Origin of the sequence: Paenibacillus anaericanus, assembly GCF_003994475.1 — a bacterium.
Taxonomy (GTDB): Bacteria; Bacillota; Bacilli; order Paenibacillales; family Paenibacillaceae; genus Fontibacillus; species Fontibacillus anaericanus.
Map to the genome: position 1 here is coordinate 1 of NZ_RZNY01000002.1, position 115,343 is coordinate 115,343.

The window sequence follows — 115,343 nt, forward strand, 5'->3', positions numbered from 1 at the left end:
ACAGGGTAGCTAACTCTTGTTGCCAACGCAAAAACACCTCCAAGTTTGTCTCCATATCTTACGACATGGTTGAATTCTCTTGAAGGTGTTTTAATTTGTCTCACGTTAAGGGGGCAGTCCCATTCCATGGTCGGATAGCTGGGGGTTCTTTCATAAATTCATCTAAGCTTATAATTCACGCTAATTGTAATGATATATCTATATTCCTTTTGATGTTCTGACACTTGGCAGATATTTACCAGACGTTCTCTCAACAAATATTCTGTCTCCAGCTTCACGCAGCGATACGCCTTCAAACACAATCTCATTTAAATCCTCAGAAGCTCTCTCAGATACCGCAAATGGAGTTTCTTCATTCAATGAACGGTACAACGAGATCACATCGCCCATTTTCACATTTTTAATCGTGATTTTGCCTGGTTTTTCAATCTGGATTTCTGATGTGAGTACTTTTTCAGACTGATATGGATAACATTCATTAAATAATTCAAATGCGTAGATACGCGTATGTCCGCTTCCATCGATGCTTATTTGTGTTGGTTCAACAATTTGCAGACGGATATATCTTGCTGTAGTTTCATTTTCAAGAATACGGTTAATCACATCGCCTTTGTTATCGGTTACTTCATCAATGATTGTAAACTGATCACCATCTAGGCTAGCAAGGATTTGAAAATGCTTGGTGTTCCATACTTTAGTTTCCCTAGCCACAGGATGCCCGCAGTTAATAATACGATATTGCTTAATAGTTGCAGGCTCTTGTAAATCGATAGTAAGATGTGGTCTGTGGTCTGGCGAGCACCACTTCCCACTTTTAATCATGCCATCAATGGTCTTATTACCATTTTCATTCTCACTCACGCTGCTTGAAGCGGTCGCTGTAACCCCAAGGGATTGTAATGCAAGATTCTTCATATCGTAACCTAGCGCTAATGGCTTCGTTTCCGTTCCAGCTATAACGGCTGTCAAGATAATCGTTTCAGAAATAAAAGGTTTAATCACTAAGGTACCTACATCTACTATATAATTCTGCGGAACCTCATCTTTTAGTCTTTGAACTTTACATTGTTCCATGGATTTGAAGAGGTTAAGCGCCACTTCATTTTTACGTTCCATTTCAAGCACGTCACCACGTTGTAAGGCTATAACGCCTTGAATCACATGCTGTGCCGATTGGGTCATCAATTTAAATGCATCCAAGAAAGGCTCTAATTCTTTTACCAGCTGTACATTTAAACACCCCTCTTTGATACGATCCGCTGCTGTTTCCATTCTGATAAAATGATTCATCAATCTGTTCGCACATTCAGTTACATCTTGTCCTTGTTCTATGCCAGACTGTAGCTCTTTGACATCATCCTTCAAATACCATGATTCATCGAACAAAAAGTCACCACTGATCCCGCCGTCATCATTTAAATAACAGCTGTTAGAAGCGAATATCTCCAAATCTTCTGCTACTTCTGGAGCAAGCGCCCTGAATGATGCGGAAAAGCTTGTTTCACAGTTGAAAGCATCTGTATTCCAGTTGTGGTCAGCAATGCAGAATAATGCTTGTTTGGAAGCTTGAGGTTGATTCATAGGATTCGAGAAGAACCCATTTACATTATTCAGATCAGAGCTTAAGTTTTCTATTTTACCCATGAGAATTTTGGAGTCACAGTAGTCATTAACAGGATAGTTCCACCATACGGATAGATTCTTGTCAGTGCCGATCGCTCGTTTAGGTGATTCATATTGTTCTTTGGAAATATTGGACATCGTCGCAGCGCCCGTCCACATAATTTCAACATCATCATGAAGTACCTCTACGAAAGGCTTGAAATATTCTGTCATCGATGGGCCCCAAGCTTCACAATATCTTGTACCTACAGTGAGAAGAGGTCTAATATCATCTTTTGCTTTAACAAATTCGGTATCTATTCTATTGATAAACTCCGCTTGCTCTATTCCGTTTGGAACGCCAATGAGATCATCGAACAGTATGCCAAACTGACGTACTCCTAGGATGTACAGCTGTTCTAGCTTGGTAATCGCAGATTGAAAATCCTCTTCTGAGGAGAGGTCAATCGTTTCCCCGGGGTGAATAGTCCATACAAAATTCAAATTGTTAGCATGGCCAGCTGCCGCAAGCTCGGAAATTTCCTGTGCTTTCTCATCCGGATATAAATCTCTCCAGTGTTTTCTATGATAAGGGTCATCTTTAGGAGCGTAGATGTAAGTATTTAACTTCTGTTCACCGCCAAACTTCATCAGATCCATGCGATCTTCATGGCTCCAAGGATAACCATAAAACCCCTCAATGTAGCCACGATACAATATTTCAGGATAATCCGTGATTACACATTTCTGTAGTACATGATTAGATAATTGGCTCAAAATACGATTCAAAGTTACAACACCATAATGGATTCCATCGCTATCACTACCAATAATAGCAATATCGCAAACCGAATCCCCATTGAACACTAGGTTGTACCCTTCTCTTTGCGTCAATTCGGAAATGGGCTCTGGATGTATACTTGCTAACCAATTTTTATTACAATGCTGCTGGGTTGTAAGGTAAATATTACTTTTACCCGTAACAAAATCATCTGATATCGTATATGTATAACCGTACAAAGTTAAAGCCTCTTCAAGTTTAGGCAGTGTGGCCTCTTTTAGATCAGCCTGAGCAATGATATGGACACAATCTGTAATCGTTGCTTCAACTTCATAATAAATAATATCCTGAGGAACGGGATAAATTTCATAAGGGTGGTTTGTTGACTGACTTAAATTATTGTTCATTGTGATAGACCTCTTCTCATGGAGTAAGTGATATTGATGAACCCAAATAACGCTCATACCATTATGACAAACAAAGCGGCTCGATTTCAACCCCATGTTGTATAGGCCATTCATCTGTTCTACATGAAGGTGGATCGTAAATATATAAAATGTCCCGCCCTATATGATCAGGACGAGACAATCCAGTACTTATTCTTTTTAATGTTGTTCGTGCAGAACGAATTGAGCAATATTCTTACAATGATCTCCGATCCGTTCGAGATTGGTAAGCAGGTCCAAGTAGATCGTACCGGCTCCGCTTGCACACAAATTTTGGTTTAGACGCTTGATGTGATTTTTTCGGAACACAACCTCAAGTTCATCCAGTTTCGACTCCAGCTCCAATACTGCTCTAGCCATCTCGGTATTCTGGTCCTCCAGAGCCACCAGTGCTTTCTCAACGGTCTGATCAGCGACTTCCATCATCTCCTGAAGCTCTTTCGTAGCGGCTCCCGAGAACTCCATCTTATTGATTATGCTGAACTCAGCAAGCTCTACAACATTCTCAGCATGGTCTCCGATCCGTTCGATGTCACTGACGGTCTGGAACCAACCGGAAGCTTTCTCCGATTCGCCCTCAGGAAGTCCGTTATTCTGGTGAATCCGAGTAATATAGTCGATAATTTTGCGATTGAGCTCATTAATGAGCCCTTCCTTCTGTAATGCAAGATCTGCAAACTTCGTATCCCGATTGAAGAAGAACTTGGTCGCATCTTGCAAAGACTCTCTTGCATACTGACCCATCCGTAGAATCTCGTGTTGGGCTTGGCCTAACGCCACCGCTGGTGTAGCAAGCAAACGATCGTCCAGATAGATCGGTCTAAACTGAATCTCTTCCATTTTTCCTGGAATAGCTTTGGTTACAATCCATGCTAACACGGGAATCAGTGGGAGGAAGATGAGTGTATTCGTCACATTAAACAGTCCATGAGCGTATGCAATTTGCATCCGAATATTAACTCCTTCTCCCATCCATTGCACAACCCAAAGTACAACAGGCAGCAAGAGCATAAAGATAATGGCCCCGCAGACGTTAAAAATAACATGAACCATCGCTGTCCGTTTGGCCGCAATGGAAGCGCCAATTGAAGCAAGTACCGTTGTTATGGTCGTCCCGATGTTATCACCGAACAGAATCGGAAGAGACCCGTGAAGAGAGATCATCCCTTCGTCTGCAACAGTCTGCAGAATCCCGATCGTCGCGCTTGAGCTCTGCACAATCATCGTAAAGACTGTACCGACAATCAATCCGAGCACAGGCTGATCTGCAAGCTGTACCATGAAATCAGTAAAAGCAGGTAGTTCGCGAAGCGGCTTCACCCCTCCCCCCATCGTAGAAAGTCCGAGGAATAAAGCACCGAATCCGAAGATGACTTGCCCAATATATTGAAATCTTTTCTTATTCATGAAAAATAAAAAGAATGCCCCTACTGCAATAATAGGCAATGCATACTCTTCAATTTTAATCCCTACAATAAAAGCGGTCATCGTCGTACCGATGTTCGCTCCAAGTACGACCCCGATGGCTTGTCTGAATGTCATTAGACCTGCATTAACAAGGCCGATAGCCATGACCGTGTGCATAATTAATAAAGAAATAAACAAGTAGGAGTCCCCCTTCCCACTACTCAATTCCAAATTCTCTGTAACCGCGGAGTAATATAATCGAAGATTGAGGTAAATGTTGCATCAAAAAGCTCAGTGCTTCAAATTACTTGATAGTATTTCTAGTTTGATCATTTCAAATTTATAATTAGTGGTGGAAAAATATATTGTTTACTTATTCATATCCCAAACCATCATTTATGTTATAAAATGGTGGAAAAATAAAACTATGGAGGACACTATGTTTAAAAAAATTCTACAGTTGATTCAATTGAATAAAACTCTCGAGAACAAAGATTTTCAACTAAAAGAAAAAGAAGTTCAACTCAACGCACTTGACATGAAAGTTAATAACCTTGAAAAAGTGATTGAGGATGCTATTACTCCTTTACGTTTAGCAATCGAGGACAAGGGAATTGAACTGATTAAAGAGGCTAACGAGAAGGCTTTCGAAATAATTGATGAATCAAAAAAAACTGCTGCTGATATTGTGGAGGTCACAAAAAAAGACATCCTTAACCTTCTAGACAAAAAAGAGCAGTTAACTAACGAAGTCAATCAACTTGAGGAAACTGTTATTAAATCAACTAAAGAAATAACTAAATATGAAAAGGCCGCTAAGAAACATAAAACTGAATTATTAGGCATTAAGAATCTCCTTGAAAATTTCCCTTCAGCTATTAACTTCTCTGTTATTGAAACACATCTTCAAACGTTTGAAGAGTCAATGAAAGATGATGGAATTCTTGATACAATTGTTCACCTTGACCTACACTATAAAGCCTCCAAGACCTTGAGATCTGATATGAACGCTAACAATAAAGAAATCCGTAATTTGTTAGCATCTTATCAATCTCGATATACTACAAAAGCCAATGCGACAATCTATGAGTTAATGGTCATTGGTCTTCAAGCTGAGTTGCAAAACATTCTCCACACCTTAAGCTACAGCAACCTCGATCAGATGCTTGAAAATTCCAAGGCATTGATCGAAAAATATTTAAGAATTTCTGCAAGCGGAAATGCAAGTATTCTTCCTACAATAACTCGTTTTTTATCAGAACTTGAGCCTTTATTCGAAATAGCCATTAGAATTGAATATAAGTATTACTTCCAAAAAGAGCTGGAGAAGGAAGAGCAAAGAAAAATTCGAGAAATCATGCGACAAGAGGCAGAAGAGAAACGGGTATTAGAAGAAGAACGTAAAAAGATTGAAAAAGAAGAAGAAAAGTACTTACAAGAAATCGCAAAAAATAGAGCGTTACTGAGTACAGAGACTGATATACATAAAGTAACCTCTCTTGAAGCCAGACTTAAAGAGCTTGAGGAACAATTAGAGAAACTTGAAGAGATAAAGGAAGAAATTGTTAAACGAGCAAATGGTAAAGCAGGTCATGTATATGTAATTTCTAACCTTGGTTCGTTCGGAGATAACATGTTTAAAGTGGGTATGACTCGGCGTTTAGATCCATTGGAACGCGTCGATGAACTAGGAGATGCGTCTGTCCCATTTAAATTTGATGTACATGCATTAGTATTCAGTGATGATGCTGTTGGTCTGGAACAAAAGTTACACCAAGCTTTAGAAAGCCAAAGGGTTAACAAGATTAATCTTAGAAAAGAATTTTTCTATTCTACCGTTGAGGATCTTCAAAATATTGTACAAGATATAGACCCAACAGTAGATTTCATCACAACCATGTTTGCTATGGAATATCGCCAAAGTGATAGTTTAAAAACTGAAGAAGCTATAAGTGCTTGATCATTCTTAAATCTTCGGTAAAAGAAAAACGTCTACGGTAGACTTATTGAGGGAGATTTACCGTAGACATCACTATTATCACTATCAGTTGACTTCTTCTAACCCTACTAAAACCAATGGATGAAAGACTCTGATTTCTAATCTTTAATATAAGACTTAGGGGAACTATCATTAACAATAGCATTACTGAACCAAATATAATTCTTGTGTTATTTCCTGATAAATAGTCAAGCACACCATTTTCAACGAATACATGTAAACACAGGTAAGTGAAATGATGTATAAATAAAAGATAAGTGCTATAAGTCCATCCGCTTTCATGATATCTTTTCTTTGAAGAAATGTCTGGGAATCTTTTGTTAGTAGATTCATTTTCTCACTCCAGATTATTAATTTTACCTAACTAGCATCTAATCAACTTTATTTAAAATTATGTTAACGCAAAAACGCCCGGTTTCCCGGACGTTGGATGACGGATCAAAGACTACTTCACCAATTCCTTTTTGGCGACTACTGTTATTATTTCTGTGTCTTCATCATATTCTCGTCCAGTTATATCAGAAAAATATTCAAGTTCATCAAAGCCTACACGCTTAAGAATGGAAGAGATCTCATCGATTGTATATGCCTTATCCCAAATATTATAAACATGCATATCCTCATTATCATCGATCACTATCGTTTGGTCTAAATGAACTCTTTCTTCAGGATACCAATAATTGGAGTTCAAACACATATGAGAATTTGGTCTCCAAAAGCCACTCGTATATGAATTCCATGTTCTCGAATCAGCATGATTCCTATATTTATTTGGTGTAAAAATATCAAAGACAAACTTTCCCCCAGGCTTTAAATTACTGTAGATTTCATGCAACAATGTGTTACATTCGTATTCGTTAAATACTCCAAAATCACAATATATCAGCAGGACCACATCGAAGCTATTAGTGAAATTGAGAGTTAAATAATCTTGACAAATATAATTGACTTGCAGATTTAACTCTGATGCATTGTCCTTTGCATATGCAATTGAACGACTTGAAAAGTCCACTCCTGTTACATTATTAAAACCTAGCTTAGCGAGTCGATTTGTATAAAGTCCTGGCCCACAACCTAAATCAAGTACTTGGAGTTCAAAGTTGTTGCCACAAATATATTCTTTGATCCATTTCACCGAAGCATCCATTGTATCAGGCTTTCTACTTGCAGCATCTGTATTGGGATCTAAATGAGCTTCTAGCATTTGTTGTGATATATATTCGTCGATCCACATCTGTGAAGTCCCCTCTTCAAACAATAAGGGTCTTTTTGTTGCTTCAATTAAATTATTTAGCTTCACAATTGATTTCCTTCTTTCAAATAAATCCTTATCCCACAATAAACTCAATTACAGGATATGAAATAATGTTTCTATCACGATATGTATGACTAATCACATCACTATTCGTGCTCAATATTCCATTTTGTAAGATTACTGTTGTAAAGCCTCTTTCTCTGGCACCATTATAGGTAAAGAGTACACAATGCTCTGCTGCAAACCCTGCCACAATAACTAATCCAATTCCTTGATCTTTTAAAATCTGTTCTAATTTTGTATTCCAAAATGCATTTGATTCTTCTTTAGTTACCTTAATATCATGATCTTCAACTTTGATCTCCGAAATGATATCGAGTGATTCGGAATGAATATCTTCTGCTCCTTCAATATCCTGAATATGTATAACACAATGATTTTTTGAACGAAGTAGATCTGCGACATAATTTATGTGTTCACATGCACTATCAATATTGAGTTTTTCCTTTTGATTCTCTAAAAAGACTTTTTGCATATCTACAATTAATAGCCCGATTTTCATGGTGTGTCTCCCCTTATGTTAAAATAAAGTCTTTACTACATAATATCCGTTAACTAACTCATCTTGCTGATATCCACTAAGAATCCGTGCAGGACACATACCATATCCAAGTTTCTTCCACATATTGATTGCTTCAATTTTATCATCAGAACTCCATGCTCTAATCTGGCTTATATTTCGGGCTCTACATTCCTTTTCGGCTGCTTCAATTAAAAACTTAGCAATACCCTGCCTTCTATATTCAGGCTTCACTTCAATAATATCTATGTACCCGTCACAGTATTGCTCTAAAGGTTCAATCCATTGCTTCCAGTACACAGAGATAATTGAAATAGGTTCATCACCATGCATCCCCACTATTGAAACTCCATCTTCAATATGCATACGGTTACCAACCACTTTATTCCAGTTACTTGTTATAGATTCTTTCAGCTTCAAATCTGCTACTACGTATTTTATTTCTATTAAATCTATCGGATTGTTCACTCTCAAACCCTCTCTAGAGCCATATTAATTTGGCCGATTTCATCTTTGCATTTATAACCATACTGATTATATAGATGAATTGCATTTATGTTTTGCTTATCTACTGCAAGGAAAGAACGCTTTGCGCCCTTGTGTAAACCCCATTGTAAACCTTGCTCTATTAAACTACGACCAATTCCTCGGTTTTGAAAATTGGGATCTACAGCTAGTTCTCTTATCCATAATACAGGTCCCTTTTCACTGTTAAAACCATATATATTAACGAAGCATACGCCAACTGCTACTCCTTCTAACTCCGCTAATAATATACAAGAATTCTCATCTTCATTCCATTCTTTGATAAACTCAACTTCTTCACCATGAAACCCTCTTGAAAGTCCTTTGCATGCCTTAGTAATTAAACTAACCTGCAAATAGTCCTCTGGTACTGTGTTTCTAATCAATATGATATTACCTTCACTTGATTCAACTTTTGAAATATCATCAATCCAAAAATCAACAAATTGACTATCATTCCTAAACCCTATACTCTCCAATAGAGGGACTAATTCTGGTCTTACAAATTCCATATATATTCTTCTTGGCCCATTGAAAAAAAGATAATTAAGCTTAGATTCTAATTCCCCAACCGCCGTAGTAAAAGCATCAAGAGTCTCAGCAGCCCAAAGCATCTTATATTCTTTGGTTGTTTTGTTACAAATAATAATTGCATCTGATTGCTCAATAATTAAATCTTCATTCGGATTAATTTCTATCTCATCCAAATCCAAATAATTCAATGAGTTGTATGTATAGCTTTGAGCCCTTTTTAGTATCTCTATCATATTTACCCCCAGATTCACATGTGAATTATTGCACAAAATAACGCAAACTCAATTACCTTGAAAGCTTCCTCTCAAATGTTCTAGTTATGTTGTAATACTCATTTTACTCGAACATTCGTGTTATGAACTGGTAAAAAACAATTATTATTAAAGTTTCCCATCCAGTATCTTTAATTGTTATTCATTAGTTTGATGCCTTTTTGACCTCATAAATAACTCTATCTTAACGATATCATCAAATATTTCTTCTTCATCCTTGGTATTCCCATATTCACCTAACCAACGCGGAGAATTAATAAACCAGTTATCTTTCAAGTAAAGCTTTTCATCCCTTGCCTTAATTATTTGTGGCAGGAAATATTCTAACGACCCAAAACTATGCTTAGTCTTATCAGGAAGGATCAATTCAACTTTGCTAATTAATTCATTTAACATTTCACTTATAGATTCTTCTGTTCCCATTCAGAATCCCTCCAAGATATTGAGTGATGTTGATTTGAGATTTATAGGATTTTTGGTATATGGAGATTTTAGATAATGTTCGTGTATTCACGAACCTAGGAGGCTTAAGTTGATTATTTGATCAAGTTTCGATAATTTATTGGAGAGATAAAGGAACGTCAGCGAGGTAGCATGAACACAGTGTGGAGGAACATGCTACATTGAAATACTTAAATAAGCTCTTCCCCCTCCAATATGTTTTTGGTTAATTGGTCTACTGCAAACCACGTTGAGACATCATCGGCGATGTTCTTTGTCCATGCAACTATAAAATGTACTTGGCATATCTCATCCTTCAGTATTTGGTTAAACGGAATGCGAAACCCGTGATTTATGTATTCAATAAAATTAAATCTTTCTATATCCGAATGGAGTTTCAGGGAATTCGGAATCATATCTCCATTGATTTTCCTATTCATTAATTCTTCGCCATCTTGTGTACCTAGATGAAGTCTAATTAATCTGTTTTTGTATTCAACCGACTCCAGATACTGCCCACTATTACCTCCGAACATTTCCCAATTATATCCTTTCTCCCACTCAGCTACAAAGTCACATGAATGTACAGTATTATTGGGTTTTACTCTAAAAACGGCCGCCTGAGAGTTATCGACTACCATATGTGAAGGAATATATAACTTTGGCTTACAAATTACTAATTCAGCATCGAACTGATCGTAATAATATCCATAAAGCGTACCACCATTTGGTAGAGCGAATCTTTTATTAGGAACGTATGTTAACTCTTCAACAAATAATTTTAGGGAGATGTCTCCCAGTGGAGTATCAATGAACGCTTCTTGTTTCAGTGATGTACCCAAGTGCCTACCTTTGAAGAGTTTCATACATGCCCCCCCCTTAATGGTCTTTCTGATGACGTTGCGCATTCCTGACTTTTAAGCAGTGACTCCCGGTTCAGCTATAGTGATGCTACTACCTTAGAAAATAAGAGTTTAATACTCACTTTTCAGCTTAGAGAAAACAGCAAGATCAATGTATTTCCCTTTTTCGAACTCATGTTGCCTTAAGACACCTTCTTTGTGGAAGCCGAGCTTACTCATCAAACGGATCGACGCCTCATTCTCTGGTTCCACTTTCGCCTCGATTTTATTTACCTTCATTCTCAAAAACCCAAAATCAATGATGCAATTCGCTACCTCTGTCATGATACCCTTACCCCAAAAATCAGGAGATAAGTCATAACCAATTTCTATACGGTTGTGTATCTTCTCGTAATTCAAAAATCCGCATGTTCCAATCACTTTTTTGGACTCTCTATCTTCAATCATCCACCTTAAACCAGATTGTTCCTTGAAAATTTTCTTATACCAATTCATTTCATCTACCGCATCCTCCACAGAAATAAATGGTGTGAATGACATGTATTTAACAACACCTTCGTTTGAATAAAGCTCAAAAATATCATGTCGATCTTTTTCTTCTTCTTTGCGTAGTGTGAACCGTTCTGTTTCTAACCGAGGGAAATCAATAAATGCGAATTCTGAATTCATGATATTTCTCCTTTTTTTCATCTCAAATTAACAACTATATCAATAATTAAGTACCGAATTTATACACTATACAAGACTAACCTGAATATACTGAATAGCATCTATGAAATAGATAGATAATGACTTATAGAGTGATACTCGCTGATTTCCAATAACTTTTGTGCATTCCCTATGTTCAAATAGCCTGAGTGACCGAAGGAAACGGTTCGTCAGACTTAGCTAATTGGATATTTCGTCTGTGTGATTTCCTGGAAAATTATTTAAATATATCATGGGAAAATGCCACCAGTAGGAATAATCATCTACATTAAACATTTTTCCACCTTTTCATTTGAATACTGTTATACAACTTAATTCATCTTCTTAGTCCCAATCCATATAAAAATTCACCGCTAGTTTTTCTTGCTTACAATCTGGACAATCAATCATTTCACTCTGAATATTAATTAGAGGGACTGAAGGCATTTCTGTTCTACAAAGCGGACAATTATAGCTATTCGTATAAGATCGTGTTTCTGACTTCATATGTAAATACACTTTATTTAACAAAAAATTGCATTCATGACAAATATACAGACCATCAAAGCATTCAAATGATTTTTCCTTTTCATTAATAAACTCTTTGATTATTTGTCGATCCTCTTCTACCTCATACCATTCTAAAATGGAAACTAAATCTATGTATCTAAACCCAAATCCTAAATAAACATCTTGTTTGAATGAGCAATGACCACAGCTCAAGGTACAAGCATCTCCCACAAAACTCAACCTCCTCTTGTGAATCTCCTCTTCGTATTCACGAACTCTCCCCGGCTTAGATAGCTCTTATCTTAGGGGATCAATGTGTCCAGCTGAATCTTCTTCTTGAAATGCATCTACTGGACCGAGGTGCGGATGTGTCCGTTGAATCTGTTTCCCTGCCAACCGCTTCTAGCGGACCGAGGGCCACAAGGCCCGAAGCGTGAAATAATGTTATATGTAGTCGGGGCCATCTTTGAGTTTGCTTATATTTATTCTTTCTACTTTGTCAGTATCATATTTAAATTCCGTTTCATTTATCCAACCATCGAAAGTTCCATAGGGACTAATATTCAATATTTCTTTATAAGGTAATTGCATTGGATTTTCAAAATCATAGATTACTGGTTCATATTCATGTGCCCAAATGCAACCTTCAACAGCTACCTTATTATTATCTTTTCTATGATACATTGCAGCCCAACAAAATCCTAACCCTTGATATGCTGTGTCGGGTACATAGCTTTCAGCTTTTCCCGTTTGTAAATCCACTATCGTATATCCCTGATAATCTATCCCGCACAATAAATATTCTTTATTCTCTTTCTCAATCCATAGAAATGGAAATTGACCATAATTCCTATTAATAACTGAAACGATTTGTTCACTACTATTTGTAATAGTCCCTTTAGAGTAGCTATAACGTCTATAGTCTTCTTCATACTCGTAATATTCTATTTTCAATTTATATTTATTAGATGGTGACATATATTCATCGTAATCTTCAGATTTATATTGTTCTTGAAATAGTATAATGCTTCTTTTCTTTCATCGATGAATCTACTTTCATTTACAATGTTTTTCATGTTTATCTCGTTTATAATGCTTTGCCCATAACGTTTCTGTATTCACGAATCTTCACCGGATTAAGCGCATAACGCGCGTCGTCAGACTTAGCAGTTGCAAGGTTGTCCGCTGATTCTGCTACACCAAAAACACATTTTTCGGACCAAGGCGAATGTCCGATGCGTGAATGCTGTATTATATGAAGGTTCTGACTTCATTGAATAGGCATACCGTTGATTATTTATTATTTTTACATTTTCTTTTCTCTGAAACCCAAATTTTTAAAAATATGATTTGAATAATGAAATGAATAGCAGGTAGAATATAGCCAAATTCTAGGTGATATTCTGGAAAAATTTCAAATCCACCTGGTGTACGCGGTTGATACTTGACGGAGATTATAAAGAGACAACCTGGAATAACACTAAATAAAAACCATATCCATCTTAATTTCCTATTATCTGTTCTATAAAATAATACTGAATTAATTACTAAAAAAAACAAAGGTATTGCATAAAACATAATAAAAGTTTTTGCTGTATCAGACGTGAAATCTCCTACTCTGGTACCTAATAAGAAGATGAAACTAAAATGTGCAATAATTACTAATAAAACACAAAGAAATGGTTTCAAGAGTCTTTCGCACTCCTTCAATTGTCAGGTTCTTTAACTATTATTTCAGAACTTTCATATAATGTTCGTGTACAAAAATGCAGCTTGTGTTTCCTATTCGAGGCACCACCATATAGGTCTATCAAATATTGATTCTCCTATTGGCCAATGATATTTGGGATATCATCTGAAGGAAATTTACCACGATATTTCTTACTCATTATTTATGCCCCTTATTTAAAGAATTTGGTGTATTTCGTCTAACGTTCTTGTATTCACTTTACTTAGGAGCAAGATACCATTTTCCTGTTACGGATCTCCCCTCAATTGATTCTAATAAATAACCTTCAGGGTAACTATATATTGCATGTTTTTTCTCTCCATTTTTTGTAAAACTAATATCGTACATCCTAAATGAGTTCAGCTTCGTATACCAAAAATTCCGTTTTCCACCTTCTGACCAAACTTCAATTTCATCAATTTCTCCATCTGTTTCTTGAATTAATTTAGTAATCTCCAAAATGTGTTGTTCTTGAATAGAGAATCTAATATAGATACGTAGAGAAACATCAATTAATGCATTTACTAAAAGAACTATTAATATAGTCGTAAAAAATATCTTTTTTATATTTGGTTTTTTTTCACATGCTCCATGGACTCAACTCTTTCATAACGACCTTCGGGAATTTCATCTAACGTTTGTGCATTCACGAAATGACCCAGCCTTAGATAGCTCTTATCTTAGGCTGGGTCATTTGTTGTCTGTACTTCTTCCATGATTATACATCGTGACAACCAAAGGGTGATAGCCCTGAAGCTTGAATGCTATGTTATACGCAGTTACTGGCTTCTTTGAAATACTCACAAATCTCACCTTAATTAATCCCGCAGGCGCATCATAGAATTAGCATCGTAAACATTTTTTTGCGCCGGATGCATCCTTGAAAATATATCGTGTTCTTGATCTTTTCAACCAAGTTATTTCTCTCAAAACCAATCCCTAGTGATTGCGTATAACGTTCTTGTATCTACGAACCCTCACCAACTTAAGGGACGAATGTTCCGGCCGCAGCGGGGTTAGGTGGTGCAGGGTTGTCTGCTTAATTCACTTCCTCGAAAATTCTTCGGCAGACCAAGGAGCGCTTGCGACGCGGCATAGATACGGTATTAGGCGAAGGGTCAGTCTCCTTAAAGTTCCTTCCAAAATTTCTTCACATCAATAATCTTAACTTTTTTGTTATCAAATAATTTGTTAACTCTGTTTCCCTCTGAATTATCGTAATAATAATAAATAACTTCATCTAATTTTTCATTGGATCTAATCTCATTAAATATATGATTATCATTATTTGGAGAGAGCCCGAGAATTGTGAGGCTACCTTCTATTTCTCTAAATCGATCTATCGCATCAAATTCTAAAAATGTTAAATCAGGCCTATCCTGCTTAATCTTTATTGCTTCATATAGATTTCTAACAAGAGAACTATCAGAATCCTTCCACTCTTCTATCTGAGGAATAATCTCCGGCTTTTCTTTAATGCCATTTAAGAATTTAGTCATAGCTTCATTTGCCGTATTCTGCATACCTATTAGAAATTCTTTGGATTCGCCTGAATATGTAGTTAATGCATTGGAATATAGGTGGTCAAATCCAGTTATGATATTAGCATTTTTTAGAGGGCTATCGGACATATGATTTCTCAGACTATTAGGATCATAAACATCCGCAAGTATATGAAACGCACCATGTAAATAGAAAACTTCTTTGTCTACATATTTCTCTATATTCTTATCATAATTCGTGGTAAAAATATTATCATATTGTCTAAGAAACCCTAGTAGATCGAAAGGAAATTTATGATAAACTTCTTCTATATTTCCTGCATTATAGATAGAATCGAGAATAAAGATTCTTAGCACTTCTCTGAAGTTATATCTTTCAGGGTTTACTATTTTCTCTTTAACACAAACTAAGTTATGTACTAAAAAATAATCCTCGAATCCAATAATATCGAAAGATTGATAAGAATTCTTCTTACGATATCTTTTCTTTAAATCTGCTAAAGCTGTTCTTTCACTTTCTGTTACTGCATAGTTATCAAAAAGTCCATTAATAACTAAACTAAATTGAGAAAATAAATACATTAACCACTCCGCAACTTCACTTGGATATACATCAGCAGGAAAGTGACCTGATTTCACATTTCTAACAGCTCTATTTAAAATATGTGAATTCAAATACTCACTTCCTCCAAATTGAATATTAATTCCATTACCTACTAAGATATTCTTCATGAGTTGCCTCCAAATTCATTTTTCCGATCTTTCGCCTAACGTTCTTGCATTCCTGACGTTCAAGGCGGCTTAAGGCACGTAGTGCCGAGTCGTCAGACTTAGCCGGTTGGAGTGTCGCCTGAATTCACTTCATAGAGATCCCTCATGGCGACCGAGGAGCGAATGCGACGCAGCAGGAATGCTCTGTTATACGCTGTTACTGCCCTCATTGAACTACTTAATCCTACCTATAGATAGCTATTGGTGTCACAACAATAGCTGGTCCTTTAATGAAATCAGAAAGATTTTTGCCTTTTTTATCACTTAACATTTTTCTTTTTTGTTCCCTGCTTAGGAATGAATCAAATGCAGGGACTATACTAAATACTTCTTCTTGTTTTCCTTTCGGTATAATCTTTTGTACTTTACCAAGGATATCTGCTTCACCTTCGAGATTTGATATATCTGTTTTTAGATATTGCCGCTGCAATCGTGTATAAAAGCTGTAGCCTCTCGTTGACTCCGATTCAAAAATAATAGGGATATTTTGTTTGGTTGCATGTTCTCCCAAAGAGCTTATTCCGGCAAACATATTTGATTCTTGTTTGTCTTTGAATGGCTCCTGCCCGAATGCTTGCATTATATCAATCATGGGTGACATACTCTGAAGATCTTGCGTCATCTTAAACACCTTTGAAATAGTTATACTAGATGGAACTTCAATAATTTCTCCTCTCCTGATTTGACGCCAAATTTCATCATCGAATGCATCGAGGAATTGATTAAGATTTTCTTTAGCTAAATAATCATAGAGATTATTGAATTTAGAAGCATCAGTTCTCGCAATTTTCTGTCTTGTTTCAGTAGAGGTTTCAGCTTGCAAGTTTCCTTCTGCAAATTTTATATTTGCTTTACCCGATTTATTACTTTTTTCAGTTTCTGTCTGATCTATTGGTCCTTCTTCAATAAAGCCTTCTATCGTAGAAAGATAATCGTTCAATACACTTGTATCTAAATAAAGAAAGTTACGTAAAATCATAGAAATCTCCTCCGATTTTAATTATCTATTTTGCAGTAATTGCGTATAACTAGTGCATTTACGAATTCGTATATCATTTTAGGTAACAAAATGCTCACTGAAAGTGTATTATCAATCTCTTTACAGTTTCACTTCCTTTAAAATACTATTTTGGGTATAACTATCTCACCAACCTCATAATCCCCCGCCTTATATCCCACATCTAACCACTTTATCCAATATCATGTCAATGCCAAAACGCCCGGTTTCCCGGGCGTCGGATGACACTTCTGCGTATTCTCTAAATGATTGCTTCCAAAATAGATTGTTCTATTGAATTAAGATTCGGATACGACTGTAAAACGTTCATTTAGGTGTTTTGGGTTGTCGATTTCATCAACAACGGCAATGGCATAGTCTTCATAACTTACATAGCTTTCGCCTTTGGAGTTAACGAGAAGGTTGTCTTTGCCGGTTTGATAGGAACCTGTACGTGTACCCTCTGCGAAGAATGCTGAAGGACTGATGAAGGTCCAATTGAGATCGGATGTGCCTTGTAGGATCTCCAAGTTTTTACCTTGATTAGAAGCCGTTGGAAGGAACATGGCTGGGAAATCTGGTGTGTCCAGTACTTTTAGTGTTTTCGCTTCGTCAACATATAGGCTACCTGCTCCACCAACTACGATCAATCTTGTGTTTGTAGCACCCTTAAGTGCATCGATCAGAACGTTTCCCGCCTCAACGTGCAGATGCTCTTCTCCCATTGGAGCGCCAAACGCATTGACCACCACATCAAATTTTGTGAGATCTTCTGAAGTTAGGTTGAAAATGTCCTTTTCCAGTACTGCCACGCTTTTGTCTGCTAACTTAGAAGCATTACGAACGATAGCTGTTACCTCATGTCCCCGCTCTGCTGCTTCTTTTATGATCTGAGTTCCTGCTTTACCTGTTGCTCCAATAACTGCAATCTTTGCCATGTTAATTTCCTCCTGAATAAATGTATTTGTTAGATAGTTAATAAATATGTTGTTGGTTTATGGCTGAACGACCAGCTTGATCCCAATACCAAACGGATCGCGGAAACTTACCGAATTAGGCTGACGCTCGAATGGAACATCGGCATCGACAATTCGACTCACTACGGTATCCAGTTCATTCATATTAGGAAGCGTAATTGTAAAATGACGTAATCCTACCGCATTATCTGGTGCAGCTGGAGCTCCCTTACCTGCCCAGGTATTTAATCCAATATGATGATGATATCCTCCAGCTGAGATGAATAATGCTTCCCCGCCAAGATGCGCCACGACTTCGAAACCAAGCACACCGCAATAAAATGCTTTCCCCTGAATTAAGTCTCCTACATGAAAATGAACATGACCGATCCGGGTTGCGGAGGGAAGTCCATTCCACTGCGCTCCTTCGGAGGCAGCGAGTAATCCATCAATATCCACGGGGTCCGTGGTCATAATGTACTCACCTTGCTCATCTTTTTTCCAAGTATCACGTGGACGATCCGCATAGATTTCAATCCCATTACCGTCAGGATCGCTCAGGTACAGTGCCTCGCTGACCAAATGATCTCCTTGTCCAACAGGTATTTTATTCTGAGCTAGATTACGAAGTACTAATCCTAAAGACAACCGATCTGGTACTAGAATGGCAAAGTGATAAAGACCAGAAACAGACCTCGTGGTTAGGGAGTGAAATTGATCACTCTCCTCAAGTATGAGTAGCACATGACTTCCATCAGTTGTAAGTTCAGCAATATTTCCTTCTTGCTTTATTAAATTGAACCCAATCACATCACGATAAAATGGAAGCGATGTTTGAAGGGATTTAACTTTTAAATGTACGGTCCCAATAGCAGCCTCGGGATGAAGGAGCTGTGACTGTGGCATAACTTCTCCCCTCCTATTTTCATAATAATAAGTATTTTTTAATTAAGTGACTTAGCTGTAATCGAAACAGTTACACTTCCTGTAATCAGTATAGTTACATCCCATAAATATGTCAACACTAAGATTTACTATCTTGGTAGTATGAACAGTTCATTGCGATTATAGGCGAAGCGAACGAGCATATTCTTTATACGAAGAGAGCCACTGTGAGCTTAAATATATACTGTATATAGAAATTACTGTTATTATTAGCCTGTTGATAATCTATAATTAAGTTCATACGTACGGTGAAATGAAATAAATAGTTCGTGTTGTGCGATGAACATGGGAGGTAACATGAATATACTGTTGAAAGATATTGATAATGAAAATTGGGAAAAATGCATTTCTTTAACCACGGATAAAGAGGGTCAACATTTTATTATTGAGGAATTTGTTGCATCCAACGCTGTATCTATTGCTCAATCAAAAATTCAAGACGGTTGGATTACCAAAGCCATCTATGATGATGAAATTATGGTTGGATTCGCCATGTATGGTTTTAGTTATGAGGATAATTTATATGAAATATGCAGAATCATGATAGACCATAAATATCAAGGAAAAGGATATGGGAAGGTAGCACTGGGGAAAGTGATTGAAGAAATGAAGAACTTTCATGATTGCCATGAAATTTTTATATCCTTCGAACCTGACAATCTAATTGGGAAAAGACTGTATGAAAGTTTTAATTTTAAAGATACCGGTGAGATTATTGAAGATGAATTGTTGTATAGTTTGAAATTATAGTAATACATATCCTTCCTTAGCCTATTTTTAAAAGATCATAATAAGCACAACAAAACAACAAGTTCCGATAACCCGGAAACTTGTTGTTTTTTGACCGCTATGGTATCAACGCTCATCAATAATACTATTAAAAGTGGCCCCACCCGTTAAACTTAAGGTCATTTCCCAAGTGGCCGCATAACCACTCCGCTCATACAATCTCCTCGCTTCCTTACCCGAAGCGATTAACTTTGCCTCCAGTATTCCTTTGGAGATCAACCAATCATGGGTATGCGTAAGTAGTACCTTTGCCAACCCTTTACCCCGATGCTCTGGGACCGTGTATACATCCACAATCCAGCCGTAACTACCTGGACGAAACAGGAAATACGGAAAGTCATCCTTAATTAAAGCACCGCAAATTGCGACGGGGACAAGGCTGTCAGTAGGATAAGCTACATAATGTCGTAAACGGCCTGCGCCAAACTCCCTGCTATACATCTCTTGCAGGATCTGTTTGGAGTCAGAGATTAGGACTTCATCAGATACACCCATCTCACTGAACATTCTTTGACGAAAATCCAATGCCAGTGGGAGTTCTTCCTCTGTGATTTCACGAATGTAATAATGATCAGCCAACCCACTCATTCGCTGAACTCTACAGTGTGGACAGTATTCGCCAGTCGGTCTAGATGTACATAGAATGGCTGCCCCGCCTCCTGCAGTGTGAGTCGCTCACGGTAAGTCTGGTTCCGAACTTCCTCCGGTTCAATCACACATACGGCTGCGAGATCAACATCTCCTAGGCGTTCCCGGACGGCAATGTAATGTTCTTCAAATAAAGTACCGCATATATGAATTCGTGTTGGCTTCCCCTTTATTTTATAGCTTGATTCATCGCCCTTTACTGTGACCGAAACATACTGATCATGCCACAAACTGCGCGTAATATTCTCAAATGTTCGCGAGGACTCCAGCAACTCCAGGTACACAATCCTCCCCTCTTGATCCACATGCAATGACTGCTTTACTGCTGTATGCGGTACACCATCTCCATCTAAAGTTGCAAGCACTTTTACGGAATCCTTATTATTGATCAACTCGACTACCTTCTGCTCCCAGACAACTGCCATCTAAGTCCCTCCTAATTCATTCTTTTCACCAAAAAGTTAGCCATGAGACGAGCGCACCGCGGTTCAGTACTACACCCAGTAAGAGTTCGTGCGGATTACCAGATTCGTGATAGATCTCCATCCGGATGGTTGCCGCAACGACGGTAATCATCAAAGTCGATTCCAAGTGAGTATTTACGCCGTATAGAATCGAGCCCTGTAGCCAAACGAACATAATATTCAAGCGAAGCGTTATGTTGATCATGGAATTCAGATTGTGGACGAGGAATCCAAACCATATACACAGTGGAAACCCCTTTCTCCGCTAGATCTTCCGCTTCTTCAAGGGTGGCCTTGAGTGCATCCTCCTCTTTGGTGAAACCATAAGGCCGAGCTAGTTCTACACCACTTACAATGCCGGTATTTACATTTCCTTTGCCAAAAATACCGACAGCACGCACCAGCCTGTTCTTCCACTCCTGATAGCCGATCCACTCGGCCTTCCCCGGGCAAATCCAATCGAATAATCGCTCGTTCAGCACCTCGATATCTGCCGTATAACTCATCACTCCAGTTTCGTTGTACAAACGTTCCAACTGTTTCTCATTGAAGGCAGTGGCGATCAGTTGAGAGGGAAATTTCGGCGTGTTGAAGTATTGTCCAATGGCCTGCAACAGCTTAATATAATAGTTCACTTCCTCGTCAAAAGGTTCTACTCCCCTGGTATCCGACCCTGCCGTAAGTGTAATGCTCGAATATCTTCCAGGTTGCTTCAACGCTTCCCCGACTACCTCACCAACCTCTTGAGGATTTAATCTCGGGTGTACGCCCAGGCCCGTACGCTGATGTTTCAAGTGGTTAACAATATCACAGTATTTGCAGCCATTGTCGTTCTCCCAGAAGTGGCAGTAGCTTGATGGCATAATCTGCAATCTCTGCGGTCTAGCCGTCACCACAAACTCCATGGGTTTCCCCTTCGAGGTGAGCTTGTCATAAAAAGAAGGCTTCGGCCAATATTCCACCTCTTCAATCACCTTATCTCCATCCAACAGAACCAATTTGTCTCCTAGATAATCCACTACATAGGGATTAAGCTCAGCTGGAGTCGGGTCCGTCAACAACGTTGTTCCATCTCGCAGCAGGAGAGACTCTGGGAGTGGTGTAAGTTGATCATCCCGGGACCCAAATAATGCAGCTCCCCGCACTTGGTGAATCTGTGGATTGAATACGGTAAGTGCCCGATCCGAATACCTCACCCCTCGCCGCTGAGCATCAATCTTAATCGCTACCAACCTTGGGAATTCGGGGAACTTCTCTAGCACTTCATCCAACGTTAAATCCCGATCGAGTATTCCAGTTTGACGCAAAGCCATAAAGCATACCTCCCATTTTCTCTTCAAAATGTGGAACAAAAAAGAGACCGAAATTCATTAGCGGCAATTTGCCGGCATGAACATGCGGTCTCCAGTAGATCTGGTCAACTTTGTGTAATGTGGCTTGAAACTGTCAGTGCCACATTAAAATCTATATAGTATCTATGTATGTACCGGAGTGAGACTCCGTGTCTGAAATGTTACTCCACATTCTAGGCGGTACATTCTGCGCTGTCAATCCCTTTTTACACATTTAATTCCAATCTCCTTATTCATCATCTCTAGAAACTGGCGAGAGACGGAACTGAAGGTAGATGGCGAGTGTATGTTGATACCCGACATTACGGAGAAAAACATTTGTGCATACACTCCAGAATCTACTTCTTGCTTATATAGCCCCCTCCGCTTTCCTTCCTCCAAATTGTCTTGTAACAGCTTCACCGTATATTCCCTTAGGCGGTCAAAGCCATCCTTAACTTGAGCGTTGTGTTTGGAGTAATAAATCATAGTTGCGTACAGATGACTGGTATTGGGATCATTGGCGTAACGATCAAAATAATTCATGAACAGCTCAAAAAAAAGGATTGGATCGTCACTTTCTTTTCGCAGATTCTCAAGGGTTTGAAATCTTCTGTCCTGCTCATTATGGATGCTGGCTACAAGTAACTCTTCTTTGTTGGAGAAATAGCGATATAATGATGATCGGGTAATTCCCGCCGCCCTTGCTATATCCTCCATATCGATGTCCTGAAATGTATGTTTGGAGAACTCCTCCACTGCTGCAGCTACAATCCTATTCTGCATAGAACGGATCTCTGCAAGGTCTATTTCTCCCCTATCCCGTATATTATCAAACAACTCCTCCTTCGAGGAAAAGTGTTGATAAAACGTTGACTTGCTTATTTTGCATTCGCTGACAATGCGTGAAATACGAAGAGCTTGAACCCCCTCGTTATTCATAATGTGGTTCGCGGACTCCAGAATTTGCTCCCGCACTGATTCATTGTGAGTCATCATGGTCTCCTGTCATGGTTCAGTTCATAGCGCCATTCTATATGGGAAACCCGGAATCCGTCAATTTGACTTATCCAGACTAAAATTCACTTGACACATCGGATTACTAGAATTTATATTGGAAGACAATAACATAATGACTTAAATCACCATCAGCCGATCGGTCTACTGAAGGCGTTCAATGGTTGTTCCTACTTGGGAAAAGCTATGTTCAGTCTGTAGACAAGAATGTCTGTATGGTTTTTTTGTTGTTCATAAAACCAAGGATTTTAATGCGAATAATCAATAATCTGAAGGGAGCTGCTCATTCATGAATGTATTCTGGTTTATTCCAACCTATGGCGATGGCAAATATTTAGGGACTGATAAAGGAAGTAGGGCAGCTACGCCAGCGTATTTCCGGCAAATCGCTACAGCTGTTGACGATCTAGGTTTCGACGGAGTGCTGATCCCCACCGGACGAGGTTGTGAAGATGCTTGGGTCATCGCATCATCCCTTATTCCTTTAACCAAGAGACTCAAATTTCTTGTCGCCATCCGTCCAGACCTTATGTCTCCGACGCTCGCTGCCAGAATGGCAGCTACTTTTGACCGTAGTTCTGAAGGTCGCCTTCTGATAAACATAGTCACTGGAGGAGACACAGAAGAGTTAGAAGCGGATGGTGTTTTCCTTAATCATGACGAGCGTTATGAACGTGCAGATGAGTTTCTAACGATATGGCGTCAGGCTATCAAGCAAGAGGAAACCACCTACTCTGGTAAACACATTCAGGTAAACAAAGCAAAAGTGTTGTACCCCACTGTTCAAACCCCTTACCCACCGCTGTATTTCGGAGGATCTTCGGATGCAGCAATACGGACGGCAGCTAAGCATATCGACGTTTACCTCACTTGGGGAGAACCACCGGATCAGGTAAAAGCCAAGATTGACGCCGTTCGGCTCCTTGCGGCACAGGAAGGACGCACCGTCCGATTCGGAATTCGGCTCCATGTTATCGTACGGGAAACACGCGAGGCGGCCTGGAAAGCGGCTGACGAATTGATCTCTCATTTGGACGACGACACCATTGCTCGTGCCCAAAAGGTATTTGCCAAAATGGACTCCGTAGGCCAAAAGAGAATGTCTGATCTTCATAACGGAGACCGTACCAAGCTTGAAATTAGCCCGGACCTCTGGGCCGGTGTTGGTCTTGTACGTGGTGGTGCCGGAACAGCACTTGTAGGTGATCCTGAAACCGTGGCCGCCAGAATGCAGGAATATGCTGACCTCGGAATTGAGACCTTTGTATTCTCTGGATATCCGCATCTAGAGGAGGCCTACCGAGTGGCAGAACTTCTATTTCCGCATCTTCCGCTAACTGGACGTGATTCAAACCGAAATAAACTAACTTCAAGCATCAAAGGTGAGGCTGTTGCGCTTGGAAATGCAGAGAAATGAATAATAAAGGAGGAACTATCCAATGAAAAGGTTAGGAAAAAGTAGAACATTAATCTTGTTAATCGCACTACCTTTCTTGATTGCCGGCTGCGGTAATAGCGGAACGAACTCCTCATCTGGATCGAACAGCCCTACCGCCGCTCCAGCGGATACCAGTACTGAAACTGCCGCCCCTTCCACATCGGAAGCAACCAAGCACTATGAAGGAGTGACGCTTACTCTTGGTATCCAACCTGCTCCAGGACCCTATGCTCTCGCCCGAAGCAAAGGCTGGTTTGAAGAAGAGTTTGGTAAAGTTGGCGTCAAAGTAGAATTTGCTGAGTTCCAAACGGGCCCTCCCATGACCGAAGCCATCGCTGCAAACCGTCTGGACTTTGCTGGGTTGGGCAATCTTCCGGTTGTTACCGCTCAGGCTGCTGATATTAAATTCACCGAGATATCTAACATCATCGAAGGAAAAAACAATGTTGCCATCATTGTACCTAAGGGCAGCAAGATTACAAAAGTAGAAGAATTGAAGGGTAAGAAAATAGCTGTTGCAAAAGGTAGCAATGCCTATAACTTTCTATATCGAGGGTTGGACAAAGTTGGCCTGAAACCAACAGATGTAGAAGTCATACAACTTCAACCGAACGAAGCTCAACCTGCCTTTGAAACTGGAGCTGTTGATGCATGGGCCACTTGGGATCCGTATATAACAACGAACGTTCTCACTGGAAAAGCCACCATCTTAACTGACGGTGAAACGCTTGGCGTCCTTTCCCCTTCTTTCTTGATTGTCCGTACTAAGCTTGCTCAGGACTTTCCTGAGTTGGTCACAACCTTTCTAAAGGTTTATGAGCAAGCCCGTGTCTGGGAGAGTCAACATGAGGATGAGGCTAATAAGCTGTACGCAGAGCAATTTCAGATCGATGAAACGGTCCTCAAGGCGCTTCGGGAACGAAACGCAGCCGTCAATCTACCGATAAGTCCTGAAGTGATTGAACAACAGCAACAAACAGCTGATTTCCAATTTGAGCAGCAGACCATCCGCAAGAAAATCGATACCTCCACGATTGTAGATAACCAATTTATCGAGCAAGCCATTAAGGATGCGGCCCAAGAACCGAGACCATGAGGTGAACCCATGCAGCCAGTCCATACAGAGAAGAAGAGTATTCTATCCAACTCATTGAGTACAGTGAAAATAGAAACGTCTATCCAAATCCAGAGTAAGAATGCAAGAATCACCTTGATTAAGGGTCTTGTGCTACCCCTTGTGATTCTCATCGTGTGGGAGGTCGTGGGTACGGTTGGACATATTAGTCCAACCGTCCTTCCCACTCCCCACCTCATTGCCGAGGAATTTTATCATCTTGCCCAGTCCGGTCAGCTACTTCTACATCTTCGCGTTTCGATTTGGCGCTCCCTTCTTGGCTTCCTACTCGGAGCCTCAATCGGATTTGCCTTCGGTGTTTGGTCTGGTTTCTCTCGCCTAGCAGAGAAGCAATTGGATCCATCCATTCAAATGTTGCGTACCGTTCCACATCTGGTTATTACACCATTGTTCATTTTGTGGTTTGGCTTTGGCGAGATGTCCAAAGTCCTCTTGATTGCCTTAGGTGCCTTCTTTCCCATCTACGTTAATACATTTCTCGGAATACGCTCCGTGGATTCCAAGTTATTTGAGGTAGCTCGAGTACTGAGTTTTAATCGCAGAGATCTCATCACGAAGTTGATCATTCCAGCCTCCCTTCCCAATATACTGTTAGGCATTCGACTATCACTCGGGGCAGCTTGGCTTGGGCTTGTTGTGGCTGAAATGATGGGTTCTAGTGCGGGCGTTGGTTTTCTGATCATGGATGCAAGATATTTCTCGATCACTTCTTTAGTGTTCGTAGGCATAATTATTTTTGCTATTGTGGGGAAATTGACCGATTCCTTGGTTAAGTTATTAGAGAAGCGGCTCCTCCGCTGGCGTGATAGTTATCTAGGTGACAATCCATGATGCTGTCGTCAGCAATTAGGGGGAGGAAATATTTATGTTAAGTAAACTTCCGGATTCTGTGCAAGCCTGGATTTTACCTATTGTTGTTCTTCTACTGTGGCAGGTAACCGGGGCATTAGGTCTTATCTCATCCGCTCTTTTGCCTACCCCATGGGATATTGGCGTCCAATTCATACAGCAACTCCAAAGCGGTAAGTTATTAATTCACCTTGAAATAAGTATAGTGCGGGCTGCTATAGGATTTGGGTTAGGAGGATCACTTGGCCTGATTCTCGGGCTAGTCGTCGGTGTCTCTAAGCAGACGGAACAATATCTGGATCCTACCCTACAAATGCTGCGGACGGTTCCACTTTTATCTCTCATTCCGTTAATTATCTTGTGGTTTGGTATTGGACAGCTTTCTCAAGTGATTCTAATTGCGTTTGGTGCTTTCTTTCCTTTATACGTCAATACATTTAATGGTGTTCGTGGCGTGGATCGCAAGTTATACGAGGTGACTAAGGTTCTGCAATACTCTAGGCTACAGCTACTTTTCCGCCTGATTGTGCCTGGAGCTCTTCCTAATATATTACTTGGCATCCGACTTTCTCTTGGGATTGCTTGGCTGTGTCTTGTGGTTGCTGAGCTTATGGGGGCCAGTTCTGGTATTGGATATATGATTTCGCAAGCCAGAGAATATTCGCAAACTGCTGCTGTATTCGTAGGTATTGTTATTTTCGCCGTTGTTGGTAAGTTATCCGATTCCATCGTACGTTTGCTAGAGTCCAGATTACTTCGCTGGAGAGATGCATACAAAGGGTGATCTCACTTCATCCTATACGTAATATTTTCATTTCATTACCTGAAAGGTTAGGTGTTCATATGGCATATCCCGATCAAATTTTTATAAATGGAACGGTTATCACATTCGACAAAGAAGATTCCACGGTTGAAGCCGTAGCGGTACTTGGTGACCGTATTATCGCTGTAGGTAGTACCAATGACTTACTGTTGCAAAAAGGACCCGATACCGAAATCATCGATCTTCAGGGAAACACCATATTACCAGGTTTTTTCGAAGCACATGGCCACTTTCCGGGCAGCGGATTTCTAGAAGTAAAAGGCGCTCTCTTGTGGAGCCCTCCTCGCGGGTCAATCACCAATATTGCAGAACTAATAGCAGCTTTACAAGAAAAGGCGCAGAACACACCAGCCGGACAATGGATTACAGGCTTCGGTTACGACCCATCCAAGCTGAAGGAGAAACGTCATCCTAATCGGTATGAACTGGATCAAGCTTTTCCAGAACATCCTGTCTGGATTACTCACAATTCTGGTCATATGGGCGTTGCCAACAGCAAGGCGCTAGAAATTGCGGGTATCACCAAGGAAAGCTCTGCCCCCGTTGAAGGATTGATTGAGCGCGATACGAAAGGTGAACCGACCGGGCTTATACAGGAGAATGCCAAATTGATAGAATCGTTCATTCCTCCGCTTACTGCTGAACAGTTTAAAGAGGCAATCGCACTCGCCAATCGTGATTATGTGGCCCAAGGTATCACCACAGCGATCATAGCTGGAGGAATCGACCCTAAATTCTTTCACGGTGCACATGACAAGGGACTATTAGATATTCGCCTAATAAATATCTCCTTCTACAAACCCGATTCTGTACCGGATCACGTGGATACGGATTGGGTTAAGTCGAAAGGTGCAAAGTTGTTTCAGGACGGCTCCATTCAAGGGGATACTGGATGGTTGACCAATCCATATCATCAACCTTACTCAGAAGAAGATCCTCTATTTAGAGGTTCTCCCATTCATAGTAGAGAAGAATTAACGAAATTAATAAGTGCAATCCATTCGAGTGGACGTCAGGTGGTGATTCATGCGAATGGCGATGCTGCAATTGATGATGTGCTATTCGCTATTGGGGAAGCACAGTCGAATGATCCACGCCCAGATGCCCGTCATCGTATTGAGCATGCACAGACTGTCCGCGAAGATCAGTTAGACAGGATCAAAGAACTGGGAGTAACGCCTTCTTTCTTTAATGACCATGTATTTTATTATGGTGACGATCACCGTGATTTCTACTTGGGTGAAGATCGAGCTCGGCGTATTAGCCCCCTTAAGTCTGCTGTAGATAGAGACATTCGCTTCACCTTGCATAACGATACACCTGTCACACCAGCAAATCCGTTACATTTAGTAAATGTTGCAGTCAATAGATTGACTTCGAGCGGTCAGGTGTTAGGTCCTGAATATCGAATTACTCCCTATCAGGCTCTGCGTGCCATCACTATCGATGCGGCCTGGCAAGCATTCGAAGAGCAAGACAAAGGATCAGTAGAAGTCGGGAAATTAGCTGACTTAGTCATCCTCTCCTCTAATCCACTAACCTTCGATCCAACCAAGCTCGAAGAGATCTCCATTCTGCAAACAATAATAGGTGGTCGCGTTGTCTACAAGAAGGCAACTGTTAACGTATAAACTAGGTAAATAAAAGGATCATCCGGTTGTTTCGCGGATGATCCTTTTTTGCGTATGCCCTGAAATCAGTGCTTGACAAGAACCAGCATGCCAGTGAAGTTTTGGAGGAATGTGAACAAGCAAAGCGTTCGCCTTTAAATGAGAATTTCTACCACTATATTTGTATATTAAGAAATTCTCATTTAACAGCGATGGTAACATCCTCCAAAACGTAACGTTACTTCCCGTCTTATATAGTCAAGGACTGATTTGGATTCTAAGTTTATTCTTTAGTTAGCAGATCATCCACAACATCCTGGAGTGTCACAGCTTCCAGAGTGGTCTCCATCGCTTTCTGCGCCTCAGAGAAGATCGGTTCAATCGTACTCTGGATGTTGCGTCCCACAGGGCACTTAGGATTGGCCTTATCATGTACGGCAAACAAAGCATCCTCTTCAACAACATGAACGGCACGATAAATGTCGAGTAACGTGATATCCGATAGTTCGCGTGCTAACTTTGTGCCGGCAACTCCCGGTCGAACCTCGACAAATCCAGCCTTGTTAAGCATACCTATAATTCTGCGAATCACAACGGGATTCGTATTCACACTTCCAGAGAGATACTCCGATGTGCTTACGCCCTCTTTATTGATTTCTAGCAGTGTCAGAATATGAATGGCAACAGCAAAACGTGAGCTAATCGTCATAAGTACTCCCCCCTTCTCACAATCTAATGTAACAATCATAGTTACAAACGAATCAATTTGTCAATAGAGCTTGTAACAGTCTATCCTCAATAAAAACCATTGACCCTCACACTAATGTTAGGGTTTATACTATAGTTACACCCCAAACTCTTCGACGAAAGCTGAGGTCATCCTTATGAAAATCGGTGAATTATCCAAGTTAACCGGAGTAAGCATTCGATCACTGCGATATTACGAAGAGCAGGGTCTGATTACATCTAACCGTATGGAGAACGGTTATCGGGAATATCATGGCTTAATGACTGAGCAGGTGAAGACGATTCAATTTTACTTAAGCCTCGGTCTGACAACGAAGCAAATTTCCGGGTTCCTGCATTGTGTGATGACAAGTGAAGAAGCATTCTGTAAGGAGATCATGCCTGTGTATCGTAACAAACTGCAAGAATTAAACGATCAAATCTCCCTACTGTCTGCTATCAGATCGAACCTTGAGGAACGAATGAATTACCTTTTACAAGAAAACCCCGATTTGAAGGAGGAAGAATACCATGACAATCAAACGAGTGAGCGAACATGAATTCCAAACCGATCTACAGACGCAAGGAATAACGTTAGTGGATTTCGATGCACCTTGGTGCCCACCATGCAAAGTATTATCCCCGATCCTTGAACAACTCCATGAGGAACTTGGTGGAACAGTTGACGTGCTAAAGGTGAACTGCGACGATAATCCCGCACTGGCTTCCAAGTATGGTATTATGTCGATGCCCACAGTTATACTATTTAACAATGGAGAACCTGCCGAGAAATTAGTTGGGTTACGACCTAAAGATGTGTATACACAACTGATCGCTAAATACGAAGACTTGAATTCTTAATATCGTCAGCATGGCACTGAAATAAACAAACAAGGACATCGAGTCGCACTCCCATGCGATCCGATGTCCTTGTTCCATAAGTCATCTCATTCATAAATCAGAATGCCTCGCAATTGCTTCGCTTGTTCAATGTAAGGGCCTTCAGATAAATTGTTGAAAGCAAGATGTGTAGCTCGCAAGCTAAGTAGTTTGTCCCCTACATTTACACCAAATTCATTCCACGTCTTTGTTGGAAGAGTAATATAACCCTCTTTGTTCAAGTAGGCCCAACAGAATGTACGCTCTTTAAACACAATCGTGTGTCCTTCCGGAATTTCAAAATTCTGAAGCTCAGGCATGCTAGCGAATACTGCAGCGAGAGGCGAATTTGGGATTAAATCCTTACAGACTACACTGAAGCCTTTAGTAGTATTACGTCCTGTCATTAAAATTACTTTAGATTCGGTTTTGATATTGTATTCCTGCAGGGCTTGTTCCGGCAGGTAAAAAGATCCATCAGGAAGTATTTTGCTCCAAGCGTAAAAGTACTTTCCGCCTTTGGCGACTACTGCCATACTAATCATCCCCCTGAGATTTTATGATTACCTCTGTATAAGTTAATCATCTCCCATGCCAAGGGGCTGTAGATATGATTTTGATCACGATTCCAAAACAAATGGAATAAAATTGGAATTATCCTGTCAATTCCTCTACTTTATCACTAAAAAACAACTCATAGATACGCACTACAATGATCTTGGCCATCATATAGACAGGTATAGCTAGAATCATGCCTAGGATTCCACCGAAGTCCCCTGCTACAAGTAGCAGAATGATCGTCGTTAATGGATGGATACTGATCGTTTTGCCGTATATATAGGGAGAAATCAAATTCCCTTCAATTTGCTGTGCAACAACGACGATAACAATAACCCATACTACCATGGACGGTGAAACTGTAAATGCAACGATTACGCAAGGTATCGCACCTAGAAGTGCACCGAAATAAGGAATAAAATTAAAGAGTGCTCCCACGACTGCAAGCAGTAGTGAATAAGGTAGACCGATAAGCCAAAAACCTAGAAGGGTCATGACAGCTAGCAACAGAGCACTGATCATTCTCCCAGCAATAAATCCTTTAAGTGCATGGTTTATCTCGTGAACCACATGCTCGGTATCTGGCCGATATTTCTTCGGGGTAAGTCGAACTAGGGTTGGTGTTACTCGATCATCTTCTTTGAGCATGTAGTACAACATAATCGGTACCGTACCAACAACAATAAAGAAATCATTAAGAAATGAGAACACATGAGTCATATAACCAGTAGCTAATTCGAAACCTGAATTAATATATTCCGTTATTTTATCAGTAAGTTGCGTATCCCCACTATTAAACATCGAAAGGAACTTACTACTCCGAAAATCATCCATTTGGATCTGCAACTGCTTAATCAGTTTGGGGAGATTACTAACAAAATCCGTGACCTGAAATTGTAAGGGAGGCCATACAACAATTAGAAAGATCGTGACCACACCAGCAAATAGCAAGTATATGAGTAGTATTGATAAGATCCGGTTTAACTTCTTGCCTTCTAGATAGTTTACGATGGGGCGAAGTAAATAATACAGAAATCCTGATACCGTTATGGGTACGAGCAAGATTTGAAGCATAGTGATCAGTGGATTGAATATAAAAGTGACTTTTGACAATAAAAAAATAATCGTTAGGACCATTATGATCCCAAGGCTGATTCGAAAAAATGGTTTTCGCATCAAATGTCTATTCCCTCCTTTTATCAACCAAATAGAGAAACAACCTGCTGTTATTCAGGCAGGTTGTCCCAAGCGGCATCTAGAAGACTATCAAAAGCTTCATCATTCTGTTCAATATAAGCATCAACTAAAAGAAATTGCTCTTCATCACCAGGCTCTCCAGCAAAATGCAGGCTGTAATCCCAATCATTTCCTCGCTTACTGAAGAAGGTAACCTCATAATTCACTTTGTGTGTTTCTACCTGAAACACGGTCTTCCCTATGTAGGTACCGTCCTCCTGCTTGTTCATTTCCGCTGTAATAATATTCAATTGCATAATTTTTGACTCCTTTTCTAGTACTATTACCTAAATATGCTACAATTTTAGACATAGTTAGGCTATAATCAAATTTTGATGTTTAGGTGCGTCATTTATTGCTTACAATATCGTATCATGTTTTTCGTTAATATCAAGTTGACTCATTCGAGGTGGAATTGCATTGCCGAAGCCGAACAAATCTTGGAATCCAATAACCCCAGCTAAAACCATAACCTATGGATTTGCCGTTATTATTTTGATCGGTACTTTCCTCCTTTCTCTCTCTATTTCCTCAGCAGATGGCCAAAAGCTCGATTTAATTGACGCATTTTTCACCGCTACTTCTGCCACTTGCGTGACGGGTTTAGCGGTCGTCGATACGGGCACTCAGTTCTCCTTGTTCGGACAGATTGTTGTAATAACACTTACCCAAATTGGTGGCCTCGGATTCATGGCTATGGGTACATTGATCGCATTAGCATTCAACCGCCGCATCTCACTACGGGAACGTCTCGTGCTACAAGAAGCAATGAATCATAACTCCATGGAAGGACTATTCTCGCTGATCCGCCGGGTGATGATATATTCACTGGTTATTGAGGCTGTAGGTGCCGTACTACTAGCAACAAGATGGTCGCTCGATATGCCGCTTTCACAAGCCATTTATTTCGGTGTGTTTCACAGTATCTCTATTTTCAATAATGGCGGTTTTGAATTATTTGGAATGATCACGGGTCCATTTACTGGTTTGACCGCATACGCTAGAGACCCCTTCGTCAATATTGTGTTCATGATCCTGATCTTCCTTGGTGGCATTGGGTTTATTGTCATGTCTGATTTACTAAATTTCCGCAGCACTCGTAGGTTATCGTTACATTCAAAGATAGTGCTCAGCATGTCGTTTACCCTCATTATGATCGGCGCTCTCGCGATTTTTACGATGGAGATTACTAATCCGGCTACACTCAAGTCTTTGTCACTTGGAGACAGCATTTTTGCTTCCTTCTTCCACTCGATCAGTGCGCGTTCTGGGGGTGTAAGCACCGTCAGTGTTGCAGATATGAATCAATCTACTCAGTTCCTACTCATATTGCTGATGTTTATTGGAGCCGCACCAGGCTCGACAGGAGGTGGGATCAAAGTTACGGTATTCGCTATCCTACTTGGAGCCATGTATGCCATGGTGAGAGGGAAAGAAGACATCGTCTTTTTCCGCAAGCGGATATCTAAACAATCTATTTTAAGAGCCATAACACAAACCTGGTTGGCCCTCTTCCTTGTTATTTTCGTAGCCATGATTTTATCTGTATTCGAGGATCGTGGATTCCTTGTGCTTTTATTTGAAACAACATCGGCCTTTGCTACGGCAGGTCTTAGTCTTGATCTGACACCAAAGTTAACGGATATCAGTAAAATTCTACTCAGTCTCGTCATGTTCTTAGGTCGTGTTGGACCGCTGACACTGGCGTATGCAATTACGTCGAAAGCGAGTAAAGAACCTTACCGCTATCCTGAAGGAAAAATAACCATTGGTTAAAAAAATATAGGAAATGGATGGATAGCTTTTTGCAATAGTAGTAAGATAGTAAGGATAAGATACTTTATACATTTGGAGGAATAGAGATGTCCCATTTTCAAGAAAAATTAGAGAAATACGCTGAATTAGCAGTAAAAGTGGGTGCTAATGTTCAGAAGGGTCAAACTTTGATCGTAAATGCGACAATTGATTCTGCTGAATTGGTGCGTATTATTGTTAAACAAGCTTATGAAGCAGGTGCAAGATCCGTCAAAGTCAACTGGACAGACGATACAGTAACACGTCTTCGTTACGATATGGCTGCTGAAGAGTCATTCCTAGACGAACCTAAATGGTATGCAGGTGAAATGCTTGAATTAGTAGAGAAGGGTGCTGCTGTGCTGCATGTCATTTCTTCCGATCCAGATCTACTCAACGGCGTATCTTCTGAACGACTAACAAATCATCAAATCACATATGGTAAGGCTATGACCAAATATCGTCAACTTCAAATGTCTGACAAATTCAGTTGGTCAATCGTAGCTGTTCCATCAAAGGCTTGGGCTGCTAAAGTGTTCCCTAATCTACCGGAAGATCAACAAGTAGACGCGCTGTGGGAAGCTATATTCCGTACTGTACGGGTTGATCAAGAGGATACGTTGGGAGCTTGGGAAGCGCATATCGCGAATCTTAATACAAAAGCACAATATCTAAATGACAAGAGATATCACGCTCTTCATTACTTAGCCAAAGGAACAGATCTTACGATCGAGTTACCACAAGGACATCTATGGGTTGCTGCTGATAGCATTAATGCGCAAGGTAACTCATTCCTCGCTAATCTTCCGACAGAAGAAGTGTTTACGGCTCCACTCAAAACAGGAGTTAATGGCACCGTGGCTAGCACAAAACCACTAAGTTACAATGGTAACATCATTGACGGCTTCTCCATTAAGTTTGAAAAAGGACGTATCGTCGATTTTAGCGCCGAAGTTGGCGAAGATACCTTGAAACAACTCGTTGAACTGGATGAAGGAGCACATTATCTAGGAGAAGTAGCGCTTGTTCCTCATGGCTCCCCTATTTCTCAATCCGGCATTCTATTCTACAATACCCTCTTTGATGAGAATGCTTCTAATCATTTGGCTATTGGGAATGCCTATGCATTTAACCTTGAAGGCGGTAAATCCATGTCTCAAGAAGAATTAGAAGCGCATGGCCTTAATCACAGCCTTACTCATGTAGACTTTATGGTTGGTTCAGCCGACATGAACATTTTTGGTATTACTAAAGATGGTAAGGAAGAACAAATTTTTGCAAACGGAAACTGGGCAATCTAATACTATATGTTAAAAAGGGTCAAGTCGTGGATACATCCACCGACTTGACCCTTTTTCTGTTACACATCACAGCAAGAAGCCCCAAACCAATCCCTGCGGGGCTGGTCTGGGGCTTCTTAAGAATTATTAAAGTGCCTTACGCTTTTTCAGTAGCAAACGCAGGATTTACATCTCCAGTTGCTTCTGGCGCTACTTCACTTGGAGCTTTATTCGATGTCCGAAGTGGAAGCTCTTTAAGGAAGAATACAAGCACGAATGCTACGACCATTACGATGGTACCTGTTAAGAATACAGATGATAACGTACTACCAAGTGCTTCGCGGATGTTCGCGATCATTTGTGCGAATAATGGTTGTGCATCTGCAGGCAGACTAGCCTGAGTCTGTTCGATCAATGGTTTATTCATCAGCATACGTGGATTTGCGAAGGAGAGTATTTGCTCTGTTATCTTAGGATCCAGCGTGCTGAAGTCTGGTGCGTTTGAAGAATGCATCGCATTTGTAAGATTTTTGGCAAGACTGTTAGACATAACCGTCCCCATCACAGCGATACCAATTGTACCACCCAAGTTACGGAACAACTGAGAGGATGCTGTTGCGACACCCAAATCTTTGTGAGCCGCTGCATTTTGCGTAGCCAATGAGAATACTGGCATCCCGAGACCAAGACCAAGTCCGAACACGATCATACTAAGAACGGCTACCGCAACACTGTTCATAACGACCATGATCCCCATACCTACGATCATGATTGGCATTCCTATTACAGCATAACGTTTGTACTTACCGCTTTTAGCAATCAGTTGCCCAGTTATTGCACTAGTGATAACCATGACGATAGACATCGGCATCGTTACATAACCCGAAAGGGTTGCAGAAATTCCAAGTACGCCCTGTACAAAGAATGAAATATAAATCATGGCTCCCATTAAACCAAAGTTCATAATAAACCCGATAATATTTGAAACAGTTATGACACTGTTCTTGAATAAGTGCAATGGAAGTACTGGATTCTTTGCCTTTGACTCAATGAAGATGAAGATAATGAGCGAAACTACTGTTACTGCGAGAAGTCCAATAATTTGTCCTGAAGCCCATGGATATTCTGTACCAGCCCATGAGAAAGCGAGCAATAACGGTACAATAGTTGTTGTCAGGAATAGCGAACCTAAGTAATCGATACTTTCCCCTGGTTTGCGTTCTCCCTTCGGAAATAACGTCAAGATCATGATGAAAGCTACGATACCAAGAGGTAGGAAGATCCAGAATAACCAGTGCCAATCCACACGGTCAACTAAGTAACCGCCAAGTGTTGGTCCAATTACGCTAGAGAAACCGAATACTGCGGTCAAAAGTCCCATCCATTTACCACGCTCACGAGGTGCGAACAAATCCCCTACAGCCGTAAATGCAGTCGATTGAATGATCCCGGCACCAAGTCCTTGAATACCACGATAGAATATGAATTGATAAACGTCTGAAGAAGTACCTGTTAAGAAGGCACCCACCATAAATAATAATATCCCGATTAATATAAAAGGTTTACGTCCGAACATATCGGAAAGTTTCCCGACAAGAATGGCAGCAATGGTTGACGTCAATAAATAAATATTGATCGTCCATGTGTAGTAATCCATGCCATCAAGGATTGCGATAATCCGCGGCATCGCGGTGCTTGTTATCGTCTGATTGATGGCAGCAAAGAACATCGCTGCCATGATGGCAATCATAATTGAAAGTTTACGCTTTTTAGATAAATGCTCCATAAAATTCTCTCTCCATCTCTCTTTTAGTCTGTGTGATCTGTATGATCTATACTTGAAAGCATTTTGCCGAAAATTCGTCTCAAATGCTCAATGTCCTCTTCAGGTAATACATCGAAGAACATGTGAATCGTTTCCTTCTGACTCTCCGTTACCTTTCTAATAATTTCTTCTCCTTTCTCCGTAATGGTGATAAACACGATTCTACGATCATTCTCTGCTCGTTCTCTCTTCACATATCCCTCTGCAAGTAACTTATCCGTAACACCCGTAGTTGCTGCAGGTGTGATGCCAAGCGAATCCGCAAGCTGGGATACCTTCAGAGGCCCTCTCTTATTCAGCCTGTAAAGTGCCTTAAATTGGGCAAAGCTAAGATTGTATTCGTTACTCTTCTTCCACTCTTTTGAGATATTTTTTACTAAGGTTCGGAAGTTCGAGGACACTTCAAACAATACTTCATTCTTATTCAAACCTAGCTCCTCCTTAAGAATAGCTCCGATTAAGGGAGACTACGCTCGCTATTGCTTGTTATTATATCTAAAAATTAATTAAGTAGTTAATTACTTATTAATTAATTATTAAACCGTATAACAATATATCTCGATTTAAACTTTGAGTCAAGAAATAAATGAATGAAACGATCATGAAAACTTGTCCAATTACAGAAAACAAACAGATCACAACCGTAATGCTACAGTTGAGATCTGTTTGTATGCTTATACTATTTTTTTGTTGGCTCAAATCCAAAAAGATGATTGCACGCAAACCACTGTAACGGAACTCAGCGATCTTATTTGCGATTTAATCCACTATTCTGGATTGTAACGGAACCAGCAGACGTTATTTTATGATTATTGATGCATTAGAGCATCATCCTGAGGAAATAACGTCGTTCAGTTCCGTTAAAATTCTTCTTGACACTCACAACTCAAAATAAGGGCTACTGGTTCCCTTAGATTAACGTCATTGATCTCATTGATGAATGAATCCATCAAGCACTAATCGGTCGGTACTTGTATTAGTTTTCATTTGAAATTACTTGAACCTGAGTTCGCTGAATAATCATAGCTGCAATACCAAGCAATGTCAGTGCAGCGATAAATGTGGCAAGCATCCAAGATGAAAATTGAGCACCACCAAAATCCATTCCTTTACCCATGAGTAGTGGCAGTATTGCACCTCCTACTCCACCGGCTGCGATCAACATACTTGGCGTAGACCCCTCTGCTCCAGGCAACAGTTTGTTTGCAAAGACGAGCGCAATAGAGAACAAACCGGAGAGAAATAGTCCTATCAGCATAATCAGGACTGTCATCATAGTTAGTCCTTCTGCTATGGAGAATAGGGCAAACAGCGCCAAACTAATTGCACAGCTCCACACGACATATCGACTATAAGAGATTTTCTCGGCTATGAAACCACAGAAGAAGCGCCCCACAGTCATCGCGATCCAGAACAGGGTTACGCTGAAGGCTGCTGTTGATTTATCAGTACCTAGTTTCTCAATCAGTAGTGACGGAAGAAAATTAACAAAACTCATCTCCATCCCTACATAAAGAAAGAAGAAAACGATAAACACGATTAAGAGTAGTCCTCGGACACCTCGATATTGAGAGAAAAAGCTCTTCTTCTCTTTCTTTGTTTCTTCCTTAGTGTCTAGTAGCTTGTTCAGTTCTCCAAAGTTCTTCTTATACCAGACGATGAACATGACCAATGCCATTAAAGAGACGAATAAGAACGAATATCTCCACAATTCGGCCTGAATAAGAACACCCGCTAATAGTGGCATGACTAAAGCTCCAATCCCAAAGAAAACTTCCAACCGACTCATGGCGATGGCTGTTCCCTCCGTTATTGCTACTATAATTAGTGTCCCGATTACCGCTTCTATCATACCGAATCCAAAACCTGCTAGTGAACCAACGACATACATCCATTCCCAAGGTGGGAGCATGGTGTAACATAACTCTGCTAAACACAACAAGCCAATTGCAATGATCAATCCCGTTCTTTTACCAAACTTCGAAAGAATGAATGGTGATAGAGAGACACCTATAAGGAATCCTGAGAATTGGGCAAAGATCAAGCTACCTCCTGCGCTATAATCCTTTCCGTAATACTGAAGTAGGTCCGGCATCAACGAACCGACGACTACATGGGCGAGACCGATCAGTAAATATGACCAACTGCCCATCCATACTAAAGTCTTCATTTGTACTCCTTCCACGATGCAAAGTGGTCCTTATGTAACCGGAGCATCATTATTCTATGTAATCGATGACCAACCTCTCTATTGTAGATGAAAGTGATCGATGCGTCACCCTCTCCTACTATTTCTAATATTAAGGTCTAATCACATGGGAAAACCTACCTTTAGGTATTCAAATGAGGTAAGATGAATAAGAGAGAATCAAAATACTTGTCGCTATAGATAGAGAGGAGACTACCATGCCGGAACGGTTGGAATGGCTACTAACAACAAACTTTCACGACCTGACCGATCATGTTCAGGAAGAAGTTTATTATGCCTATTATGATTTTGTATATGGGACGATCCACTATATCGTCAAAGACCATCAAATAACGGAGGATATCATTCAGGAATCCTTCCTCAAGGTAATCCACAAAATGCCGACATTTGATAAGGAAACTATCATGCGAGCTTGGATGAAAGTAGTGGCTAGAAATTCTACAATAAATTTTTTGCGAAAAAACAAAAAATTTCGTAACCATGTTGACATTGAAAGTGTCTATATGGATATAGAGCCTCTAGTCTCTAATGAACCTTCAGTTGAGCGAACTATAGAAATCAAAATGATGGAAGAATCCATTATGAAATATCTACATAAGTTAAAGCCCGAATATAGACTACTGATGGAATACCGGTGGAAACAGGGGATGAGCTATAAGGAAATAGCCGAGCAGCTCAATATTTGCGAAGATGTTGTTAGACAACGGCTTTATCGTACGCGTGAAGGAATCAAAAAGATGCTGTTCAGAGAGTGGGGTAATGATCATGAAACCATCCGATCCGTGGAATCCCGATTATCCTGAAGAATATGAAGAACTCTTTGAGGAGGCTTTTGACAAAGCCACCCAAACATCTTCCTTATATTCCATGGCTGATAAGCAAAAATCTTGGCAAACCGTTCAACAGCGGATTAAGCTTGAAAAGAGACGTCGGAAGCGGCATCAGCGTTTTCGCTTAGCAATCCTTGCTGCTACTTCGATGATCATAGGTGGCATGCTGTTCAGCCAACCACTATTAACTCAAGCCGTCTCCCCCATCTATCAGAAAATGACAAACTGGGGTGACGGAATGAACAAACTAGTCTTCGGAAATAATACTAGTCAAGGTGATGAGGCAAAGGCGAAGACACCACCCCCACCGGAAGCCGAGATGGAAGAGAGTCCACCCAAGGCTGAACTTATTGCATCAGGTAGTTATACTCCTGTTTCGATAAGCATGGATGAAGCTAGAGAGGTATTGCCTTTTGATCTCCCAGAGATCACGTATATCCCTGATCGATTCAGCTTGGAAACTGTGGAATTAATGGATCCACCTAATCAAGAACAAGCTGATAGCTTGTATATAAGATATTTTAGTCTTGAGGACGAGCAGCTCAGAATGTTATTTAATCTCATCCATGAGAACGAGACGATTACTTCTATAACAGATGAACATACAGAAACGCTCATATTAGATAATGATACGATCGCTTATTATGAAGCTGGTAGATTTTCTTCCTTAACCTTTACTATAGGGAACGTACTTGTCAAAGTCTTTGGGAATGTCGATAAGGAAGAATTGCTGCAAATCGCTAACAACTTTAAATAAATATCAAATAACGGGTGTCCCTATATTAATTGGGACACCCGTTATTTATTATATAGCGGTGCTACGCACCAGCTTCTTGTATGGGAATATAATGCTGTTTGAGTAGTTTGACACGAGCAATTCGCTTGTTGTCGGTCTCTTCTACTACGTATAGATCTCCCTCATAATGAACGGATGCTCCGATCTGTGGAGGTAATATTTCAATTCGCGAATATAACCATCCGCCAATCGTATCATAATCTTCTGAGTCTAATGATAAGCCAAAACGATCATTAATTGATTCAATTAACATAAGTCCATCAATTGAATAAGAATCTTCCCCAAGTTGCTCGATACCAGGTCGTTCTTCATCGAATTCGTCCTGAATCTCACCTACAATCTCTTCCACAATGTCCTCAAGTGTTACCATACCTGAGGTACCACCGTATTCATCGATCAAGATCGCGATTTGAGTTCTTCCTCGCTGCATTCGTTTCATCAGATCACTGATGTGAATCGATTCCGGTACAGCCATGATAGGACGAAGTAATTCTAGGTAGTCTGAAGTATTCGAACGGATCAAATCTTTAATATGAAGAAAACCTATAATATGATCTTTATCGTGATTGCACACTGGATAACGCGTTCGAGTTCCTTCCAGAGCAATTTCCAAGTTTTCATCTAATGAATGTCGGGTGTATAAACAAATCATTTCCGTCCGAGGGATCATAATCTCCCGAGCGGTGGTATCCCCAAATTCAAATATGTTATCGACTAACGACATTTCTGCGCTGTCGATCAGCCCGCTCTCACTGCTCTCTTTCATCATGATTCGGATTTCCTCTTCCGTATGCAAGGAATCTAGCCCCGAATCCCGTTTGATCCCAAACAGTTTAAGTAAAGCTGAAGATAGAACATTAAGTACCCAGATGAACGGATACATCAGTAGATAGAACAACTTCATCGGCCTAGCCAACAATAACGTGATCGTCTCGGCCTTTCGAACAGCAATAGTCTTAGGTGCCAATTCACCAAGCACGATATGCAATAACGCAATTAGCATAAAAGCAACGGCGAGCGAGACAATGTGTAGCGGTTTCTCGCTAAAACCAAGCATTTCGAATAGCGGGTAGAGCATCGTTGCTACTACAGGCTCTCCTAGCCAACCAAGTCCAAGCGAACACAGTGTAATACCTACTTGGCAAGCTGATAAATATCCGTCAAGATTGTTCAGTAAACTTTGGACAATGATAGCACTTTTACGTCCTTCTTCAGCCAGATTATCGATACGGCCACTCTTGATTTTGACAATTGCAAACTCAGCCGATACAAAAAATCCGTTAAGTAGAACCAGTAACACCATCAATCCTAATTGAAAAAGACTCGGCAAAGGGTCACTCAATACATTTCCTATTCCCGCCTAAATTGCAGAGAATAGGTGCACCTCCTTCGTGGTTTGTAATGATAAAGATATGGTTGTTGGTTATTCTTATATATCGTCAATTTCCCAATGGATTCATCTCCTCGCATTATATATTATATTATACACTACACAGTCAAACCCTTCCGTATGACTCAGGTACGGGCGTGACAGCCTTTTTAATTTTAGGGGACTGTTAGCCGTTTAATATTATTCTTCCCCTTGAAATTTATAAAATATTGGATTATAGTGTTAGTGTGTATGGTGTGCATGTAGTTAATACACAGTTGGATTAGTGCTTATTGTCGCTGGAGGTATTCGATGAAAATAATAATTAAAAATGCATCAGATCAACCTTTATATCAACAAATCAAAGATCAAATCAAGGATGCAATCCTAAGCAATGAACTACAAGAAGGAGAATTACTCCCCTCTATCCGGTCCTTAGCGACGGATTTGCATGTGAGCGTACTTACGACTAAGAGAGTCTACGCAGAGCTTGAAACCGAAGGCTATATCGTTACCAAAGTTGGAAAAGGTACTTATGTAGCCTCAGAAAACTTAGAGCTACTAGCTGAATCCAAACGACTTATGGTGGAATCCAAGCTAGTAGAAGCCTGGACAATGGCTCGAACTTTAGGAATTAATAAAGAAGAACTCTATTCCATGATGGACCTACTTTTCGAAGAGGAGAATGAATGATGGATACCATTTTAGAAGTAAGTGATCTTAGTAAGTCTTTTGCAAATTTTAATTTGAATCATGTGAATTTCTCACTCAAAGAGGGTTGTATTACTGGTTTCATCGGTATTAATGGCTCGGGGAAGACAACAACGATCAAAACAATCCTTGGGCTCATTCTTAAAGATACAGGCAGCATTACATTCCTTGGTAAAGAGCTGGCTGATCATGAACGAGAACTAAAGAACCGGATCGGCGTGGTCCTAGATGATGGTTATTTCTATGAGGAGATGACGCTAAAAGAAATGAAGAGTGTTATTGCCCCTGCCTATACGAATTGGGACGATGCTATTTTCCAGAGCTATATGAATAAGTTCAAATTACAAGTTAACCAGAAGATATCTACTTTATCTAAAGGAATGCGGATGAAGTACGCTATAGCATTAGCATTATCTCATCATGCGGATCTATTAATTATGGACGAGCCAACTAGTGGGCTTGATCCCTTGGTGCGAAGTGAACTAATGGATATACTACTAGACTTCATGAAAGAAGAAGGCAAAAGTGTATTCTTCTCGACTCATATCACTTCTGACTTGGATAGAATAGCGGATATGCTTATTTTAATTGATAAAGGGAACATTCTATTTAACGAGGAGAAAGATCAGTTGCTAGAAACGCATGCCATAGTGAAGGGCGATACTAGGTTATTAAATGAACAAACGCGGAAATTATTCTTAACCCTACGTGAAACTACATACGGATTTGAAGGTATTACTCACGACATCCACATTGTGCGTCAACATATGAAGGATGTAGTCATAGAAAAGCCAACCATAGAACAGATTATGCTGGCACATATAGGGGGTCACCAACATGTTAATTAGTCTTGTGCGAAAAGATTTACTCATTGTAAAAAAATATCTACTCCTTATGTTCATTTTCGCCATTGTTGGACCTATATTTATCTCTTCAGAATTAAAATTTCTAAATGGAAGCTTTATTGGCTTCCTGATCACTGTTCTATTCTTGGAATACATTATCTTCAATTCCGTGTCCATGGCAGAAGACAAATATAAAGGTTCCGCATTACTTTGTACTACCCCGTACACGCGGGATGCTGTAGTCAGAGCCAAATATCTCTTTGTCCTGGTTATATTTATCATCAGCCTTATTACATATACGCTTACAGCATCCGTAACACCGCTAGGCCTAGAGAGATTGAATATTACGAATGTCGGGATATCGCTTCTGACACTCAGCTTCTTCTTCGGTGTTCTAATACCTGTTCAATTTAAGTTCGGCTATGAAAAAACGAAGATGTTTTTCTTTTTTGTTGTATTTCTGACGCCATTTATATTCCCTACTATCGTTCAGTGGCTTCAATCACATAATCTGGAGATGAGTATCATGCTTCCTCTTCCCCATATTATCCAAGTATGTCTTCTTTACTTGATATCACTTTTGATTACCTTTATATCCATGCTACTATCTAAACAAATCTATGCGAAAAAGAATCTATAAGTGAAATCAAAAAAAGGGCTGGTCCTTCACAGGATTAGCCCTTTCGCATACCGTTATTTGATTCTTAAATTAATGTCACCGTGAATCCGGGACGGGTAATCGGAGATCGTGAGCTTTAACGGACTTTGATAGTCTGCTTTCTTGATATACTGGTACACATTTCCGTCGGAAGTACCTCCACTTCCGTTCGAATCGTATAATTGTCCCGTCGCATCACTGTAACTGTTCTCGAATAAGCTGTACGTTCGATTCTCATCAAGTGGATCGTCATTCTTTAGATGGAAGGTAAGCGTGTTATGTCCGTCTTTCTGAGTGATGCCGGCTTGATCAAATGTGAGCCGATCATCTGGCTGAGAGAGCAGTTCCTTACGATCGAGATCAACTAGTACCTCAAGCTTGCTCTTATCGAGAGCACGGATACTATTAGCTCGTAAATATAGCTGGTTTGGTTGTCGGAAATAGTTACTCTGGAAATAGAGTACCTGTCTATTCTCATCAATTAACGTAGCGGATATGCCGTTATTGATCGTACCAAACGTTTCGCCTTGCTCATCTTCAATCCGAATATCATCAAAGGCAAATAGCTCCTTCGTGTTGGATGGGTCGTAAGTTACCTCTAGCCCGATCCGAGTCGGGTAGACGGTCATTGTCCCAAAAGTTATGCACTGTCCTTCAATGCTCACCGTTTCATTGATATCATACGTTTCCTTCAATCCCTCAAATTTGCTCTTATCAACAGGGATTACATACTTCCAGACTGGACCATTCCCCGCTGTCTCTCTATCCTTGCCGACCTTAAGTTCCAGATCCAGGGTGTCAGGGATATCTGCTCCTTCATGTATATTAAAGTCGATCGTTCCTTGTTTGCTCTCCCAATCTTCATTGAAATACGACGAACCGAATGCGACAGATGTTTCTTCGTTATTCATCAATTTCACTTCTTGCAGATTTACGGCCTGCTTTCGCCCGTCCATGTTGTACAAAGTGTAGAATACGATAACCCGAGATTCATCGGCTAGAAATCCATCTACCGTGAGTTTGATACCGTCATGCTCATCCGATAGGCCAACCGGCTGCATATAATTATTTTCCAAGGCGAGTGTGAGACCCTTATCGGAATTGATAAGCTGAACAAGCGACCGGAGTCCGGGTATGTCACCGACATAAGCCGCCACAACGGGAGAGAAACGGACCGAAGCTACAGATGCCAGAACCAGTAGGCACGCACTGAAGGTAGTAATTCGCGCCATCATCCGCCGTCTTTTGCGTTTCCTACCGAGCGACATGCCGTTAGCTACCGCCAGCTTCACTTCGGATGGGATGGTAATCTCATCCACATGCCCTTTCATCGCCGTAAGTTCTGGCCACTCCTGCTCGTTATCTTCGTGATTCTCATGCATAAGGTTCACCGTCCTTCTCCAGTCGTTTGCGTAGTCCACCAAGGGCTTTATGTAACCAAGTTTTAATTGTTCCTTCCGGTTTCTCCAGTGTTCTTGCAATCTCCGTAATGGTCAGATCGTGATAATATTTCAGTTGAATGACTTTCTGATAGTTGGCATCCAACTGTTCAACCGCCGATTCGAGTAGCATTTTCTCAAGCAGTGCAGTTTCACCGCTTCCCAAATGGGGCTCTATGGAGGTAGATGAGGGCTGTCGTCCTCCCTGTCTACGCTCCCGCTTCTTGAGTTCATCGGCACAGTAATTCATCAGAATACGAATCAGCCAACTCCCGAAATAATTAGGCTCTTTCAATTTACGTATCTGCATATACGCACGACATGTTACTTCCTGTACAGCTTCCAGCGCATCGGTCTCATTCTTCAGATAAGTATAGGCGATCCGATACAGTTTCTCCTCATATTGAGTAATGAGGCTGTAGAAAGCAGCATCATCGCCACGTTTAGCTGCAAGTGCCAGCAAATCGTTATTCATGTATTTCCTCTCCTGCCGCTATGCTTCTATATTATTAGACTCGGCAGACCGCCAAACGGTTTTCCTAAATTATGAAATGTTAGGGTTGGCTACTTAACTCGACTCTAATTTTAAGTAACAGCACCGTCATATCCTCGTTAATCATTTGGGTTATTTGATCGTTATCTTGGTAGTCATAAGGTCGAAATGATTCTTTAAATTGGCGGTAAACCCCTAAGACTAGCGTTTCTCCAGATTCTAGAGCAACTTCTTCTTTTCCAATGGCATAATCCCAAAGGCTTCCCCGTACACCCTCTTGATTTAAGACATTCTCTATTTCATGTGGTGGAATTGAGGCATCCGAACTGTATAAGAAAAATAAAGGTTTTTCTGCATTTGTATTAATGATTCCAAAGCCCATAGGCCCCTCGACACTCGGAGCAGGATTATTGCCATATGAAAGTTCTTCTACGTGGAAAGGATCCATCTTCTCTCCATTCTTATAGCTCTCGACCCAAATCTTCACCCAAGATTTATCAGCTTGCGGCAATTTCAAGTGATAATCGTATAGAACACCGAGGTTTAAATCTTTGAAGGTCTTTTCGTATTGTGAATTTTCTTTTGCCGAGATGTAAGCGATCTTCTCATTACCACTAGGTTCATCTGCCTTGCTACAACCGATAACCATCAGAAATGTAAACATAATAACCATTAATAACGTGATGAAGCGATATCTTTTCAATATGAAGCCCCCTCTAATACAACTTTACCTCATTATTCCATTTCCTGCACAATCATCTTTCCACTGGGCCGCCCGTTTACATAAAAAAGGACTACCGGTTATCCGACAGCCTAGGGTAGTGAACTTCCAATTTAGAATGGGTTTTCCCCTTTGATAAAAGGAATACACACAACATAAACTGACACCAAAAAAAGAATCCTAAAGCTATTTGATGTTATTAACTTTTTACTGACGTGTTTATATTTTTGACTGAATAGTCCAAGGATTATTGTATTAAGGAAGTAAAGAAGGTATGAAAATCCAAACCCATGTACAAACCTCATCTTCAGTAGGTTCTTCAAATTTCGAATTAAAGTGATCTTGCATTTCTTCATTGATGTGATATGCTTTCGAATCCCCGTTTTGACTGAATTTGATACCTTTATTATACGAAAAAGAGGCCTCTTTCGCACGAATAGATTGCGAAAAGAATGCCTCTAGACAAAGCCACACTTGTAAAAGGGTACAAAACCAAAACTAGCGCTTGACCAACAATCGAAGTTGATTGCAAGTCGATGTAACGGAACTCAGCAATCTAATTTACGGTTTATTCCACTATTCTGGATTCTAACGGAACCAGCAGACGTTATTTCACCTTATTCATGCATTAAAGCATCATTTGGAATAAATAAAATCTCTCAATTCCGTTAGAAATTTTTTTGAGCTTCAAAACTCAGAATAAGGGCTGCTAGTTCCCTTAGATTGATGTCTGTATACATCAGCCGGTGATTATGGGGTTGATCCTGTAAAAGACAAGGAAATGTTCGAAGTAACGAAGGTAACGGAATTGTCCTGGAGAAGCACAAGCGTCCGTAAGGATAATCCGTTATCGTAGCGTTATCCCACACAAAAGTGTATTGGCTATTTTAGAGCCCCCTTGCTGCCAAGGAGGCTTATTTTTTATGAAGTTATCTTACAGGGTTACCAATCGTACCAGGATATTCATACACTAGTGGTTCATCAAATGTAGCATAATCCAGATTGATCATAAGCAGAATCGTTCTTACTCCAGTTTTCGGATCACTAATGATGATATGGTCGCGGCCAGCTGCCTCCAGTACACCTTTGAAAATTTTAGCATTCCACTGGGAGTTATTCTCGTAAGTCATATAAAAGGTTCCAACTTTGCCTAAGTTCAGGCGTAAAATATTCTCAATATAAGATTGCTCAAAAACAGGTAATTGTACCGGAGTCACTTGACCAGAAGGTGTCATAGGGCTTCCGCTTGGAACTTGCGGTGGCATAGTGGTCATCTGACCCATTTGGCCCATATGACCCATATGACCCATTTGCCCCCCTTGATTCATTTGTCCACCTTGATTCATGTACGGGTTGTTTCCAATTCTGTACTGCACCGGGCTGTATTGTTGATTAAACATTCATTATTCCTCCTCGATTTTACATGTTTATTGTTAAAATAAAATAATTAATAAACTGCGGGACAATCACCTTGCGTAGGGGCAAAGAAGCAATGAGCTTTAAATCGTCCGGTATTCTGCTGGTTATACCAGGTAGCCGGGCAATCTCCTTCTGGTCTAAAGAACCAGAGTGAATTGCTAGCTGGATGTGATCGTTCTCCATTAATGACTCGCTGGGCTAGCCGAATGTCAGAATCACGGGCAGCTTGGTAGAAATAACCCTTTTGAGTAGCTTCAAATCCTCCTGGACTTTGAAACACCATATCCGGGATACTTCTGATATTTCTGAAATCAAGGCAATTGCCCAGAATTCGATTGACCCCAACATTCCCGACCATTAACATCCCTAGCTCTCCTTCTCCTTCCGCCTCTGCACGCATCAGTCGAGCTAACATTTTGACCTGCTCGGAGTTTGCTTTTATAACAGCCAAGAAGAGTACCTCCTTCATTCTTATCTCAACGCTCTATTCTATGTGCGTATGCCTATATCGGTGACTGTACTGAATACGTTTACAATATTGAACATTTTGTGTCTGTTTCTATGGACGCGCTTACATGAATAGCATATACTGATAGTGAATCCATGCTTTGGGCCAGGAACCACACCCAGAGCCACACTGTTGCGAGGAGCGCTTTAGGCTGCGCTTCACAATACTATTGGGAGGTACGACGTATGAAGATTGCAATTATTGGTGGTGGCCTTGCTGGTTTGACAGCTGCTGCATATTTATCCGACAACTTTGGAACGGAAGGCACAGTGTTTGAACGTAGTCCGCAGCTAGGCGGCCGTGCATTTACGTACCAGAAATCGGGGTTCACGCTCAATTATGGAGCCCATGCGGTTTATGGAATTGACAGACATACGCTACAGCATATGGAGCAGGAATTGAAACTTCAATTCCAGAGCAAACAGGTAGACAAGCGTAAAGTGGTGTATGCAAAGCATGGACATCTAACCCCCGCCCCTCTTGATTTTGTTAACATCTTGAAGACCAATGTATTGAAACCTTTTGAGAAGATAAGATTTGTAGCAGAAATTGCCGCCGTTGTTGCTAACATTCATCAATTGAAAAATTATAAAACACTTGGTGAATACTTAGATCACTCCCATGCCTCTGCGGATGTAAAGGAATTATGGGAGCATTTAGTCAGCTCTAACTTCTTCATTGCACCCAAAGATGCCAGAAAGGTATCTGGTGAGGTGATCGCCGAGTATTACCACAACCTCTTTCTCTCGCATAAACCGGTAAATTATATTCTCGGAAGTTGGGCTACAATTACGGATCAGCTTATTGAAAAGATCAACCATAATGAGCACTGGGATATCGCATTGAAAGAAGGAGTCGAATCCATAACGCAGGAGAATGGCAAGTACTTACTTAATACGAAGACACGTCAAGGACTAGTATTTGATCAGGTCATTTTCGCAATGCCTTCTCAACAGGTTATTAAGTTACTTGAAGGTTCATCGTGGTTACCGTTCTTTGAGCCATACAGAAACAATACCTCAACTGAGGTGATGGTGTACGATGTCGGTTTCTCTAAAGTAGTCTCCCGACCTTTTCACTACATTAGTGATATGGATAACAAAATATTCATCAGCGATGTGTCAGCAACGGATCACACCGTAGCTCCACCAACCGGTCAACTTCTGCAAGGTATCGCCTATTTAAACGATGATTGTATGGATGATGAACAAAGGAAAGAGTACCTGGAAGGTAAAACACAGAAGATGGAAGCACTATTCGATCAATACTATCCGGATTGGCGTGAATTTGTGGAAGTCAAACGGGTATCTAAAAAAGCGATGGTGTCTAGCGTAAAGAATATACACGAGAATAGGCTTGTACCCAGCCAAATTGCTGAGGTCCCTTTTCTCTTCTGTGGTGATGGCTGCGAAGGCAAAGGCGAATTAGCGGAGCGGGCATTCTCCAGTGGACGTAACGTTGCAGGACTTCTATTGAAGGAACTTGCAGACATCAAGTCAGTGGCTTACTAAACGGACGGACTCATTCTTATTCATTCATACTCGAACATATACGAAAGAGCTGCCCTGTGAAGAGGACAGCTCTTTATTTTAATATAAATTGCATCGTGCTATAAAGATCTACGATATTCTCGGTAATCCAGTTGTTCCGGTCTATAGATTCTTCCTTGTCTATCAAACCCAAGATAACGACTGCCCTTGAATGTCAGTTGTCCCTCGTCTCCTTCTGCACTCTGTCCAAACTCCTGACCACTTACGGTAAACTCCAAACGATCACCACTATCCACTTCAAATGTGAGGTAGTATTTACTATCTGTGCGGTTCACTGATGTTTCTGTACTGTAGCGATGGGTTACTTCCGTTCGTTTGCCCACGATTATTGAATGAACGGCTAGCTCCGGTTGTCTGTTATTTGACAGATAACGCTTCATACCACTTGCTACTGAAACGGAAATTATCGCCAATATGACAACAATAAAGATGGGTAAAGCCATATTCATAACTCCGAACATTTCGCCCCACGACTGCATTCTACTCCCCCCTATTTCCGTGATCATTTGGTAACCTCAAACAAGCCTTACTTCCTTCTTCTTATGTATATGCCGTCCAATTAGAAACTTGTTATTCCACAGAGGAGTAAAATATGCTAACCTTGTCCTTTTTTTGCCGTGACGTAAGGATTATGAAGTTCGAAGCGAAAATTCCACTCAGACGCAAATAAATAACCTTCGGTTTCTGAGGACAGAACCGAAGGTTATGGAGAAGGTATAAAGGATATTGAATTAAGCATAATAGAATTGAAGCAATTGTTGAGTTTCTTCTGCGCCATCCGCTTTTTCTTCGTAAAGTCCATTCTCTGTCCAACAAGCTTTGCAAATTTCTTCAGTTGTACATAAATGAGCATCTTCACAAGTGTAGCAGAATTGGAGTAAGTTACGGGTAATAGTCTCTTGGTTTGTTGTTTTCATCTCAATCACTCCTAAGTTTATTTGGAGCCTAGCTCCTATTGTAGTAATGCCTTTGTCACTCTTATTGTTTACAAGTTAAATATATCACATACTTTTATTCATGCACGTGATAAATTTCACAATATGATGAACATCACTAAATTTATTTAAAATTTTCGAGTTATGTATTCACTATAGTCAAAATAAAGCGGAATCAGCGACGTATGCTTAAAGCACACGCCAGCTGACCCCGCCATTTTGGGTTTGTAATAAAAGCGACCTTTTTTGATCCGTTTTTGCTACGAGCAGCCAACCCACGTTAGAAGAGATAAACCGTAGTTTGACGACTTCAGGATAATCCTGCAAAGTTTTCTTCAACCTAGGACTCTCTGGTAAGGGAGTCCAATTATTTCCCTGATCGATGGTACGATATACAACATCGCCCTGAATGGTCCATCCCTCTTTACTATTTAAGAAGGTGGGTTCCGAATATTCATTCAAGTCCGTTTGCCAGGACAACTTAAATGGTACCAACTGCCAAGACTGTCCGGCATCCTCTGTAAAATATCCGTTGAACTTCGTGCCATCATCTCTACTGCAACCAATGGGAATCCAACCGGTACTCCGATCATTTACAAAAGGAGTGGTCTCTCCGACGGTAAATTGTTTACATGTTTGATATTTAGCAGGATTAAAAAAGGAAGTGTTCTCTTTCCAATCCATCCCACCATCCTCTGTAACGTAAAGCGCTGGAAGACCTGATTTCATTGTACTAATATAACCATTCTTTTGATCCGTAAAAATCATCGATACAAAATTCGCTGACTTCGGTAAAACCTGATCCACTTTCTTGGTAGTCGGCAGTGCCTGATTACTCATAATACTGCTCCAGGTCGCCCCTCCATCTTCAGACAAGTATAATGTCTTCCCCTGGTTGTCTATGGCCTTATTGTCCACAGTAAGAATCCAACCATGTTCTATATCGTTGAAATACATTGCTGCTACTTCGTCAGAATCACGTAAGGAAGACAATTTCCACGTCCCACCACCATCACGGGTACGAAGTATCATCGCTTCACTTGCTCCAATAGAATTACGAACAATCCAGCCATTCATAGAATCCTTGAAAAATATCTCTTTACCATACTCCGGATTACTAGGAAATTGAACAGCCGTTGCTGGAGAGATGTTCGTCCACGTTTCTCCATTATCCTTTGTTAGGTACAACCTGAGCTCACCTGAAGTAGTACCCCAGGCCAATCCTGTAGTATCACTTAGTAATTGAAAATCGGTCAGTCGGGTCTGTATTTGGTATTTTTCCCCATTCGATACAGGTTGAGTTCTTACTGCATTGTTAGAGGTAGAATCCGGATTAATTACGGTTATGGTTTGACCTAATTCGGTAGCTTCCACAGGAACCGAGGACGCAACCTCGGGCTCTTTAGAGTTACACCCCGTCACAAGCAAGCAGCATATCGTAAGAACTGTAGCGGATATTTTATAACACCATTTCAAGTATGAACTACCTCACTTTCAAAATCTTGTTGCTCTTCTACTCTACTATTTTGCTAGTCCTCTATTAAAAATTATACCATAGTAGAGTAGAGTAGAGTCATCACAGTCGCTCGTCTTTTGCAAAGTTTACAGAGAAATGTTGATCCGGTTTATATACTGCGAAGGAATAACCCTTCTTACTTAAATACTCAATAATATCCGGTAGAACGGTAACGGTTTGTAACTTCTCATGCATAAGTATGACTTCAACATCGCGATGTACCTGACGTTTAATTTCACTCATGATCTTCTCTGGATGATGCGGATAATTCCAGTCTTTCGAATCCACGGTCCAGTCCCACATTTTAAAGTTAGCGGCAGCTATATCTCCTCTAAATTTCTTTCCAATAGCAGGCTGACTACCATATGGTGCACGAATCAAATGAGGTGCCATTCCAGTTATCTCTTTGATGAGTCCCTGTTCCTTGGTAAATTCTTTAATAAAATTCGCAGAACTTCCGCTATCGTATAATTTCTTCTTGCTATGACTCATACTATGTAGACCTACATAATTTCCAGCTTCATGGGCATTCTTAACATGTGCCTCATTACCTGAGAGGTTACTTCCTATCATGAAAAAAGTAGCATGAATACCATTTTGATTCAAAATATCAACAATCTCATCGGTGTATTTACTTGGTCCATCGTCAAATGTAAGATATACGACCTTTTGTTTCTTAGTTTCTTTCTTGGAGTCTTCATTCTCTTGTACAACTGCTTCATTAGGTTGTTGGGGTGAAGAATCGGGTAAAAGCACACCATTATCGCTAGTCACGTTATTCTCAACGTGAGTTAATAGTTTAGAGATACGAGGATCTGTCCCCAAATTAGATTGGATTACCTCTGATGTCTGCTCGCTTTGTCCAGCAAATTTGGGTGCTACAACGGTTGTTGTGTTTGGATCTTCTTTACCGACGGTTTTGATGACTATAATGGTCATAATGAATGAAATGACAGTCAAAGCTAATGCGGTCATAATAATCCGCTTTAGGATTAAGTCAGATCGTTTGTTTTTGGTGCTCTGCTGTTGTTCTCTCTGAATTCTGCTTGTGTAAGACATATCTGATTTCACCGCTGTCCTTTCAATTGTGATACTTCTAGGATAATACAAAGTTAGTCATTCGTCCTTACAGAATAGTTACATCTGTGGTTACAATGTTCTCATAAAACTAACAAAAAGACATCATATTTTTATAGATTATGTTCTATTTGGATGAATTTACTATTAAAATAGTGAATCATATACTCTACTGATAGGAACCCCTTTCATTGTCTCATAGATTTGCGTTTCAGGTCAGCTATAATCGAGTAATGATATAGAAAGAGAATAAGTGAAATCAATAAAAATCAAGTATCCAAAATTTTCTTTAATTCTTCGTTGATTCATGTACAATAAAGATGAATACATTGGGTATACTCTTTAAATGATATAGAGTAAATCCAATTATTGAGAATTAATAATAAGGAGATGAATGAATGAAAACTCAATTACGCTCCAGCAGAGTCGTTATTATTGGGACAGGTGCTGTAGGAACAACTACAGCTTATACTTTGCTGCTTCGTGAGCGTGTGTCTGAATTAGTATTGATCGACGCTAATAAGGAAAAAGCGCTAGGTGAAGCACTTGATATGAACCATGGGCTCCCATTCACAGGTGGTGTTAAACTTTGGGCTGGAGATTACAGCGATTGTGCTGATGCAGACATTATCGTGATTGCAGCCGGTGCATCACAACGCCCAGGCGAGACAAGAATTGATCTCCTAAAACGAAATTCCGTTATTTTTGACAGCATCGTTAAGAGCATCATTAAATATAACGATCATGCAATTATTCTGGTTGCCACCAACCCGGTAGATATTTTATCTTATGTAACACTGAAAAAAAGCGGATTCCCTTCCAATCGAGTTATTGGTTCCGGTACGCTACTTGATAGCGCCAGATTCCGTTATCTAATCGGACAGAACAAGGAAATCAATCCACGCAGTATTCACGCTCATATAATTGGTGAGCACGGCGATTCAGAGTTACCACTCTGGAGTTTGGCAAATGTAGCTGGTATCAAACTAGAGTTCTCGGAACAAGATCGAGAACAAATCTTCAACAGCACGAAGAATGCTGCCTATGAAATCATTAATGCCAAGGGGGCAACTTCATATGCGATTGCACTAGCACTAGATCGCATTGTTACCTCGATTCTTCAGGACGATGGTTCCGTATTGAACGTATCTACCCTACTTAATAACTATAATGGTGTCTCTGACGTATACCTCGGGGTTCCAAGCATTATCGATGGTACTGGTGTGCGCCAAGTCCTTGATCTGGAGCTAAGTGATCAGGAACTGCTTCAATTCCAACAATCAGCTAGCAAGCTTAAATCGGAAATCGAAAAATTGGAGCTTTAATGTAACATAAAACAACCTTTCGGCGATTAGCCGGAAGGTTGTTTCCTTTTTACAAAACCGCCATATGGATCCATCAATCAGAATGCTTAATGGGTATTCCTGTGGATTACTGTTTAAGCTTAAAACTAGTTTTGATTGTATTAATATAGTCATGCATGTTCTTATATTCTTCACTTAACTTCACATCGTTAAGGTCGTATTGTACATCTGTAGGTGTCGTTAAGGTAAAGACCTGATCTCCTTTTTCACCAATCTTGAACAAAGGAACCATCTCCGCTGTTGTTTTCCCATCCGCATTCCATTTGGCTTTAGGCCATACTTGGATCGTAAACACTACTCCACCAAACTCATGGTTTGCTTTGTCAATAAAGTCAATATTCTCTTTCCCTGAATCTTTGAAAAGGGTGCTCTTCACCTCATATTTCCCTTCCCAACTTTTAGGAAGATCAAGAGTGAACTTGTATTTCGAATTTTCGTAGGCGATATTCGGTGTTTCATCAATCACTTGATCATTTATGGCACTAATATGTAGGTTAACCGCTGAATAAGTCCTGAAATCTCCTGATCCCACTGCAACGAATGTTTGACTGTCAACCCCGAATTCCTTCCCACTAATGGCGACTTCACCAATTTTTTCACTGTTATCATTATAAAATGATAAGTTCGCTTTAATCACATTTTTTGAATTTCCGACGCCCTGCATTTCCAGTTGTCCCGTAACTTTTGTGTTCTTCCCCGCCTTTGTTAATATTAAATTGCCAATTGAGATTTCTTTGTAATCAGGATCTGTAATATTCAAAGCTGCATTTTTGACAAAAATCTTTTGCAAATCCGCATCGTAGTCAATGGTTGCTCCTAAATTTACAGCTACATAACGAATGGGTACATAGACATGACCATCTACGTTCAGAACCTTGTAATCCTTACTCATCACCATTTGTGTCCCATTGATTTCAAAACTTGCTGGAAATAATAAAGCTTGGATAGAATCAGAAGCGACAGCGACAGATGTACCTGCAAACAATAACCCACAACACAGTCCCATAATAAACTTTTTCAGAAGAACACCTCCTATTATTAGATATTAACGATTGAAACTTCTCATTAGTTATTTCACTCGTGCAATCACTCGTGCAATAGAAGAATCGGCTCTGATATACAGCGGCAATGCAATGATTTCAAATGACTTTGCGTTCAATAGTTGGTCAACATTGGCTAAGTTCTCTATAATGAGAATCTCATTTTGAAATAGATGCTTATGGACCTCAAAAGGATATTTGTCTGGTGAAGGAGTGTCCAGTCCAATCATTTTTACTTGCTTCCTTACTAATAGCTCAGCAAATGCTAGTGTCAACACAGGGTAATCTGTAAAATAACTTGATTGACCATTGAATCGGCTATGTCCCGTATACAAAACCACAATATGTTTGGGTTGAATTAAGTTTTCGTACTCTTCCTTGTAATCTATTGAAGTCTCTTTGGATACATCTAGTAAACAACCTTCTGCTATAAAGGTATCCAAAGGGTATTCGTTAAGATACTTTTTTGAGTGGGTAAGATGCATAGGTCCATCGATATGAGTTCCTGCATGCATGTTGATAGACAATTGGTGATTGTTGTAATAATCCTGCTCTATATGTTTGGATTGCACTAACACTGTCTCTTCATCCCCTGGATATACAGGCATTCCATCTTGAATCATGTAAGAAAGATCAATGAGCATGTTGTTCCTTCCTTTCGAGTTCACCCCAAATTTCCCACCTCATTGTACAACAAATTCTCATCTATAAATATTAGTATAAATACAAATACCCCTGATTTTTCTTATAGCTTAGAAAAATCAGGGGTACTCGGCTTATTTTGATCTTTTATTACATATAGAATTCTTCAGGAATGCTCCCGAACTTCCTTTTATGATATAAGAGCGGTTCTTTGTTATCGGCTTGAATATCAACGATTTCACCGATCAGAATCGTGTGGTCCCCGGCTTCTATCGTTTTAAAGGTTTTACATTGCATGACTCCAGCCGCTCCTGTAATGATCGGAAGATTGTGTTCGGAGAAGCTCCATTCACAATTTTTAAAGCGATCAACATCTTTACTGGCAAATAAGGAGCAAATATCCCCCTGGTCACCAGAAAGTACATGTACGGCGAATTTATCAGTCTTGATAAACGTTGGATAAGTGGATACTCTTTTGTCTATGGACCATAAGATAAGTAGAGGATCTAAGGATACGGAAGCAAATGAATTGACTGTCAGTCCTAAAGGTACTCCATGTTCATCAACTGTAGTAACAACGGTTACTCCAGTAGGGTAATTGCCCATAACTTGTTTGAAACTTTGTACATTTTCACTGTTATCCATCTTCTTCTAAGTACCACCCTTCGCTCTCCCTATTGCCCTTTTGGACCTAACCCAAAATTACACGCATTTATAAGGCCTCACCCCAAAATCAGTGCTTGCGCATTCAGACATCAATCTAAAGGAAGTAGCAGCCCTTATTTTGAGTTTTGAGGGTCAAAAAAAATTCTAACGGAACTGAAATACCTTATTTCTAACAAATAGCGCTCTATTGCATGAATATGATGAAATAACGTCTGCTGGTTCCGTTACAATCCAGAACAGTGGAATAAACCGCAAATAAGGTCGCTGAGAACCGTTACAGCCATTTACCATGAACTTCGATTGACGATCAAGCGCTAAACTTGGTTTTGATCCATTTAGAATTATTATAATATAGATTCATTGTACTATCGAGTTATTTATATATGCAAGTAACTCGATAGTACATCGGAGCATGATTTTATACCCGATTATTAATCAATTACGATATTCCCTTTACGCTCTTGAACTCTGCGGCTTACTAGCCGGTTTATTGCATCGAGATACGCCTTAGCGCTAGCCTCTACAATATCCGTACTTACGCCCCTACCTGATGCGGTAAGTTCGCCCTGCTTCAAGACGACATGAACTTCTCCTTGCGCATCTGTTCCTTGAGTAACGGAGTGAATCGTATAGTCTTCAAGCTCCGCTTGAATCCCTGTTGCTTTCTCAAGAGCCTGGTAGACAGCATCCACTTGACCATTTCCTACACCAGATTCATTTACAATATCTCCAGCTTGCTTCACGATGCGTACTGTGGCTGTTGACTGCGATTGACTACCGAAAGAAACCTCAAGGTTATCTAGTGTAAATTGTCTTGGCGCTTCAGCGATATTCTCATCCATAAGTGCACGAATATCCTCTGCCAGTACGTTCTTCTTACGGTCAGCCAGATTCTTGAATTTAGCAAAAGCAATGTTCAACTGCTCCTCGTCCAGCGTATAACCAAGATCAACTAATTTCTCCTTGAAGGCATGACGTCCGGAATGCTTACCAAGAACCAATTTACTGGAGCTAGCACCAATCGTCTCCGGAGTAATAATTTCATAAGTACCCCGGTGTTTGAGCATCCCGTCCTGATGAATACCTGATTCATGGGCAAAAGCATTGGCGCCAACAATCGCTTTGTTCCCCGGCACACTCATACCCGTTAGTTTACTGACCATCCGGCTGGTACGATACAGCTCACTTAAATTCATCGTTGTTTTCGCCCCGTAGAAGTCATTTCTTGTCTCCAGTGCAAGTGCAACTTCTTCAATACAAGTGTTGCCTGCCCGTTCCCCAATACCATTGATCGTCCCTTCAAATTGATCCACACCATTTGCAATTGCCGCTAGCGTATTGGCAGTCGCCATGCCGAGATCGTCATGACAATGCGTACTTAACTGGATTTTCTCAATGCCAGGTACTGTCTCTTTGATCGTCTTGAACATACGTCCGAATTCATCCGGTGTGGCAAAACCCACTGTATCGGGTAGGTTGACTACCGTTGCACCCGCCCGAATCGCCATCGCTGTTACTTCGCATAGAAAATCAATCTCGGTCCGGCTGGCATCTTCTGCGGAGAATTCCACCTTATCAAAAAACTTGCGTCCGTAGCGAATCGCTGCTTCAGCCGTTTCCAACACTTTCGCTTTGTCCATACGCAGCTTATGTTCCCGGTGAATCGGTGAGGTCGCAAGAACAACATGCAAACACGGGTCAGCTGCAAATTTTAACGCTTCTACTACAGCGTCGATATCTTTGGTATGACAACGAGCTAAGCTAAGCAATGTGGCATCTTTAATACGCTTGGAAACCGCTCTAATACTTTCAATTTCGCCTGGTGATGTGGCCGCAAATCCCGCTTCAATTCGATCAATACCCAGACGCTCTAATTGAAGTGCAATCTCGATCTTCTCTTCCATCGTCAAGCTTACACCTGGGGATTGTTCTCCATCACGTAGCGTTGTGTCAAATACATAAATTTTTCTCATCATCATGACCACCTTTTCATTTTTTGAGTATCAAAAAAACCTCTCTCGCTCCTGCGCACGCAAAAATCTCGCGTTGCAGGGGCGAAAGAGGTTAACTTCCGCGGTACCACCCATGTTCACCGTCTATTTCACAATAAACGGCCTCAAGGGAATTCGGAGGATCACTCCGAGTTCCAGCACGATAACGGGTGCCACCGATGCTCCTTAGAGAGTTATTCTCTTTCGGGAGCATAGCTCCAAGGTGAGTTGGCTTGGGGATTAAGTCGGCGATTTCAGCTTGTTCGCCGCTCTCTGAACATAAGAGCCCTTATTGCCTGATCCTTGTCATTGCTATGTATATGATGATTTTAGATATCAAAAAACCCCTCTCATCCCGCATGCCAAATGGACATACTATAGGGACGAAAGGGGTTAACTTCCGTGGTACCACCCAAGTTCACCACACATTCAACGGAATGTGTAGCCTCAAGCAAATGAGGAAAATTAAATTTCCTGATCTGCGCACCATAACGAGTGCTAACCGGTTGTCCTTACACCTGATAACAGGTTCGGGATAACAGCTCCAAGGTGAGATGGCTTGGGGATTAAGTCGGTGATTTCAGCTTGTTCACCGCTCTCTGAACATAAGAGCCCTTTGTGCCTGATCCTCTTCACAGCCTTTGTTCTTAAAACTTGTAGTTATTATATGTCGATACTCCAAACTTAGTCAACAATCTTTCGAAAAAAAATATTAATCGCCTGTCATATCGTAGATAATTAACGCTATTTAACCATTCTGCTGAATTAACGAATTAATAAGGTATGCCATCATCTTCGGTGTATTCTTGATGAATCTTCTTTTCCAGAATCCGCTTAGCTACTACTTCAAACGGCTCGGGCTGCAGCAGCTCTACGGGAGAGAAGGCTTTGTCGAATGTAAATGAATCTCCCTCCAAAATAACCGCATACCGTCCGTCTAACTTAGCAATATGTATGAGCTCTCCAAAATCTGCAAGACGTCCCTTGACCATGGTGTCACCAATTCTAAATTTCAACTCGATCTCAGGTTTGATCTCTACAATTCGTTCTGCAGCCTCTGCTACTTGAGCTGGCTCCCATTTATCCTGGATATCTCTCTTCTCACTTGCTGCCCAAATCTCCAGTTCTTTCTCCACTTGCTGACGTTCTGACTCATTCTCATCAGGCCACTTGGTCTCAACATAAGTTTGGACAAACTCCATCACGTGTTCGTTCACGATTTCGGGTATGGACAATTCATAGGTTACAAATTTAAGAAAGTCCTCAAAATATCTAGCATGCGAGGATTGGTGTATTTTCAGTTCCCACTCATCAACCATCCCCTCTTCCTCCATATAGGGATATTGAATAGATTTCATACTGCGCGCACTGATCGCCATCTCTACTTGACTAATCAGACTTTGCTCATCCGAAATCCGTGCAATTTTTTGCTCAAAATCACATTTTAGGACAAAGATAAAAGGAACTTCTGAGACATTCGTAAGAACGGCTTGCACAATAATGAGTGCTCCCCCACGGACTGAACTCGTATCCAGATAACTACGTACTAAGTCATCACATGCATTCTTGTAATCTTCTTTATCTTCCGCACCACGTAGACGAGCGAACATATTAAAGTTGGGATTACTATCGAGCTCATAACCGGGTTCCACAATGAACCGGCCAATTTTGGTAGGTGCTTGTTCGGCTGAAGGGTTCTTCTCTACCTTGCGTTTAGCGATCCGGTTGAATTCACCGTCCAAGAACATTTTGATCTCACTATCTAGGTACTCGTATGCGTCCAGAGTCTGATAGTGTTTGTAGTTTTTTATGGTTTGACTTTCTTTACCTTCCACATTTATAACGAAAAAAGATAAATGCTTTATGCTAAATTTCATTCCTTGATTACTCCTTTTGCGAAGAATCTCAATTTTGAATAGGGACAATCCATTATAGCACGCCCCATAATCCTCCAGTAAGCGAACGATCGACACTATTCTTCAAAAAGGGCTTTATTTTTTAATGGTTGTTGTGGTTAAATTTCTTTTTTACAGAAGAGAAATGAAATAAGGGGATCGATAGTTTGAAATTGAGCGTATGATCAGAGTGCATTTTTTGATCTTTCTATTGTGAATTTTTCATATGATGTAATTTTTATGTATATACTTGGTTATTGGTTGATTTTGCTTGATTTCTAAAAAATAGTGCTTGTTCGCTCTTTAATCTAACCCCTGCTTATACCTTGGGGCGGGCTTGTTTATGGTACAATGAGATCATCATCTTGTCCCGTTGGAGGTACCGCAAAATGAACATACAAAAAGTAATTGACCGCAAAATGCTGGATGAGAAAGTAGTACATATGCCTTGGTTTGTTCAGCAGTTTATTGACTATAAGCTACCTGATCTATCCCCCTCTACTCTGCTAGAATATATAAGAGATTATGAACAATTCTTTCTCTGGCTTCGTGCCGAAGGTTTATCAACCGCAGAATCAAACGCTCAAATCACCTTAACTGATCTAGAAACGCTGCGTATGGAGAGCATTGTCGGCTACCGTTTACACTTAACTACACGGACTGAAGGAACGAATGCTAGGATTACCGTCTCCCGTAAAATGTCATCGCTTCGCTCTATGTTTCATTATTTAAGCCAAATTGCGGAGGATGAAGACTTCTACCCTTTGCTCAAGCGTAATATTATGGCCAAAGTGGAGATCAAACGGATTCATAAACCGAAGGATACAGCTGCCAAGCTAAAGGGGAAAATATTAGAGGAAGACGAACTACTGGAGTTCATCGGATACATATCGCATGGATATGGTGAAGACGTTAAGAACAATAAGCAAGCCCTGTATGCGTATGAACTCAATAAAGAACGAGATGCCAGCATAGCAAGCTTGATCCTAAATTCAGGATTGCGTGTCTCTGAGGTGGTTAATCTCAATTTACGAGATATCGATCTGACAAACAAATTGATGTATGTATACCGCAAAGGTAATAACGATGAGACTTTTAAAGCTCCTGTATATTTTCGCGAGCAGTCCTTAGATGATTTAACACAATATTTAGCCTTAAGAGAGTCTCGTTATCAAACACCAAAGAAAGAAAAAGCGTTGTTTATCGCTGTTCCGAACGGACAGAAGGAAGGTAAACGCATGACAAAAAGAGCTATACAGGCCATGATCATCAAGTACGCCAAACGATTTGGCAAACCTTATCTGACCGTGCATAAGCTCCGGCATTCTTTTGCAACTGATTACTACTTACAAAATGATATCTACAAGACCAAAGAACAACTTGGTCACGCCTCGACTGAGACAACTGAAGTGTATGCACATCTTACCGACAAAACGATGTCACAAGCGATCGAACGCCGTGCGGAAACCGAATCCTAGCTTTTTGGGACTCGGTTTTTTTTCAAACTCAACTAGGTAGTTTAATCACCTTGACCATCTCACCGGCCTCAATGCTCTCATTCGAAGGTGGAATGACAATTAGGACATTACTATCTTTGATCGTTATCATCACGTTAGATTCGTCTAGTTGAGCTGGGTATACAAGCACGCGACCATCCACAATCTCCTGCCGTCCCCGTACATAGCGGGTGAACTTGTTTGTTTTACTATAAGTCGTTCCTAATTCTGCTCTATATTCAGGTAAAAAGGGATTCGTAACACCCAGCATCCGACCAATTGCAGGACGAGCAAACAACTCAAAACCAACAAAACAAGCTCCCGGATTTCCTGACAAAGCGAATAGTAACTTACCGTTCTTTACAGCTGCAGTGGTTACACTCCCTGGCCTCAGGGTGACTTTGTTAAAGAGCTTTTCAACATCTTTTTCAGTGACTAAATCGGCCATAATATCATAATCACCAACCGACACTCCACCGGTCGTGATGACTACATCATATAGCGTTAACGCTTCCTCCACACGCTGCTTAGCAATGGTCAGATCATCAGAAATCATTTTGAGAATATGTGGCTCCCCACCAGCTTCTCTAACTTGGTTAGCCAACATAAAGGTGTTGCTATTGCGGATTCTACCATCCTGCAGCGGTTCATCAATGCCAAGTAATTCTGAACCTGTTGAGATAATAGCCACACGTGGCTTCTTGATCACAGGAACCTTATGTATACCAAAGGTAGCTAGCACGGATAATTCACCAGTTCCGAGCTTCCGCCCTTTATTTAGTATGATCTCCCCTTCTGCCAGCTCTTGGCCAACTGGTGTTATATTCTGGCCGGGTTTAATCTCGCGTTTAAGCTGAATATACCTTCTACCACGGTTTTCATTGGGTTCTGTCATTTCAAACATGATAACGGCATCTGCTTCATCGGGAACTTTGGCTCCTGTCATGATTCGCGACACCGTACCGGAGACAAGTTTAATTGAAGGAAGCGATCCACAAGGAATCTCATCTACTACTTCTAGATAGATTGGCTTGTCTGTAGAGCAGCCCTTAGTATCATTACTCAAAATCGCATACCCATCCATGCTGGATCTCCGGAAATGAGGATATGGATGTGGAGCGATCACATCTTCCGCCAGGATACGACCCCCAGACTCTGCTAGAGCGATCCATTCCGTATCTCCCAAATGCATATGAGGCATTATCAAATTTTGGGCATCAGAGACCAAAACAGCCTTACGCTTGAATTTATCGATAGTTAAACCCTCATGATGCAAGTAAAATCCCCTCCAATATTTCCTATCAAACTAGCAACTAAGATTCATTGTATATCGCGTTTTTGAGATAATGCAACCAAAAAACATACCTTTACGGGGCTACCTATTACAATTTCTTTCCTAAAGCTTAACCAATCTGGGTGTTTGCACATATGTTAATTCAAATAACTAAGAAAACTATTTGGGGGTCATTAAATGTATTGGGTAAACCCGTATTGGAGAAATTCCATGTTTCAGCCTGTTTGGTCAACTTCGACTCAACAAGCACTGGATTTAATAAAAGAAGCCGTACAAGGAGAACGAAATGACGAGTTGTTCTATGATGAACTTATTAAATTAGCACCAAATTCGGAGCAAGCGTCCATCATTACTTCAATTCGTGACGATGAACGAGGTCATAATTATATGTTCCGAGGTATGTATAAAGAGCTTACCGGCCAAGATATTAGCGGAATTAGCAATGAACAATACCAGCGAGTAGAGTCATATCTCACAGGATTACAGCGAGCTCTACAAGGTGAATTGGCCGCAGTTGAGAAATATCGAAAAATATGGTTTGGTTTGCCAGTCGGGATATATAAAGATACTGTATTTGGGATTATTTTAGACGAGTTAAAACATGCGAGTAAGTACAATTATTTGATTACTTTGAATCAAAATAATGGTAAATCCTAAAAAATAAAAATCCGGATTTCCTTAGTAAATGGAAAATCCGGATTTTGATATGAACACATCGATTAGCTTACTGTTGCTTGAGAAATTCCTCTAATAAAGAATCCGTTTTGGCGACAATAGACTTAATTTCCGCTTGACTAAGATCATCATAATGAATGCCCATGACGACAGTTACTGTTCTGTTCAACTCACCTGCAACGCGCTGTGCGAAATCTCCGCTGAGCGTGTGCTCCTTATGACCAGGAACAGCAGATGTTTGGACTTCGGTTCCCTGGTCGGTCCAATAAGCGGTGGATGCAGCACCAATATGAACTTCTCCACCGGTAATAATCAGCAAGAGGTCTCGCCCCATGGGTATGGCTTGCAGCTGCAAATCGTCAAATGTCATTTGGATGCTCCTTGTATTATGAAATTTGAAACAGTCCGCTGCGCGTGTCGTTTGATCCTTCGATCGCTGTTGCAGCCAGATTATTCGATTAACTAACACCTACTGGTGTAATAATCTGTCTGCAAAGGCGAACGCTTCGCTTCTCCAGATTCAAACGACCCGCTACGCTATCCTCACTCAAATAATACCGCGGATTTCATCCAGTGAGGTAATCTTCTCACGTTCCATGAGTTGTTCCAGGTCTTGCACTAGTTGCTGACCTCCGCGTAGATTAACAAAGTTATAAGTTCCAACTTGAATGGCAGCAGCACCAGCCATGATGAATTCTAAGATGTCCTCTGCGCTACAGATACCGCCCATACCAATTACAGGTATAGTTACAGCACGGCTCACCTGGTGAACCATGCGCAAAGCGATAGGTTTAATGGCAGGACCCGACAATCCAGCATATAAGTTATCGAATACACTACGCCGTTTACGGATGTCAATCTTCATCGCAGAGAATGTATTAATCAAAGATACACCATCCGCTCCTTCTTCTTGACACATCACCGCCATGCCAACAATATCCTCAGCGTTTGGCGATAGCTTAATAACGAGTGGTAAAGATGTAGTTGCGCGAATCTGTCTGACGACTTCTCTGGCAGTCTCTGTTTGAATACCATACGCCATTCCACCTGCTTTGACATTCGGGCAGGATATATTCAACTCAATCATATCAACGGCCTGACGGCCTGCAGCCATCCTTACCGTACTATCTTCATGAATGAGTCTTGCTCCCTCAACATAATCCTCGATGGTATTACCACCTAAGTTAACAATCCGAGCTAGATCTAACTTCTCCCAATGTGGACATTCATCACGTAGAAAAGCGGCTACACCAGGATTCTCCAACCCTACACTATTCAACATCCCCGAAGGTGTCTCATAAACCCGAATCCCATCATTCCCGTCCTTCGGATACAGCGTCAGTCCCTTACCCGAGATTCCCCCAAGCTGGTTAATATCATACAGTGCTCCATATTCTTTCCCGAAACCGAACGTGCCGGATGCCATAATTACTGGATTCCTTAAATGAACCCCCGAAATATTACATGACAAATCTATCATGACAATACCACCTCCTCGGCGCGAAATACAGGACCATCCGTACAAGCCTTTCTACGCTTGTCCACACATTTGACGCTACATACAAGACAAGCTCCAATACCACATGCCATCCGATTCTCTAAGGATACATATACATTCGCTTTAGTTCCTGAACTGATCTGTTTACGTTGTACCGCCTGCAACATCGGATGAGGGCCACATGTAAAGATCGTATCATAGGCGTTAAAATCTACCTGATCCAGCACCGTTCCTCCGATATTAACTTCAACAGTACCCTTTGTTGCCTCTTGAAAGGCTTCTATCATGTAAGGATCTCTACTATATCCTAAAAATACATCCGCATTCGGAATGGTCCGCAGGGCATAGTAAAAAGGCGCGATGCCGATACCCCCGCCGATAAAAGCAGTCTTGCCCTTAGCTTCTGGAAAACCATTACCAAATGGACCTTCCAAAGTCAATTTATCTCCAGGTAGTAAGCGAGAAAACATCTCCGTACCTTCACCTGTTACTAAATATAGAAACTCAATTTTGTCCTCCGTCAGGTCAAAAATACTAAGTGGTCTGGACAGTAGAGGATACTTTTCCCACGATCTCAACATATAGAACTGTCCCATTACGCCACTAAACTGGCCAGCGACCTGTAGTCTATAAACATTAGGAGCTACTTGAACATTGGATATAACTTCTGACATGTAAATCCTCACCTCTCCCCACTATGTTACCGTATAACTTCTAATTTCTCTAATTAATACGACATATTTGCTTCATTTAAGATGCAATTTTTCCGAGTGTAAGTCTGTGACTTTTGTCACAATGAACAGCATGGAGTATTCTTATCATTCATTCTAAATCTCCTAATTATTTCTTAGGATATAATGTTTCACCTTTTTCAAGCATCGCAACAAACTGCTGAATACGTTTCATCCTAGTTTCTTGCTTCTTCGCTTGATGAATTCTGAATAGGATCGCATACTTATTTTGACTATCGAGACTATCATAAAATGTCTTCGCCTTGGTATTTCGCTCCAGTTCAATCGCTAAATCCTCGGGTAACGATGCGTTTCGCTGTGACTCATATGCCTTATCCCATTGACCGTTCTGTTTAGCTGTTTCAATCGTCTTTAATCCAGAGGGTTTCATTCTTCCCTTTGTAATAAGTAATTCAGCCTTTTCTTTATTTACTTTCGACCATATACTACTCGGCTTCCGAGGTGTAAATCGTTGGATCCAGAACACATCGTCCAGCTTTTCCTTCTGACTATCAATCCACCCATAACATAATAGGTTACGGAGATCATGCCAGAATCTTTCTTAGCGATTTGCAACCAGATTCCAGGTGAACTATCAAAATTGTCTCCAAGCCAATGTTCGAAAGAAAGTTCATCTTCACAATACAGAATCGGTAATTCATTGGACTTCTTGATCAATTCACATCACCCTTTCAAGTAGTTTACAACATTATAGCGAACAGTTACAGTCACCGCGAGTGCGCTATACCAAAGATAATTAGTACTTTTGTCCGTAACGTCATAAAATAGCCAGGATAAGGGAATACCAAAGAGTATCATCATGGAAAAGGAGAGGGTCTGCAGTGCCTAACATCAGAAGAGGACTTCTGATCGCTCTGACGGTTATGCTGACATTGTACTGCGTATCTTGGCCCGTTGTAGAGGCTGGACCAGAGCAAAACGATTCCACCAATACCACCACTACGGAATCTGTTTCAGCTGGCACTGAACCATTGAGTCTAGGAGAACTTCGACGTAAATATTCAGAGACATTCAAATTTCGTGGGCCTGAGGTTAAACAGGTGGCGCTTACGTTCGATGACGTACCTGATCCCAGATTTACACCCCAAGTTCTTGATGAGTTGAAGAAACAAGGAGTTAAGGCTACTTTTTTTGTTGTGGGAAGCCGCGCTAAGAAACATCCAGAATTGTTGCGTAGAATCCACCGTGAGGGCCATATCATCGGTAACCATTCCTTCAGCCATCCTCTTTTTAAGAACCGTTCAGTAGAGCAGTTTCAGAATGAAATACAAAGAACAGAGAAAATCATCCAACGAATTATCGGTTATAAACCCAAGCTCATACGCCCACCCTACGGTGAGATTAATGAAGCACAAGTCAAATGGGCTAAGCAACATGGATACAAAATTGTAAATTGGAATGTAGATTCACTCGATTGGAAAGGACTCGACAAGGAGACCGTGACACAAAATGTGCTCAGTGCTGTAGTTCCAGGTTCTATTGTGCTCCAACATGCTGGCGGTGGGGTGGGTTCAACATTAGAAGGTTCGGTGGAAGCGATCCCCGAAATCATTCAGTCCTTACGTAGCAAAGGATATCATTTTGTAACTCTGCCAGAACTGTTACAAACCAACAAAGCCAATTAACCAAGTAGAGCACACAAAAAGAACCAGTTCCCGTGTTGGGGCTGGTTCTTTGAGGTATAACTATTTATTCATTGATGATATACAATTTAACATCTTGATAACCGAATTGACTTACAGAACTTGCACTGCCAGGGATAAAGATGTCGATGCGATTACCTTTGATTGCACCACCTTGATCCGTAGCCGTAGCTACAAATGCATTGTTCGGTAGACCCGGATGACTATGTCCTGTAACGAGTACTTTAGTCCCCATCGGAATTACTTTCGGATCTACAGCGATAGTCCCAAGCTTCAATGGGTTACCATAGTAATCTACTGCACCCCATTTTCCATTCTCACTCGCAGCTGCAGAATAAGCCGAAGCTTTTACATTAATCGTATCAGAATAATTGAAGGCTTTACCCCATGCTTGAACTACCTTTTCATTTGAGAATACTTTTAGAGTAGAAGAAACTTCTGAATTCGAGCTGAAGTTGCTATCTCCGTTAGCAGAAGCTTGTGGCACTGTGCTTACCCCATCTGGGATCGTAATGTTTAAGCCTTCATAAATATTAGCTGCTTCAATATCTGGATTGGCACTCATTAACTTCACTAAGTTAACATCGTACTTCTGAGCAAGAAGATAGAACGTGTCGCCCTCCTTTGCCTTATGTACCGAATCCGCATATACTGGTAAACCCTGAGCTACTACAGTTAATCCTACGGCGATAATTGCCGCTTTAATTGTTCTAGTAAAATAATGATGTTTAAACATGAAATACCTCCTAAGATTTATTGCTCATTGAATATATCACATTTTTGTAACCATTTGGCGTTGAAATTGTTTCCAATTTGTAATAACTCTTGCGGCTGTAAGCAAAAATAGAGGTACAGCCCAGGGCTGTACCTCTCAAAAATTACATTTCACTTACATAAATATCCTCTATGCAGACAAGCATTTCATGTTATTAGAGAACCTTACTAAGAAAATCCTTCGTACGCTGATGTGTCGGTGAACCGAAGAGCTGTTGTGGAGTACCTTGCTCTAGGATGACACCTTGATCCATAAATAGAATCCGGTCACCCACTTCACGGGCAAAGCCCATCTCATGCGTTACGATAACCATCGTCATGCCTCGTTCCGCGAGATTCTTCATGACATCAAGCACCTCTCCAACCATTTCGGGGTCAAGCGCTGAGGTAGGCTCGTCAAATAGCATCACATGAGGTTCCATAGCTAGTGCACGAGCTATGGCGATCCGCTGCTTCTGCCCACCCGATAATTGAGAAGGATATGCGTCACGTTTATCTTCTAATCCAACCGTATGCAGCAATTCCATCGCCAATTCCTCGGCCTTGCTCTTGTCCATCTTCCGAACTTGGATCGGAGCTAATGTGATATTGTCGATCACAGACTTATGAGGGAATAGGTTAAACTGCTGAAATACCATCCCCATCTTCTCGCGTGTTTTATTAATATTGTGTCCCTTAGCGGTAATAGATTCACCTTCGAACTGAATTTCTCCCAGAGAAGGTTCTTCTAACAAATTGATACAACGTAAGAATGTGCTTTTACCTGAGCCGCTCGGACCGATCACCACGACGACTTCTCCTTGCTTAATTTCCAGATCGATGCCTTTCAAAATATGCAAAGGACCAAATTTTTTGTGCAAATCCTTAACGGTAATCACTGGCCTTCAACTTCCTTTCGAACACACCCAAAATTCGGGAGAATGTAAATGTCAAAATGAAATACATCACAGCAACAACCAGATATGGCGTCATTCCGTCATAAGTTATCCCCACTACTGCACCTGATTGGAACATCAATTCTGTAACTCCAATGAAGGATACTATCGATGATTCCTTGATAATCGTAATAAATTCATTACCAATAGCCGGAAGAACTGATTTGATTGCTTGAGGAATAATAATATGTCTCATTGACATGCCTCGTGTCATTCCAAGTGAGCGTGCTGCTTCGCCTTGCCCACGATCCACTCCTTGAATACCTGCGCGGAATATCTCTGCCAAGTAAGCAGAGCTATTGATCGATAATGTTATGGCACCAGACTGAATCGGTGTGAAATTAATACCAAACGACGATAATCCGTAATGAATAATAAAGAGTTGAACGAGCATTGGCGTGCCACGTAGAAATTCAACCCAAGCATGCCCAATAAAGCGGACAACCGCCCATTTAGACATACGAATAAGAGCCACAGCAAGGCCTAAAATAAAGCCACACAATACCCCAATCGCCGCGATTAATAATGTATATTGAATGCCTGTTAGAAAGTAACTTCTATAATCCCAAAATATTGTAAAAAAATCCATTAGAAAATCATTCCTCCACTTCAACTACTGTACAATCCAAATTAACTTAATCAAAAAAATAGAAAAATAGCGAATATGATTCGCTATTTTCGGTAAGTCTGAATATCTTGCTTGCAGGTTCAATTTATTTCTCTGCTAGAGCACTCGCTTCGGTTACAAACTTATCGATACTGCCATCTTTGATCAATCGATCAAGTGTCGTATTCACTTGGTCTAGAAGTTCTTTGTTACCTTTCTTAACACCAACAACATATCCTTTTACTTCTTCGCCTGTATCCGGTATAGCATCGGTAACAACAATACCTTCAACATTCTTCACGAACGATGCCGCTACTGGGCCTTCGATGATAGCTACATCCACACGTCCTGATGTTAGTTGCATAATGATATCCGAGATTTTGGCGAGTGATGTGATATTCGCTCCCGCAATTCCCTTCGCGATATCTTCTTGGATTGAGCTCTTCTGAACGCCAATCTTTAATCCTTCCAAGGATTCCATCGTTGCATACTTATCTTTGTTTTCTGTAAGAGTTACGATGGATTGCTCTGCATTGTAATAAATTTGTGACATGTCAATTTGTTCAGCGCGTTCTGGCTTAGGGCTCAGACCGGAAATTACCAAATCAACCCGTTCACTCGACAATTCATTTAACAAGGAGTCAAATATCATGTCTTTAATAACTAGTTCTGCTCCCATATCTTTAGCAATTTCCTTCGCTATTTCAACATCGAATCCGACGATTTCATCTGCTCCACTCTCATTCTTAATATGAAATTCGTATGGAGGGAAATCAGCACTCATCCCAATTGTTAAAGTCTTCTTATCCCCATTTGTATCCTTATTCGATCCACATGCAGCAAGTATGCTAGTTGCAGCTACTAAGCATATTATTAATATACCCCATTTTTTCATTAGTCTCTCTCCTGTCGTTATAAAATTTCGTTGCGCCTCAGACATGGGATAATTATAGACGCCATTGCATATGTATGCAATTGTTATTTCAAATCGTTCACTATTTATACACAACTCATGAATATTACTAGCTTTAATGACCGCACTTAAAAATGGGAATAATGGTTCAGACAACTTATCTTTTGGTTATTAATCACCTGATATACATTTACATTATGGAGGTGGCCTCATGCTACTTGAAGCTTGTTACCATGTGCCCAGAGACAAATGGGCTTACGCATATGATGTCACAACTATTCATTTGCGATTACGTACAAAACGTGACGATGTAGAGCATATTTTCGCTATGACAGGCGATAAATACGATTGGAACCGCACCTTTCAAGAGATCCCTATGGAAATTATCGCTCACGATGCGATGTTCGATTACTGGGAGGTTGCTGTAAGACCTAAGTACAAAAGGCTTTCCTATGCGTTTAAACTCACTGCGGGTACGGAAACTGTCTATATGCTGGATACTGGAATTCAGCATCAAGCTCCCAATCCTCCTGGTGAATTGTATGAATTTTCGTACATACATGAAATCGATGTATTCAAAGTGCCGGATTGGGCCAAACAAGCTGTCTTTTATCAAATTATGCCGGAACGATTCGCCAACGGTGATCCCTCAAATGATCCCGAGCTTACTGCCCCTTGGGGTGGTAACCCAACAATCGATAATTTCTTCGGAGGAGATTTACAAGGTGTGTTAGATCATTTAGATCATCTATGTGATTTAGGGATTAATGCTATTTATTTCACTCCACTCTTCGTATCCCCATCCAATCATAAATACGATACGGTTGATTATAAGAAAGTCGACCCTCATTTTGGAGACAATGCTTTACTGAAAAAAGTAGTTGAGACCTGCCACAGCAGGGGAATCCGTGTCGTGTTAGATGCAGTGTTCAACCATTGTAGTGAACAATCCCCACAATTTCAAGATGTTCTTAAGAATGGCGAGCAATCCAAGTACGCTGATTGGTTTCATATCAATGAATTCCCTGCCGCTGTCAAAGTGGGAATCCCGACTTATGATACATTTGGCTTTTTTGGAAATATGCCCAAATTTAATACCGCTAATCCTGAAGTCAAAGAATACCTGCTTGGAGTGGCTGAATACTGGATTAAGGAAATTAAGCTTGATGGTTGGCGATTGGACGTCGCAAATGAGGTGGATCATCATTTCTGGAGAGATTTCCGTAAAGTCGTTAAGAAAGCCAACCCTGAAGCATATATCATTGGAGAAGTGTGGAGTGATTCGCTAAATTGGCTCCTCGGAGATCAATTTGACTCGGTCATGAACTATCCTTTTGCCGATGCTGTTCTGCAATTTTTTAATGGTGGAATGGATGGTTACAGCTTTTCCAATGAAATGGGCTCCCTCATCATGCGCTATCCACAACAGACGAATGAGGTTGTATTTAACATGCTCTGCAGCCACGACACAGCACGGCTCTTGACCCGTGTTGGAGGAGATAAGCGGAAGCTCAAGCTCTGCACAGTATTCTTATTCACTTATATGGGGACTCCTTGCATTTACTACGGGGATGAGGTTGGACTGACAGGAAACGGTGATCCCGATTGCCGAAAATGTATGGAATGGGACCCTAAAAAGCAAGATCGTGAATTATTCGATTTCTACAGAATGATGATCTCACTTCGCAAAAAACACACCGCCTTAACTCAAGGCCGATTCCGTTTTTTACAGGCAGGGAAAAATGATGGCTGCATCGTTTACGAACGAATCGACGATTCCATGCATTTTATCATTTGGATGAATAATACGGATAAATCAAGTACCTTATCACACCGCATGGAAACCAACGATTGGCGTGATGCTTTATCTGGAGATAAAGTAGAGACACAGAAAGGTTCGATGAACATTGGGCTAGATCCCTTTGGATTTCGAATACTGTACCGCGAGTTGAAAAAACGGTAAATAAGTTGATCTGCTATAAGAGTAAACACAAGAATGGGGTCTTATGACCCCATTCTTGTGTTATCTACTCATGTTACCTTGACTAAAAAGGCCTTAGAAATGTGATACTAATTGCACTAAGTGATTTTTATTACAAAGTCATATTGCCGCCTCCAATATACGTATTATTCCACACACTTGAAGGGATGAGAATTATGAAATTGCAAGGGAAATCCGCCGTGATCACAGGTGCCGCATCGGGTATGGGTAAAGAAATGGCTTTACTTTTTGCGAAAGAAGGAGCTCAAGTTGTTGTCGCTGATCTTAATGATACAGCTATAAACTCAGTGGTTCAGGAGATTACTACTTCTGGAGGATATGCTCGTGGGGTTGTAGCAAACGTTACCAAAGAAGAAGATGTGGCCCGTATGATCGATACGGCTGTACAAAGCTTCGGCAAACTCGATATTCTAGTCAATAATGCTGGGGTTATGGATCAAATGATGACAGCTGAGTCTGTCAGTGATGAGATGTGGAACAAGGTGATGGAGATCAACGTGACCGGGCCGATGCGAGCCATCCGCAGAGCTATTCCCCTCATGAAGCAGCAAGGTCAGGGTGTCATTATTAATACTGCCTCAATAGGTGGACTTTACGGATCACGAGCCGGCATTGCCTACACTGCTTCGAAACATGCCGCTATCGGCCTCACCAAGAACGTAGGATTTCAGTATGCCAAACTTGGCATACGCTGCAATGCGATAGCACCTGGCGCCGTTTCAACAAATATTGGCATTGGTATGAATGAGGCCGACCCATATGGGATGGAGCAAGCGATGTCCGGCATGACAATACAACGCACCGATGCAGCAGATCCGAAACAAATTGCCACGATAGCTTTGTTCCTAGCCTCTGATGATTCAAGTTTCGTTAATGGAACTGTAGTTACTGCAGATGGTGGATGGACAGCGTATTAGATGAAAAAACGGCTACCTTCTGAGACGATTCAGAAGATAGCCGTTTATTTTTATTCACCCTTATGGAACCTTATTCAGAACACGGAAGGTTCCTGTTCCGAAAGCGCATAAATCTCCATTCTCTGTCCTTGCAAAAGCTTGGGTTGTGATCATTTTACGAGAACTGTGAATGATTTCAGCGGTTACAAATACTCGCCCTTTCTCTGTCGGCGCTACATAGTTCATCGTTAGATTACTTGTAACTACGTTATCATTGGGTCTGGCAATCATCGCAATCAAGCCCATACCTGAATCAATTAATGTTGCATGGACACCTCCATGAAGGATTCCGATTAGATTCAAATGATGCGGTTTAATCTCAATGGACACGACCACCTTAGACTCACTCAGTTCCTCAATTTCACACCCAACAAATCCCCAGAACGTAGACTCAGCTATTTTCCCCCAATGTTCCAAGTCAGGGTAAATGTCATTGGAATCGGCTGTCATAAATAACCCTCCTAACTCCTTCTTCCATAGCACCGATAGTTTACTATTAAGAGATATTTACCTGAGATACGCTATGTTTGTTACTTCGTCGTCTTGTTGTTATCTTCCTCAATCAGTTTACGACGCAGTACTTTCCCAACTAATGTTTTTGGAAATGTATCACGAAACTCATAAATTTTCGGAACTTTATACACCGCCAGTTTATCTTTACACCACCTCTGAAGATCCTCCTCGTTAGCTGTAGATCCCTCTTTAAGGATAATGTAGGCTTTCACTGTCTCACCACGGTAAGGATCCATGACACCAGCAACAACAGCTTCTTCCACATCCGGATGCTCAAACAGTACCTCTTCCACTTCTCGTGGATAAATGTTGTATCCTCCAGCGATAATCAAATCTTTGCGACGGTCTAGTATATAAAAGAATCCTTCGGCGTCCATCCTGGCCAAGTCTCCTGTATATAACCACCCATCACGAAGTGTCTTGAACGTTTCTTCTGGCTGTTTCCAATATCCCCTCATGACCTGCGGACCGCGGATAATCAACTCTCCAATTTCACCTTGGGGCATCTCTTCTCCCGAATCCGGATGGATAATACGAGCCTCGGTGTCTGGAAAGGGGATACCAATAGAGCCAATTTTTCGTTTCTCCCAAATATTGTTCACATGCGTCACTGGTGAAGCTTCTGTCAGACCGTAACCTTCAATCAGTTTGCCCCCGGTAATGCTCTCGAACCGGTCTTGCACATCACGAGGTAAAGAGGCAGCACCACTAATACAGACTTTTACAGAGGATAAATCATATTTTTGAAGATCAGGATGGTTAATCACCGCAATGTACATGGTAGGTGCTCCAGGAAATACGGTTGGCTTCAAACGATCCATAGACTTCAGCACCTGATTAATATCAAACCGTGGCATTAGAATTAATGTACCGGCCATATGAACAGATTGATTAAGCAATACCGTCATTCCGAATACATGAAAAAAAGGCAGGGCTGCTAAATAACGTTCCTTTCCCATTTTGGCACGGTAAAACCAAAGCTTCGTTTGGATGGTATTCGCAACCAAATTCGAATGCGTAAGCATGACACCCTTTGCGAGCCCCGTTGTCCCGCCCGTATATTGAATGAGCGCTAAATCCTTGTTCGCATCAATGGAGGTTTGAGTAGGTACTGCAGTTGAATGTTTCAAGAACAACAAGAATGGCAACACGCTGTTACTGTATGTGACAGGTTTTCCCGTCTTTTTTTGTGTTAACGGATATAACAGATTTTTAGGAAATGGTAAGTAATCCTTAACAGATGTTACTAGAATATAATTTAACGGTGCTTTCTCCGTCGCTTTCTTCACCCGATCTACTAGAATGTCCAGTGTCACAATCATCTGCACATCCGCATCTTTCAATTGATACTCCAATTCGCGTGGCACATATAGAGGGTTCGTCATGACAACGATGCCACCCATCAGAAGCGTACCATAATATGCGATCACAGCTTGCGGACAGTTCGGTAGCATGATCGCCACGCGATCTCCTTTACGAATACCCAGCCCCAGCAGCGCATTCGTAAAACGGTAGACTGAATCCAACAAGACGCTGTATGACATCTTTTTACCAAGAAAATCAAGGGCTATATGCTCAGGAAATCTCTCTGTAGACTGTATTAAGAACTGCGCCAAATTCTGCTTCGGATAATCATATGTTATGGGTACTTCAACCGGATAATGTTCTAACCATGGTTTGTTGTTCATTCTGGTCACCCCATTCTCAAGAATCCCTCAGTCATCTTTTGATCACGATGCGTATCGAGGAGCGGAATCGACATCGAATCTTGAATTCAGCCGGGACTTCCGGTGCTCACGTAGGTTTTCCCTACGCTCCGCTCCTCATTCCCGGCTTCATCCAACATTCTCGGTGCTGAAAAGCTGACCTTTTGATCACAAAGCGTATCAAGCTGCGGAATCGACATCGCACTTAAACAACATACTTCTCCGCCTCGATCACTTTTGCAGCAATTTGTCGTTTCAGGCCAAAGGTGTTGATTTGGGTTCTTCTTGTCAGTTTTTTGAGTACAGAAAGCCCTGTTCGAAGTGTATCTCCTGATTCCATAGCAGCCAGAACTTCACGCGCCCGGCATTCGATCACATCAAACTGCTCGTGTATAAAGGCCATTGTCATATGAATCGCATTTGCCGCTTTGACTTCTCCTACTTGATCCACCAGCTTCATTGTACGAAGTAAAGCGCTTTCCATTGCGAACACCAAGATCATCATATCTGCCAGATGGCTTAGGATCTCTTGCTCTTGTTCTAACTTCATTTGGTACTTTTGCACGGCTTGTGCACCAACCATCAGGAATATCTTCTTCGCCATGGACAATAAATGCTTTTCTTGCTCTAGCGTACCTTCGAATGATTGGGTCGGAACTAACCCTAATATCTCCGACTGTAATGCTTTTTGCATCAAAGGTAACTCGCCTTTCATTGCCCGTTTGATTAACGTCCCTGGGATGAGTAAGCGATTAATTTCATTTGTCCCTTCAAAAATCCGGTTAATTCTAGAATCACGGTAATTTCGCTCAATCCGGTACTCTTGAATAAAGCCATATCCTCCGTGAATCTGCACCCCTTCATCCACGATGAAGTCAAGTGTTTCGGAACCAAATACTTTATTAATGGAGCATTCTAATTGATACTCTGCAATCGCTTTGGCAGATTGATATCCCACATTTAGGCTATCATAATCAACTTCAGCTAAACCGATATCAAATAGTCCCGCCGTTCGGTAAACCATACTCTCCAACACATAAGTTCGAATGTTCATGTCCGCCAGTTTTTTGCCGATGAGCGGAAAGGAGGAAATTTTACGATCAAACTGTGAGCGTTCATTAGCATAACTAGCGGCGTACTCGATTGAATCTTTGGAAGCACCAACACAACCCGCAGCCAATTTGAAACGCCCTATGTTCAAGATATTAAATGCGATTAAATGTCCTTTGCCTACTTCCCACAACAAGTTTTCTACAGGAACTTTGACATCCTCCAGAATTAATGGACATGTGGATGAGCCCTTGATGCCCATTTTCTTCTCTTCCGGACCAATGCTGACCCCAACCATGGTACGTTCCACAATAAAGGTACTGAAATCCGTACCATTCACTTTGGCATACACAATAAATATGTCAGCAAAACCAGCATTCGTAATGAATTGCTTGCTCCCATTGAGAATGTAATATTGACCATCTTCTGTTAAAGTAGCTGTTGTCTTGGCACCGAGGGCATCCGATCCTGAAGAGGGTTCCGTCAAACAATAAGCGGCAATTTGCTCACCTGAAGCGAGCGTAGGCAAATACTTCTGCTTCTGTTCCTCTGTTCCAAAATAAACAATAGGTAGCGTACCAATGCCTACATGAGCACCATAGGACAAGGAGAACGACGAGGCCTTTGTCAGCTTCTCCGTAATCAACGTGGAACTTACTTTATCCAGTCCGAAACCTCCGTAGTTTTCTGGAACTTCAGCACCCAGAAGCCCAAGCTCACCTGCCTTTTGCAACAATTGCACGGTCAATCCATAGTTCAACTTTTCAATTTCTTCGTCCCTCGGAATAATTTCACCGGCCACGAATTTTTCCGTTGTTTCCGCAATCATCCGGTGTTCTTCGGTGAAGTCTTCTGGAGTCACAATCTGCCGATAATCGATATCCTCAATCATGAAACTTCCGCCCAATACTTTGTTCATCATCTTAATCACCGTTCCCCTCTCCTTTATCCGCATGAGTGAATATCATTGCGACCTACGGATGCACTTCAAATACGCCTGCGGCTCCCATTCCACCCCCTATACACATCGAGACAACGCCGTAACCCCCACCACGCCGCCGCAATTCTTGAATCAGCGTAGTCGTAAGTTTTGTGCCTGTGCAACCTAACGGATGTCCGAGTGCAATGGCCCCGCCGTTCACGTTGACGATCTCTTCGTTAATTCCAAGCTCGCGAATGACATGCACACATTGGGAGGCGAAAGCTTCATTAATCTCAAAGAGACTTACATCATCAAGCGTAATCCCTGCCATTTGCAGTGCTTTTGGAATCGCTTTGACAGGTCCGACACCCATCATTTCCGGCTCCACACCTGCTACTGCAAATGATCTGAACGTTGCTAGCGGCTCTAGCCCGAGTTCATCGGCCTTCTCTTTGCTCATGATGACAACTGCAGCTGCACCGTCACTTGTCTGAGAAGCATTTCCTGCTGTAACCGTACCTCCTACTTTAAATACCGACTTCAGCTTACCCAGTGCTTCAATCGTTGTATCCGCACGAACGCCTTCATCGGTATCAAAAACAAATGATTTCACCCGGACTTTGCCGTTATCATCCACGCTTTTCAATTCTGCATGAATAGGAATAATCTCATCTTTAAATTTCCCCTCAGCTATCGCCCTGACTGCTTTCTCATGCGATCTAGCTGCAAAAGAATCCTGATCTTCACGAGATATACTAAATCTCTCCGCAACACGCTCAGCCGTATGCCCCATTCCAATATAGACTTCAGGCATTTCCTCGACTATTCTCGGATTAGGCGAGACCTTAAAGCCCGTCATCGGTACGCTGCTCATACTCTCTACCCCGCCGGCGATCAGAATCTCGGAATGCCCCAACATAATCCGTTCGGCAGCGAAAGCTATAGACTGTAACCCAGAAGAACAAAAGCGATTGATCGTTATGGCTGGAACCGTCACTGGAAACCCAGCATATAGCGATATAATGCGGGCAAAATTCAAACCCTGTGCTCCTTCCGGCATAGCACAACCGATAATTATATCCTCTACATCCTCCTTTTTCAGACCGGGGGCTCGATCTATTACCGCTTCCAGAACGACCTTCCCCAACTCATCCGCACGTGTCTGCACTAGACTTCCCTTCTTGGACTTCCCGATCGCAGTACGTGCCATGGATACGATGACAGCTTCCTTCATACCATCCTCACTCCCCGAAATGTTAATTTCGTAGTGCCTTACCTTTCGTCAACATATGGTGCATCCGTTGTTGGGTCTTAGGCTCCCCGCACAAACTAAGGAATGCTTCCCGTTCCAGATCGAGCATATACTGTTCACTCACAAGAGTACCTGCTGGTACATCACCTCCGGCAAGGATATGAGCTAGTTTCTTGGCAATGAGGAGATCATGATCGCTGATATACCCACTTTCTCTCATTCCAAGTGCCCCTAGTTGCAGGACTGCTTTCCCTTCGCTACCTACGACCTGAAATCTCTCTTGTGGGATCGGTTCATAACCTGCTTTACTTATCCGTAGTACAGACTGTTTGGCCTCATATATTAAATGATCCTGATTCGCGATAATGCGATCTGATGAACGTAGATATCCTAATCTTTTGGCATCGTGACCACTAGTCGATACTTTAGCCATGCCTATCGTTTCAAAAATATGATTTATATAAGGTTGAAGATCTGCATCTGTATTCCCTACATGTTGACTTGCCCGCATGGTGAGTTCCTTGCATCCCCCGCCCGCAGGAATGAGTCCCACTCCAAATTCAACTAAACCGTAATATGTTTCGGCTGCTGCAATGACTTGATCCGCAGGCATACAAGCTTCTACTCCCCCGCCTAAGGTCATCCGATGAGGAGCGGCGACAACGGGTTTATCGAATCTTTTCACTTTGTACATCGTGTTCTGGAACATCCGGATAATGCTATCAATCTCATCCCACTCTTCATCCTGGGCTTCCATCAACAGCAACATAATGTTGGCCCCTACACAGAAGTTCCGGCCCTGATTAGCAATGATCAACCCTTCAAAGTTACTGCGTACTTCTTCCAAGCTATGTTGAATCATCATTAAGATATCTGCACCAATGGCATTGTTAGGCGAATGAAACTCTAAACAGGCTACACCATCTCCCAGATCGATCAGACTTGCACCTTCATTACCTTTCACAATCTTGTTCTGCTCTTTCAAGCTACGCAGCGAAATGATTTCCGTTGGTTGTTCAACCTGCTTATAACTCTGCTCAGATACATAATATAAAGTTCCATTTTCCTTCTGATAGAACGATTGATTTCCCTGTGCGATCCATTCCTTCACCCACGTTGGAACACTCAGCCCTTCCTTTTCCATGCGCCCCACGGATTTGACCAGCCCAATTGCATCCCATGTCTCAAACGGACCCAACTCCCAATTGAAACCCCACTTCATCGCTTCGTCGATTTCATTAATTGAATCGGCAATTTCACCTACTTTTTCAGCGGAGTAAATCAACACATGTTTTAGAATATTCCAGGCAAATTCTGAATAACGATCACCCGCTGTAATGAGTGCTTTGGTCTTCGCCCTAGCCCCTTTTGCCAGTTTGGCCGCTTCCAAAGAACCAGAAGTCACCTTCTTTTGTGGAACATAATCCAGGGTTGAGAGTTGCAGTGATAATATTTCACTACCGCTCGCTCCTTTTTTCTTCAAATAGAAACCTTGCCCGGACTTCTCGCCTAGCCATCCTTTTTCGACCATGTTGCTCATTACTTCAGGAACTGTAAAAGCTGCCTTCTCCATTTCATCTGTTACATTTGCGTATACATTTTCTGCCACATGAATGAATGTATCAAGTCCGACTATATCTAATGTTCGGAAAGTTGCACTTTTCGGGCGCCCCATAGCGGGTCCAGTAACCGCATCCACTTCCTCCACAGTGAAACCTTGTTCTACCATCGCTTGCAAGGTAATGAGAAGCCCATAAGTACCAATTCTGTTCGCAATAAAATTAGGTGTATCCTTGGCTAAGACCACACCTTTACCTAGAACTTTTTCACCCAAGGTTCTCATCTGCTGGACAATCGCTGGATCAGTCAGAGGTCCGGGAATGATCTCTAGCAACTTCATATAACGAGGTGGGTTGAAGAAGTGTGTTCCTAAAAAATTCCGCTGAAAGGCTTCGCTACAATCTGCCACCATCTCATGAATAGATATCCCTGACGTATTGGAGCTCACAATCATCCCGGGTTTCCAATAACGTTCCACATTGCTGAGAAGATCCTTTTTGACCTGAAGATTCTCGACAACAACCTCAATCACCCAGTCCACGTCTACAATCTGCGACAGGTGATCCTCCAGATTCCCCGGCGTTATCCTCTCTGCAAAAGTAATGTCGTAAAGAGGTGAAGGCGTACTCTTGCTCAATTTCTCCACTGCTCCCGTGGCGAACCGATTTCTAACCACAGGATGATCGAGTGTATATCCTTTCCTAACTTCATCATCAGTCAACACTTGAGGTACCCTATCCAACAATAAACACTGAATTCCAACATTAGCCAGATGAGCAGCAATACCAGAACCCATAATTCCCGAGCCGATGACAGCCGCCTTACGAATGGATTTGTTCATCTTTCTACCTCCAGTTCTGATCAGTTCTACTAACGAATGGGATGATCTCCAAATACGGATTGCTCCAAGATTTCTGCAATATCCTTCGCCTTAACCATTTCCTCAACTTCCTTCATCTTGGTGCCGTCCTCCATCATCGTTAGACAATATGGGCATGCGCTGCTAATGACTGTTGGATTCACTTCTAGCGCCTGCTCCGTACGGGCCACATTTACTCGCTTACCCGCTGTTTCCTCCATCCACATCATCCCGCCACCAGCACCACAACACATCCCATTCTCGCGAGACCGCTTCATTTCCGCTACTTCTACGCCAGGTATGGCTTTCAGGATATTACGTGGCTCGTCATATACATTGTTGTAGCGCCCAAGATAGCAAGAGTCGTGATACGTAATTCTCTCCTTCACTTCATGACGGGGATGCAACTTCCCAGCTTGAATTAGTTGATCCAGTAACTGTGTGTGATGGTAGACTTCCACCTCCTCAAGTCCGAATTGGGGATACTCATTCTTCAATGTGTTGAACGTATGTGGGCACGCGGTAACGATCTTACGAACCCCGTATCCTTGGAAAATCTCAATGTTGTCAGCACACAGCTGTTGAAATAACATTTCATTGCCCATCCGGCGAGGGGTGTCACCTGAGTTCTTCTCCTCATTTCCCAGAATGGCAAAAGAAATGCCAGATTCATTCAATAACCGGGCAAAGGCCCTCGAAATCGAGCGACTCCGAAGATCGTAGGAGCCCATCGAGCCTACAAAAAACAAGTATTCAAAGTCAGGGTTTTCCTTCACTGTTGGAACCTTAATGCCCCCAATATCTCCAGTCCATGTGGCTCGGTCATTCCGGTTCAGGCCCCAGGGATTGCCCTGCCGCTCAATATTCTGCATGGCACGTTGTCCCTCATGAGGAACACTTCCCTGCATCAAGACTAAATGTCTGCGCAGATCTATAATCTTATCCACATGTTCATTACTTACCGGACATTGATCTTCACAATTACGACAGGTCGTACAGGACCAAATTTCCGCTTCGGTCATGACATCTCCGATGAGTTCTAATTGTTCAGGTTTCTTATCTCCTTTGACCCAAGTTGTTTTATGCCAGTCAAGTGTTGGCACGATATTCGTGATCCCTTTTTTATCATTCTCGTGCCACGAGGTATGCTCTTCCTCCTTTGTAACTAGTGAATGAGCCCCATTCGTTGCAAATAAATAACTAGGTACCCAAGTTGATTTTCCGGTTACTGCCGTTCCTTTCTCCACCATATGATCCCTGAGTTTCGTAATGAGGTGCATGGGTGATAACACCTTGCCCGTATTGCTTGCAGGACACACATCGGTGCACCTTCCACATTCCACGCAAGCATAGAAATCGAGCATTTGTTTCTGAGAGAAGTCCTCGATCTTACCAACACCAAAATTCTCTGCTTCTTCATCTTCTAAATTCAACTTTGTGAGCCGGCCTACAGGTTCACTACGACGGAACCAAATGTTAAGGGGGGCGGTCATAATATGAAAATGTTTCGACTGCGGCACATACACCAGAAATGATAAGAGGATCAGGAGGTGCATCCACCAAAATCCAATAAACCAGCCATATGCCGTACTACTTGAGATTCCAGTAAAGGCGACAGCAATGATGGAGGAGATCGGAGCGTAACCACTAAACTTCAGATCCAGCCACAAACGTTCGAAACTTAGACTGAGTACGACAGACAACATCAAGAAGAAAATGAAAAAGACAACGATACTAGGCTTCCAGCCCCTTTTTAAGCGAGTCAGCTTTTCTCCATAACGACGATAAGTTGCGTAGCCCATAGCGATCAAGATCAGAACCACGGTCACTTCCTGCATTAGGCTGAACACTTCATAACCTGGAATCGGCAAGTGTTTCCCTGCTGTTATACCTTTTACAATCAAATCCAAGGCTCCGAACTGTAAAATAATGAATCCGTAAAAAATAAGGATGTGCATCAATCCACTTTTAGGATCCTTCATCAACTTCTTCTGACCAAATACCTGTGACAGGAACTCTGCCCATCTTCCTTTACCCCGCTGCTTGAAGTCCGCAGGTACTCCGAGTTTTAAGTACAGATAGCGATGATAAATGGCTTTATAAAATAAATAGAACCCATATCCTGTTACCGCCAGGAACAACATGAAATTCGTAATCTGCCACCCCATCTCTCCCCCGTCCTTTCTATTTTTGTGAAAAAAGTGTCACCAACCTGTGTTTAAGAAAGCGTTCACATAATATACATGTACAAAGATCATAAAGAGAATTTTGACACTTTCACTTTTGCCTTTAGTTCAATCTATATAGAGAACAGATAAATTTCATGCACTATTTTCCAGAAGATCGGAATAAAAATGAATGAAACCTCATTCATTAAATCCAAATACTAATACTGAGGTGTCTCCATGACGGGTAAAAAACAAGAAAAATTCGAACTAATTTTAGAAGCCGCCCTAAAAGTCATTGCCGAAAACGGCTTTCATGGTTCGCAAATTTCCAAAATAGCAAAGGAGGCTGGGATTGCCGATGGGACCGTTTATCTTTATTTTAAGAACAAAGAAGATATTCTCATCTCCCTTTTCCAACAACGATTGGGTGAATTGGTCAGCACATTCAACGATAGCATTCGCGAAACAAACTCCGCGGAAGAGGCACTACGTAAAATTTGCGAAATCCATTTCACCGAATTGGAGCAAAACGTAAATCTCGCCTTTGTCACTCAGATCGAACTTCGCCAAAGCTCGTTTGAACTCCGTAAAGCAATTGGTCTCTCCGTGAAACCATACATCCAACTGATCGAGCATATTCTAGAACAGGGGGTTCAAGAGAAGTCCTTTCGTCCTGATCTTGATATAAAGTTAACCCGTTTACTCTTGTTTGGTGGTATGGATGAAGTTGTTACCTCGTGGCTTATATCTGGTAGGAAATATTCGTTATCTGCCCAAGTGGACAAAACCATTGAATTTTTCTTGAAGGGTTTGAAGTAATCTTTAGAGAGGAGCTTGCAGATGAATATCTATGTCATTCTCAAACAAACGTTTGATACGGAGGAGAAGGTAGCAATTCTAGAAGGGGACATTTCCGAGGACGGAGTTAAATTTATCATCAACCCCTATGACGAATATGCCGTTGAGGAAGCATTACGATTAAAGGAACAACATGGAGGCAAAGTCATCGTTATTTCAGTTGGGCCTAACCGTACAGCAGAGGCGTTAAAAACCGCGCTGGCAATGGGTGTTGATGAAGCCGTGCTGATATCCGACAATCAAATTTCCGTTGACGAGTTCAGCATTTCCAAAATATTGGCTGCCTATCTAGATAAGCAATCCTACGATCTTATTCTCGGTGGCAATTTCTCTATCGATAATGGGGGTGGCCAAGTGGCCATTCGCCTCTCCCAATTGCTTAATGTTCCCCATGTAGCTTCGATTACGAAAATCGACGTTACCGAAGATGATCATGCCGTTGTTCAACGTGACTCCGAGGGCGATATCGAAACATTGATTGTGACCCTCCCTGCACTATTCACAGCTCAACAAGGCTTGAATGAACCCCGTTATCCCACTTTACCCGGTATTATGAAAGCAAAGAAGAAACCTTTTCATCAACTCACTCTAGACGATCTTGGTCTTTCAATGACTGAAATCCGCGCCAAAACTGAACGTCACTCCCTCTTCCTTCCACCCAAACGTAAAGCAGGCCAAATTTTACAAGGTGAGCTAACTGAACAGGCTTCCAAGCTCGTTCATCTTCTTCAAGATGCTGATGGAATGATTATTTAATAAAGCAAAGGGGATGTGCTTATGAGCAAATCATATGTTATCATCGCAGAGGTGCGTGATGGTAAGCTACGTCAAGTCACCTTGGAAGCGCTTGAATCTGTTCGTATAGCTAAAGAGGATGACGACCTCATCTCGGTTATCGTATTGGGACATCAGATATCACCTATTGTGGAACAGTTATCCCAGTACGTTAGCGGTCAAATTCATGTCATCGACCACGTCGATTTAGAGACATATAACTCGGAAATTTACTTCACTGTGATTAAAGGATTACTAGACAACTTAAACCCACATGCCGTGTTCTTAGGGCATTCAGCTTCAGGACGTGACCTGGCTCCGATGATCGCAGCGTATTTAAATGCGGGTCAAATCTCAGATGTGATTGCTATAGAAAAAGCCAATGCTGAGGTTATATATACTCGACCTCTTTATGCGGGCAAAGCTTTTGAACAAAAGAAATTCACGGACGGTCCCCAAGTCGTTACGATACGTCCAAATAACATAACTGCTGCTAATGCTGATACGGCTAGCTCACAAGCAGAAATTATCACAATCTACTATTCCCCTCCTCCCTCGCTTCGTTCTATTGTGAAAGATGTCATTCGCAAAACCTCAGGTAAAGTGGATCTGACTGAAGCCAAAATAGTCGTGTCCGGTGGAAGAGGTGTGAAGAACAGCGATGGGTTCAAACCGCTCCAAGAGCTTGCTGAAGTATTAAATGGAGCTGTGGGAGCATCCCGCGCAGCATGTGATGCAGGATATTGCGATTACGCCCTGCAGATTGGTCAGACGGGTAAAGTGGTTACACCCGAAATATATATCGCTTGCGGAATCAGCGGGGCCATTCAGCATGTAGCCGGAATGAGCCAATCCCGCATCATCATTGCCATCAATAAAGACCCTGAAGCACCTATTTTCAAAATAGCCGATTACGGAATCGTCGGGGATTTGTTCATCGTCGTCCCACTCTTGACGGAAGAGTTCAAGAAAGCTTTGGCATATACAAATAACCCGTAGCTCACATTGTGAGTGGCTACGGGTTATTTTTGTTGAGCGTTTTTGGCTCAAGCTAGGAATCAGTAGTATTTAATAGTAGAAGTATGTGCTGATCGTAGCGGAGAGGACGGAATTATCCTGAAGAAGCAAAGCGTTCGCCTTTGCCTCCAAATTTTCACCGCTATAGCGATATATTCAAACAAATTTGGAGGCAACAGCGATCGTAAGGATAATCCGTCCGCGGAGCGGTCATTGATCTACGTTATACTTTTGTTCATAAGCTGATTTTGCCATTGAGCCTTTTGTAATTGTATTTTCTAGCAAGCCACTATAGTATGAATAGATAGCTTTACATACCTAACACGAACATTAAGGAGTACTTACCCATGGATTTTGTTGCAATAGACTTTGAAACAGCGAACGCGAATCGATCAAGTGCTTGTTCCCTTGGCCTTGTCGAAGTCCAACAAGGAGTTATCACCTCGGAACAAGTCTGGTTAATCGATCCACAGCAGCCATTTGACTATAGAAATACCCAGATCCACGGGATCACTCCCGCAATGGTTAACGGAATGCCTACTTTTTATGAGCTCTGGCCTACAATTGAACCTCTCCTACAAGGAAAACAGGTTATAGCACACAACGCTTCATTTGATATGAGCGTATTACGCTACTGTCTAGATCAATCGGGTATAGATTATCCTACCTTCCAATATTACTGCACCTATTTGCTAAGTAAAAAAATGCTACAAGATATATCTTCCTATAAATTAAATGTGATTTCTGCTTATTATGGCATTGCGCTTAACCATCATGAAGCATTAGATGATGCTCGTGCATGTGCGAAGATTCTTCTGAAGTTACTAGAACGGGAAAATCACGCTGATCCAGTACAACTCTCCAAAGCACATGGTTGTAAGATAGGAACGATGTTTGTTGGAGGTTATACCCCCTTCTCGGCTCCTGCGAAGAAACGGCCGAAGACATCATCTTCAAGAAGTCACTTAGCATTTCCTAACAGCCGAGTAACTTTCTGAGTTAGGTACGCGTTTCAGCATCACAACCTAAAACACTAAATAGCCCCCATGCTTCTGCATGGAGGTTATTTTTTTTCGTGCCCTCAGAGCCAATTTATTTAGGTTTGATTTTGAAAATGATTACTGACTTACCCGCCGGTAGATATCTATATATTTTTCAGCCGAAACATCCCAGCTATAATCCCCCGCAAGTGCGTTGCTTACTATCTTCTTCCAATGTTCTTCATCCCTGTAGAACGACACTCCCCGCCTCAGGGTATGCAGCATATCGTGTGCATTAAAGCTGTGAAAAGTGAATCCATTACCTTCACCCGTAAACTCATTGTACGAATGAACCGTGTCATTCAGACCTCCGGTCTCACGCACTATGGGGATACTTCCATAGCGAAGAGCCAATAATTGACTGATCCCACACGGTTCAAATTGAGATGGCATGAGAAACAGATCGCTTCCCGCATAAATGCGGCGAGATAATCCATCGTTGAATTTAATCTGGGCTGACAGTTTCTCAGGATGACGATATTCCGCTTCCCGGAACCAATCCTCGTAAGCCCGATCACCTGTACCCAGAATGACAAACTGAACATCATCGAAGTGTAACCATTCGTCGATCACCCGCGTCACCAAATCGAGCCCTTTTGGTTCTACCATTCGCGTCACCATAGCAATAAGTGGAATGTCAGCTGATTGTTCCAGTCCCAATTCTTGTTGTAGCTGAATTTTATTCTCACGTTTCTTAGCCAGACTACTCCGATATCGAACCGCAAGCTGCTGATCACTCACCGGATTATATAATTTCGTATCAATCCCATTCACAATCCCCGAGAAACGGTCTCCCAGTGACCTTAGGAGTCCGTCAAGACCATACCCATAATGAGTCGTCTTAATCTCCTCAGCATAGGTAGGACTAACCGTCGTCACATGGTCTGCAAATACCAGACCCGCCTTCATAAAGCTGACATTCCCATTATATTCAACACCATCTACGGTGAAATAATGATGAGGTAAACTTAACAAATCTCCCAATATGCCATAGGGGAATATACCCTGATACAGCAGGTTGTGTATGGTAAACACCGTTCGGATATTTTGGTAGAATTCGTTTCCTTGATAATGTTCCCGGAGGAGTAAAGGAATCATCGCTGTATGCCAATCATGACAGTGGAGCACGTCAGGGGCGAAATCAATTAGCGGTAACACTTCTAGTACAGCCCGATCTAGAAAGGCAAACCGTTCCCCATCATCCCAATGTCCATATACTCCATCTCTTCCAAAATAGTATTCGTTATCGATAAAATAGACCGGGATATCTTCCCAAACTAAATATTGAACTCCACAATATTGATTCCGCCACCCAACAGGCACTATTACCTCTCCTAGATGTTGCAGAGCATCACGATACTGTGCTGGAATTTCTCGGTATTTAGGCAAAATAACTCTCACATCATGCCCTGCACTACGTAATGCTTTCGGTAGCGCACCTATGACATCTGCCAACCCACCTGTTTTGATAAAAGGTGCCGCTTCAGCAGCAGCGAACAAAATTTTCATTTCTTAACCCTCCTTAGAGAAGTCTTCCTTAAGACTCCTGAAGCTTGTACCTTATCTCTTTCTTCATCCAATATGACGCGTTTGTCATGGCTTCTGGCCGCCTTTTTCCAGATGGTCATACTCAGCGGTGGAAGAGTCATCACGACACTTTGTAACTGATCATGCCACTGAATTCTCTCACTAGATAGGCTTGTAAGCTGAATATGCCCTTCACCACCGTAGGCCTCATTGTCGCTATTGAAAATTTCATTGTAAATCCCGAACCTAGGTACGCCTACACGGTAATTTTCTCTGGCAACCGGGAGGAAATTAATCACTACTAAGACAGTATCCTTAGCCTTTCTGCCCTTGCGTAAATAACAGATCACACTTTGCGTGGAGTCATGTGGGTTAATCCATTGATAACCATCCCAGCTATGATCCTGTTCCCAAAGTGCAGGTTCATTTAAATACAAACGATTTAGTGCAGCGGTGTAATGTGACATCTTCCGGTGGGCTTCATACTCGTGTAAGAACCAATCGAGCTGTGCTTGATCTCGCCATTCGATAAACTGGCCGAACTCTCCACCCATAAACAGCAACTTTTTACCAGGAGATGTTATCTGATATCCCAGTAATAACCGTAATCCGGCAAATTTATCACTATAACTGCCTGGCATTTTATTAACCAATGATTTCTTTCCGTGAACCACTTCATCATGGGACAACGGAAGTGTGAAATTCTCCGAAAAAGCATAGCAGATAGGGAAGGTTAGTAGCTGATGACTATTTGGACGTTCTTCAAATGGCTTCTCTATGTACTTCAGCGTGTCATTCATCCAGCCCATATTCCATTTGTAGTTAAATCCAAGTCCTCCATCCTTAACCGAATTCGTAACACCAGGCCACGCACTTGATTCCTCTGCCATCATCAATACATCGGGATAGTAACTAAACACAACTTCATTGAGCTCGCGAAGGAACGAAATGGCCTCGATGTTTTCAACTCCCCCTTGATGATTAAGACGATATTGACTCTCAGACTTCTCAAAGTCTAAGCGGATCATACTCGTCACCGCATCCACACGTAAGCCATCGAAGTGATATAGATCCAACCAATACAATGCGCTTGATATTAGGAACGAGCGAACTTCGGGTTTACCGAAATCAAAACTAAGCGTTCCCCAGCCCGGTTTTTCGGCTAATAGATGATCACCATATTCATACTGCGGACTTCCATCAAACATTCTTAGACCATGTGCATCTTTAGTGAAATGTCCAGGTACCCAATCAAGTAAGACTCCAATTCCTTCCTGATGACAGCGATCCACGAAATACATCAGGTCTTGTGGTGTCCCATAGCGACTGGTGGGGGCGAAATAACCTGTTGTTTGATATCCCCAAGACAAATCATAAGGGTGCTCCGTTATCGGCATAATTTCAATATGGGTATATCCCATCGTTTTTACATAAGGAATAAGTTCTTCTGCCATTTCACGATAAGTTAACATATCACCATTTTCTTTATGTTTCCATGTACCAAAGTGTATCTCATAAATGTTAATCGGCTGTTGAAATGGATCCTGCTTACTCTTTCTCCATAAGTCATCTCCCCATGTGTATCCACCCAACGATTTGATAATCGAGGCCGTATCCGGTCTGACTTCTGCATGGAACGCATAAGGGTCGGCTTTAAGCGAGATATTCCCATCTGCTCCTGTTATCTCATACTTGTAAAAAATACCTTCTGTAAGCCCGGGAAAAAAACGAGTCCAAATTCCCGAATCGGGTATCTTATATAATAAATCGTTTTTCCCTTGCCATGCATTAAAGTCCGAGGCGATCCCGACTTGTTGTGCAGTTGGCGCCCAGACTGTAAATCTAACACCTTCTGTACCATCTTCCTCAACCAAGTGGGCTCCAAACGTGTGGTAGCTTCGGTATAACTTACCTTCATGAAATAAATAAATGTCTGTTCTAGAAACGGGACTTCCTTGAATGGATTGCTCTGACAAATGATCACCTACTTTAGAATATAGTCCCACGTTCATATTTACCCAAAACTTCCCTTCATGAAAAAAGAAAATTACGTTCATGAAAAGTATATGTAATATTTCTTAATCAATTTCCATATTTTTAGATTCAACGACTTTTTATTTTGTTTATGTATGTATAACATGAGCGAAACCACACGGGAGGAAAAAAAGATGAAAAATAATTGTATTGCAATGTTGCTTGCCGGAGGGGAAGGTCGAAGACTATCTCCACTTACATCCAAACAAGCTAAACCAGCCGTTCCCTTTGGTGGACATTATCGTATTATCGATTTTCCTCTCAGCAATTGCGTTAATTCTGGGATCAATACCATCGGAGTTTTAACTCAATATGAAGCTGAGTCATTACATGAACATATCGGAGAAGGCGAAGCTTGGAAACTTCCCAGAACAGATGACAACGGAATTTCCATGCTTCCATCGTATAACGTTGGTGTTGATGAATATTTAGGGACAGCAGATGCCATCTTCAAAAATATTGATTACGTCGATGCGCATGAACCTGAGAATGTACTCATCTTATCGGGGGATCACATCTATCACATGGACTATAGAGAAATGTTGGATTTCCATGTGAATAGCAGTACTTCAGCAACGATATCCGTAATGCCTGTACCCTGGGAAGAAGCACATCGATTTGGTGTCATGTCTAAAGATGATCAATCCCGTATTACGGAATTCGCCGAGAAGCCCGCAAAACCTGCCAGTAATTTGGCATCCATGGGAATATATTTATTTAAATGGAGTTTTTTGAAAAAATATTTGATTGATGATGCAAAAAATCCCAAATCGAGTCATGACTTTGGAAAAGATGTCATTCCAAAGATGCTTGCCGGTACGGAAAGTCTTCATGCATTTGAATTCAAAGGATACTGGCGTGATGTAGGAACGATCCATAGTTTATGGGAAGCTCATATGGACCTACTCAGTAATAGCCCTGACTGGCAACTGATGAACGAAGAATGGCCGATGTATACTCGCGATCTTCGTGCCAAGATTGGATCACTTAAACCACAGGCAAAACAGGGTAAAAATTGCATGATCCATGATGATTGTTCGTTAGAAGGTACAGCAGAAAGCTCAGTCATTTTCAATGGCACCGAAATCGGTCGGAATGCCAAGATCAAAGATAGTGTCATTATGCCTAATGTTAAAATTGGGCGAAATGTCATTATTGAACGTGCCATTATCGGTGAGGGTGCCATTATTAAGGATGGTGCTGTTATTAAGGGTAGCACTAGTGAAATTACAGTTGTTGCACCAAATGAGATTGTAGCCGCTAAACCAATACTTCGTCCCCAGCCTTCCCGTTTGCTCAAGGAAGTATACGATAATACTGCCCGGCTTCGTGCAGAAGTATCCTCATAAAACGTCAAAAGGACCGTTCGGTGATGAATCCGAACGGTCCTTTTTTAATTATAAACTTTCAAACAGCTTCTTATCCAATTCGTATAGATTAACTTGGCGTCCATACTTATTCTGACCAATACCCAAGAACTTAAATCCAAGTGCTTGATACATCAAATTGACTTTCTCATTCTTTGCCCAGCAATCCAGACGAAGTCCTAGTCTATTTAGTTCTCTGCTTCGCTTAACTGCCCAGTGAATCATTTCATTGCCTAGACCTTGCCCTCGGAAGTTAGAGTTTACCGTGAGTCGATGTAAATAACTATAACCCTCCACATGTAGTGAGCCCCAATAATCTGGATCCCGATCTTGTAACGTAAAGAATCCGACAGGTTCATCCCCACTAAACAGCAGATATAGTTCGCGAGTGGCAAAATAAGAAGCCACTTCCTCTTCAGTAAATTGATCAGGATTCCATTGAGGCACTCCAATCGAGTTCATCCATAATGCAGCATTAATCAACATTTGACGAATGATCTCACTATCCTTTGGTTCTGCAAGACATATTTCGAAACTCCCAGTAGAAGTAATCATGGTGTCCAAACGTTTACTCATAACCGATGTTTCCCTCCGGTCTACCGTCTATCTGATTGCCGTTTAGCAAGTTATTATCTCCATCTTCCTTCATTTCATCTGCTTCAGACTGTTCAATTAGAGGTAGCAAAATTGAGACTGTTGTCCCCACTCCAAGTTCACTGTGAATGTCCATCTTGCCATTGTGAAGCTCGACCAGTTGCTGACTAATGGCTAGTCCTAATCCAGTTCCACCGCCCTGATGATTGACCTGGAAGAAGCGATCTTTCACCTTATTTAAATGCTCTTCACTAATTCCAATCCCGCTGTCCACAATTTCGACGAGCACTTGATTATTGTCTTGAAGACTAACTACCAATTCAATCCAACTGTTCTCATTCGAGAATTTAATCGCATTATCTACGATATTCAAGAAGACTTGTTTCAACCGGTTGCCGTCCCCGATCACAAATAGGGTTCGATTACTTTTATCATCCAGTTGCAACTGGATTTGCCTTTGCTCCGCTTTTGCCCACACGTTAAGCATAATTTCCTGAAGAAGTTCCTTCAAATTAACACGGCCAATAACCAGCTTCATTTCATTTTGCTGTAGTTTAGAGAAATCAAGAATTTCTTCCACAAGACCAATTAACCGCTCGGTCTCCTTGGCAATAATCCCGACGCCTATCTTAGTCTCCGCAGGATCAAAACCTCCGGATGTCAACGTCTCACTCCAACCCTTAATACCTGTTAACGGGGTACGTAATTCGTGTGAGATAGAGGAGATGAAATCATCCTTAATCTGATTACTCCGCACAATTTCCTGTGCCATAAAATTCAACGTTGAGGCTAGCTCTCCGAGCTCATATTTATAATTCCCTTTAATACGAACATCAAACTTACCCCTCGCCATCTGGGCGGATACAGCTCTGATGTTGTTAATAGGCTTCACTATCGAATTGGCTAGACCGATACTGAACAAGGTCACGAGGGCTAATACTGCACCCGCTATCCCTACAGAGAACACCGTAAGCGACATTAATTTCGAATTCACTTCTTCGAGTGAAGTAACATATCGAACAATATAACGATTCTCACCTCTCACCTGTAGAGGTGTTGACACCGACATGACCAATTCACCCGTGGTAGGCTGTCGCCCAATCCATTTACTCCCCTGCACACCAGCTATAGCTTGAGGAACATCACTCGTCTGAATTGTTTTATCCGCCTGAAAGTGCGTACTACTGGCCTTGACCTCACCTTTATTATTGAGAATCATTAGCTCAGTATTGCTAAGTTCGAAAGTTCGCAGCATTTCCGTAAAATAGTTAGGGTCCTTCTCCGCATACAACCTTACGAATTTCTGAAAGTAATCGGACGCCCAAGTCGAATGATTCGATATGTGATTATATATTGTATCGTAGTAATACGTTCGGATGACAACAGTGAAAATCCCCTCCACCAATAGCAGCGTAACGAACACTACAATAAAATAATGAAGGACGATTTGTCGCCCGATTCCTTTCTTGATCATTGTCCCTCGCCCTTCCACTTATAGCCATGGCCCCATACCGTTTGTAGGAAGGCCGGTTCGGAAGGATTGTTCTCTATCTTCTGCCGAAGTCTACGGATGTTTACATCGACGATCTTGGGATCACCCATATATTCTTTACCCCAAACATGATCAAGCAGCAGATCCCGGCTTAGTGGTGTATTTTCCTTCTCCAGGAAGTATTGAATCAATGAAAACTCCGTCGGTGTTAATTCTATAAGCTGTCCCATTTTCTTGAATTGCTTCGAAATAAGATCTAGTGTAAAAGGACCCGATGTGAATGTCACCTTCGCACTGTTCTCCCGATAGACGTTAACTCTCCGTAGTAGCGATTGGATACGAGCGATCAGTTCAGTGGGGCTAAATGGCTTGCTGATATGATCATCGGCCCCAACCGAAAGAGCATATACTTTATCCTGTTCCTGCACCTTGGCAGTCAAGAATACAATTCCGATTCGTTCATTCGTTTCACGAATACGACGACATACTTCGAATCCGTCAATTCCCGGAACCATGACGTCCAGCAATGCAATGTCGATGTCCGGGACACTTTGCAGTTGACTCAGAGCCTCATGCCCATTGGCCGCTTCCAGTACTTCAAAGCCGTTCCGTTTCAAGTTAATCACAATAAAACTGCGGATTGATTCTTCATCTTCCAATATCAAAACTTTGCTCAACTTTAACTCCCCCTATTCCGGAAATAGCGATTACCGCTTGATTTCTTTTTCACCTTTATTTACTCTCAATTCGGAATGACTCAAGAACCCAATTACCTTATCATTATCTCTAGCGAGTAGTTCCCAATCGGACTTATACCGTTCCCACTCCGATAGGCTGAAGAAGCGAATTTCAGCCAGCGTCTCGTTGTTATCAATTCGAATGAATCGCAGATACTTATTCTTATCTGAATTCTTCGTATCAATGGTGACATTACCACGCCAATCGTTTGGAAAACTGAAATAAAATCTTCCTTGCAAATCCATGTATTGCTGCATAACGAATTTCAGACCCTTGTCCTCATCCCATTGATAATACGAGAATAACCAAGGAATTTCATCAAATGCAATGAATTCCCATCCTTTAGGAATTTCCAAGCGCCCAATTTCGAGAATACCATCATCGTTTACATCCCCGCTCATAATCGGGTATGCCTTATAGGTGAAGTCTTGATCCAATAGATCCACTAATTTACCATCTTTCATGACAATAACATGAGAATAAGCATCATTCGTTCCGAGTGCAGCATCCAGAATGATCCCTTTGACCTTTGGCGTAATGTTGCCATGAACTGCGTTATAGTATTCGGTGATGTGATCCTCAAGTTGGATATGATCCAATTCTTCAAATGAACCACTCTCGAAGGAAGCATCATATTGATAAGTCGTCACCGTAGAGTACTGATCTTTTTTCACCGTGACTACAGTAATATCTGGAGTGGAATCCAAATTGAGATCATCAATCATAAAATGATTGTACGGAAGGGAGAGCAACTTCTCTACTTCATTTGCATCATAAGTGTAGATGGTAAGACCTTTTTGTAATTCCTTGTCTCCACTAGAAAACCCGGCAATGATATCGATATGCCCATCACCCGTCATATCCTTCAGATCAAATGATTCAAGAACCTGGCCTTCTCCATCAAATCTTACCTTGGGTTCCCATGTGTCACCTAGTCTCGCCAAGATTAAACCATGAATTCGTACAGTTTCTTCCGGCGTTTCGTAGAATACAACGGCCTCATCAATCCCATCTTTATTCAAGTCCGCTACACGGATCGCGCTGACGTCGCTCACATTTCGAGGACTAACAATCGGTGCCCCTTTAAGCTCAGCTTCTATCACACTTTTGAGACTTGCTTTCTCAGAGGACAACTCCGGTGTCTTCATTAAGGTTTTGGGATCACTTATAAAAGTACAGCCACTTAAGACTAGAAGCAGAAAGCAACCCACAAGAGCGGGAACCCACCTTTTCATCGTCCATTGCATGACTTCGTTCATACCAAATCAATTGACCGCTTCTCATCCATGGTCAGTCTTCTTCCTTTCACGTCGACGCGTAGCTCCCCGTCGATTAATCCCCAAATCCTTGTGCAGTACCTTTCCGCCAGTTCTATAGGAAGTGCTGCGATTACGATCTTGTCTTGTTCAATGCATAGCGTTTTCAATGTATTTATAACATGCTCAGCCGTCTTTGGATCGAGACCTATTACCGGCTCATCCGCCGCGATAAATCCCGCCCCATGAACTAATGCACGACATATGGCCACACGCTGTTTCTCCCCACCACTTAGACTTCCCGCTTTGAGCTTAGCTTTATCAAGCAGACCATATTTCTCGAGTTCATCCATAGCACCCATGTAATCATCCGATCGAACCATCCCTACAAGCCTGCGCAATCGTGATACTTGACCTGCTTGTCCAATCAATACGTTCTTAAGTGCTGTTTTTTCAATATCGAGTGATGGGTTCTGTTCCAGATAAGCGCATTTAGAACGGTACTTCTGAGGACCACGTCCGCCGCCTTTAATAACAGAATTACCTTCCCATGTATAATTGCCACTATCCCATTTCTCACGCAGAGCGAGACAGCGAAGTAATGTACTTTTACCACTACCACTGGGTCCAACTATACCGATCATTTCACCAGCTTCAAATTGAGTAGTTATACCATGAAGTATTTCTCTTTTTGTTCCTTCATCTGTCAAAGATTTATTTAAGTTATTTACCTTAATCATGTCCGATTCTCCTTTAACGTTTCCTCTGCTTCTTCTAGTGTATTGGAAAAAGAACTGAAAATCTATTACACCATCTTAATATTTGATTAATTTTTGGTCAGTTTCGGTCGAAAAAAGATACCAGATACCGTAAACAGCAGATAAGTTGAGCCCAAAATAACAAAGAGTAGCCCCACAGAACCAAGTTCCATTACAGATCCTCCAAGGTTCGGACCAATAATGCTACCGAGACTAAAGTGAAATGAAGCGATCACATTCGCAGCAGGTAATAAATTTCGGGGTAGAATGTCAGCGGCATATGCTAGTCCTAAAGAGAAGAACGAGCCGACGAGTCCTCCCGCTCCCATAAATAATAACGCTAAGCTAAGGTAATTATTTCCGCATAACGGAACAAGGAGGAACAGAATCCCGCCTCCGACACCAGCAGCCATAAGCACGCCTTTTCGCCCGAAGCGATCACTAAGAAATCCAAGAGGTAATTGGAGAATGAGACCTCCTATTCCGAAGAATGGCAATAATGTAGATATCTGACCCGAACTAAGTCCAGTACGTAGCCCATAAATCGGGAAGTTACTATTCATTGATGCTTCCATATAACCGTACATCAACGAAGGCAACAGTGCAAACCAAGCTAATCTGTAAATAAGGGCATATTTCCTCGTTTGCCCTCGCTCTTTGACCGACTCAGTTGTTTCAGGATATGTATTCGGCATTTGATGGTAAACAAGTATAGCGATAAGTGCTGTTAAAAAGGAAAGTAAAACGAAGGGTACCCATTCTCCGTAGGGAAGCAGTCTGATTCCTAATGGACCCAAACTGAAGCCCAGACCATACGACATACCATAGATCGAAATATTTCGACCACGTTGACCTGGCGGAGAGATCAATAGCAACCACAACTGAGAGGCAAAATGAATCGCGCTGTCCCCTGCTCCAACTAGCAGACGAAGCAACAACCAAATTCTAAGGTCTGACACGAATGGAAATAAGGGAAGTGCGACGAAAACCATCACAAGTCCACTGAACAAAAGTTTCTTGAACCCAGCCAACCCGAGTAGTCGCTCAGCGACAAGTGCCATCGCAAAGGATCCAATATATAGCGACGCAGCATGCAGACCATTAACAGATGAAGAAATTCCCCGTTCTTCCATAAAGATGGACAGTACGGGCAGCAGCAGTCCTTGGCTGAGACCAGACATAATAATAACAATAATAAGAATAATTGAGGGTGAAAGATAACGTTTGGGTAAAGACTCTGTGGCTGTCAAAAGTGCTTCCTCCTAAAATGAAAGAAAATCGCCAACAGATACGACGACTTTCCGCTAATATGATTTCTATATAAATACCTAAACATTATAGTGGACAATCGTATGCCAAACAAGCCATAATGAAATTGTATGTAATGATACATGGGAGGTTTCTTGTCATGACTTATGAAGTGAAGGTCGACGTTTCTCCAGTCTATGAACTGCTTAGCAGCTTTATGGTATATACAACAAGGAAATGGGTAGATAATCTCGATATCGGCCTGGAATGGATTGAAGAAACTCACGCTCGGTTTACTCCAGAATTGGACAAGTCGTTCGAAGAAGCTTCCGCACTTCCATTCTCCGATTATGACATTCTATACGCCTTAGCTATTGAACGAAATCCCGCTGATGATATACATGAATTTCTGAACAATCTCACCGAAACGGCGGTCGAGATTCTTTGCCGTAAGGTTAATCCCTACGTACCCGCTGCGAATAATGAGGATCTCGAAAGAGTTGTCCATAGTTATGTGCCACTATTACGAATTTGGAATGATTCGTATTTTAATGATGTTCGGGCTCAATTTCTCCCCCTTTTGGAGGAGGACGCTTCCGAGAAAAATGTCTTATTACACAAGATGGATGCCGATGCTCTCATTGAATACGCCACATGTGGTTTGATTCTGGAACCTGCACTTGAACTAGAGAAGGTTATCATTATTCCTTCCGTTCATATGCGTCCCATCAATACTTATTGTTTCTATCACAATACACTGCTCATCCAATATCCCATCGATATTCCCGAAATCGATGAAGATGAACCATCAACCTGCCTAATTCGCCTAACACGTGCTTTATCCAAACCAGATCGGCTCCGCCTATTGCGGTATGTGGCAAATGATCCCAAATCATTGCAGCAAATGATGGTGGATTTGAACCAGACAAGGGACAAATTAATGCATGATCTTATGCTTCTTCGAGTGGCAGGACTTTTACGTATTCATCTCGTTGATCAAGACACCGAGAAATTCACCATCAGACCAGATGGAGTTTCGGAACTACAGATTTTTCTAGAATCCTATATCCGCTTGTAGTGTTCCATATTTTTTTAGAAAACTATAATCCTAAAGATCATCTCAAGGGTGATTTGCTCTAGGAGCCACACTTCTGCTATGTTAAGATAACTATTACTTAACTTTCTTTTTCACATAATAAGGAGTGATCGGCTTTGAAGACAATACGACAGCAGCAAATCTTATTCGACCTTGACGATACGTTGATTCACTGTAATAAATACTTTGAATTAATTCTGAGCCAATTCGCTGATATCATGGTAGATTGGTTTCAATCTTATAGAATAGACGTACAAGAAATCAGGTCCAAACAGATCGTGATTGATGTTGAGGGCGTTAGCAAACTTGGCTTCGCTAGCTTACATTTTCCGCAATCGCTCATCGACACCTACCGTTATTTCTGTCTCCAATGTGGTCGTGACCATACGGCGATGGAAGAGGAAATATTGATGAAGCTTGGTATGAGTGTTTATGATTTACCAATTGAACCTTATCCTGGCATGGTGGAAACACTCGATCACCTTCAGGAACAAGGACATGAATTATCTTTGTATACTGGTGGCGAATCTGTCATACAGCGCCGTAAAATCGAACAAATGAAGCTCTCTGAATACTTTCAAGAGCGGATCTATATCCGCCAGCATAAGAATGTTGAAGCGCTTGAAGGTATCCTGCAATCTCGTTATTTCGAACGTAAACACACTTGGATGATTGGAAATAGTCTGCGGACAGACATTATGCCTGCTATCTCCGCTGGAATCAATACGGTCTATATTAAGCTACCAGATGAGTGGACCTACAATATCGTCGAATTGAAGAAAGATACCGATACAACCATGTATACTGTCTCTTCATTGGAAGATGTCCCTCGGATAATCACTGAAAGTATGGCCATGGCTCAGCGTTAATCATGTGCTAAATCAAAGAATGGATAGAGTGTTCAGAGAACTTCTGAAACTCTATCCATTTTTAATTAGGTCAACATGAAATAGCTCAACACTATGATCCCTAGTGTGTTGTTTATTGACTTGGATAGGTTTCATTCAAGAAAGTCACAGTTTGATTGATAAAGGTTTTTAGTACATCAACATTTATATCTGCTACTTTATTGATGTACACACACCCTTTTCCTGCTGTATGCTTGCCAAGGTCTTGTAATAATTTCGCGCGATCTGTCTCACTTGTCGTAAAATACAAGCTTGTCTTAGCCTTCCGTGGTGAAAAGCCTACGAGTGGAGCATCGCCTTCGTGACCCGTTGCATATTTATAATGATAGGTGCCAAAGCCAATAATACTTGGTCCCCACATCTTTGCCGGAAATCCCGTTGTTTCCGCGAAAATATCCAACAATTTGTATGCATCTTCACGTTTCTTGAGATTTTCAATATTTTCAATAAACTCAATAACGCTATTGTCATTAAATTTTGTTTTAATTTCGTACATAGAGGGAATCCCCTTTCTCAACCGTCGGTCTTCTGCAATTCAAGTTGACCGGTTACTCGATTCGCAAGAACTATTCGGGCCTTGAAATCCCCTTCGGGATCTTTGAATGACAGGAGCTGCGTCTGTCCCTTCTCCAGCAATGTTCTCAGCATCGCTTCCGAGATTTTCTTGCCGGAGAATTCCTTCCAAATCACAAAGCCACAGCCTTGTTTATAATGAGTGCAGCCAAAGCCCTTGCGGCCCTCAATGAGCTGACCACCACAGTTCTCACGTGGACATGGAGCAAGTGGTGTCAAGACTCCCGGTGCAGAAGAAGCTTTCGTTGTGGAATCCTTGGTATTACTAGCCCTAGGACGCGGAGTCGATCCAGAGCTATCACCAGTGCTTTTCCCTTGTTTCGTCGATGTAGAGTTTCCACGGCTTCCCTTACTTTTACTCTTCTCTTCTTCTTCCGTTTCGAACAAGGAAGCGTCCGCTTTGGGCTGAATCCGTACTTTATCGATAATAGACAGCGTAAATTTCTTCACATTATCCATAAATTTCTCACGAGCGGCTTCGCCTTTGGATATTTGATACAATCTACGCTCCCATTGTCCGGTCATTTCAGGAGAGGTCAATAACTCAACACCTGCGTGACGTATTAGCTCAATAGCCATACGACCTTTCTGCGTCACGATGATCCTTTTGCCCTGCATCGTAATGTATCCCACATTTTTAAGGCGCTCAATTGTTGCCGCTCTAGTTGCCGGTGTCCCCAGTCCCGCATCTTTCATGGCATCACGCAGTTCCTCGTTCTCTAACTGCTTACCAGCGCTCTCCATAGCTCTAAGCAAGGTGCCTTCGGTAAATGCCTTAGGCGGCTGCGTAGCTTTCTCTTTGGCCTCTGCTTCTAGGCAGAGAACAGGCTGATCCTTATCGATCTGGATCGGCTCGCTAACAAGCTCTTCCGTATCCTCTTCCTCATCTTTCTTCTTACTACGTCCAGAAGATTTATTGCTATCATCGCCAGGTTGACATACTTTCCAGCCGAGAGACAATAATTCCTTCATGTTAGTTTTAAACGTCTCTTCTTCTATTAATGTCAGCACCGTATGTTGCTTGTACTCAGCCGGTGGATAGAAATGCGACAAGAACCGCCGGATCACCAGATCATAGATATTCTGCTCATCTGCGCTCAGATTCGCTCCCCGCTTTAGGGTAGGTAGAATCGCATGGTGATCTTCCACACGGGTCGGATTGCAAACGGACTTGTTGTTTACATGAACGAGCCCAGGACTTGCTCCCTCCGCCAATTCCTTATACGAAGTAGACTTTAGCATATGTAGAGTCTTATGCATCCCATCGATATTCTGTTCCGTAACATAGTTGGAGCTTGTCCGCGGATAAGAGATCACCTTATGTTTCTCATAAAGCGCTTGTGCCAAATCAAGCGTCTTCTTCGCCGAATAGCCATACTTCGCGTTGGCTTCACGCTGCAATAGCGTCAAGTCATACAGCTTATAAGGGTACTCTTTCGTATCTTTGACATCATACTCGGAGATCATTCCTTCACGACCACGCACTTTATCAGCTAACGCTTTCGCTTTCTCTCCGTCCGTCAATCGATCTCCCTGCCATGTTCCGATATACTTACGGCCAGTCTGTTCGAACTCAGCCTTGATCTCATAGTAAGAAAGCGAATCGAAACTTTCAATTTCCTTTTGACGGTCATAAATAAGTGCAAGCACGGGGGTCTGAACACGTCCCACAGACAACAATGTGCGATGTTTTGTCGTGAACGCACGCGATGCATTCATTCCGATAAGCCAGTCGGCTTCACTCCGGGCTCTAGCAGCCATCGTCAGGTTCTCAAATTCTGAGCTATCATGTAGTCCATCGAATCCTTTAGCTATGCTCTCTGCGGTCAGATCGGAAATCCATAATCTTTTTACTGGTTGGTTAAGTCCTAATTGCTGTTGAATTAGTGCAAATATATACTGCCCTTCACGCCCAGCATCGCATGCATTCACGATAGCATCACAGCGTTTCGCCACGTCTCCAATGATCTTCAATTGTTCAATCGTCCTCGGATTAGGTACAATCTTAAATGCCTCAGGTAAAATAGGTAGATCTCCGAAATTCCATCTCTTATATTTGACATCATAAGCGTCCGGTTCTGCCAATCCTAGTAGATGACCAATCGCCCAAGTAATAATATAATGGTCACCTTCTAAATAAGACCGATTGTTCTTCGCCTTTGGCTCGATTACGGCAGCTATGGTTCGCCCCATATCCGGCTTCTCGGCAATAACGAGCGTTTTCATCTTCACAAGCGCCCCTTTTCTTCATAAAACTGTAGATCTTAAGTGAAACGACCTCGTCGTCCTGAACAGAACAAAGTCCTCTCATAAACCTCAAAAAATAAAGAGCCGCGCACCGCGCAGCTCTGTAGCTAAACTCTATTATACCATATTTTTTGTCAAAATGAGTCTTCTCTTATGGTAATACCGAAGCTCCCATCAAATATTTATCTACTTCGCGTGCTACTTCACGCCCTTCGTGAATGGCCCATACCACGAGACTTTGTCCACGCCGCATATCTCCAGCAGCGAATACTTTATCCGTGTTCGTAGTGTATTTTCCATACCGTGCCTTCACATTACTCCGGCGATCCTGTGCAAGCCCCAGCTCTTCGATAATCGTTGATTCAGGTCCATCAAAACCGATGGCGATTAAGGCTACTTGTGCTGGGAAGATACGTTCAGTCCCTGGAATCGGTTGGTATATTTTGCGACCCAATTCATCAACAATTCGCTCGATATCTATCGTATGCAGTTCCTTCAAGTGCCCCTCTTCGTCTCCTACAAACCGTGTAGTCATGATTGAAAACTCACGCGGATCGTTCCCAAACAATGCCTTGGCTTCTTCATGCGCATAATCCAGTGTATAAACATTGGGGAACTGTGGCCATGGATTCTGAAGTTGATCCCGTTCCATAGGTGCTTTGGTATGTGTACCAAACTGCGTGATGCTGTTACAACCATGACGTAATGCCGTTGCCACGCAATCTGAACCTGTATCCCCTCCACCAATGACAATCACATCTTTGTCTTGCGTGGATAAGAAGTTACCGTCACTTAGCCCAGAGTCAAGATAGCTCTTAATGGTACCCGTCAAGAATGGCATAGCATAATGTACGCCCTTCAAATGACTACCTTCAATATTAAATTCACGAGGCTTCGTTGCTCCGCCGCATAGAACGACCGCATCGAATTCATCCACGAGTTGCTGAGCCGGAATATCCTTACCGATCTCTGTATTCGTTATAAAATTCACGCCTTCTGCCGCCAGCAGATCCACACGCCGCTGAACAACCACTTTGTCCAACTTCATTGTAGGAATACCATACATTAGCAATCCACCGATACGGTCAGACCGCTCATAGACTGTCACTTCATGACCCGCCTTGTTGAGCTGCGCTGCAGCTGCAAGGCCTGCTGGTCCTGAACCAACGACAGCCACCTTCCGTCCGGTACGTTTCTCCGGTGGCTCGGGAACTACCCAACCTTCTTCGAAACCTCGATCAATAATTGCTTGTTCAATTGTCTTAATCGCTACTGGATTACCGATCAAGCCTACTGTACAAGACCCCTCGCAAGGAGCAGGGCAAACCGTCCCTGTGAACTCAGGAAAATTGTTTGTCTTATGCAAACGATCCAGTGCTTCTCTCCACATATCCCGGTAAATCAAGTTATTCCATTCAGGAATCAAATTATGCACCGGGCAACCAGAAGTACCACCTATCATATCAATCCCTGTGTGACAATAAGGTGTTCCGCAATCCATACAACGGGACCCTTGTGTCCGCAGTTCCTCATCCGACATATGCTTATGAAATTGCTCCCAATCATGGACCCGTTCGGACGGGCTCCGGTCACCCGGTAGTTGTCGCTTGAATTCCATAAAACCCATTGGTGTAGACATTGTAACTTTCCCCCATCCGTTAACTAATCAGTGTATCTTGATGTTAGCATTCGGGGAGAAAGTTATTAATGGATTAATACTATGATATTTTGCACTATAGCACGTTTTGTTAACGACGATCATAGGTAAGAAAACAGTAATCATAAGGATTCTTTTCATCACGAATTCCCTGTGCTTCATGAATCAATTCAAATTCTTTCCAATCGAAATGTGGGAAGAAGACATCCCCTTCGATATCTTCATCGATCCGGGTTACATATAATCGATCAGCTAACGGAATAAAGTGCTGAAACACACCCGCTCCACCAATAATCATCAATTCTTGATCCTTGGCATATTCCATAGCCTCTTCAACGGAATAGACAATCTCCGCTCCCTCAGCCTGATAAGATCTATCCGCAGTCAGAACAATGCTTCGCCGATTGGGGAGTGGCTTACTGCCCATAGATTCCCAAGTTTTCCGGCCCATAATCATTGTCTTCCCTGTGGTTTTTTCTTTAAAAAATTTCAAATCAGCAGGTAATCTCCAAGGTAACTGGTTATTCCGGCCTATCGCTGCGTTTCTGGACATAGCCCATATCAGTGATACTCCCATATTGGAATTGCCCCTCTCCGTTATATTAAACAGCCACTGTTGCCTTTATACCAGGGTGATGCTCGTAACCTTCAAATTCGAAATCCTCATATACATAGTCAAAAATAGAATCAGGTTTACGCTTGATCACTAGGTTTGGTAGAGCTAAAGGCTCTCGTTCCAATTGAGTCTTAACCTGCTCCAGATGATTAGAATAAATGTGTACATCTCCACCGGACCAAACAAACTCACCGACTTCGAGTCCACACTGCTGTGCCATCATATGTGTGAGTAGCGCATAACTGGCAATATTGAACGGCAACCCTAGGAAAGTGTCTACTGAACGCATGGTTAGCATACAGGATAGCTTGCCATTGGCTACATAGAATTGGAATACGAAATGACAAGGAGGTAATTTCATATTATCAACTTCAGCCACGTTCCATGCGCTAACGAGATGACGTCGAGAGTCTGGATTGTTCTTAATTGCCTCTACCACATTGGCAATTTGGTCAATTTTCCGGCCATCCGGCGATTCCCATGAACGCCACTGTGATCCATATACTGGACCAAGATCACCGTTCTCATCTGCCCACTCGTCCCAAATTCGCACGCCGTTCTCTTTTAAATATGAAATGTTTGTATCTCCTTTAAGGAACCAGAGGAGTTCGTGAACGACTGATTTCAAATGAATCCGTTTTGTAGTGACCAGAGGAAATCCCTTGCTTAGATCAAACCGTAATTGCCGTCCAAATACAGATCGTGTTCCAGTACCTGTCCGGTCTTCCTTTTGCGTTCCATTCTCAAGAACATCCTGTAATAAATCCAAATAATTTCTCATCTATTTTACACCCCGTGTCGTTTGATTTAACTTATCCATTATAACAGAGTGTTCTTAGAGAATGGAACGAGCAGTTACAATTCATAATATGCAAAAAGAGCGTTGCCCGTGGCATCGCCCTTAATATATATACTATTTATGAACATTTCAAACTTACAAACCCATTATGTCTTACAACTTAATAGTCATGTGGATATCTAGAGGTTCTTTCTGAAACAGTTCTGAATCCACTTCTTCCGTTAGTTCACTACCATTGCTTTTATAGAAGTAAACCGCCGATCTCGTCTCAGTTGAAGAAATATATAAATACTTGGCCCCTCTGTTGCGGGCTTCTTGGCTGAGTTCATTAATTATGCGTGTTCCAATTCCTTGTCTTCTATAATTTCGCGATACATACATGAGATCCACTTGTAAGCGATCTTGGAGATCTCCTCTAAACTGGTGGGCCAAGACGCCAAATCCGACGAGCGTATCTCCATCAAATGCTCCAATTCCCATCCCGCCATGTTCTAATTCATACACAAATCTCTCCTGCAACTCTTTCATCAACTGTTCATCCCAAGTTGCACATTCATGACCGGCTTCAATTTCATGTATGATACCGCCTAGACACTCATAAATAAAATCAATTTTCTCGGAGCGATCGACCTCACTTAATTTGTGTGCTTGTTCCTTTGTCATTACTGAATAATGAATCATGGTCACTCCTTTGGAAATTGTTCTATAATGATATTCGCTGTTTCTTCTAACCAGGCAGCTCGTTCTTCGAGTGAGCTGTCTGCAACAACACAATACATCCTTCTAACGACATGACTCAGCCCACAAAAATCAAACACACATGACTTCCAAATCTTCTCCAATGGATCTCCAAAGACATTCAATTCCCGATCCTCGGGAGTGTTGGAAGTATTGAAAACAACCCCAACTTTTGCCTTCAACAACCCAATCGGAAGTCCTCCCCCACTATCCCCTGCATCGAAAGTATACGCCACTTCTTGACGTAGAACTCGATCAACCCAACCTTTCAGGATCGCCGGAGGTTGTCCCCACCAATTAGGATGAATGATAATAATGCCGTCGGCTTCTTGAATCTCATCACAATGCAATTGAACTAATGGATCATCCGTTTTGTCACTGACGAGCTCCTGTGCGGAGATGATAGGGTTGAATTGTTCTTGATAAAGATCGTGAAAGGAAACTTGATGTCCATTCTGTTCTAATATCGACACTGCCCTCTCCGCTATAGCATGATTAAAGCTTTTATCGTACGGATGTCCCAAGATGACTGATACTTTCATTTTAGTCCCCCTTTGAGTTGTGAAAATTGAGTTTCAATAAGTCCATGATTTGTTTCATATGATGTTGATCATGCCAAATGAAATCCTGCAAATATTGCGCTAACCCAAAATCATTGCCATCATCATCCATATATACGCCTTCATACTGCTCCTGAGACATGGAAGAGATCTGCTGAATGATCTGCTCCCGTGCTTGGATGGATTGTTCAGCCAATGCATTGATATTTACCTGCCACCCGATTTGCCGCGCTTGCTCGTTAAACTCATCGAAATCTTGATGCTGAGTTGCTACCCTTCCCTCCTCAGCAATCTTCATAATCGCCTCATTTAGGAAATACTTGTCCCAATGCATAATATGACTGACTACATCCCGAACGGTCCATTTCCCCTCGGCGATTGGATAGTTCCATAAACCTGCATCCCTTTCATTAAGCATATGTACAAAATTTACCCAATCATGGAATTGATGCAGCAATTGTTCTTTTTCCTCCATACCTTATCGTTACCTCCTAAATTTTCTCATTCATTCACTAGTTTCAGTATAGCTTATTTCCAAGTTCACTTAAATCTATTAAGTTTGTTTACTTCTCTATCACGCAACACATAAAATATTAAAGTTAGACGTGCTAATCACTTAAATTTATTAGTGTTTTTTAATATTTTAACAAATACTTTCAATAAAATACTATAATTGACTTAATAATTAATACTGATTTTTTTACATAGAAAGGTGGTTGTATTATGGATGCTTTGGATACCCAAATCATCGAACTTTTGAAGCAAAATGGCCGTATGACCAGTTCTGACATTAGCAAATGTATTCATCTATCCGTCCCATCCGTATCTGATAGAATTCGAAAGCTGGAAGAAAAGGGGGTCATTGAACAATTTACATTGAAACTGAATCGAAGTGTCATGGGTCAAGCCCAGATGGCTTATGTATCCGTCATGCTCGACAGAACTGAAAATGTAGATAATTTCAGGGCAACCATTATCAAGTCTATCTATGTTCTTGAGTGTCATCACCTAGCTGGTGAATATGATTATATGCTTAAAGTAGCCGTCCCAGATATTTCAGCACTAGAACAATTCATCTCAGTTTCGTTAAAGGGTATTCCAGGTGTATCGAAAACAAATACGGTCATCATTCTATCCACATTGAAGGAAGAGTAAGATGAACTTAGATTGAAGGAGAGATATACATGGACCCCAATACTATATTAAAAGGTATTCTCTTGGGGCTGTCGATTGCTGCCCCCATGGGTCCTATTAGTATGGTGTGCATTCGTTCTACTTTATCAGGTGGCAGAGGGGCTGGGTATGCTGCCGGGTTCGGTGTTGCCACAGCAGATGCCTGCTATGGTGTTATCGCGGGGCTCGGTGTTACTGCAGCTTCCTCATTTCTGCTTCAATATTTAGATTTCATACGACTCTGTGGTGGTATATTTCTTTGTTATTTAGGCCTTTCCACATTTTTTCGTAAAACTACTCAATCAATAGAGTCTTCGGAGCAACATCTTCTAGGTTCGTTTGCCTCTACTTTCCTTCTGACTCTTGCTAATCCCATGACCATCGTTTCCTTTGCAAGCATATTTGCAGCAACCGGGTTTACTGTCCCAAATAGCGGTGGCACACAGATTATGGGACTCGTTAGTGGAGTTTTTCTGGGATCAGCCTTATGGTGGATTCTACTTAGTATGGGAGTAAGCCTGTTTCGTAAAACCTTGCTCAGCCCATACTCCCTTCGTCTCATCAACCGTCTTTCCGCTGTTATACTTATCGGGTTTGGCATTTGGACATTACTACAAATTACAAGATAAAAAACTCCCCAGGGAAAGCTCCAATAGTTCTTTGCATTTATTTGACTGATGTCTTACTCATCGCTAGTTCCATAATCCTGTTCACTACAACCTCCAATATTGTTTCATATCCTCTCTGACCATCGCATCCTGCAACTTTTCTTGATGAAAGCTAATAACAGTCTTATCCGCATTCGTTATATAGGGAATGTATAACGACCGTATCTCGTTTCGAGTTCCTTTAATATTTGATCCTGTTCCAACAAGAATATGGAATTCACACCCTCAAACCCCCACCAGTTCAAGCTTAATAAAATTCCATCACTTGTGTTTACTGCGAACATCATCGAGAAATTATCCGCCGATATTTCACCACCATCATCAACACGCCATACGGATGTAGTTTCTTTCTGGGTCTCTGGATAGTCTTTTACAATAAACTTATCCCCCCGTTTCAAAACAAGACTGAATAAATGTTCTTCACCCACCGTTTCGAAATGTACCAAATAAAGTTCATCCGTATCTTCAATTTCAGCAAGAGTCCAAGCCTGTTCTATCTTACGATCATGGATAGCTTGCAATTGGCTCAAGAGTTGCTCATCGCTAACAAGTTCATTCTTCACTTGAATCGCCAATAAAGCCCCCGTGTCAAATTGCGCATCATTGATCAGATAATAAGTTTGATCCTCCTGAACTGATCCTTCCTCCACAGTAAAAAGATACCCGGGCATATTAGCCATATTGATCGAAAGATCTCTGCCGTTATTAAGCTCTTCGTTGCCTTCCTGCCACTCCAAATATTTAATGGGCACAACCTCACCATTTGCACCTATTGCTTTATTCAGTGGTAACATAACGTCTTCCTGGCCCATACCCAAACCTGTTACGAGGATTTGTTGACCCTTTACCCCAGAAAAACCAAAGACTTTACCTAATTTACTTGTATCTATAGCTGGTTTTACTTGCTCAACTGGATCTTGCTCTACTTGTGGCTGATTATTTTCTTTGTCCGGTACTGGTATTGGTGTTGGTGTTGGTGTTGGTGTTGAGGACGGTATTGGTTTTACTTTTTCATTGGTACAGCCAACCAAAAAAATTAAAAAAAGTATGATAACAAAACATATCTTTCTCATTCTTAAACCTCCGCTCAACTAGACAAGTTGAAATAATCATTGTGCTGATAGGCTCCGAGAGCGAAGAGTTCTTACGATCGCTGTTGTCCCCAAATTTCTTGATTGAACTGTTATGGTTGAAATTCGGGGACAAAGCTTATGCTTCCGATATAGCTTTCCCAAGGAAAGCTTTTAGCTTCTTCAGAATCATTTCGCTCTCTCCGCTATATCATCATTCTATAATTCATCTTATATAGATAATTGTTCCCATTCCTTGTTGTTCTGTCATCTNATAATTCATCTTATATAGATAATTGTTCCCATTCCTTGTTGTTCTGTCATCTTACAACGACAAGTAATAATGATAAAATTCTTCATCTCTGGTAAAGCCAAATTGTTCATACAGCCTTTGGACACCCTTGTTATCCAATGCCGTACTTAATTCAATTCCCTTAGCCTTAGTAAGGCGAGCAAAGTCCGACACGCCAGTTAATAGCATCTTGGCAATCCCCTGTTTACGGTATCCCTCTGATACAAATAAATCATTTAGGATCCAAGCTTTCTTCATCGAAATGGACGAGAATACAGGATATAATTGAGCGAAGCCAGTACATTGACCAGAAACGTTATCCTTAGCTATAAATACGACTGATTCCTGATGTTCAAAATGACTGAACAAAAACTTCCGCGCTCCCTCGAGATCTGAGACTTGATGATAAAACACCCTATACTGATCAAAAATGGGTACTAAAATTTCTAAGTCTGCAATCGTCGCTTGGTAAATTTGAATTGGATTGTTCATGGTTTGGTATTTGCTCCTTAATAAATTTAGCTTGTAAATAAGCTGACAGTTAGAAATAATGACACTAGTATCAAATCCCAACACACACTCCTAAAAGAGAAAAGAGAAAGGAAAGAATAAGACACAACACTGTTATCTTATCATTTGAAAACAGAAAATATAGTGATAAAACAAGAAGCATACAACTAATCATTCCAGCAGCTATAGCCATTAAACTATGGTTGATCTTTTGTAAATAATCATTTCTTGCCTTACTCACTCTCTTTCCCCATCTCGACAATTATTACTTTATGTAATATTACCACAATATGCCATAAAATAAATCGACCCAAAGATTAGAAATCTAAGGGTCGATTTGAAAGGTTTAATTTTCTTTTTTGATAAGTGAACTCTCTATCCAATTTGCTTATAATAATAAACCGTTTCATGCAATGTTCCATCAGCTGACTCGGCATAGTTTGGAATACGTCCAGCTTCAGTATAACCAAAGGAAAGATATAGATGGTTCGAGGGATCTCCTGCTCTAGTATCCAATACTAATAGTGTCCTACTCTCAGTTCTTGCTTGCTCCTCTGCTGTTTGCATTAGCAATTGCGCAATGCCCATTCTTCGATATTCTGGATGTACCATTAATTTAGCGATTTCTGCTCTGTGACGAGCGTTTTGTTTATGGGCTAATTGTAGTTGTATCGTTCCAACAATGCTATCATTCTGCACTACTGCCCATAGAATAACCCCTGGTTCGATGACTTTATGCCAATAGTTTATAGCTTCATCCTTGCTCATTGGTGGAAGAAAACCGATGGAAGCTCCATCATCCACTACACTAACCAGTAATTCAGAAAATTGGTTTAGCTGCTGTGGCATTAATGAATCTATTTTTATGATTCGGAGATTATTGCTCATATTCTCCATATTCCCCTTGTTCCCCATATTATGCTCACTCATCCCTCTTCTTTGGTTACGGACCTATTCAACTCAATATTGAATCTATAATATCCCTCATTATGCTCAAGCCAAATGCGACCTCCTTGAAGTTCAACAATACTTTTCGCAATCGACAAACCAAGTCCATATCCTGAAGGTAAATTCACCTCGCTTTGTGAGGGTTGCATCGTATAGAAACGTTCAAATAGTTGTTCTTCCTGTTCTTTGGTTATGGGGTTACCATGATTTTCGATGGATAATTTAACAACTCTTCCTTGAGAAAACAGATTTATTCTAATTTCTCCAGGTACTAACGAGAATTTCAAAGCATTCATGAGCAGATTATCAATGGCTCGAACTATCTTCTCAACATCTATTCTCATGAAGATGGGATCAGGACTTAATGCCTTTATTAGATTAATCCCCTGCTCTCTAGCAACAGGTTCAAATTCAGAAGCCATTTGTTCGATTAAACTATGAAAGTCGACTTCCTGCAAGTTCATCTGAGTATCGCCATAGGATAGACGTGTATATTCAAACAAATCATCAATCAACTTCTTAAGCTGCTGCGTTTTATTAAACGCATTATTTATATACCGTTCTCGCTCATTCTCATCTTGAAATGCTTGCTTTTTAAGTAAATCCAGATATCCTATAATGCTTGTTAATGGGGTTCTTAGATCGTGAGATACATTTGTGATTAACTCCATCTTAGAACTCTCAAGCTGTCGTTCACGTTCTACTTGTTTCTGTAATTGCTCTGCCATATGGTTGACATTCTGTGCAACGGCCCCAAGCTCATCTAACCTCGAAATTGGAAGTCGATAATTCAAATCTCCTCTTGCAATAACCATCAAGCCATTGGACAGTTGCGATAGATTCTTTACGATATTTCGCGTAAGTATGATGAAGCAGACTATATAAATACCAATAAATATTAATAATCTTATTAGCTCGTTTATATCGTGAGGGATAATAGAAAATACGATATTTGTTATTATGAAACTAATAAAAATTACCCAGATCAATTGCGCTGAAATACTTCTTTTTCCACTTATGAATACCCAAAATTTATTTATCAATCCGATACCCCACTCCCCATACTGTTTTAATATATTGAGGAGTTCTAGGGTTGACCTCGATCTTCTCACGAATGTTGCGGATGTGGACCATGACCGTATTTTCGGAGAAAAACGCAGTTTGCTCCTTCCACACTTTTTGATAAATTTTATCAATGCTAAATACTTGACCACGATGAGCAGCTAACAATTCCAGTATTGAAAATTCAATAGGAGTTAATGAAACTTCTTTGCCTCGCACCGTTACCTGATGATAGTCCTTGTTGATTACAAGATCATCAATACAAATCTC

At 41.4% G+C, this 115,343-nt stretch carries 110 protein-coding genes and 1 pseudogene (1 of these 111 running past the window's edge); 32 read left to right on the forward strand and 79 right to left on the reverse strand.

Annotated elements, in window-relative coordinates:
- Window positions 1-198 precede the first annotated feature (198 nt).
- Both EJP82_RS02265 and EJP82_RS02270 read right to left on the reverse strand, forming a co-directional pair.
- Window positions 199-2,790, reverse strand: a complete 2,592-nt coding sequence (locus tag EJP82_RS02265; RefSeq protein WP_170220112.1) for a glycoside hydrolase family 84 protein — start codon at window positions 2,788-2,790, stop codon at window positions 199-201.
- Between the two features lie 198 nt (window positions 2,791-2,988).
- A complete protein-coding gene (locus EJP82_RS02270) occupies window positions 2,989-4,434 on the reverse strand; it encodes a Na/Pi cotransporter family protein (RefSeq protein WP_246053952.1) in 1,446 nt (481 codons plus the stop codon).
- 241 nt (window positions 4,435-4,675) lie between these two features.
- On the opposite strand from EJP82_RS02270, the gene EJP82_RS02275 reads away from it, so the two are divergent.
- Complete coding sequence (locus tag EJP82_RS02275) at window positions 4,676-6,196, forward strand: GIY-YIG nuclease family protein (RefSeq protein WP_127190409.1); 1,521 nt, start codon at window positions 4,676-4,678, stop codon at window positions 6,194-6,196.
- Window positions 6,197-6,680: 484 nt separating this feature from the next.
- Here EJP82_RS02275 and EJP82_RS02280 read toward each other — a convergent pair whose 3' ends face one another.
- From EJP82_RS02280 to EJP82_RS02350, 15 genes are all read right to left on the reverse strand, one after another.
- Window positions 6,681-7,535, reverse strand: coding sequence for a class I SAM-dependent methyltransferase (locus EJP82_RS02280; RefSeq protein WP_127190410.1), 855 nt, complete (start codon window positions 7,533-7,535; stop codon window positions 6,681-6,683).
- A 28-nt stretch (window positions 7,536-7,563) separates the two neighbouring features.
- Complete coding sequence (locus EJP82_RS02285; protein WP_127190411.1) at window positions 7,564-8,052, reverse strand: cysteine hydrolase family protein; 489 nt, start codon at window positions 8,050-8,052, stop codon at window positions 7,564-7,566.
- An 18-nt stretch (window positions 8,053-8,070) separates the two neighbouring features.
- Window positions 8,071-8,538: a GNAT family N-acetyltransferase gene (locus EJP82_RS02290; RefSeq protein ID WP_127190412.1), complete on the reverse strand. Its 468-nt coding sequence runs from the start codon at window positions 8,536-8,538 to the stop codon at window positions 8,071-8,073.
- Between the two features lie 2 nt (window positions 8,539-8,540).
- Window positions 8,541-9,362: a GNAT family N-acetyltransferase gene (locus tag EJP82_RS02295; RefSeq protein ID WP_127190413.1), complete on the reverse strand. Its 822-nt coding sequence runs from the start codon at window positions 9,360-9,362 to the stop codon at window positions 8,541-8,543.
- 177 nt (window positions 9,363-9,539) lie between these two features.
- On the reverse strand, window positions 9,540-9,824 hold the full coding sequence (locus EJP82_RS02300) for a hypothetical protein (protein WP_127190414.1): 285 nt from the start codon (window positions 9,822-9,824) through the stop codon (window positions 9,540-9,542).
- A 209-nt stretch (window positions 9,825-10,033) separates the two neighbouring features.
- Window positions 10,034-10,708 (reverse strand): hypothetical protein, encoded by a 675-nt coding sequence (locus EJP82_RS02305; RefSeq protein ID WP_127190415.1) that lies wholly within the window; start codon window positions 10,706-10,708, stop codon window positions 10,034-10,036.
- Between the two features lie 108 nt (window positions 10,709-10,816).
- On the reverse strand, window positions 10,817-11,374 hold the full coding sequence (locus EJP82_RS02310) for a GNAT family N-acetyltransferase (protein WP_127190416.1): 558 nt from the start codon (window positions 11,372-11,374) through the stop codon (window positions 10,817-10,819).
- A gap of 363 nt (window positions 11,375-11,737) precedes the next feature.
- A complete protein-coding gene (locus EJP82_RS02315; protein WP_127190417.1) occupies window positions 11,738-12,133 on the reverse strand; it encodes a hypothetical protein in 396 nt (131 codons plus the stop codon).
- A gap of 213 nt (window positions 12,134-12,346) precedes the next feature.
- Window positions 12,347-12,880: a hypothetical protein gene (locus tag EJP82_RS02320; RefSeq protein WP_127190418.1), complete on the reverse strand. Its 534-nt coding sequence runs from the start codon at window positions 12,878-12,880 to the stop codon at window positions 12,347-12,349.
- A 315-nt stretch (window positions 12,881-13,195) separates the two neighbouring features.
- Entirely contained in the window at window positions 13,196-13,591 is a 396-nt protein-coding gene (locus EJP82_RS02325) for a hypothetical protein (protein ID WP_127190419.1), read from the reverse strand.
- 259 nt (window positions 13,592-13,850) lie between these two features.
- Window positions 13,851-14,090: a hypothetical protein gene (locus EJP82_RS02330; protein ID WP_127190420.1), complete on the reverse strand. Its 240-nt coding sequence runs from the start codon at window positions 14,088-14,090 to the stop codon at window positions 13,851-13,853.
- 668 nt (window positions 14,091-14,758) lie between these two features.
- The gene (locus EJP82_RS02335) at window positions 14,759-15,865 is read right to left on the reverse strand and encodes a hypothetical protein (protein ID WP_127190421.1); all 1,107 of its coding nucleotides are present in this window, start codon (window positions 15,863-15,865) and stop codon (window positions 14,759-14,761) included.
- A 223-nt stretch (window positions 15,866-16,088) separates the two neighbouring features.
- Complete coding sequence (locus tag EJP82_RS02340) at window positions 16,089-16,883, reverse strand: DUF6414 family protein (protein ID WP_127190422.1); 795 nt, start codon at window positions 16,881-16,883, stop codon at window positions 16,089-16,091.
- Between the two features lie 317 nt (window positions 16,884-17,200).
- Window positions 17,201-17,839 carry an NAD(P)-dependent oxidoreductase gene (locus tag EJP82_RS02345; RefSeq protein WP_127190423.1) on the reverse strand — a complete coding sequence of 213 codons (639 nt, stop codon included), beginning with the start codon at window positions 17,837-17,839 and terminating at the stop codon, window positions 17,201-17,203.
- Between the two features lie 57 nt (window positions 17,840-17,896).
- Window positions 17,897-18,763, reverse strand: coding sequence for a VOC family protein (locus tag EJP82_RS02350; protein ID WP_127190424.1), 867 nt, complete (start codon window positions 18,761-18,763; stop codon window positions 17,897-17,899).
- Between the two features lie 336 nt (window positions 18,764-19,099).
- Here EJP82_RS02350 and EJP82_RS02355 point away from each other — a divergent pair, with 336 nt between their 5' ends.
- Entirely contained in the window at window positions 19,100-19,552 is a 453-nt protein-coding gene (locus tag EJP82_RS02355; RefSeq protein ID WP_127190425.1) for a GNAT family N-acetyltransferase, read from the forward strand.
- 105 nt (window positions 19,553-19,657) lie between these two features.
- Here the strand turns inward: EJP82_RS02355 and EJP82_RS02360 are convergent, their stop codons facing one another.
- The 4 genes from EJP82_RS02360 to EJP82_RS02375 all read right to left on the reverse strand — a co-directional run bounded on the left by EJP82_RS02360 (window position 19,658) and on the right by EJP82_RS02375 (window position 23,033).
- Window positions 19,658-20,179 (reverse strand): GNAT family N-acetyltransferase, encoded by a 522-nt coding sequence (locus tag EJP82_RS02360; RefSeq protein WP_127190426.1) that lies wholly within the window; start codon window positions 20,177-20,179, stop codon window positions 19,658-19,660.
- Window positions 20,176-20,664 carry a pyridoxamine 5'-phosphate oxidase family protein gene (locus EJP82_RS02365; RefSeq protein ID WP_127190427.1) on the reverse strand — a complete coding sequence of 163 codons (489 nt, stop codon included), beginning with the start codon at window positions 20,662-20,664 and terminating at the stop codon, window positions 20,176-20,178. Before EJP82_RS02365 ends, EJP82_RS02360 begins: the two co-directional genes overlap by 4 nt.
- 95 nt (window positions 20,665-20,759) lie before the next feature.
- Window positions 20,760-22,016, reverse strand: coding sequence for a radical SAM protein (locus EJP82_RS02370; RefSeq protein WP_127190428.1), 1,257 nt, complete (start codon window positions 22,014-22,016; stop codon window positions 20,760-20,762).
- A 234-nt stretch (window positions 22,017-22,250) separates the two neighbouring features.
- The gene (locus EJP82_RS02375) at window positions 22,251-23,033 is read right to left on the reverse strand and encodes a TetR/AcrR family transcriptional regulator (RefSeq protein ID WP_127190429.1); all 783 of its coding nucleotides are present in this window, start codon (window positions 23,031-23,033) and stop codon (window positions 22,251-22,253) included.
- 307 nt (window positions 23,034-23,340) lie between these two features.
- Between EJP82_RS02375 and ssuD the strand changes: the two genes are divergently transcribed.
- Genes ssuD through EJP82_RS02400 form a run of 5 tightly spaced genes read left to right on the forward strand, consistent with a single transcriptional unit; the run spans window position 23,341 to window position 28,927 of the window.
- Window positions 23,341-24,468 carry an FMNH2-dependent alkanesulfonate monooxygenase gene (gene ssuD, locus EJP82_RS02380; protein WP_127190430.1) on the forward strand — a complete coding sequence of 376 codons (1,128 nt, stop codon included), beginning with the start codon at window positions 23,341-23,343 and terminating at the stop codon, window positions 24,466-24,468.
- A gap of 22 nt (window positions 24,469-24,490) precedes the next feature.
- Window positions 24,491-25,585: an aliphatic sulfonate ABC transporter substrate-binding protein gene (locus EJP82_RS02385; RefSeq protein ID WP_127190431.1), complete on the forward strand. Its 1,095-nt coding sequence runs from the start codon at window positions 24,491-24,493 to the stop codon at window positions 25,583-25,585.
- 9 nt (window positions 25,586-25,594) lie between these two features.
- On the forward strand, window positions 25,595-26,455 hold the full coding sequence (locus EJP82_RS02390; RefSeq protein WP_127190432.1) for an ABC transporter permease: 861 nt from the start codon (window positions 25,595-25,597) through the stop codon (window positions 26,453-26,455).
- A 34-nt stretch (window positions 26,456-26,489) separates the two neighbouring features.
- A complete protein-coding gene (locus tag EJP82_RS02395; RefSeq protein ID WP_127190433.1) occupies window positions 26,490-27,257 on the forward strand; it encodes an ABC transporter permease in 768 nt (255 codons plus the stop codon).
- Window positions 27,258-27,316: 59 nt separating this feature from the next.
- Complete coding sequence (locus EJP82_RS02400; RefSeq protein WP_127190434.1) at window positions 27,317-28,927, forward strand: amidohydrolase; 1,611 nt, start codon at window positions 27,317-27,319, stop codon at window positions 28,925-28,927.
- Between the two features lie 262 nt (window positions 28,928-29,189).
- On the opposite strand, the gene EJP82_RS02405 is transcribed toward EJP82_RS02400, so the two are convergent.
- Window positions 29,190-29,615, reverse strand: a complete 426-nt coding sequence (locus EJP82_RS02405; protein ID WP_127190435.1) for an Rrf2 family transcriptional regulator — start codon at window positions 29,613-29,615, stop codon at window positions 29,190-29,192.
- A 175-nt stretch (window positions 29,616-29,790) separates the two neighbouring features.
- On the opposite strand from EJP82_RS02405, the gene EJP82_RS02410 reads away from it, so the two are divergent.
- Window positions 29,791-30,192, forward strand: a complete 402-nt coding sequence (locus EJP82_RS02410; RefSeq protein WP_127190436.1) for a MerR family transcriptional regulator — start codon at window positions 29,791-29,793, stop codon at window positions 30,190-30,192.
- Entirely contained in the window at window positions 30,164-30,493 is a 330-nt protein-coding gene (trxA, locus tag EJP82_RS02415; RefSeq protein WP_127190437.1) for a thioredoxin, read from the forward strand. Before EJP82_RS02410 ends, trxA begins: the two co-directional genes overlap by 29 nt.
- An 86-nt stretch (window positions 30,494-30,579) precedes the next feature.
- Here the strand turns inward: trxA and EJP82_RS02420 are convergent, their stop codons facing one another.
- From EJP82_RS02420 to EJP82_RS02430, 3 genes are all read right to left on the reverse strand, one after another.
- On the reverse strand, window positions 30,580-31,047 hold the full coding sequence (locus EJP82_RS02420) for a hypothetical protein (RefSeq protein WP_127190438.1): 468 nt from the start codon (window positions 31,045-31,047) through the stop codon (window positions 30,580-30,582).
- Window positions 31,048-31,165: 118 nt separating this feature from the next.
- Window positions 31,166-32,245 carry an AI-2E family transporter gene (locus EJP82_RS02425; RefSeq protein ID WP_127190439.1) on the reverse strand — a complete coding sequence of 360 codons (1,080 nt, stop codon included), beginning with the start codon at window positions 32,243-32,245 and terminating at the stop codon, window positions 31,166-31,168.
- 50 nt (window positions 32,246-32,295) lie between these two features.
- Window positions 32,296-32,562 carry a hypothetical protein gene (locus EJP82_RS02430; RefSeq protein WP_211350029.1) on the reverse strand — a complete coding sequence of 89 codons (267 nt, stop codon included), beginning with the start codon at window positions 32,560-32,562 and terminating at the stop codon, window positions 32,296-32,298.
- Window positions 32,563-32,725: 163 nt separating this feature from the next.
- On the opposite strand from EJP82_RS02430, the gene EJP82_RS02435 reads away from it, so the two are divergent.
- Both EJP82_RS02435 and EJP82_RS02440 read left to right on the forward strand, forming a co-directional pair.
- Window positions 32,726-34,081, forward strand: a complete 1,356-nt coding sequence (locus EJP82_RS02435; protein ID WP_127190441.1) for a TrkH family potassium uptake protein — start codon at window positions 32,726-32,728, stop codon at window positions 34,079-34,081.
- An 86-nt stretch (window positions 34,082-34,167) separates the two neighbouring features.
- Window positions 34,168-35,400 (forward strand): aminopeptidase, encoded by a 1,233-nt coding sequence (locus tag EJP82_RS02440; RefSeq protein WP_127190442.1) that lies wholly within the window; start codon window positions 34,168-34,170, stop codon window positions 35,398-35,400.
- A 136-nt stretch (window positions 35,401-35,536) separates the two neighbouring features.
- On the opposite strand, the gene EJP82_RS02445 is transcribed toward EJP82_RS02440, so the two are convergent.
- The 3 genes from EJP82_RS02445 to EJP82_RS02455 form a co-directional block, all read right to left on the reverse strand.
- Complete coding sequence (locus tag EJP82_RS02445; protein WP_127190443.1) at window positions 35,537-37,165, reverse strand: MDR family MFS transporter; 1,629 nt, start codon at window positions 37,163-37,165, stop codon at window positions 35,537-35,539.
- Window positions 37,166-37,188: 23 nt separating this feature from the next.
- Window positions 37,189-37,632: a MarR family winged helix-turn-helix transcriptional regulator gene (locus EJP82_RS02450; RefSeq protein ID WP_127190444.1), complete on the reverse strand. Its 444-nt coding sequence runs from the start codon at window positions 37,630-37,632 to the stop codon at window positions 37,189-37,191.
- 548 nt (window positions 37,633-38,180) lie between these two features.
- On the reverse strand, window positions 38,181-39,374 hold the full coding sequence (locus tag EJP82_RS02455) for an MFS transporter (RefSeq protein WP_127190445.1): 1,194 nt from the start codon (window positions 39,372-39,374) through the stop codon (window positions 38,181-38,183).
- Window positions 39,375-39,610: 236 nt separating this feature from the next.
- Between EJP82_RS02455 and EJP82_RS02460 the strand changes: the two genes are divergently transcribed.
- Complete coding sequence (locus EJP82_RS02460) at window positions 39,611-40,216, forward strand: RNA polymerase sigma factor (protein ID WP_127190446.1); 606 nt, start codon at window positions 39,611-39,613, stop codon at window positions 40,214-40,216.
- Complete coding sequence (locus EJP82_RS02465; RefSeq protein ID WP_170220113.1) at window positions 40,179-41,000, forward strand: DUF4367 domain-containing protein; 822 nt, start codon at window positions 40,179-40,181, stop codon at window positions 40,998-41,000. The genes EJP82_RS02460 and EJP82_RS02465 overlap by 38 nt, the downstream gene beginning before the upstream one ends.
- Before the next feature lie 61 nt (window positions 41,001-41,061).
- Here EJP82_RS02465 and EJP82_RS02470 read toward each other — a convergent pair whose 3' ends face one another.
- Window positions 41,062-42,381, reverse strand: a complete 1,320-nt coding sequence (locus EJP82_RS02470) for a hemolysin family protein (protein ID WP_127190448.1) — start codon at window positions 42,379-42,381, stop codon at window positions 41,062-41,064.
- Between the two features lie 339 nt (window positions 42,382-42,720).
- On the opposite strand from EJP82_RS02470, the gene EJP82_RS02475 reads away from it, so the two are divergent.
- From EJP82_RS02475 to EJP82_RS02485, 3 genes are read left to right on the forward strand one after another with little or no spacing between them, the layout of a single operon-like run.
- Window positions 42,721-43,101, forward strand: a complete 381-nt coding sequence (locus tag EJP82_RS02475) for a GntR family transcriptional regulator (RefSeq protein WP_127190449.1) — start codon at window positions 42,721-42,723, stop codon at window positions 43,099-43,101.
- Window positions 43,101-43,967 carry an ABC transporter ATP-binding protein gene (locus EJP82_RS02480; protein WP_127190755.1) on the forward strand — a complete coding sequence of 289 codons (867 nt, stop codon included), beginning with the start codon at window positions 43,101-43,103 and terminating at the stop codon, window positions 43,965-43,967. Before EJP82_RS02475 ends, EJP82_RS02480 begins: the two co-directional genes overlap by 1 nt.
- On the forward strand, window positions 43,957-44,604 hold the full coding sequence (locus EJP82_RS02485) for an ABC-2 transporter permease (RefSeq protein ID WP_127190450.1): 648 nt from the start codon (window positions 43,957-43,959) through the stop codon (window positions 44,602-44,604). Before EJP82_RS02480 ends, EJP82_RS02485 begins: the two co-directional genes overlap by 11 nt.
- Before the next feature lie 53 nt (window positions 44,605-44,657).
- On the opposite strand, the gene EJP82_RS02490 is transcribed toward EJP82_RS02485, so the two are convergent.
- The 5 genes from EJP82_RS02490 to EJP82_RS02510 form a co-directional block, all read right to left on the reverse strand.
- Complete coding sequence (locus tag EJP82_RS02490) at window positions 44,658-46,004, reverse strand: DUF4179 domain-containing protein (RefSeq protein ID WP_127190451.1); 1,347 nt, start codon at window positions 46,002-46,004, stop codon at window positions 44,658-44,660.
- The gene (locus EJP82_RS02495) at window positions 45,997-46,536 is read right to left on the reverse strand and encodes a sigma-70 family RNA polymerase sigma factor (RefSeq protein WP_127190452.1); all 540 of its coding nucleotides are present in this window, start codon (window positions 46,534-46,536) and stop codon (window positions 45,997-45,999) included. Before EJP82_RS02495 ends, EJP82_RS02490 begins: the two co-directional genes overlap by 8 nt.
- A 79-nt stretch (window positions 46,537-46,615) precedes the next feature.
- Window positions 46,616-47,257: a hypothetical protein gene (locus tag EJP82_RS02500; protein ID WP_127190453.1), complete on the reverse strand. Its 642-nt coding sequence runs from the start codon at window positions 47,255-47,257 to the stop codon at window positions 46,616-46,618.
- 947 nt (window positions 47,258-48,204) lie between these two features.
- Window positions 48,205-48,675, reverse strand: a complete 471-nt coding sequence (gene gerQ / locus EJP82_RS02505; protein ID WP_127190454.1) for a spore coat protein GerQ — start codon at window positions 48,673-48,675, stop codon at window positions 48,205-48,207.
- A 47-nt stretch (window positions 48,676-48,722) separates the two neighbouring features.
- The gene (locus EJP82_RS02510) at window positions 48,723-49,145 is read right to left on the reverse strand and encodes a cell wall hydrolase (protein WP_127190455.1); all 423 of its coding nucleotides are present in this window, start codon (window positions 49,143-49,145) and stop codon (window positions 48,723-48,725) included.
- A gap of 242 nt (window positions 49,146-49,387) precedes the next feature.
- Here EJP82_RS02510 and EJP82_RS02515 point away from each other — a divergent pair, with 242 nt between their 5' ends.
- Window positions 49,388-50,713 carry an FAD-dependent oxidoreductase gene (locus tag EJP82_RS02515; protein ID WP_211350030.1) on the forward strand — a complete coding sequence of 442 codons (1,326 nt, stop codon included), beginning with the start codon at window positions 49,388-49,390 and terminating at the stop codon, window positions 50,711-50,713.
- 98 nt (window positions 50,714-50,811) lie between these two features.
- Here the strand turns inward: EJP82_RS02515 and EJP82_RS02520 are convergent, their stop codons facing one another.
- From EJP82_RS02520 to EJP82_RS02535, 4 genes are all read right to left on the reverse strand, one after another.
- The gene (locus EJP82_RS02520; protein ID WP_127190457.1) at window positions 50,812-51,231 is read right to left on the reverse strand and encodes a DUF2500 domain-containing protein; all 420 of its coding nucleotides are present in this window, start codon (window positions 51,229-51,231) and stop codon (window positions 50,812-50,814) included.
- Window positions 51,232-51,483: 252 nt separating this feature from the next.
- Window positions 51,484-51,669 carry a hypothetical protein gene (locus tag EJP82_RS02525; protein WP_127190458.1) on the reverse strand — a complete coding sequence of 62 codons (186 nt, stop codon included), beginning with the start codon at window positions 51,667-51,669 and terminating at the stop codon, window positions 51,484-51,486.
- Between the two features lie 207 nt (window positions 51,670-51,876).
- Window positions 51,877-53,163 carry a WD40/YVTN/BNR-like repeat-containing protein gene (locus EJP82_RS02530; RefSeq protein ID WP_127190459.1) on the reverse strand — a complete coding sequence of 429 codons (1,287 nt, stop codon included), beginning with the start codon at window positions 53,161-53,163 and terminating at the stop codon, window positions 51,877-51,879.
- 100 nt (window positions 53,164-53,263) lie between these two features.
- Window positions 53,264-54,262: a polysaccharide deacetylase family protein gene (locus tag EJP82_RS02535; protein WP_127190460.1), complete on the reverse strand. Its 999-nt coding sequence runs from the start codon at window positions 54,260-54,262 to the stop codon at window positions 53,264-53,266.
- A 416-nt stretch (window positions 54,263-54,678) separates the two neighbouring features.
- Between EJP82_RS02535 and EJP82_RS02540 the strand changes: the two genes are divergently transcribed.
- Entirely contained in the window at window positions 54,679-55,605 is a 927-nt protein-coding gene (locus EJP82_RS02540; protein WP_127190461.1) for an L-lactate dehydrogenase, read from the forward strand.
- Between the two features lie 106 nt (window positions 55,606-55,711).
- Here the strand turns inward: EJP82_RS02540 and EJP82_RS02545 are convergent, their stop codons facing one another.
- From EJP82_RS02545 to EJP82_RS02565, 5 genes are all read right to left on the reverse strand, one after another.
- A complete protein-coding gene (locus EJP82_RS02545; protein WP_127190462.1) occupies window positions 55,712-56,650 on the reverse strand; it encodes a stalk domain-containing protein in 939 nt (312 codons plus the stop codon).
- Window positions 56,651-56,713: 63 nt separating this feature from the next.
- Window positions 56,714-57,328: a cyclase family protein gene (locus tag EJP82_RS02550; protein ID WP_127190463.1), complete on the reverse strand. Its 615-nt coding sequence runs from the start codon at window positions 57,326-57,328 to the stop codon at window positions 56,714-56,716.
- A gap of 148 nt (window positions 57,329-57,476) precedes the next feature.
- Window positions 57,477-57,971, reverse strand: a complete 495-nt coding sequence (locus EJP82_RS02555) for a flavin reductase family protein (protein ID WP_170220114.1) — start codon at window positions 57,969-57,971, stop codon at window positions 57,477-57,479.
- Between the two features lie 452 nt (window positions 57,972-58,423).
- Entirely contained in the window at window positions 58,424-59,965 is a 1,542-nt protein-coding gene (locus tag EJP82_RS02560) for a 2-isopropylmalate synthase (RefSeq protein ID WP_127190757.1), read from the reverse strand.
- A 791-nt stretch (window positions 59,966-60,756) separates the two neighbouring features.
- Window positions 60,757-61,860: a DUF3900 domain-containing protein gene (locus EJP82_RS02565; RefSeq protein ID WP_127190464.1), complete on the reverse strand. Its 1,104-nt coding sequence runs from the start codon at window positions 61,858-61,860 to the stop codon at window positions 60,757-60,759.
- A gap of 407 nt (window positions 61,861-62,267) precedes the next feature.
- On the opposite strand from EJP82_RS02565, the gene xerS reads away from it, so the two are divergent.
- Window positions 62,268-63,356, forward strand: a complete 1,089-nt coding sequence (gene xerS, locus EJP82_RS02570; RefSeq protein ID WP_127190465.1) for a tyrosine recombinase XerS — start codon at window positions 62,268-62,270, stop codon at window positions 63,354-63,356.
- A gap of 28 nt (window positions 63,357-63,384) precedes the next feature.
- Here the strand turns inward: xerS and EJP82_RS02575 are convergent, their stop codons facing one another.
- Entirely contained in the window at window positions 63,385-64,650 is a 1,266-nt protein-coding gene (locus EJP82_RS02575) for a molybdopterin molybdotransferase MoeA (RefSeq protein ID WP_127190466.1), read from the reverse strand.
- A gap of 195 nt (window positions 64,651-64,845) precedes the next feature.
- Here EJP82_RS02575 and EJP82_RS02580 point away from each other — a divergent pair, with 195 nt between their 5' ends.
- The gene (locus EJP82_RS02580; RefSeq protein WP_127190467.1) at window positions 64,846-65,325 is read left to right on the forward strand and encodes a ferritin-like domain-containing protein; all 480 of its coding nucleotides are present in this window, start codon (window positions 64,846-64,848) and stop codon (window positions 65,323-65,325) included.
- A gap of 67 nt (window positions 65,326-65,392) precedes the next feature.
- Here EJP82_RS02580 and lpdD read toward each other — a convergent pair whose 3' ends face one another.
- The 5 genes from lpdD to EJP82_RS28285 all read right to left on the reverse strand — a co-directional run bounded on the left by lpdD (window position 65,393) and on the right by EJP82_RS28285 (window position 68,250).
- Complete coding sequence (lpdD, locus tag EJP82_RS02585) at window positions 65,393-65,713, reverse strand: prenylated flavin chaperone LpdD (protein ID WP_127190468.1); 321 nt, start codon at window positions 65,711-65,713, stop codon at window positions 65,393-65,395.
- 177 nt (window positions 65,714-65,890) lie between these two features.
- On the reverse strand, window positions 65,891-66,823 hold the full coding sequence (locus tag EJP82_RS02590; protein WP_127190469.1) for a dihydroorotate dehydrogenase: 933 nt from the start codon (window positions 66,821-66,823) through the stop codon (window positions 65,891-65,893).
- Complete coding sequence (locus tag EJP82_RS02595) at window positions 66,820-67,515, reverse strand: dihydroorotate dehydrogenase electron transfer subunit (protein ID WP_127190470.1); 696 nt, start codon at window positions 67,513-67,515, stop codon at window positions 66,820-66,822. Before EJP82_RS02595 ends, EJP82_RS02590 begins: the two co-directional genes overlap by 4 nt.
- A 166-nt stretch (window positions 67,516-67,681) precedes the next feature.
- A complete protein-coding gene (locus EJP82_RS28280; RefSeq protein WP_246053954.1) occupies window positions 67,682-67,963 on the reverse strand; it encodes a YdeI/OmpD-associated family protein in 282 nt (93 codons plus the stop codon).
- A 38-nt stretch (window positions 67,964-68,001) separates the two neighbouring features.
- Window positions 68,002-68,250 (reverse strand): YdeI/OmpD-associated family protein, encoded by a 249-nt coding sequence (locus tag EJP82_RS28285; protein WP_246053955.1) that lies wholly within the window; start codon window positions 68,248-68,250, stop codon window positions 68,002-68,004.
- Window positions 68,251-68,456: 206 nt separating this feature from the next.
- On the opposite strand from EJP82_RS28285, the gene EJP82_RS02605 reads away from it, so the two are divergent.
- Complete coding sequence (locus EJP82_RS02605; protein WP_127190758.1) at window positions 68,457-69,218, forward strand: polysaccharide deacetylase family protein; 762 nt, start codon at window positions 68,457-68,459, stop codon at window positions 69,216-69,218.
- 64 nt (window positions 69,219-69,282) lie between these two features.
- On the opposite strand, the gene EJP82_RS02610 is transcribed toward EJP82_RS02605, so the two are convergent.
- The 3 genes and pseudogenes from EJP82_RS02610 to EJP82_RS28770 form a co-directional block, all read right to left on the reverse strand.
- Window positions 69,283-69,972 carry a 3D domain-containing protein gene (locus EJP82_RS02610; RefSeq protein WP_127190471.1) on the reverse strand — a complete coding sequence of 230 codons (690 nt, stop codon included), beginning with the start codon at window positions 69,970-69,972 and terminating at the stop codon, window positions 69,283-69,285.
- Window positions 69,973-70,165: 193 nt separating this feature from the next.
- Window positions 70,166-70,888 (reverse strand): amino acid ABC transporter ATP-binding protein, encoded by a 723-nt coding sequence (locus tag EJP82_RS02615; protein WP_127190472.1) that lies wholly within the window; start codon window positions 70,886-70,888, stop codon window positions 70,166-70,168.
- A pseudogene (locus EJP82_RS28770) lies at window positions 70,875-72,447 on the reverse strand (ABC transporter substrate-binding protein/permease). Before EJP82_RS28770 ends, EJP82_RS02615 begins: the two are co-directional and overlap by 14 nt.
- 229 nt (window positions 72,448-72,676) lie before the next feature.
- Between EJP82_RS28770 and EJP82_RS02630 the strand changes: the two are divergent.
- A complete protein-coding gene (locus EJP82_RS02630; protein ID WP_127190475.1) occupies window positions 72,677-74,428 on the forward strand; it encodes an alpha-glycosidase in 1,752 nt (583 codons plus the stop codon).
- Between the two features lie 194 nt (window positions 74,429-74,622).
- Window positions 74,623-75,384, forward strand: coding sequence for a glucose 1-dehydrogenase (locus EJP82_RS02635; RefSeq protein WP_127190476.1), 762 nt, complete (start codon window positions 74,623-74,625; stop codon window positions 75,382-75,384).
- Between the two features lie 60 nt (window positions 75,385-75,444).
- On the opposite strand, the gene EJP82_RS02640 is transcribed toward EJP82_RS02635, so the two are convergent.
- From EJP82_RS02640 to EJP82_RS02665, 6 genes are all read right to left on the reverse strand, one after another.
- The gene (locus tag EJP82_RS02640) at window positions 75,445-75,873 is read right to left on the reverse strand and encodes a PaaI family thioesterase (protein ID WP_127190477.1); all 429 of its coding nucleotides are present in this window, start codon (window positions 75,871-75,873) and stop codon (window positions 75,445-75,447) included.
- 80 nt (window positions 75,874-75,953) lie between these two features.
- On the reverse strand, window positions 75,954-77,624 hold the full coding sequence (locus EJP82_RS02645; protein ID WP_127190478.1) for an AMP-binding protein: 1,671 nt from the start codon (window positions 77,622-77,624) through the stop codon (window positions 75,954-75,956).
- 223 nt (window positions 77,625-77,847) lie between these two features.
- Window positions 77,848-79,614, reverse strand: coding sequence for an acyl-CoA dehydrogenase family protein (locus tag EJP82_RS02650; RefSeq protein WP_127190759.1), 1,767 nt, complete (start codon window positions 79,612-79,614; stop codon window positions 77,848-77,850).
- A 52-nt stretch (window positions 79,615-79,666) separates the two neighbouring features.
- Window positions 79,667-80,848 carry an acetyl-CoA C-acyltransferase gene (locus tag EJP82_RS02655; protein WP_127190479.1) on the reverse strand — a complete coding sequence of 394 codons (1,182 nt, stop codon included), beginning with the start codon at window positions 80,846-80,848 and terminating at the stop codon, window positions 79,667-79,669.
- 22 nt (window positions 80,849-80,870) lie between these two features.
- Complete coding sequence (locus EJP82_RS02660) at window positions 80,871-83,267, reverse strand: 3-hydroxyacyl-CoA dehydrogenase/enoyl-CoA hydratase family protein (RefSeq protein ID WP_127190480.1); 2,397 nt, start codon at window positions 83,265-83,267, stop codon at window positions 80,871-80,873.
- A 29-nt stretch (window positions 83,268-83,296) separates the two neighbouring features.
- A complete protein-coding gene (locus EJP82_RS02665) occupies window positions 83,297-85,453 on the reverse strand; it encodes a (Fe-S)-binding protein (RefSeq protein ID WP_127190481.1) in 2,157 nt (718 codons plus the stop codon).
- Window positions 85,454-85,690: 237 nt separating this feature from the next.
- Between EJP82_RS02665 and EJP82_RS02670 the strand changes: the two genes are divergently transcribed.
- The 4 genes from EJP82_RS02670 to EJP82_RS02685 all read left to right on the forward strand — a co-directional run bounded on the left by EJP82_RS02670 (window position 85,691) and on the right by EJP82_RS02685 (window position 89,100).
- Window positions 85,691-86,272: a fatty acid metabolism transcriptional regulator FadR gene (locus tag EJP82_RS02670; protein ID WP_127190482.1), complete on the forward strand. Its 582-nt coding sequence runs from the start codon at window positions 85,691-85,693 to the stop codon at window positions 86,270-86,272.
- Between the two features lie 21 nt (window positions 86,273-86,293).
- Entirely contained in the window at window positions 86,294-87,067 is a 774-nt protein-coding gene (locus tag EJP82_RS02675; protein ID WP_127190483.1) for an electron transfer flavoprotein subunit beta/FixA family protein, read from the forward strand.
- Between the two features lie 21 nt (window positions 87,068-87,088).
- The gene (locus tag EJP82_RS02680) at window positions 87,089-88,084 is read left to right on the forward strand and encodes an electron transfer flavoprotein subunit alpha/FixB family protein (RefSeq protein ID WP_127190484.1); all 996 of its coding nucleotides are present in this window, start codon (window positions 87,089-87,091) and stop codon (window positions 88,082-88,084) included.
- A gap of 347 nt (window positions 88,085-88,431) precedes the next feature.
- Window positions 88,432-89,100: a 3'-5' exonuclease gene (locus tag EJP82_RS02685; protein ID WP_281278183.1), complete on the forward strand. Its 669-nt coding sequence runs from the start codon at window positions 88,432-88,434 to the stop codon at window positions 89,098-89,100.
- A gap of 120 nt (window positions 89,101-89,220) precedes the next feature.
- Here the strand turns inward: EJP82_RS02685 and glgA are convergent, their stop codons facing one another.
- The gene (gene glgA, locus EJP82_RS02690; protein ID WP_127190486.1) at window positions 89,221-90,651 is read right to left on the reverse strand and encodes a glycogen synthase GlgA; all 1,431 of its coding nucleotides are present in this window, start codon (window positions 90,649-90,651) and stop codon (window positions 89,221-89,223) included.
- Entirely contained in the window at window positions 90,648-92,645 is a 1,998-nt protein-coding gene (gene glgB, locus EJP82_RS02695) for a 1,4-alpha-glucan branching protein GlgB (RefSeq protein WP_127190760.1), read from the reverse strand. The genes glgA and glgB overlap by 4 nt, the downstream gene beginning before the upstream one ends.
- Before the next feature lie 192 nt (window positions 92,646-92,837).
- On the opposite strand from glgB, the gene EJP82_RS02700 reads away from it, so the two are divergent.
- Window positions 92,838-94,052, forward strand: coding sequence for a glucose-1-phosphate adenylyltransferase (locus tag EJP82_RS02700; RefSeq protein ID WP_127190487.1), 1,215 nt, complete (start codon window positions 92,838-92,840; stop codon window positions 94,050-94,052).
- A 48-nt stretch (window positions 94,053-94,100) separates the two neighbouring features.
- On the opposite strand, the gene EJP82_RS02705 is transcribed toward EJP82_RS02700, so the two are convergent.
- The 6 genes from EJP82_RS02705 to EJP82_RS02730 all read right to left on the reverse strand — a co-directional run bounded on the left by EJP82_RS02705 (window position 94,101) and on the right by EJP82_RS02730 (window position 100,158).
- Window positions 94,101-94,646 (reverse strand): GNAT family N-acetyltransferase, encoded by a 546-nt coding sequence (locus EJP82_RS02705; protein WP_127190488.1) that lies wholly within the window; start codon window positions 94,644-94,646, stop codon window positions 94,101-94,103.
- Window positions 94,639-96,138, reverse strand: coding sequence for a HAMP domain-containing sensor histidine kinase (locus EJP82_RS02710; RefSeq protein ID WP_127190489.1), 1,500 nt, complete (start codon window positions 96,136-96,138; stop codon window positions 94,639-94,641). Before EJP82_RS02710 ends, EJP82_RS02705 begins: the two co-directional genes overlap by 8 nt.
- Window positions 96,135-96,833 (reverse strand): response regulator transcription factor, encoded by a 699-nt coding sequence (locus tag EJP82_RS02715; RefSeq protein WP_127190490.1) that lies wholly within the window; start codon window positions 96,831-96,833, stop codon window positions 96,135-96,137. The genes EJP82_RS02710 and EJP82_RS02715 overlap by 4 nt, the downstream gene beginning before the upstream one ends.
- A 30-nt stretch (window positions 96,834-96,863) precedes the next feature.
- A complete protein-coding gene (locus tag EJP82_RS02720; RefSeq protein ID WP_170220124.1) occupies window positions 96,864-98,129 on the reverse strand; it encodes a hypothetical protein in 1,266 nt (421 codons plus the stop codon).
- Between the two features lie 20 nt (window positions 98,130-98,149).
- Complete coding sequence (locus EJP82_RS02725; RefSeq protein WP_127190492.1) at window positions 98,150-98,890, reverse strand: phosphonate ABC transporter ATP-binding protein; 741 nt, start codon at window positions 98,888-98,890, stop codon at window positions 98,150-98,152.
- A gap of 86 nt (window positions 98,891-98,976) precedes the next feature.
- Window positions 98,977-100,158 (reverse strand): MFS transporter, encoded by a 1,182-nt coding sequence (locus EJP82_RS02730; protein WP_281278178.1) that lies wholly within the window; start codon window positions 100,156-100,158, stop codon window positions 98,977-98,979.
- A 158-nt stretch (window positions 100,159-100,316) separates the two neighbouring features.
- Between EJP82_RS02730 and EJP82_RS02735 the strand changes: the two genes are divergently transcribed.
- On the forward strand, window positions 100,317-101,234 hold the full coding sequence (locus tag EJP82_RS02735; protein WP_127190493.1) for an ArsR family transcriptional regulator: 918 nt from the start codon (window positions 100,317-100,319) through the stop codon (window positions 101,232-101,234).
- Window positions 101,235-101,368: 134 nt separating this feature from the next.
- Complete coding sequence (locus tag EJP82_RS02740; RefSeq protein WP_127190494.1) at window positions 101,369-102,121, forward strand: HAD family hydrolase; 753 nt, start codon at window positions 101,369-101,371, stop codon at window positions 102,119-102,121.
- A 112-nt stretch (window positions 102,122-102,233) separates the two neighbouring features.
- Here EJP82_RS02740 and EJP82_RS02745 read toward each other — a convergent pair whose 3' ends face one another.
- From EJP82_RS02745 to EJP82_RS02780, 8 genes are all read right to left on the reverse strand, one after another.
- On the reverse strand, window positions 102,234-102,656 hold the full coding sequence (locus EJP82_RS02745; protein ID WP_127190495.1) for a DUF1801 domain-containing protein: 423 nt from the start codon (window positions 102,654-102,656) through the stop codon (window positions 102,234-102,236).
- A 17-nt stretch (window positions 102,657-102,673) separates the two neighbouring features.
- Entirely contained in the window at window positions 102,674-104,959 is a 2,286-nt protein-coding gene (locus EJP82_RS02750; RefSeq protein ID WP_127190496.1) for a type IA DNA topoisomerase, read from the reverse strand.
- Window positions 104,960-105,131: 172 nt separating this feature from the next.
- Complete coding sequence (locus tag EJP82_RS02755) at window positions 105,132-106,619, reverse strand: glutamate synthase subunit beta (protein WP_127190497.1); 1,488 nt, start codon at window positions 106,617-106,619, stop codon at window positions 105,132-105,134.
- 109 nt (window positions 106,620-106,728) lie between these two features.
- The gene (locus EJP82_RS02760) at window positions 106,729-107,214 is read right to left on the reverse strand and encodes a dihydrofolate reductase (RefSeq protein WP_127190498.1); all 486 of its coding nucleotides are present in this window, start codon (window positions 107,212-107,214) and stop codon (window positions 106,729-106,731) included.
- A 25-nt stretch (window positions 107,215-107,239) separates the two neighbouring features.
- Window positions 107,240-108,034: a thymidylate synthase gene (thyA, locus tag EJP82_RS02765; RefSeq protein WP_127190499.1), complete on the reverse strand. Its 795-nt coding sequence runs from the start codon at window positions 108,032-108,034 to the stop codon at window positions 107,240-107,242.
- Between the two features lie 171 nt (window positions 108,035-108,205).
- On the reverse strand, window positions 108,206-108,733 hold the full coding sequence (locus EJP82_RS02770) for a GNAT family N-acetyltransferase (RefSeq protein WP_127190500.1): 528 nt from the start codon (window positions 108,731-108,733) through the stop codon (window positions 108,206-108,208).
- A gap of 2 nt (window positions 108,734-108,735) precedes the next feature.
- Window positions 108,736-109,332, reverse strand: a complete 597-nt coding sequence (locus EJP82_RS02775; protein ID WP_127190501.1) for an NAD(P)H-dependent oxidoreductase — start codon at window positions 109,330-109,332, stop codon at window positions 108,736-108,738.
- A gap of 1 nt (window position 109,333) precedes the next feature.
- Window positions 109,334-109,825, reverse strand: a complete 492-nt coding sequence (locus tag EJP82_RS02780; protein ID WP_127190502.1) for a DinB family protein — start codon at window positions 109,823-109,825, stop codon at window positions 109,334-109,336.
- A 248-nt stretch (window positions 109,826-110,073) separates the two neighbouring features.
- On the opposite strand from EJP82_RS02780, the gene EJP82_RS02785 reads away from it, so the two are divergent.
- Window positions 110,074-110,505, forward strand: a complete 432-nt coding sequence (locus EJP82_RS02785) for an Lrp/AsnC family transcriptional regulator (RefSeq protein WP_127190503.1) — start codon at window positions 110,074-110,076, stop codon at window positions 110,503-110,505.
- A gap of 29 nt (window positions 110,506-110,534) precedes the next feature.
- Window positions 110,535-111,152: a LysE family translocator gene (locus tag EJP82_RS02790; protein ID WP_127190504.1), complete on the forward strand. Its 618-nt coding sequence runs from the start codon at window positions 110,535-110,537 to the stop codon at window positions 111,150-111,152.
- A gap of 176 nt (window positions 111,153-111,328) precedes the next feature.
- Here the strand turns inward: EJP82_RS02790 and EJP82_RS02795 are convergent, their stop codons facing one another.
- From EJP82_RS02795 to EJP82_RS02815, 5 genes are all read right to left on the reverse strand, one after another.
- Window positions 111,329-112,264, reverse strand: a complete 936-nt coding sequence (locus EJP82_RS02795) for a hypothetical protein (protein WP_127190505.1) — start codon at window positions 112,262-112,264, stop codon at window positions 111,329-111,331.
- Window positions 112,265-112,586: 322 nt separating this feature from the next.
- Window positions 112,587-113,045, reverse strand: coding sequence for a GNAT family N-acetyltransferase (locus tag EJP82_RS02800; RefSeq protein WP_127190506.1), 459 nt, complete (start codon window positions 113,043-113,045; stop codon window positions 112,587-112,589).
- Between the two features lie 393 nt (window positions 113,046-113,438).
- Window positions 113,439-113,951 carry a GNAT family N-acetyltransferase gene (locus tag EJP82_RS02805; protein ID WP_127190507.1) on the reverse strand — a complete coding sequence of 171 codons (513 nt, stop codon included), beginning with the start codon at window positions 113,949-113,951 and terminating at the stop codon, window positions 113,439-113,441.
- A 38-nt stretch (window positions 113,952-113,989) separates the two neighbouring features.
- Window positions 113,990-115,123: an ATP-binding protein gene (locus tag EJP82_RS02810; protein ID WP_281278179.1), complete on the reverse strand. Its 1,134-nt coding sequence runs from the start codon at window positions 115,121-115,123 to the stop codon at window positions 113,990-113,992.
- Window positions 115,044-115,343 carry the end of a response regulator transcription factor gene (locus EJP82_RS02815; RefSeq protein WP_127190509.1) on the reverse strand. Its footprint extends 396 nt past the window's final position, so 300 of the gene's 696 nt are visible here — the last part of the coding sequence; its start codon lies off the right edge, out of view — the gene reads right to left on this strand; its stop codon occupies window positions 115,044-115,046. Before EJP82_RS02815 ends, EJP82_RS02810 begins: the two co-directional genes overlap by 80 nt.

What these genes read in the sequence shown, in the direction of transcription:
- EJP82_RS02635 (WP_127190476.1), top strand. Translation starts at nt 74,623, where the DNA reads ATGAAATTGCAAGGGAAATCCGCCGTGATCACAGGTGCCGCATCGGGT.
- glgA (WP_127190486.1), bottom strand. Translation starts at nt 90,651, where the DNA reads ATGAAAATTTTGTTCGCTGCTGCTGAAGCGGCACCTTTTATCAAAACA.
- EJP82_RS02565 (WP_127190464.1), bottom strand. Translation starts at nt 61,860, where the DNA reads ATGAAATTTAGCATAAAGCATTTATCTTTTTTCGTTATAAATGTGGAA.
- EJP82_RS02515 (WP_211350030.1), top strand. Translation starts at nt 49,388, where the DNA reads ATGAAGATTGCAATTATTGGTGGTGGCCTTGCTGGTTTGACAGCTGCT.
- EJP82_RS02550 (WP_127190463.1), bottom strand. Translation starts at nt 57,328, where the DNA reads ATGCTCATTGATCTTTCTTACATGATTCAAGATGGAATGCCTGTATAT.
- EJP82_RS02545 (WP_127190462.1), bottom strand. Translation starts at nt 56,650, where the DNA reads ATGGGACTGTGTTGTGGGTTATTGTTTGCAGGTACATCTGTCGCTGTC.
- EJP82_RS02425 (WP_127190439.1), bottom strand. Translation starts at nt 32,245, where the DNA reads ATGCGAAAACCATTTTTTCGAATCAGCCTTGGGATCATAATGGTCCTA.
- EJP82_RS02320 (WP_127190418.1), bottom strand. Translation starts at nt 12,880, where the DNA reads ATGTCACCATCTAATAAATATAAATTGAAAATAGAATATTACGAGTAT.
- EJP82_RS02790 (WP_127190504.1), top strand. Translation starts at nt 110,535, where the DNA reads ATGGACCCCAATACTATATTAAAAGGTATTCTCTTGGGGCTGTCGATT.
- EJP82_RS02340 (WP_127190422.1), bottom strand. Translation starts at nt 16,883, where the DNA reads ATGATTTTACGTAACTTTCTTTATTTAGATACAAGTGTATTGAACGAT.
- EJP82_RS02480 (WP_127190755.1), top strand. Translation starts at nt 43,101, where the DNA reads ATGGATACCATTTTAGAAGTAAGTGATCTTAGTAAGTCTTTTGCAAAT.
- EJP82_RS02275 (WP_127190409.1), top strand. Translation starts at nt 4,676, where the DNA reads ATGTTTAAAAAAATTCTACAGTTGATTCAATTGAATAAAACTCTCGAG.
- EJP82_RS02525 (WP_127190458.1), bottom strand. Translation starts at nt 51,669, where the DNA reads ATGAAAACAACAAACCAAGAGACTATTACCCGTAACTTACTCCAATTC.
- EJP82_RS02650 (WP_127190759.1), bottom strand. Translation starts at nt 79,614, where the DNA reads ATGATGAACAAAGTATTGGGCGGAAGTTTCATGATTGAGGATATCGAT.
- EJP82_RS02710 (WP_127190489.1), bottom strand. Translation starts at nt 96,138, where the DNA reads ATGATCAAGAAAGGAATCGGGCGACAAATCGTCCTTCATTATTTTATT.
- EJP82_RS02385 (WP_127190431.1), top strand. Translation starts at nt 24,491, where the DNA reads ATGAAAAGGTTAGGAAAAAGTAGAACATTAATCTTGTTAATCGCACTA.
- EJP82_RS02455 (WP_127190445.1), bottom strand. Translation starts at nt 39,374, where the DNA reads ATGAAGACTTTAGTATGGATGGGCAGTTGGTCATATTTACTGATCGGT.
- EJP82_RS02705 (WP_127190488.1), bottom strand. Translation starts at nt 94,646, where the DNA reads ATGAGTAAACGTTTGGACACCATGATTACTTCTACTGGGAGTTTCGAA.
- EJP82_RS02770 (WP_127190500.1), bottom strand. Translation starts at nt 108,733, where the DNA reads ATGATTCATTATTCAGTAATGACAAAGGAACAAGCACACAAATTAAGT.
- lpdD (WP_127190468.1), bottom strand. Translation starts at nt 65,713, where the DNA reads ATGACATTTGACGATTTGCAGCTGCAAGCCATACCCATGGGGCGAGAC.
- EJP82_RS02555 (WP_170220114.1), bottom strand. Translation starts at nt 57,971, where the DNA reads ATGGATAACAGTGAAAATGTACAAAGTTTCAAACAAGTTATGGGCAAT.
- EJP82_RS02300 (WP_127190414.1), bottom strand. Translation starts at nt 9,824, where the DNA reads ATGGGAACAGAAGAATCTATAAGTGAAATGTTAAATGAATTAATTAGC.
- EJP82_RS02285 (WP_127190411.1), bottom strand. Translation starts at nt 8,052, where the DNA reads ATGAAAATCGGGCTATTAATTGTAGATATGCAAAAAGTCTTTTTAGAG.
- EJP82_RS02375 (WP_127190429.1), bottom strand. Translation starts at nt 23,033, where the DNA reads ATGATGACTCACAATGAATCAGTGCGGGAGCAAATTCTGGAGTCCGCG.
- thyA (WP_127190499.1), bottom strand. Translation starts at nt 108,034, where the DNA reads ATGAGAAATTATTTGGATTTATTACAGGATGTTCTTGAGAATGGAACG.
- EJP82_RS02720 (WP_170220124.1), bottom strand. Translation starts at nt 98,129, where the DNA reads ATGAAAAGGTGGGTTCCCGCTCTTGTGGGTTGCTTTCTGCTTCTAGTC.
- EJP82_RS02675 (WP_127190483.1), top strand. Translation starts at nt 86,294, where the DNA reads ATGAATATCTATGTCATTCTCAAACAAACGTTTGATACGGAGGAGAAG.
- EJP82_RS02670 (WP_127190482.1), top strand. Translation starts at nt 85,691, where the DNA reads ATGACGGGTAAAAAACAAGAAAAATTCGAACTAATTTTAGAAGCCGCC.
- trxA (WP_127190437.1), top strand. Translation starts at nt 30,164, where the DNA reads ATGACAATCAAACGAGTGAGCGAACATGAATTCCAAACCGATCTACAG.
- EJP82_RS02580 (WP_127190467.1), top strand. Translation starts at nt 64,846, where the DNA reads ATGTATTGGGTAAACCCGTATTGGAGAAATTCCATGTTTCAGCCTGTT.
- EJP82_RS02780 (WP_127190502.1), bottom strand. Translation starts at nt 109,825, where the DNA reads ATGGAGGAAAAAGAACAATTGCTGCATCAATTCCATGATTGGGTAAAT.
- EJP82_RS02365 (WP_127190427.1), bottom strand. Translation starts at nt 20,664, where the DNA reads ATGGCAGTTGTCTGGGAGCAGAAGGTAGTCGAGTTGATCAATAATAAG.
- EJP82_RS02630 (WP_127190475.1), top strand. Translation starts at nt 72,677, where the DNA reads ATGCTACTTGAAGCTTGTTACCATGTGCCCAGAGACAAATGGGCTTAC.
- EJP82_RS02795 (WP_127190505.1), bottom strand. Translation starts at nt 112,264, where the DNA reads ATGAGAAAGATATGTTTTGTTATCATACTTTTTTTAATTTTTTTGGTT.
- EJP82_RS02665 (WP_127190481.1), bottom strand. Translation starts at nt 85,453, where the DNA reads ATGGGGTGGCAGATTACGAATTTCATGTTGTTCCTGGCGGTAACAGGA.
- xerS (WP_127190465.1), top strand. Translation starts at nt 62,268, where the DNA reads ATGAACATACAAAAAGTAATTGACCGCAAAATGCTGGATGAGAAAGTA.
- EJP82_RS02420 (WP_127190438.1), bottom strand. Translation starts at nt 31,047, where the DNA reads ATGGCAGTAGTCGCCAAAGGCGGAAAGTACTTTTACGCTTGGAGCAAA.
- EJP82_RS02360 (WP_127190426.1), bottom strand. Translation starts at nt 20,179, where the DNA reads ATGAGTGGGTTGGCTGATCATTATTACATTCGTGAAATCACAGAGGAA.
- EJP82_RS02605 (WP_127190758.1), top strand. Translation starts at nt 68,457, where the DNA reads ATGCTGACATTGTACTGCGTATCTTGGCCCGTTGTAGAGGCTGGACCA.
- EJP82_RS02655 (WP_127190479.1), bottom strand. Translation starts at nt 80,848, where the DNA reads ATGAAGGAAGCTGTCATCGTATCCATGGCACGTACTGCGATCGGGAAG.
- EJP82_RS02395 (WP_127190433.1), top strand. Translation starts at nt 26,490, where the DNA reads ATGTTAAGTAAACTTCCGGATTCTGTGCAAGCCTGGATTTTACCTATT.
- EJP82_RS02785 (WP_127190503.1), top strand. Translation starts at nt 110,074, where the DNA reads ATGGATGCTTTGGATACCCAAATCATCGAACTTTTGAAGCAAAATGGC.
- EJP82_RS02745 (WP_127190495.1), bottom strand. Translation starts at nt 102,656, where the DNA reads ATGTACGAAATTAAAACAAAATTTAATGACAATAGCGTTATTGAGTTT.
- EJP82_RS02540 (WP_127190461.1), top strand. Translation starts at nt 54,679, where the DNA reads ATGAAAACTCAATTACGCTCCAGCAGAGTCGTTATTATTGGGACAGGT.
- EJP82_RS02535 (WP_127190460.1), bottom strand. Translation starts at nt 54,262, where the DNA reads ATGTCTTACACAAGCAGAATTCAGAGAGAACAACAGCAGAGCACCAAA.
- EJP82_RS02350 (WP_127190424.1), bottom strand. Translation starts at nt 18,763, where the DNA reads ATGCCACAGTCACAGCTCCTTCATCCCGAGGCTGCTATTGGGACCGTA.
- EJP82_RS02335 (WP_127190421.1), bottom strand. Translation starts at nt 15,865, where the DNA reads ATGAAGAATATCTTAGTAGGTAATGGAATTAATATTCAATTTGGAGGA.
- EJP82_RS02725 (WP_127190492.1), bottom strand. Translation starts at nt 98,890, where the DNA reads ATGATTAAGGTAAATAACTTAAATAAATCTTTGACAGATGAAGGAACA.
- EJP82_RS02590 (WP_127190469.1), bottom strand. Translation starts at nt 66,823, where the DNA reads ATGATAGATTTGTCATGTAATATTTCGGGGGTTCATTTAAGGAATCCA.
- ssuD (WP_127190430.1), top strand. Translation starts at nt 23,341, where the DNA reads ATGAATGTATTCTGGTTTATTCCAACCTATGGCGATGGCAAATATTTA.
- gerQ (WP_127190454.1), bottom strand. Translation starts at nt 48,675, where the DNA reads ATGTTTAATCAACAATACAGCCCGGTGCAGTACAGAATTGGAAACAAC.
- EJP82_RS02405 (WP_127190435.1), bottom strand. Translation starts at nt 29,615, where the DNA reads ATGACGATTAGCTCACGTTTTGCTGTTGCCATTCATATTCTGACACTG.
- EJP82_RS02805 (WP_127190507.1), bottom strand. Translation starts at nt 113,951, where the DNA reads ATGAGCAATAATCTCCGAATCATAAAAATAGATTCATTAATGCCACAG.
- EJP82_RS02760 (WP_127190498.1), bottom strand. Translation starts at nt 107,214, where the DNA reads ATGGGAGTATCACTGATATGGGCTATGTCCAGAAACGCAGCGATAGGC.
- EJP82_RS02410 (WP_127190436.1), top strand. Translation starts at nt 29,791, where the DNA reads ATGAAAATCGGTGAATTATCCAAGTTAACCGGAGTAAGCATTCGATCA.
- EJP82_RS02445 (WP_127190443.1), bottom strand. Translation starts at nt 37,165, where the DNA reads ATGGAGCATTTATCTAAAAAGCGTAAACTTTCAATTATGATTGCCATC.
- EJP82_RS02485 (WP_127190450.1), top strand. Translation starts at nt 43,957, where the DNA reads ATGTTAATTAGTCTTGTGCGAAAAGATTTACTCATTGTAAAAAAATAT.
- EJP82_RS02345 (WP_127190423.1), bottom strand. Translation starts at nt 17,839, where the DNA reads ATGGCAAAGATTGCAGTTATTGGAGCAACAGGTAAAGCAGGAACTCAG.
- EJP82_RS02775 (WP_127190501.1), bottom strand. Translation starts at nt 109,332, where the DNA reads ATGAAAGTATCAGTCATCTTGGGACATCCGTACGATAAAAGCTTTAAT.
- EJP82_RS02475 (WP_127190449.1), top strand. Translation starts at nt 42,721, where the DNA reads ATGAAAATAATAATTAAAAATGCATCAGATCAACCTTTATATCAACAA.
- EJP82_RS02465 (WP_170220113.1), top strand. Translation starts at nt 40,179, where the DNA reads ATGAAACCATCCGATCCGTGGAATCCCGATTATCCTGAAGAATATGAA.
- EJP82_RS02310 (WP_127190416.1), bottom strand. Translation starts at nt 11,374, where the DNA reads ATGAATTCAGAATTCGCATTTATTGATTTCCCTCGGTTAGAAACAGAA.
- EJP82_RS02755 (WP_127190497.1), bottom strand. Translation starts at nt 106,619, where the DNA reads ATGTCTACACCAATGGGTTTTATGGAATTCAAGCGACAACTACCGGGT.
- EJP82_RS28280 (WP_246053954.1), bottom strand. Translation starts at nt 67,963, where the DNA reads ATGAAACCCTCTGGATTAAAGACGATTGAAACAGCTAAACAGAACGGT.
- EJP82_RS02305 (WP_127190415.1), bottom strand. Translation starts at nt 10,708, where the DNA reads ATGAAACTCTTCAAAGGTAGGCACTTGGGTACATCACTGAAACAAGAA.
- EJP82_RS02490 (WP_127190451.1), bottom strand. Translation starts at nt 46,004, where the DNA reads ATGCATGAGAATCACGAAGATAACGAGCAGGAGTGGCCAGAACTTACG.
- EJP82_RS02735 (WP_127190493.1), top strand. Translation starts at nt 100,317, where the DNA reads ATGACTTATGAAGTGAAGGTCGACGTTTCTCCAGTCTATGAACTGCTT.
- EJP82_RS02295 (WP_127190413.1), bottom strand. Translation starts at nt 9,362, where the DNA reads ATGATAGAGATACTAAAAAGGGCTCAAAGCTATACATACAACTCATTG.
- EJP82_RS02645 (WP_127190478.1), bottom strand. Translation starts at nt 77,624, where the DNA reads ATGAACAACAAACCATGGTTAGAACATTATCCGGTTGAAGTACCCATA.
- EJP82_RS02640 (WP_127190477.1), bottom strand. Translation starts at nt 75,873, where the DNA reads ATGACAGCCGATTCCAATGACATTTACCCTGACTTGGAACATTGGGGG.
- EJP82_RS02400 (WP_127190434.1), top strand. Translation starts at nt 27,317, where the DNA reads ATGGCATATCCCGATCAAATTTTTATAAATGGAACGGTTATCACATTC.
- EJP82_RS02390 (WP_127190432.1), top strand. Translation starts at nt 25,595, where the DNA reads ATGCAGCCAGTCCATACAGAGAAGAAGAGTATTCTATCCAACTCATTG.
- EJP82_RS02460 (WP_127190446.1), top strand. Translation starts at nt 39,611, where the DNA reads ATGCCGGAACGGTTGGAATGGCTACTAACAACAAACTTTCACGACCTG.
- EJP82_RS02355 (WP_127190425.1), top strand. Translation starts at nt 19,100, where the DNA reads ATGAATATACTGTTGAAAGATATTGATAATGAAAATTGGGAAAAATGC.
- EJP82_RS02430 (WP_211350029.1), bottom strand. Translation starts at nt 32,562, where the DNA reads ATGCAATTGAATATTATTACAGCGGAAATGAACAAGCAGGAGGACGGT.
- EJP82_RS02440 (WP_127190442.1), top strand. Translation starts at nt 34,168, where the DNA reads ATGTCCCATTTTCAAGAAAAATTAGAGAAATACGCTGAATTAGCAGTA.
- EJP82_RS02370 (WP_127190428.1), bottom strand. Translation starts at nt 22,016, where the DNA reads ATGGCTTTGCGTCAAACTGGAATACTCGATCGGGATTTAACGTTGGAT.
- EJP82_RS02800 (WP_127190506.1), bottom strand. Translation starts at nt 113,045, where the DNA reads ATGAACAATCCAATTCAAATTTACCAAGCGACGATTGCAGACTTAGAA.
- EJP82_RS02660 (WP_127190480.1), bottom strand. Translation starts at nt 83,267, where the DNA reads ATGAACAAATCCATTCGTAAGGCGGCTGTCATCGGCTCGGGAATTATG.
- EJP82_RS02595 (WP_127190470.1), bottom strand. Translation starts at nt 67,515, where the DNA reads ATGTCAGAAGTTATATCCAATGTTCAAGTAGCTCCTAATGTTTATAGA.
- EJP82_RS02495 (WP_127190452.1), bottom strand. Translation starts at nt 46,536, where the DNA reads ATGAATAACGATTTGCTGGCACTTGCAGCTAAACGTGGCGATGATGCT.
- EJP82_RS02680 (WP_127190484.1), top strand. Translation starts at nt 87,089, where the DNA reads ATGAGCAAATCATATGTTATCATCGCAGAGGTGCGTGATGGTAAGCTA.
- EJP82_RS02560 (WP_127190757.1), bottom strand. Translation starts at nt 59,965, where the DNA reads ATGAGAAAAATTTATGTATTTGACACAACGCTACGTGATGGAGAACAA.
- EJP82_RS02265 (WP_170220112.1), bottom strand. Translation starts at nt 2,790, where the DNA reads ATGAACAATAATTTAAGTCAGTCAACAAACCACCCTTATGAAATTTAT.
- EJP82_RS02750 (WP_127190496.1), bottom strand. Translation starts at nt 104,959, where the DNA reads ATGAAAACGCTCGTTATTGCCGAGAAGCCGGATATGGGGCGAACCATA.
- EJP82_RS02610 (WP_127190471.1), bottom strand. Translation starts at nt 69,972, where the DNA reads ATGTTTAAACATCATTATTTTACTAGAACAATTAAAGCGGCAATTATC.
- EJP82_RS02700 (WP_127190487.1), top strand. Translation starts at nt 92,838, where the DNA reads ATGAAAAATAATTGTATTGCAATGTTGCTTGCCGGAGGGGAAGGTCGA.
- EJP82_RS02520 (WP_127190457.1), bottom strand. Translation starts at nt 51,231, where the DNA reads ATGCAGTCGTGGGGCGAAATGTTCGGAGTTATGAATATGGCTTTACCC.